General features: G+C 37.3%; 104 protein-coding genes and 2 riboswitches (2 of these 106 running past the window's edge). Of the genes, 79 read left to right on the top strand and 25 right to left on the bottom strand.

Annotation, left to right across the window (positions count from 1 at the left end; all coding sequences use genetic code 11):
- The 3 genes from BHF70_RS08400 to BHF70_RS08410 form a co-directional block, all read left to right on the top strand.
- Window positions 1-1,595: the 3' portion of a glycoside hydrolase family 13 protein gene (locus BHF70_RS08400; protein WP_075759800.1), read on the top strand. 73 nt of this gene lie to the left of the window's left edge; the window shows 1,595 of its 1,668 coding nt (coding positions 74-1,668); the start codon falls outside the window, past its left edge; it ends in the stop codon at window positions 1,593-1,595.
- 254 nt (window positions 1,596-1,849) lie between these two features.
- A complete protein-coding gene (locus BHF70_RS12465) occupies window positions 1,850-3,577 on the top strand; it encodes an NEAT domain-containing protein (RefSeq protein ID WP_075759801.1) in 1,728 nt (575 codons plus the stop codon).
- A gap of 60 nt (window positions 3,578-3,637) precedes the next feature.
- A complete protein-coding gene (locus tag BHF70_RS08410) occupies window positions 3,638-4,294 on the top strand; it encodes an NEAT domain-containing protein (RefSeq protein ID WP_075759802.1) in 657 nt (218 codons plus the stop codon).
- A 71-nt stretch (window positions 4,295-4,365) separates the two neighbouring features.
- Here the strand turns inward: BHF70_RS08410 and BHF70_RS08415 are convergent, their stop codons facing one another.
- Window positions 4,366-5,679, bottom strand: coding sequence for an IS4 family transposase (locus BHF70_RS08415; protein ID WP_242946357.1), 1,314 nt, complete (start codon window positions 5,677-5,679; stop codon window positions 4,366-4,368).
- A gap of 836 nt (window positions 5,680-6,515) precedes the next feature.
- The gene (locus BHF70_RS08420; RefSeq protein WP_075759804.1) at window positions 6,516-7,850 is read right to left on the bottom strand and encodes an IS30 family transposase; all 1,335 of its coding nucleotides are present in this window, start codon (window positions 7,848-7,850) and stop codon (window positions 6,516-6,518) included.
- Window positions 7,851-8,233: 383 nt separating this feature from the next.
- Between BHF70_RS08420 and licT the strand changes: the two genes are divergently transcribed.
- The 3 genes from licT (at window position 8,234) to BHF70_RS08435 (ending at window position 12,136) form a co-directional block, all read left to right on the top strand.
- Window positions 8,234-9,076 carry a BglG family transcription antiterminator LicT gene (gene licT / locus BHF70_RS08425; RefSeq protein ID WP_075759805.1) on the top strand — a complete coding sequence of 281 codons (843 nt, stop codon included), beginning with the start codon at window positions 8,234-8,236 and terminating at the stop codon, window positions 9,074-9,076.
- Window positions 9,077-9,163: 87 nt separating this feature from the next.
- Window positions 9,164-11,068, top strand: coding sequence for a beta-glucoside-specific PTS transporter subunit IIABC (locus tag BHF70_RS08430; RefSeq protein WP_075759806.1), 1,905 nt, complete (start codon window positions 9,164-9,166; stop codon window positions 11,066-11,068).
- Window positions 11,069-12,136 carry an alpha/beta hydrolase gene (locus tag BHF70_RS08435; protein ID WP_008392363.1) on the top strand — a complete coding sequence of 356 codons (1,068 nt, stop codon included), beginning with the start codon at window positions 11,069-11,071 and terminating at the stop codon, window positions 12,134-12,136.
- Between the two features lie 421 nt (window positions 12,137-12,557).
- Here the strand turns inward: BHF70_RS08435 and tnpA (BHF70_RS08440) are convergent, their stop codons facing one another.
- Window positions 12,558-13,028 carry an IS200/IS605 family transposase gene (tnpA, locus tag BHF70_RS08440; RefSeq protein WP_075758696.1) on the bottom strand — a complete coding sequence of 157 codons (471 nt, stop codon included), beginning with the start codon at window positions 13,026-13,028 and terminating at the stop codon, window positions 12,558-12,560.
- Window positions 13,029-13,322: 294 nt separating this feature from the next.
- On the opposite strand from tnpA (BHF70_RS08440), the gene BHF70_RS08445 reads away from it, so the two are divergent.
- The 10 genes from BHF70_RS08445 to BHF70_RS08485 all read left to right on the top strand — a co-directional run bounded on the left by BHF70_RS08445 (window position 13,323) and on the right by BHF70_RS08485 (window position 23,201).
- Window positions 13,323-14,354 (top strand): IS4 family transposase, encoded by a 1,032-nt coding sequence (locus BHF70_RS08445; protein WP_242946358.1) that lies wholly within the window; start codon window positions 13,323-13,325, stop codon window positions 14,352-14,354.
- A 29-nt stretch (window positions 14,355-14,383) separates the two neighbouring features.
- Window positions 14,384-14,635 (top strand): hypothetical protein, encoded by a 252-nt coding sequence (locus BHF70_RS12675; protein ID WP_009265526.1) that lies wholly within the window; start codon window positions 14,384-14,386, stop codon window positions 14,633-14,635.
- A gap of 345 nt (window positions 14,636-14,980) precedes the next feature.
- Entirely contained in the window at window positions 14,981-15,724 is a 744-nt protein-coding gene (locus BHF70_RS08450; RefSeq protein ID WP_075759807.1) for an NEAT domain-containing protein, read from the top strand.
- Between the two features lie 12 nt (window positions 15,725-15,736).
- Complete coding sequence (locus BHF70_RS08455) at window positions 15,737-16,552, top strand: heme-binding Shp domain-containing protein (RefSeq protein ID WP_075759808.1); 816 nt, start codon at window positions 15,737-15,739, stop codon at window positions 16,550-16,552.
- Window positions 16,539-17,546 (top strand): heme ABC transporter substrate-binding protein IsdE, encoded by a 1,008-nt coding sequence (gene isdE, locus BHF70_RS08460; RefSeq protein WP_442855742.1) that lies wholly within the window; start codon window positions 16,539-16,541, stop codon window positions 17,544-17,546. The genes BHF70_RS08455 and isdE overlap by 14 nt, the downstream gene beginning before the upstream one ends.
- 13 nt (window positions 17,547-17,559) lie before the next feature.
- Window positions 17,560-18,615: a FecCD family ABC transporter permease gene (locus BHF70_RS08465; protein ID WP_075759809.1), complete on the top strand. Its 1,056-nt coding sequence runs from the start codon at window positions 17,560-17,562 to the stop codon at window positions 18,613-18,615.
- A complete protein-coding gene (locus BHF70_RS08470) occupies window positions 18,605-19,393 on the top strand; it encodes an ABC transporter ATP-binding protein (protein WP_242946360.1) in 789 nt (262 codons plus the stop codon). The genes BHF70_RS08465 and BHF70_RS08470 overlap by 11 nt, the downstream gene beginning before the upstream one ends.
- Window positions 19,394-19,402: 9 nt before the next feature.
- The gene (locus BHF70_RS08475; RefSeq protein ID WP_075759810.1) at window positions 19,403-19,807 is read left to right on the top strand and encodes a YbaN family protein; all 405 of its coding nucleotides are present in this window, start codon (window positions 19,403-19,405) and stop codon (window positions 19,805-19,807) included.
- Complete coding sequence (locus BHF70_RS08480; protein ID WP_075759811.1) at window positions 19,800-21,536, top strand: ABC transporter ATP-binding protein/permease; 1,737 nt, start codon at window positions 19,800-19,802, stop codon at window positions 21,534-21,536. The genes BHF70_RS08475 and BHF70_RS08480 overlap by 8 nt, the downstream gene beginning before the upstream one ends.
- A gap of 33 nt (window positions 21,537-21,569) precedes the next feature.
- Window positions 21,570-23,201, top strand: a complete 1,632-nt coding sequence (locus tag BHF70_RS08485) for an amino acid ABC transporter ATP-binding/permease protein (protein WP_075759812.1) — start codon at window positions 21,570-21,572, stop codon at window positions 23,199-23,201.
- An 86-nt stretch (window positions 23,202-23,287) separates the two neighbouring features.
- On the opposite strand, the gene pflB is transcribed toward BHF70_RS08485, so the two are convergent.
- From pflB to BHF70_RS08500, 3 genes are all read right to left on the bottom strand, one after another.
- The gene (pflB, locus tag BHF70_RS08490) at window positions 23,288-25,516 is read right to left on the bottom strand and encodes a formate C-acetyltransferase (protein WP_075759813.1); all 2,229 of its coding nucleotides are present in this window, start codon (window positions 25,514-25,516) and stop codon (window positions 23,288-23,290) included.
- A complete protein-coding gene (gene pflA / locus BHF70_RS08495; protein WP_075759814.1) occupies window positions 25,509-26,228 on the bottom strand; it encodes a pyruvate formate-lyase-activating protein in 720 nt (239 codons plus the stop codon). Before pflA ends, pflB begins: the two co-directional genes overlap by 8 nt.
- A 118-nt stretch (window positions 26,229-26,346) precedes the next feature.
- Window positions 26,347-26,429, bottom strand: a riboswitch (ZMP/ZTP riboswitch).
- A 64-nt stretch (window positions 26,430-26,493) separates the two neighbouring features.
- Complete coding sequence (locus BHF70_RS08500; protein ID WP_075759815.1) at window positions 26,494-27,294, bottom strand: glycosyltransferase family 8 protein; 801 nt, start codon at window positions 27,292-27,294, stop codon at window positions 26,494-26,496.
- Between the two features lie 102 nt (window positions 27,295-27,396).
- Here BHF70_RS08500 and spoIIR point away from each other — a divergent pair, with 102 nt between their 5' ends.
- Entirely contained in the window at window positions 27,397-27,990 is a 594-nt protein-coding gene (gene spoIIR, locus BHF70_RS08505) for a stage II sporulation protein R (RefSeq protein WP_075759816.1), read from the top strand.
- 66 nt (window positions 27,991-28,056) lie between these two features.
- Here spoIIR and BHF70_RS08510 read toward each other — a convergent pair whose 3' ends face one another.
- On the bottom strand, window positions 28,057-28,587 hold the full coding sequence (locus tag BHF70_RS08510; RefSeq protein WP_075759817.1) for a class I SAM-dependent methyltransferase: 531 nt from the start codon (window positions 28,585-28,587) through the stop codon (window positions 28,057-28,059).
- A 97-nt stretch (window positions 28,588-28,684) separates the two neighbouring features.
- Window positions 28,685-29,629, bottom strand: coding sequence for an AEC family transporter (locus BHF70_RS08515; protein WP_075759818.1), 945 nt, complete (start codon window positions 29,627-29,629; stop codon window positions 28,685-28,687).
- A 267-nt stretch (window positions 29,630-29,896) separates the two neighbouring features.
- Between BHF70_RS08515 and BHF70_RS12470 the strand changes: the two genes are divergently transcribed.
- Genes BHF70_RS12470 through BHF70_RS08525 form a run of 3 tightly spaced genes read left to right on the top strand, consistent with a single transcriptional unit; the run spans window position 29,897 to window position 32,355 of the window.
- The gene (locus tag BHF70_RS12470; protein ID WP_158024885.1) at window positions 29,897-30,064 is read left to right on the top strand and encodes a hypothetical protein; all 168 of its coding nucleotides are present in this window, start codon (window positions 29,897-29,899) and stop codon (window positions 30,062-30,064) included.
- Window positions 30,065-30,096: 32 nt separating this feature from the next.
- A complete protein-coding gene (locus BHF70_RS08520; protein ID WP_075759819.1) occupies window positions 30,097-31,584 on the top strand; it encodes a sodium:solute symporter family transporter in 1,488 nt (495 codons plus the stop codon).
- Window positions 31,585-31,602: 18 nt separating this feature from the next.
- Window positions 31,603-32,355, top strand: a complete 753-nt coding sequence (locus tag BHF70_RS08525) for a creatininase (protein ID WP_143249382.1) — start codon at window positions 31,603-31,605, stop codon at window positions 32,353-32,355.
- A gap of 75 nt (window positions 32,356-32,430) precedes the next feature.
- Here the strand turns inward: BHF70_RS08525 and BHF70_RS13120 are convergent, their stop codons facing one another.
- Window positions 32,431-32,688, bottom strand: coding sequence for an EamA family transporter (locus BHF70_RS13120; protein ID WP_075759820.1), 258 nt, complete (start codon window positions 32,686-32,688; stop codon window positions 32,431-32,433).
- Complete coding sequence (locus BHF70_RS08535; protein ID WP_075759821.1) at window positions 32,655-33,182, bottom strand: DMT family transporter; 528 nt, start codon at window positions 33,180-33,182, stop codon at window positions 32,655-32,657. The genes BHF70_RS13120 and BHF70_RS08535 overlap by 34 nt, the downstream gene beginning before the upstream one ends.
- Window positions 33,183-33,366: 184 nt before the next feature.
- On the opposite strand from BHF70_RS08535, the gene BHF70_RS08540 reads away from it, so the two are divergent.
- From BHF70_RS08540 to BHF70_RS08555, 4 genes are read left to right on the top strand one after another with little or no spacing between them, the layout of a single operon-like run.
- Window positions 33,367-34,725, top strand: a complete 1,359-nt coding sequence (locus BHF70_RS08540) for a Wadjet anti-phage system protein JetA family protein (RefSeq protein ID WP_075759822.1) — start codon at window positions 33,367-33,369, stop codon at window positions 34,723-34,725.
- Window positions 34,722-35,378: a DUF4194 domain-containing protein gene (locus tag BHF70_RS08545; protein ID WP_075759823.1), complete on the top strand. Its 657-nt coding sequence runs from the start codon at window positions 34,722-34,724 to the stop codon at window positions 35,376-35,378. The genes BHF70_RS08540 and BHF70_RS08545 overlap by 4 nt, the downstream gene beginning before the upstream one ends.
- Entirely contained in the window at window positions 35,329-38,679 is a 3,351-nt protein-coding gene (locus tag BHF70_RS08550) for an ATP-binding protein (RefSeq protein WP_075759824.1), read from the top strand. Before BHF70_RS08545 ends, BHF70_RS08550 begins: the two co-directional genes overlap by 50 nt.
- A 4-nt stretch (window positions 38,680-38,683) precedes the next feature.
- Window positions 38,684-39,577 (top strand): DMT family transporter, encoded by an 894-nt coding sequence (locus BHF70_RS08555; RefSeq protein ID WP_075759825.1) that lies wholly within the window; start codon window positions 38,684-38,686, stop codon window positions 39,575-39,577.
- Between the two features lie 630 nt (window positions 39,578-40,207).
- Here the strand turns inward: BHF70_RS08555 and BHF70_RS08560 are convergent.
- Window positions 40,208-41,281, bottom strand: coding sequence for a 6-phosphofructokinase (locus tag BHF70_RS08560; protein ID WP_075759826.1), 1,074 nt, complete (start codon window positions 41,279-41,281; stop codon window positions 40,208-40,210).
- A 513-nt stretch (window positions 41,282-41,794) separates the two neighbouring features.
- Between BHF70_RS08560 and ileS the strand changes: the two genes are divergently transcribed.
- From ileS to pyk, 3 genes are all read left to right on the top strand, one after another.
- A complete protein-coding gene (ileS, locus tag BHF70_RS08565; protein WP_075759827.1) occupies window positions 41,795-44,950 on the top strand; it encodes an isoleucine--tRNA ligase in 3,156 nt (1,051 codons plus the stop codon).
- A gap of 179 nt (window positions 44,951-45,129) precedes the next feature.
- On the top strand, window positions 45,130-45,600 hold the full coding sequence (locus tag BHF70_RS08570) for a pyridoxamine 5'-phosphate oxidase family protein (protein WP_075759828.1): 471 nt from the start codon (window positions 45,130-45,132) through the stop codon (window positions 45,598-45,600).
- 44 nt (window positions 45,601-45,644) lie between these two features.
- Window positions 45,645-46,643 carry a pyruvate kinase gene (gene pyk / locus BHF70_RS08575; RefSeq protein WP_075759829.1) on the top strand — a complete coding sequence of 333 codons (999 nt, stop codon included), beginning with the start codon at window positions 45,645-45,647 and terminating at the stop codon, window positions 46,641-46,643.
- Window positions 46,644-46,674: 31 nt separating this feature from the next.
- Here the strand turns inward: pyk and BHF70_RS08580 are convergent, their stop codons facing one another.
- From BHF70_RS08580 to BHF70_RS08590, 3 genes are all read right to left on the bottom strand, one after another.
- Window positions 46,675-47,565 (bottom strand): Cof-type HAD-IIB family hydrolase, encoded by an 891-nt coding sequence (locus tag BHF70_RS08580; RefSeq protein ID WP_075759830.1) that lies wholly within the window; start codon window positions 47,563-47,565, stop codon window positions 46,675-46,677.
- A gap of 77 nt (window positions 47,566-47,642) precedes the next feature.
- Window positions 47,643-48,557: a Cof-type HAD-IIB family hydrolase gene (locus BHF70_RS08585; RefSeq protein WP_075759831.1), complete on the bottom strand. Its 915-nt coding sequence runs from the start codon at window positions 48,555-48,557 to the stop codon at window positions 47,643-47,645.
- Between the two features lie 146 nt (window positions 48,558-48,703).
- Complete coding sequence (locus BHF70_RS08590) at window positions 48,704-49,573, bottom strand: Cof-type HAD-IIB family hydrolase (RefSeq protein ID WP_075759832.1); 870 nt, start codon at window positions 49,571-49,573, stop codon at window positions 48,704-48,706.
- A 122-nt stretch (window positions 49,574-49,695) separates the two neighbouring features.
- Here BHF70_RS08590 and nth point away from each other — a divergent pair, with 122 nt between their 5' ends.
- The 16 genes from nth to BHF70_RS08670 all read left to right on the top strand — a co-directional run bounded on the left by nth (window position 49,696) and on the right by BHF70_RS08670 (window position 64,936).
- Window positions 49,696-50,352, top strand: coding sequence for an endonuclease III (gene nth, locus BHF70_RS08595; RefSeq protein WP_075759833.1), 657 nt, complete (start codon window positions 49,696-49,698; stop codon window positions 50,350-50,352).
- Window positions 50,349-51,056 (top strand): 3'-5' exonuclease, encoded by a 708-nt coding sequence (locus BHF70_RS08600; RefSeq protein ID WP_075759834.1) that lies wholly within the window; start codon window positions 50,349-50,351, stop codon window positions 51,054-51,056. Before nth ends, BHF70_RS08600 begins: the two co-directional genes overlap by 4 nt.
- A gap of 122 nt (window positions 51,057-51,178) precedes the next feature.
- Window positions 51,179-52,651, top strand: coding sequence for a VanW family protein (locus BHF70_RS08605; protein ID WP_075759835.1), 1,473 nt, complete (start codon window positions 51,179-51,181; stop codon window positions 52,649-52,651).
- 40 nt (window positions 52,652-52,691) lie between these two features.
- Window positions 52,692-53,678 carry an AIR synthase family protein gene (locus tag BHF70_RS08610; RefSeq protein ID WP_075759836.1) on the top strand — a complete coding sequence of 329 codons (987 nt, stop codon included), beginning with the start codon at window positions 52,692-52,694 and terminating at the stop codon, window positions 53,676-53,678.
- A gap of 42 nt (window positions 53,679-53,720) precedes the next feature.
- On the top strand, window positions 53,721-54,203 hold the full coding sequence (locus BHF70_RS08615; RefSeq protein WP_075760569.1) for an Lrp/AsnC family transcriptional regulator: 483 nt from the start codon (window positions 53,721-53,723) through the stop codon (window positions 54,201-54,203).
- Window positions 54,203-55,366 (top strand): aminotransferase class I/II-fold pyridoxal phosphate-dependent enzyme, encoded by a 1,164-nt coding sequence (locus BHF70_RS08620; protein ID WP_075759837.1) that lies wholly within the window; start codon window positions 54,203-54,205, stop codon window positions 55,364-55,366. Before BHF70_RS08615 ends, BHF70_RS08620 begins: the two co-directional genes overlap by 1 nt.
- Window positions 55,367-55,864, top strand: coding sequence for a tRNA (cytidine(34)-2'-O)-methyltransferase (locus BHF70_RS08625; RefSeq protein WP_075759838.1), 498 nt, complete (start codon window positions 55,367-55,369; stop codon window positions 55,862-55,864).
- 197 nt (window positions 55,865-56,061) lie between these two features.
- Complete coding sequence (gene proS, locus BHF70_RS08630) at window positions 56,062-57,498, top strand: proline--tRNA ligase (RefSeq protein ID WP_075759839.1); 1,437 nt, start codon at window positions 56,062-56,064, stop codon at window positions 57,496-57,498.
- Between the two features lie 21 nt (window positions 57,499-57,519).
- Entirely contained in the window at window positions 57,520-58,869 is a 1,350-nt protein-coding gene (locus BHF70_RS08635) for a CCA tRNA nucleotidyltransferase (protein ID WP_075759840.1), read from the top strand.
- Window positions 58,866-59,669 (top strand): glycerophosphodiester phosphodiesterase family protein, encoded by an 804-nt coding sequence (locus BHF70_RS08640; protein ID WP_075759841.1) that lies wholly within the window; start codon window positions 58,866-58,868, stop codon window positions 59,667-59,669. The genes BHF70_RS08635 and BHF70_RS08640 overlap by 4 nt, the downstream gene beginning before the upstream one ends.
- Window positions 59,670-59,758: 89 nt before the next feature.
- A complete protein-coding gene (locus BHF70_RS08645; RefSeq protein WP_075759842.1) occupies window positions 59,759-60,814 on the top strand; it encodes a D-alanine--D-alanine ligase family protein in 1,056 nt (351 codons plus the stop codon).
- Window positions 60,815-60,828: 14 nt separating this feature from the next.
- Window positions 60,829-61,632 (top strand): glutamate racemase, encoded by an 804-nt coding sequence (murI, locus tag BHF70_RS08650; protein WP_075759843.1) that lies wholly within the window; start codon window positions 60,829-60,831, stop codon window positions 61,630-61,632.
- A 12-nt stretch (window positions 61,633-61,644) separates the two neighbouring features.
- Window positions 61,645-62,076 carry a DUF1934 domain-containing protein gene (locus tag BHF70_RS08655; RefSeq protein WP_075759844.1) on the top strand — a complete coding sequence of 144 codons (432 nt, stop codon included), beginning with the start codon at window positions 61,645-61,647 and terminating at the stop codon, window positions 62,074-62,076.
- A gap of 187 nt (window positions 62,077-62,263) precedes the next feature.
- On the top strand, window positions 62,264-63,376 hold the full coding sequence (locus tag BHF70_RS08660) for a sensor histidine kinase (protein ID WP_075759845.1): 1,113 nt from the start codon (window positions 62,264-62,266) through the stop codon (window positions 63,374-63,376).
- A gap of 13 nt (window positions 63,377-63,389) precedes the next feature.
- Entirely contained in the window at window positions 63,390-64,115 is a 726-nt protein-coding gene (locus BHF70_RS08665; RefSeq protein ID WP_075759846.1) for a response regulator, read from the top strand.
- A 41-nt stretch (window positions 64,116-64,156) separates the two neighbouring features.
- Complete coding sequence (locus tag BHF70_RS08670) at window positions 64,157-64,936, top strand: tRNA threonylcarbamoyladenosine dehydratase (RefSeq protein WP_075759847.1); 780 nt, start codon at window positions 64,157-64,159, stop codon at window positions 64,934-64,936.
- A 37-nt stretch (window positions 64,937-64,973) separates the two neighbouring features.
- On the opposite strand, the gene BHF70_RS08675 is transcribed toward BHF70_RS08670, so the two are convergent.
- On the bottom strand, window positions 64,974-65,486 hold the full coding sequence (locus tag BHF70_RS08675) for a phosphatase PAP2 family protein (protein WP_075759848.1): 513 nt from the start codon (window positions 65,484-65,486) through the stop codon (window positions 64,974-64,976).
- Window positions 65,487-65,600: 114 nt separating this feature from the next.
- On the opposite strand from BHF70_RS08675, the gene BHF70_RS08680 reads away from it, so the two are divergent.
- Genes BHF70_RS08680 through BHF70_RS08690 form a run of 3 tightly spaced genes read left to right on the top strand, consistent with a single transcriptional unit; the run spans window position 65,601 to window position 66,843 of the window.
- On the top strand, window positions 65,601-66,026 hold the full coding sequence (locus tag BHF70_RS08680) for a GNAT family N-acetyltransferase (RefSeq protein WP_075759849.1): 426 nt from the start codon (window positions 65,601-65,603) through the stop codon (window positions 66,024-66,026).
- Between the two features lie 24 nt (window positions 66,027-66,050).
- Complete coding sequence (locus BHF70_RS08685) at window positions 66,051-66,515, top strand: DUF4190 domain-containing protein (protein WP_075759850.1); 465 nt, start codon at window positions 66,051-66,053, stop codon at window positions 66,513-66,515.
- Window positions 66,499-66,843, top strand: coding sequence for a DUF2752 domain-containing protein (locus BHF70_RS08690; RefSeq protein WP_075759851.1), 345 nt, complete (start codon window positions 66,499-66,501; stop codon window positions 66,841-66,843). The genes BHF70_RS08685 and BHF70_RS08690 overlap by 17 nt, the downstream gene beginning before the upstream one ends.
- Window positions 66,844-67,071: 228 nt before the next feature.
- Here BHF70_RS08690 and BHF70_RS08695 read toward each other — a convergent pair whose 3' ends face one another.
- A complete protein-coding gene (locus BHF70_RS08695; RefSeq protein WP_075759852.1) occupies window positions 67,072-67,833 on the bottom strand; it encodes a DeoR/GlpR family DNA-binding transcription regulator in 762 nt (253 codons plus the stop codon).
- 222 nt (window positions 67,834-68,055) lie between these two features.
- On the opposite strand from BHF70_RS08695, the gene BHF70_RS08700 reads away from it, so the two are divergent.
- The 14 genes from BHF70_RS08700 (at window position 68,056) to BHF70_RS08765 (ending at window position 84,025) form a co-directional block, all read left to right on the top strand.
- Window positions 68,056-68,799, top strand: coding sequence for a nucleoside/nucleotide kinase family protein (locus BHF70_RS08700; protein ID WP_075759853.1), 744 nt, complete (start codon window positions 68,056-68,058; stop codon window positions 68,797-68,799).
- 56 nt (window positions 68,800-68,855) lie between these two features.
- The gene (locus BHF70_RS08705) at window positions 68,856-70,121 is read left to right on the top strand and encodes a zinc-binding dehydrogenase (protein WP_075759854.1); all 1,266 of its coding nucleotides are present in this window, start codon (window positions 68,856-68,858) and stop codon (window positions 70,119-70,121) included.
- Between the two features lie 83 nt (window positions 70,122-70,204).
- Complete coding sequence (fba, locus tag BHF70_RS08710) at window positions 70,205-71,074, top strand: class II fructose-1,6-bisphosphate aldolase (protein ID WP_075759855.1); 870 nt, start codon at window positions 70,205-70,207, stop codon at window positions 71,072-71,074.
- Window positions 71,075-71,334: 260 nt separating this feature from the next.
- Complete coding sequence (locus BHF70_RS08715; RefSeq protein ID WP_075759856.1) at window positions 71,335-72,054, top strand: LytR/AlgR family response regulator transcription factor; 720 nt, start codon at window positions 71,335-71,337, stop codon at window positions 72,052-72,054.
- Between the two features lie 22 nt (window positions 72,055-72,076).
- Entirely contained in the window at window positions 72,077-73,357 is a 1,281-nt protein-coding gene (locus BHF70_RS08720; protein ID WP_083638387.1) for a GHKL domain-containing protein, read from the top strand.
- 272 nt (window positions 73,358-73,629) lie between these two features.
- Window positions 73,630-74,325: a TrmB family transcriptional regulator gene (locus BHF70_RS08725; protein WP_075759857.1), complete on the top strand. Its 696-nt coding sequence runs from the start codon at window positions 73,630-73,632 to the stop codon at window positions 74,323-74,325.
- A gap of 1 nt (window position 74,326) precedes the next feature.
- Window positions 74,327-75,577, top strand: coding sequence for a diaminopimelate decarboxylase (locus BHF70_RS08730; RefSeq protein ID WP_075759858.1), 1,251 nt, complete (start codon window positions 74,327-74,329; stop codon window positions 75,575-75,577).
- 598 nt (window positions 75,578-76,175) lie between these two features.
- Entirely contained in the window at window positions 76,176-76,577 is a 402-nt protein-coding gene (gene tnpA, locus BHF70_RS08735) for an IS200/IS605 family transposase (RefSeq protein ID WP_075759427.1), read from the top strand.
- A 2-nt stretch (window positions 76,578-76,579) separates the two neighbouring features.
- Window positions 76,580-77,854 (top strand): RNA-guided endonuclease InsQ/TnpB family protein, encoded by a 1,275-nt coding sequence (locus BHF70_RS08740; RefSeq protein ID WP_075759859.1) that lies wholly within the window; start codon window positions 76,580-76,582, stop codon window positions 77,852-77,854.
- Between the two features lie 114 nt (window positions 77,855-77,968).
- Window positions 77,969-78,697 (top strand): copper homeostasis protein CutC, encoded by a 729-nt coding sequence (locus BHF70_RS08745; RefSeq protein WP_075759860.1) that lies wholly within the window; start codon window positions 77,969-77,971, stop codon window positions 78,695-78,697.
- A 21-nt stretch (window positions 78,698-78,718) separates the two neighbouring features.
- Window positions 78,719-79,390 (top strand): L-serine ammonia-lyase, iron-sulfur-dependent subunit beta, encoded by a 672-nt coding sequence (gene sdaAB, locus BHF70_RS08750; RefSeq protein ID WP_075759861.1) that lies wholly within the window; start codon window positions 78,719-78,721, stop codon window positions 79,388-79,390.
- Between the two features lie 2 nt (window positions 79,391-79,392).
- Entirely contained in the window at window positions 79,393-80,253 is an 861-nt protein-coding gene (gene sdaAA, locus BHF70_RS08755; protein WP_075759862.1) for an L-serine ammonia-lyase, iron-sulfur-dependent, subunit alpha, read from the top strand.
- Window positions 80,254-80,418: 165 nt separating this feature from the next.
- Window positions 80,419-81,351 (top strand): glycosyltransferase family 2 protein, encoded by a 933-nt coding sequence (locus tag BHF70_RS08760; protein ID WP_075759863.1) that lies wholly within the window; start codon window positions 80,419-80,421, stop codon window positions 81,349-81,351.
- A 1-nt stretch (window position 81,352) separates the two neighbouring features.
- A complete protein-coding gene (locus tag BHF70_RS08765; protein ID WP_075759864.1) occupies window positions 81,353-84,025 on the top strand; it encodes a YfhO family protein in 2,673 nt (890 codons plus the stop codon).
- Window positions 84,026-84,161: 136 nt separating this feature from the next.
- Here the strand turns inward: BHF70_RS08765 and BHF70_RS08770 are convergent, their stop codons facing one another.
- Window positions 84,162-84,974 (bottom strand): HAD family hydrolase, encoded by an 813-nt coding sequence (locus tag BHF70_RS08770; RefSeq protein ID WP_075759865.1) that lies wholly within the window; start codon window positions 84,972-84,974, stop codon window positions 84,162-84,164.
- Window positions 84,975-84,997: 23 nt separating this feature from the next.
- Complete coding sequence (locus BHF70_RS08775; protein ID WP_075759866.1) at window positions 84,998-85,483, bottom strand: peptidylprolyl isomerase; 486 nt, start codon at window positions 85,481-85,483, stop codon at window positions 84,998-85,000.
- Between the two features lie 251 nt (window positions 85,484-85,734).
- Here BHF70_RS08775 and mltG point away from each other — a divergent pair, with 251 nt between their 5' ends.
- The 6 genes from mltG to BHF70_RS08805 all read left to right on the top strand — a co-directional run bounded on the left by mltG (window position 85,735) and on the right by BHF70_RS08805 (window position 94,647).
- Complete coding sequence (gene mltG / locus BHF70_RS08780) at window positions 85,735-86,625, top strand: endolytic transglycosylase MltG (protein ID WP_075759867.1); 891 nt, start codon at window positions 85,735-85,737, stop codon at window positions 86,623-86,625.
- Window positions 86,626-86,867: 242 nt separating this feature from the next.
- The gene (gene nifJ / locus BHF70_RS08785; protein ID WP_075759868.1) at window positions 86,868-90,389 is read left to right on the top strand and encodes a pyruvate:ferredoxin (flavodoxin) oxidoreductase; all 3,522 of its coding nucleotides are present in this window, start codon (window positions 86,868-86,870) and stop codon (window positions 90,387-90,389) included.
- Between the two features lie 284 nt (window positions 90,390-90,673).
- Window positions 90,674-92,314, top strand: a complete 1,641-nt coding sequence (locus BHF70_RS08790) for a Na/Pi cotransporter family protein (protein ID WP_075759869.1) — start codon at window positions 90,674-90,676, stop codon at window positions 92,312-92,314.
- A 162-nt stretch (window positions 92,315-92,476) separates the two neighbouring features.
- Window positions 92,477-93,133: a ribulose-phosphate 3-epimerase gene (gene rpe / locus BHF70_RS08795; RefSeq protein WP_075759870.1), complete on the top strand. Its 657-nt coding sequence runs from the start codon at window positions 92,477-92,479 to the stop codon at window positions 93,131-93,133.
- Window positions 93,134-93,137: 4 nt separating this feature from the next.
- Window positions 93,138-93,962 carry an Mrp/NBP35 family ATP-binding protein gene (locus BHF70_RS08800; protein WP_075759871.1) on the top strand — a complete coding sequence of 275 codons (825 nt, stop codon included), beginning with the start codon at window positions 93,138-93,140 and terminating at the stop codon, window positions 93,960-93,962.
- Window positions 93,963-94,242: 280 nt separating this feature from the next.
- The gene (locus tag BHF70_RS08805; protein WP_075759872.1) at window positions 94,243-94,647 is read left to right on the top strand and encodes a 3D domain-containing protein; all 405 of its coding nucleotides are present in this window, start codon (window positions 94,243-94,245) and stop codon (window positions 94,645-94,647) included.
- Between the two features lie 92 nt (window positions 94,648-94,739).
- Here BHF70_RS08805 and BHF70_RS08810 read toward each other — a convergent pair whose 3' ends face one another.
- The gene (locus BHF70_RS08810) at window positions 94,740-95,654 is read right to left on the bottom strand and encodes a nucleotidyltransferase family protein (protein ID WP_075759873.1); all 915 of its coding nucleotides are present in this window, start codon (window positions 95,652-95,654) and stop codon (window positions 94,740-94,742) included.
- A 151-nt stretch (window positions 95,655-95,805) separates the two neighbouring features.
- On the opposite strand from BHF70_RS08810, the gene nadA reads away from it, so the two are divergent.
- From nadA to BHF70_RS08830, 4 genes are all read left to right on the top strand, one after another.
- Window positions 95,806-96,714, top strand: a complete 909-nt coding sequence (gene nadA / locus BHF70_RS08815) for a quinolinate synthase NadA (RefSeq protein WP_075759874.1) — start codon at window positions 95,806-95,808, stop codon at window positions 96,712-96,714.
- Between the two features lie 43 nt (window positions 96,715-96,757).
- The gene (locus tag BHF70_RS08820) at window positions 96,758-98,062 is read left to right on the top strand and encodes an L-aspartate oxidase (RefSeq protein WP_075759875.1); all 1,305 of its coding nucleotides are present in this window, start codon (window positions 96,758-96,760) and stop codon (window positions 98,060-98,062) included.
- Window positions 98,034-98,891: a carboxylating nicotinate-nucleotide diphosphorylase gene (gene nadC / locus BHF70_RS08825; RefSeq protein ID WP_330390910.1), complete on the top strand. Its 858-nt coding sequence runs from the start codon at window positions 98,034-98,036 to the stop codon at window positions 98,889-98,891. Before BHF70_RS08820 ends, nadC begins: the two co-directional genes overlap by 29 nt.
- Before the next feature lie 82 nt (window positions 98,892-98,973).
- Window positions 98,974-99,459 carry a YcxB family protein gene (locus BHF70_RS08830; protein WP_075760572.1) on the top strand — a complete coding sequence of 162 codons (486 nt, stop codon included), beginning with the start codon at window positions 98,974-98,976 and terminating at the stop codon, window positions 99,457-99,459.
- A 282-nt stretch (window positions 99,460-99,741) separates the two neighbouring features.
- On the opposite strand, the gene BHF70_RS08835 is transcribed toward BHF70_RS08830, so the two are convergent.
- From BHF70_RS08835 to BHF70_RS08845, 3 genes are all read right to left on the bottom strand, one after another.
- Window positions 99,742-101,097, bottom strand: a complete 1,356-nt coding sequence (locus BHF70_RS08835; protein ID WP_075759876.1) for a sodium-dependent transporter — start codon at window positions 101,095-101,097, stop codon at window positions 99,742-99,744.
- 27 nt (window positions 101,098-101,124) lie between these two features.
- Entirely contained in the window at window positions 101,125-102,426 is a 1,302-nt protein-coding gene (gene thiC, locus BHF70_RS08840; protein WP_075759877.1) for a phosphomethylpyrimidine synthase ThiC, read from the bottom strand.
- A 123-nt stretch (window positions 102,427-102,549) separates the two neighbouring features.
- Window positions 102,550-102,661, bottom strand: a riboswitch (TPP riboswitch).
- Between the two features lie 34 nt (window positions 102,662-102,695).
- Window positions 102,696-103,520 (bottom strand): Cof-type HAD-IIB family hydrolase, encoded by an 825-nt coding sequence (locus tag BHF70_RS08845; protein ID WP_075759878.1) that lies wholly within the window; start codon window positions 103,518-103,520, stop codon window positions 102,696-102,698.
- Between the two features lie 184 nt (window positions 103,521-103,704).
- Here BHF70_RS08845 and BHF70_RS12890 point away from each other — a divergent pair, with 184 nt between their 5' ends.
- The 5 genes from BHF70_RS12890 (at window position 103,705) to BHF70_RS08870 (ending at window position 109,688) form a co-directional block, all read left to right on the top strand.
- Window positions 103,705-105,129: a patatin-like phospholipase family protein gene (locus BHF70_RS12890; protein WP_330390911.1), complete on the top strand. Its 1,425-nt coding sequence runs from the start codon at window positions 103,705-103,707 to the stop codon at window positions 105,127-105,129.
- Between the two features lie 67 nt (window positions 105,130-105,196).
- A complete protein-coding gene (locus BHF70_RS08855; RefSeq protein ID WP_075759879.1) occupies window positions 105,197-106,222 on the top strand; it encodes a hypothetical protein in 1,026 nt (341 codons plus the stop codon).
- Window positions 106,223-106,232: 10 nt separating this feature from the next.
- Window positions 106,233-106,934: a VanR-ABDEGLN family response regulator transcription factor gene (gene vanR / locus BHF70_RS08860; RefSeq protein ID WP_075759880.1), complete on the top strand. Its 702-nt coding sequence runs from the start codon at window positions 106,233-106,235 to the stop codon at window positions 106,932-106,934.
- Window positions 106,912-108,057 (top strand): sensor histidine kinase, encoded by a 1,146-nt coding sequence (locus BHF70_RS08865; RefSeq protein ID WP_083638390.1) that lies wholly within the window; start codon window positions 106,912-106,914, stop codon window positions 108,055-108,057. The genes vanR and BHF70_RS08865 overlap by 23 nt, the downstream gene beginning before the upstream one ends.
- Window positions 108,054-109,688, top strand: coding sequence for a putative manganese-dependent inorganic diphosphatase (locus BHF70_RS08870; RefSeq protein ID WP_075759882.1), 1,635 nt, complete (start codon window positions 108,054-108,056; stop codon window positions 109,686-109,688). The genes BHF70_RS08865 and BHF70_RS08870 overlap by 4 nt, the downstream gene beginning before the upstream one ends.
- Here the strand turns inward: BHF70_RS08870 and BHF70_RS08875 are convergent.
- Genes BHF70_RS08875 through BHF70_RS08885 form a run of 3 tightly spaced genes read right to left on the bottom strand, consistent with a single transcriptional unit; the run spans window position 109,653 to window position 111,941 of the window.
- Window positions 109,653-110,249, bottom strand: a complete 597-nt coding sequence (locus BHF70_RS08875; protein ID WP_075759883.1) for an NUDIX hydrolase — start codon at window positions 110,247-110,249, stop codon at window positions 109,653-109,655. The two genes, BHF70_RS08870 and BHF70_RS08875, sit on opposite strands and share 36 nt — an antisense overlap.
- Before the next feature lie 9 nt (window positions 110,250-110,258).
- Window positions 110,259-111,677 (bottom strand): [FeFe] hydrogenase H-cluster radical SAM maturase HydG, encoded by a 1,419-nt coding sequence (gene hydG, locus BHF70_RS08880; RefSeq protein ID WP_075759884.1) that lies wholly within the window; start codon window positions 111,675-111,677, stop codon window positions 110,259-110,261.
- 9 nt (window positions 111,678-111,686) lie between these two features.
- Window positions 111,687-111,941, bottom strand: a complete 255-nt coding sequence (locus tag BHF70_RS08885) for a TM1266 family iron-only hydrogenase system putative regulator (RefSeq protein ID WP_075759885.1) — start codon at window positions 111,939-111,941, stop codon at window positions 111,687-111,689.
- Window positions 111,942-112,349: 408 nt separating this feature from the next.
- Between BHF70_RS08885 and BHF70_RS08890 the strand changes: the two genes are divergently transcribed.
- The 4 genes from BHF70_RS08890 to BHF70_RS08905 all read left to right on the top strand — a co-directional run.
- Entirely contained in the window at window positions 112,350-113,516 is a 1,167-nt protein-coding gene (locus tag BHF70_RS08890; RefSeq protein ID WP_075759886.1) for an iron-containing alcohol dehydrogenase, read from the top strand.
- A gap of 253 nt (window positions 113,517-113,769) precedes the next feature.
- Entirely contained in the window at window positions 113,770-114,846 is a 1,077-nt protein-coding gene (locus tag BHF70_RS08895; RefSeq protein WP_075759887.1) for an ABC transporter substrate-binding protein, read from the top strand.
- A 21-nt stretch (window positions 114,847-114,867) separates the two neighbouring features.
- The gene (locus tag BHF70_RS08900; protein ID WP_075759888.1) at window positions 114,868-115,209 is read left to right on the top strand and encodes a P-II family nitrogen regulator; all 342 of its coding nucleotides are present in this window, start codon (window positions 114,868-114,870) and stop codon (window positions 115,207-115,209) included.
- A gap of 91 nt (window positions 115,210-115,300) precedes the next feature.
- Window positions 115,301-115,343: the start of an ABC transporter ATP-binding protein gene (locus BHF70_RS08905; protein WP_075759889.1), read on the top strand. The gene runs 1,097 nt beyond the window's last position; 43 of the gene's 1,140 nt are visible here — the first part of the coding sequence; its start codon is at window positions 115,301-115,303; its stop codon lies beyond the right edge, outside the window.

A 115,343-nucleotide genomic window follows, 5' to 3' on the forward strand; every position in this document is an offset into this window, starting at 1 on the left:
ATGGCATCGGTGATATTCAAGGCATTATCAGCAAACTGGACTATCTGGAAAAGCTGGGTATTGATATTTTGTGGATATCTCCGGTATTTCAATCGCCAATGGTGGATAACGGTTATGATATTTCGGATTATTATGCTATAGACCCGATGTTTGGGACTATGGATGATATGGATCAGTTGATCACAGAGGCAAAAAAGAAAAATATTTCAATTTTAATGGATTTGGTAGTGAATCATTGTTCCAGTGAACATCCATGGTTTCAGGAAGCAATGAAAAATCCGGAAGGACCTTATGGAGAGTTTTTTTATATTAAAGACGGAAAAGACGGAAAAGCTCCTACAAACTGGCGGTCCTATTTTGGAGGAAGTGTATGGGAAAAACTGCCGGGGCATGATAATAAATTCTATCTTCATTCTTTTGCAAAGGAACAGCCGGATCTTAACTGGGAGAATCCACTTGTCCGGGAAAAAATTTATGAAATGATCTGCTGGTGGCTGGAAAAAGGTCTGGGAGGATTTCGTATTGATGCGATAATGAACATAAAAAAAGATCTTACATGGGAGAATCTTCCGGCAGATGGACCGGATGGCATGGCAGATGTGTATAAAGTCAGTCAGAGAGTAAGTGGAATTGAAAAATTTCTTATGGAAATGAAAGAAAGATGTTTTGATCCATATGATGCTTTTTCTATAGGGGAAGCCATGTTTTTAAAAGAGGATAATATAAAGAATTTTATTGGAGAGAATGGATATTTTTCGTCTATCTTTGCTTTTGAACCATGTCATGCCTATAGAAAAGGGAAAAATTATAAGGAATATGTCTGGCCGCAGCCGTTTAAAGAATGGCGGGAAGAAACCTTTCATAATCAGAAAATCATAGGAAATACCGGATTTGAAGCAAATATTATTGAAAATCATGATCAGCCCAGAGGAGCAAGTCTGTTTATTCCGGAAGAGGATTATGGATTTCATAGTATTTCAGCATTGGCAACGATTCTTATGTGTCAGAGAGGGCTTCCGTTTCTCTATCAGGGACAGGAAATAGGCATGTGTAATCGTAGATGGAAATTGTCGGAATTTGATGATCTGGAAACCATGAGTCAGTATCAGGTTGCTGTTGAGGCAGGTTATTCCAGTAATCAGGCGCTGGAAATATGCAGACATCACAGCAGGGATAATGCCAGGACACCAATGCAGTGGAATGATAAAGAATATGCTGGGTTTACTGCAGGGATTCCATGGCTTCCGGTTAATGAAAATTATAAAGAAATCAATGTGGAAAAACAGGAAGTCCAGTATGGTTCGGTGTTAAATTTCTACCGCAGACTTATTGCGTTTCGCAAGTCAGAAAAATACAAAGAAATTCTGACCTACGGAGATTTTAAACCTTTGTATCAGGAGGAAGAATCAATTTTTGCCTATACAAGGGAATTAGAAGAGAAAAAGCTGGTATTGATCTGTAATTTCAGTGGTCAGCCAGCAGAAATCACATTAACAGAAGATTATGAAAATGTAATTTTTGTAAATTATCAGCAGACCACAATGATTGGAAAGAAACTACAGATGAAACCTTATGAAGTAGTTGTGCTGGAATAAGGATCAATGAAAAGCATGGCAGTTTTCAAAATAAAAATGTAATAAAAGTGAGAAAAAATATCAGGAATAAAAAGGTGTTGCACAGGTGCAGCACCTTTTTTGTATAGTAAAAATGCGGCTTGTGAGAATATTAAGAAAAAAATCCATTTAGACAGGAAAAATATTCCAATTGACGGCATAGTAAATTTCGTGATAAAAAGAGGTAGTCAAGACTAACCAGGAACGAATTTATATATGCAGTTAAGGAGGATTTTATGAGAAAGATCACAGCAAAAATAGCTGCCGGGGTTTTAGCACTTATGATGGCAGTTTCAACAGTTCCAGAATCAATCAATGCTTTTGCGGGAGAAAATGTGGTAAATGAATTTGGCAAGGCCGGGGGAGAAGCTTTTCTGGCAGGAAATGGAGCTGCACAAACAGAGGTGACTCCAGGAACCTACAGCGTTGCAGTTAAACTGCAGAAATCAGGTACAGATATGGAAGCAGAAGACTATTTTAGTGATGCATACACATCTATGGCAGGAAGCTGTATTAATGGACCGGCAGTCCTTGTAGTACATAAGGATGGGACGGCAACTGCAACATTAAACCTGACATCAGTAAGTATGGGACCTATAACGGCATGGGCATCTGAATGGGTAATTGCTCAGGATAAAACTTACACAGAGTCAAAGGCAGTAAGAGTTGATGAGGTAACAGAAGAAGGAAATCCAAGTAAGATTAGTTTTAAAATTCCGGATATCAGTGCAAACGGTGTGTATGTCTCAATGAACACAGGCGGAAATCATGCGAATAAAGCAATATTTGCCATTGATTGGAAGAATATTCAGAAGACAAGTGATGACACAAGTGATTCTTCCAATGTAGAGGGAGAAGATAATGAAGTTTCTTTACAGGATGGTGTTTACAAGATCAGTGGACAGATGTTGAAAGTTGACAAAGAAAGTTTATCTATGTCCAATGGGGCAATCGATCATGATATGAAACTGACAGTCAAAGATGGTAAAAAAATGCTGACTATGAATTTTAAAGGGTTGACAGTGGCAGGACAGCTTGGCTACCTGGATCAGCTAAAATATTTTCAGACTGGATATACATTGGATCAGTATGGCAATCCACAGGGAATGTTATCTGATGTGACAGTAAATACTTATCAGAAAAATGAAGATGGAACATTGGTCAGTGACTCTTTTGGTACCAGTTATCCGGCAGAAATCACATTTGAATTAATTCCAGAAGCAGAAAAAGATGGATATGTACCTCTTCAGATGGTTGTGCCTGTAATGGAGGCGATATCTGCAGGAACAGGTACACAAACGGTGTTCTTAAAACTGGATTGGACATCACTGAAAGAATGGGTAGAACTCCCAGATGTACCGGAGAAGCCAGCACAGCCGGTGGTTACAGTGAAGACACCGGCAGTTCCGCAGACTGTGAAAGCAGTAAGTGCTGCGTACAGTAAAGTAAAAATCAGCTGGAAAATAGTAAGTGGAGCAACAGGATATGAAGTATATCAATATAATTCCAAAACCAAAAAGTACAGTAAAGTGGCAACTGTGAAAGGAACTTCATATACAAAAACAGGACTGACAACAGGAAACAGTTATACTTTTAAGGTTCGTGCCTATACAACAAAATCTGGAAAAACAGCCTATGGAAGTTATTCTAAAGCAGTATCAGCAAAACCAGCTTTAGCAAAAGTCACTGGTGTGAAAGTAAAAAATTCATCTTCAAAAGCAGCGAAAGTCACATGGAAAAAAGTCAGTGGAGCCAGTGGATATGAAATTGTTCGAGCTACAAAATCCAATGGAAAATTTAAAAAAGTAAAGACAATTACTAAGGGAAGCACTGTGACATATACCAATAAAAAACTGATCAAAAAGAAAAAATATTATTATAAAGTCAGAGCCTACCGTAAAGTTGGAAAGAAGAAAGTATACAGTAGCTATTCCAGTAAAGTGAAAGTAACAATTAAAAAATAAAGCCAAAAGAACAAATCCATTGGTTGATATAATCAATGGATTTGTTATGTCAGGAGAATTATGAGAAATAAAATATTTGCAGGTATAATAAGTGGAATTCTAGCATGCATGATTTTTTTATATGGAATTCTTTCTTTTACAGGGCATTTGGTATCTGCCAATGAAAAAATTCTTTCCAGTGGTACTTATTCCGTTGATGGAATATTAAGAAGTGCCACATCTAATCAGGCATCTATGGGAAATGCAGCTATTGCAAAACCAATGCAGATTATTGCGGATGGAGATAAAATCTATCTGAGAATGGAGTGCAAGGCTTTGACAACCAGCCTGGGAACCGCTCAGTTTACCGGGTATCTGGGAGCTTTTCATTATTTTCCAGGTTGGAAAGGAGGAAGCAGTGGTTATGAGCTGCCGAAAAATGAAGCTCCAGTGGCAGCATCGGTGAAATCTTATTATAAAAATGTGTATGACAAGTATAATCATCCTCAAACAGGAACCGATGCAAAAGTGAAAGGAAAGCTGTATCCCCAATATATGACCATACCTGTAAAAGAAAGAGAAAGTGAAATCTGGGTGCAGGTATACGTTCCAGTAATGGAAGAAATCAGTAAAGGAAGCGGTTTGCAATATGCAAGACTCCAGCTTGATTGCAATGTCATTAAGTTAAGAATCAGTATTGTTATCTCATCAACAGATATTCATTATGTCTGTTGGTGAGATTTTTATTTTCTGCATTCCAAAAAGACAGATTGATTTCTGCCTACAAAAAGATTATATTAAAGTTGATGTTAGTTGTGTCTGAAAGTGGTAAAAACACTCTGATGTCTGGACTTATCTCGTTTAAACGATCGTCCATCCCTGATCGGAGTCATTTCCATTAATATATGTCCTTCTACATCATTTGGAGTTTTTGCATTTCGGAGATAGTCCTTGCACATTTGGAGTGCATTGGTCATATTCGGCTTATATTGATACTTTCCACGATCTCTTTTATATCGCAAATGTTGGGTGATCGTGGTCGTAAAGTTATAAAAGATCATCTTGGCCCATATCTCCTGTTGCAAAAACTCTATTTTTTTTGAATGAAATTCCAGAAGATTGGCAGAATACTTGATCAAACGAAAAGATGTTTCTATTTTCCAGCGTATACAATAAAGTTTTTTTAGTGTTTCTGGTGGAAATTTATTTGCTGGCAGATTCGTGATCAGACATTCTTTCTGTCCATTCGGAAGTACGATCATCACAAAACGCAATGTCATTTTTACATAAGGGTGTTCTTTGTTTATAAAATAGGGTGAATTTCTTGTAGCGACCCTTTTATAAAGCTCTGGATTAGCTTTTGTCCTTTTGTTTTGTGTTTTCGTATAAATATAGGTAACTGTTTTATCAAAAGTACCATCTCTTGGAAATGGATATCCTTTGATCATACTGCCCTGTCCAAAATCTTCTCTTGCACGGATCAGGAAATAGTTTCCATCATGTTGGATCTGTGCCATCAGCAGATAACTTTCATAGCCACGGTCTGCGATAAACAGAGCTTTCTGCGGAAAATTTTTACGTTCCAACATCACAGAAAATACGTGAGTTTCACTATGTGTTCGAAAAGGTTCGATATAAGCATCACAGTATCTTTCATTGATAAGATCATAGATACAGGAAACATGAAACTGATAAGCAGGTCGGGTAGAGTCTTTATTGGTACGTACGCGTGCGTATTCTTTATTTTCATTTATTCTGTCCATAGGGACCGTGACACCAGTACCATCAACAGATAAAATATGAAGATTATACAAAGTTTTATCTGGAAACGGGTCATTAAATCTGTAAAAAAGAGTTTGAAATGCAGACAATTTTAATTTTTTTTGCTGTTGAAGAAATGCAGAAGTAGTTGGAGTTTTTTCAACTTTTGGAATGTAGCGTTTTATGCAACGGCCAATGCTGCCAGCATCATAAGTAACAATCGTATTAATGGTATCTTGAAAGGATAGTTTTCTTTTTCTTGTAAAATCTTTTTCTGGATTTTTAACATACGAATCTCGATTTTTAGCCATATCATTTAATATAGTTAAATAACGTTTTTTTACTTTCTGTGCATACTTCATAATCATTCACCTCCTACCTAATACATCACTCTTTATCCTGAGTTTGTCAATATATAAAAACAGAGATAAAAGATAAATTTAAAACTTATCTTTTATCTCTGTTTTTCTTAACTTAATGACATTGCAAATTTGCTGCGAACCTGTCAAAATAACGGCAAAATTTCAATGGTTCTGGATCTTCTATTCTTTTATTTCGTTTTTCTAAGATACCTAAAGTTTACAGGTATTAAATCCAATAAATCAAAACTCATAGTATATATGTTTTATTGTATTGGATTATATATTTAAGCAGTGGATAAATGAAAATTCTCTCATTTTAAGGCCTCGTAGAAATTAAGATAAAGTTTTGTGTTCGTAGACGGAAGGATTGTGATATACTGGCAGATATCATTTGAAAGTTGAATGAAAATGTAAATTCCACTTGTAAACTTAAATTCCATACTGAAGACTAAATTCAGTTTTATTAGGGTTTGACATATGTTGTCAGACCCTTTATTCTTGAATTTAGTTATTCTGGAACATATGTATTCTAAAAAAAAGTATGCGGTCGCCAGCAACTGGAATTGGATCCTGCAAGACTGAATTCCACCTGCCTAGGGACAAAACTATGGTGGCTCATATCCGCAGATTTATATTGTTTGGGAGCATTTGTCGCAGGATAATTAAAGTGTTGACATCAGGAACCCATATCTATGCTGTAACAGGCTTGGGAACAGGCTCGGCACCTGGTCCTATTGGGACAGGACCAGGTACAAAGCCTGTTGGCATGTTGTGCCAGCCTAGCATAGATATCCCTAATGTAAACACATGAAATACCAGCTTCTCATGCTCGCGTGTTACGCGTTTACTTCGATTTTACCCTTGAGTAGTGCGGGCGTAAGTATAACTTCGTCCGCAGGTATTTCTTTTAAACCGAAGAAATCCAGTAATTCTTTTGGCAGCATCATTTTTGCAAGAGCGAATGGAGTTAAGCCACCAAGACTCTCGCGGCAAGAACTATTGATGTGACTCATCATAAGATTTACATCGTTCTGATTTAATCTATCAAAAGTAGTGATAGTTTTTGGACAGATTTTTCTGATATACTCATGGTTTTTTTCACAGTGTGGTTTCTGCCATGAAGCCATTGGATCACAGTAGTAGATGCTTGTTCTTAGTATGTTGTCGATTCCGCATTCTAGGGTCTCTAGGTGCTTGAATTCGCCACCTCTGTCGGTGATTATCAGAGGCATTGTTTTACAAAAAAGATGAGATCCAATTGCTTTGTTAATTCTATCAAAAGTTTTCTCGACACCAATTGATTCTTTGGAGTCAAGAAGGTAAGCCATCATGAAATCGGCATTACAAAAATGAAGAGTTAAGAGGACTTTGCTGCTTCCTTCCGGGCCAACCACTGTATCCATCTCGGTTATCTTTGTATCGGGATATTCCCTCAGATAATTCTGAAGGTCTTTATAGGTACGACCTTCAAAAACACCGGTATCATCGATTTCAGTTCTGTGACATTGGCGAGGCTTGTAGGTCACTTTCTTGGGAAGATCCATGTTTCCGACAGAAAATACGCCGGCATCGATGTAGTTGTAGATAGTCTTTTCACACTGTGTGATTTCCGGATGATTATGAAGGATGGTGTAGACTGACTGACCATTTTCAACCAGAGGACTAATGATATCATCAAGAGCTTTGATTTTTTCTTGGGAAGCATTAATTCCTGCTCTGGACTCTACAAGAATAGTCTTGTATTCTTTATGAGCTCGTGTGGCACGATAATAGAACTTATCAAGACGGCAGCCGCTCTTTTTTGAACATCCATTGCAAACATAGGGTGCTTTCTTTGTTTTGGGGCATGAGTAATCGAATGGAACATAATCTTTGCAATAAGTATGACATTTGCTACATCTTTTACATTCCCTTTTGCAAAAGAGTTCCGTACTGCAAACATGTTTCTTGTGACAGTCCCTGGCAAGAGCACAACGAAAGGCTGGCTCATTGAATTTGTTATGTTCTTGAAAAGCCCTATGCTTCTTTATCTCTTTAGAGATAGTGGTAGGATCTTTACCTAGTTCGGCAGCAATGGCAGACAAGGGCTTGGAAGCATCTAACCCCTTTTCGATCACTACACGGTTATCCTGGGTCATGTGTTTCTGGTTTGTTTCTATTTTCATTGACATATTTACCTCATTTCTACTGCGGATAAGAGGCAATATGTAGCATACATGGAATCTGACCAGAATGTAAGACTAAATTCAGCCTAAGGTGGAATTTACTTTTTTATTTAACGGATATCATTTGAAAAATTTATTCAGTTGACAATTGCTATGGCAGTGGGTATAATAAAAAGGTATAGAGATTGTGACCGTTTTAAGTAATGGGCGATACTCTGTTTTATTAGACATTTAAATTGGATTGCGATTGTGAAGCCAAGCATGACCTGTATAGTATATGTTATTGCATAAATTATAGGGTCATTTTTTATTTTGGCATGAATTTGCTGAAACGGATATAAGAAAAGGTGAGGCCAGTCTTGGAATATATCATTTGGAAAGGGAGATACATGAAAATTAAGAAAAAACTTAATAATAATGTAGCTGTCGTGACAGATAAAACTGGAAACGAAATTATTGTTATGGGGAAAGGAATTACTTATGACAAGAAAGCAGGAGACTGTGTTGATGTAGAACAAGTTGAGAAACAATTTGTTCCATCAAATAAAGATTTTTCAATGAAATTTCAGGAAATATTATTGGATATTCCATCAAAATATTTAGAAGTCAGTAATTGTATTATTGAACGAGCAAAGAAATATTTAGATGCAGAGATAGATGATAATATCTACATTTCATTGACAGATCATATCCATATGGCGGTAAAGCGCTATCTGGATGGAATGCAGGTTCCAAATCCATTATTATTGGATATCAAACGATTTTATAACAAGGAATATGAGATTGGATGTCAGGCATTGGAGATTATTAAAGATCAGCTGAAAGTAGAACTGCCAGAAGATGAAGCCGGTTTTATAGCATTTCATTTTGTGAATGCGCAGCAAAATCTGGAATCTTCCAAAATGGTTGATATCATGAAGCTTGTAAAAGAGATTACGAATATTGTGAAATATCAGATGGGATTAGACTTTGATGAAGAATCGGTATATTATTATCGGTTTATCACACATTTAAAATTTTTTGCCCAGAGACTATTTTTAGAAAATAAGCAGTACATAGATGAAGATAATCCATTATATCATATTGTAAAAGAACAATATAAGAAGGCATTTAATTGTACTCAGTCAGTTGTAAAATTTGTAGATAATAAATACAATTATAAGATATCCAAAGAAGAACAGTTATATTTAACAGTACATATTGAAAATATTATAACAAAAAGTAAAAAATAATTGGATTGTAACGATGAATAAATTCAAATCGGCGAAACCAAGAGTCTTTATGGACTCTTGGTTTCTTATTTTTTAAGGAGAAATAATATGAGCGATAATAAAACTTTAGGAAAAAAGATTATAGAGGCAGCAGGAGGCGCCAAAAATATCAAGTCAATTACAAACTGTGCGACGAGATTAAGAATGTACATTAAAGACGTATCAAAATATGATGAAGAGTCAATTAAGAAAATTGATGGTGTTATGGGAACATCAATTGTTGGAGATCAGTATCAGGTTATTGTAGGACCGAAAGCAATCCATTTATGCAAAGCAATACAGGATGCATATGGAATTGCAGGTGCAGGAAAGAAACCGGAAAAAGCAAAAGGAAATATAGTAAACAGATTTTTAGAAACAGTTTCTGGTTGTATCGCACCATTAGTTCCGGCATTAGCAGCCTCAGGTCTGATCAAGGTATTATTAACGATTTGTTCTATGCTGAATTTGCTTCCAGAACAGAGCCAGACATATGCATTATTAAGTACAGCATCAGATGCCGTCTTTTATTTTATGCCAGTGATTCTTGCATATACATCTGCCAAACGTTTTCAATGTAATGAAGTATTGGCAATTGTAATTGCGGGAGTGTTATTACATCCTAATTTTGTAAGTATGGTAACACAGACACAGGAACAACATATGGCAATTCATTTCTTAGGACTGCCAGTAACACAGACAAGTTATAATGGAACTGTTGTACCGATTATCCTGACAGTATGGGTGATGTCATATATTGAGAAATTTATTGACAAAATATTGCCAGAAGTTGTGGTACATTTATTCAGACCATTATTAATTGTTTTATTTATGACACCGATTGCATTAATCGTAACAGGACCTGCAGGAGCAATTTTTGGACAGGGATTAGCCGTTGTATTACAGACAATTTTTGCAAAAGCAGGATGGGTTGCACTTGCATTAACTTTACTTGTAACAAGTTTCTTATGTATGACAGGTATGCATCTTGCTTTAATTCCAGTAGCAATGACATCCATTGCAGAAGTTGGATATGATGAATTTGTATTAGTTGTATTTTTATGCTTTACATTATCTCAGGGAGCAGCAGCATTAGCGGTTTTATTAAAAACAAAGAATTCAAAATTACGTCAGCTAGCAATTCCAGCAGCAATTTCAGGATTATTTGGTGGCACATCAGAACCAGCATTATATGGAATCAGTGTTAAAATGAAAAAACCATTATATGCTACAATTATTGGATCAACAGTTGCAGGAATTTATGCGGGTATTGTACATTTAAAAGTTTTCGCATTTGGATTGTTCTCAGTTGTAGGAATTCCAGGATACTATAGTGCAAAATATTCAAGCAACTTACAGCATGCAATCATCACAGCAGCACTTACGATAGGTGTTACAATGATCGCTGTATGGATCTTAGGATTTGATGACAGTGTTTATGATGATTATGATGAAGAATCTGCGGAAGATGTGGATACTGCATCCATCGTATTAAATGAAAATGTCGATGATTCAGAAGTTGTCAGCGTAACATCAGGAAAGATTGTAAAACAGGAAGATATCAAAGATGAAGTATTTTCAACAGGAGTCATTGGAAAAACAGTAGGAATTGTATCTAATGATGGAGTTTGCTATTCTCCAGTTGACGGTGAAATTGCATCTGTATTTCAGACAAAACATGCAATGGCATTTAAAAGCAAAGAAGGAACAGAGGTTTTAATGCATGTTGGGATTGATTCAGTGAATTTGGAAGGAGAAGGATTTAAAGTCTTTGTAGAAGAAGGAGATACTGTAAAAAAAGGACAGAAAGTATTAACATATGATAAGACAGTATTTGAGAAAAATAACATCGATGAAACAACGATTATGGCAATTTCAAATACACAAGATTATGAAGATATACAAATGTTAGCGAAAGGAGAAGAAATCATAGCAGGAGATCCGATTTTCGCAACATTGGCAAAGGAGGATTAGATGCGCAAGTATAAAGAAGAATTGGTGGCGAGATTGCAGAATGATTCTAAATCTGTAATGGAAGATGGTGTAGAATTCATCGTAAAACCTATTCCAGAAATTGAAAAGACATCTGGAATGGATCCAAGAATGTTGAAAGCAGCAAAAGAAAAAATCAAAAATTTGCCAACAGAATTTTCGATTGACGCATTTCAATTATATGGGGAACGTTACAGACCTGATAAGAAGAACTATGATCTGACAGAAAATACGATTAATACAAAGCAGAAATTAATTCAAGTGAATGAACATTATATTAATACATTCTTTTATTATCCTGATAATAAAGAAGATATGCCGATTGTTCTATACATTCATGGGGGAGCATTTATGACAGGTGATCATACACAGTTTGAGAATCAATGCCGATTTATAGCGGAGAAAGCTCAGGCATGTGTTGTTTTTCCAGAATATCGATTAGCACCAGAAAATCCATTTCCAGCAGGAATTGAGGATGCATTTGAAATTTTAAATTGGATTTATGATCATGCAGATGAATTGAACGGAAATAAAAATAAAATAGTGGTTGCTGGAGACAGTGCGGGTGCCAGTATTGCAAATGCATGTGCATTAATGGATCAAGAACATAAGATTCGCTTGTTATTTGAGATTTATCCATGTTGTGATATTGATAATTCGAATAATCCTAAAAATCCTTGGGATAAGAATTACTATGATATTCCAGAAGATGAAGAAAAATATATTGTTGGTCGTATGAAGAGATTAGATAATTCTGGGAAAATGATGAGGGAATTGTATTTGGGAAAAGAAAAACTTGAAAATCCATATGCATCAATTATTTATCAAAAAGATTTATCTGATTTTCCACCAGTTGTTACTGTAGTAGGTGAATATGATTTCTTAAGATTTAGTGTAGATATATTTACAAAAAGATGTGTAGATCATGGGAAATTAAGAAGAACGATTCGATATCAAGGATGTGATCATGGCTTTTTTGATATGATTGGAGTTATGCCGCAGGCAGAAGATGTGATTTTGGAGATGGCGAAAGATATTATGAATTTGTAGATCAAAAAATATACAGAGAGGTCTCATAGAAATTAAGATAAGAGAATGTTTAATTATTTCGTCAAATCGGTGCTGTTTAAGCCCCTTCATCTTCTGTTAACGAATACAAAAATTATCAACTAATATCGTATAACATACACACTGTGTGGTGGTTTGAATAGACTTCAGGTGTATGTGACAGAAATAAAAGAAAAACAAATATTTGAAAGAATCAAGGTGGCAAACATGAGCACTTTTTGAGTGCGTTTTTTACAAATTCGCAGTGCCTGTGCAATGTCATTAAGTTAATCATAACCTCCACTGACAAGTGGAGGTTTGCTCTGTCCCTGTAAGGGACTTTTACCTGCTTAGGTCTCAAAGACCTCTCGAATAAAAAGCCTCAACCGCACCATATTTACATGGCTAATCCTTAAAGGATTTCCTATTTGCCTTTTATTACTGGCTCACCCGTAAACGGGTCAATATATTCTTTTAGACTTAACTGATCATATGCTTGATCATCCTGCAGTTGATTCTTTATATATTCTTGTATTTTTTTCGCATTCTTTCCTACTGTATCTACATAATACCCCCTGCACCAGAATTTTCGATTTCCATATTTATATTTTAAATTCGCATGTCGATCGAATATCATTAGAGAACTTTTTCCTTTTAAATATCCCATAAAAGATGAAATACTTAAATTGGGTGGAATTCTCACAAACATATGAATATGATCTATACAACATTCTGCCTCTATGATTTCGACACCTTTTCTTTTACAGAGTATTCCTAGAATTCTTCCTACATCTTCCCTGATATTCCCATATACAATCTGTCTTCTATATTTTGGTGCAAATACAATATGATATTTGCATTCCCACTTTGTATGTGATAATGTTTTCTTATCCATTTGGATATTCCTCCTTTGTTCTTTTGTGCGGTTTGAGACCCACACAAATTATAGAACATTGGAGGTTTTTTATATACGGCTAAAGCCAAAATCGTGCTCCACCAGCAGAGCTGGTGGTTTATTATTTCGTGCCGGAGCATTCTCCTTCTGAAGAACACTCCAGCACTCAACAGACTAAAGTCACCAAGAAAAACAGAGATAAAAGATAAGTTTTAAATTTATCTTTTATCTCTGTTTTTATATATTGACAAACTCAGGATAAAGAGTGATGTATTAGGTAGGAGGTGAATGATTATGAAGTATGCACAGAAAGTAAAAAAACGTTATTTAACTATATTAAATGATATGGCTAAAAATCGAGATTCGTATGTTAAAAATCCAGAAAAAGATTTTACAAGAAAAAGAAAACTATCCTTTCAAGATACCATTAATACGATTGTTACTTATGATGCTGGCAGCATTGGCCGTTGCATAAAACGCTACATTCCAAAAGTTGAAAAAACTCCAACTACTTCTGCATTTCTTCAACAGCAAAAAAAATTAAAATTGTCTGCATTTCAAACTCTTTTTTACAGATTTAATGACCCGTTTCCAGATAAAACTTTGTATAATCTTCATATTTTATCTGTTGATGGTACTGGTGTCACGGTCCCTATGGACAGAATAAATGAAAATAAAGAATACGCACGCGTACGTACCAATAAAGACTCTACCCGACCTGCTTATCAGTTTCATGTTTCCTGTATCTATGATCTTATCAATGAAAGATACTGTGATGCTTATATCGAACCTTTTCGAACACATAGTGAAACTCACGTATTTTCTGTGATGTTGGAACGTAAAAATTTTCCGCAGAAAGCTCTGTTTATCGCAGACCGTGGCTATGAAAGTTATCTGCTGATGGCACAGATCCAACATGATGGAAACTATTTCCTGATCCGTGCAAGAGAAGATTTTGGACAGGGCAGTATGATCAAAGGATATCCATTTCCAAGAGATGGTACTTTTGATAAAACAGTTACCTATATTTATACGAAAACACAAAACAAAAGGACAAAAGCTAATCCAGAGCTTTATAAAAGGGTCGCTACAAGAAATTCACCCTATTTTATAAACAAAGAACACCCTTATGTAAAAATGACATTGCGTTTTGTGATGATCGTACTTCCGAATGGACAGAAAGAATGTCTGATCACGAATCTGCCAGCAAATAAATTTCCACCAGAAACACTAAAAAAACTTTATTGTATACGCTGGAAAATAGAAACATCTTTTCGTTTGATCAAGTATTCTGCCAATCTTTTGGAATTTCATTCAAAAAAATAGAGTTTTTGCAACAGGAGATATGGGCCAAGATGATCTTTTATAACTTTACGACCACGATCACCCAACATTTGCGATATAAAAGAGATCGTGGAAAGTATCAATATAAGCCGAATATGACCAATGCACTCCAAATGTGCAAGGACTATCTCCGAAATGCAAAAACTCCAAATGATGTAGAAGGACATATATTAATGGAAATGACTCCGATCAGGGATGGACGATCGTTTAAACGAGATAAGTCCAGACATCAGAGTGTTTTTACCACTTTCAGACACAACTAACATCAACTTTAATATAATCTTTTTGTAGGCAGAAATCAATCTGTCTTTTTGGAATGCAGAAAATAAAAATCTCACCAACAGGCATAATGAATATCTGTTGATGAGATAACAATACTGATTCTTAACTTAATGACATTGCAGCTTGATTGGGATACATTAAAGCAAATCAGCACGGAAATACCAGAAGATATGAAAGAAGAGGAAGAAGATTCAACAGATAAAGATAGTCTTTAAAACAGCAGTACAGACAGCAGTAAAAACACCAGTACAAGCAGTAGTAAAAACACCAGTGACAAGCTGGATGTAAATAATTTAAAAGATGGAATATACTCTGTTTCTGGGCAGATGCTGAAAATAGACAAAGAAACCAGGTCCATGGCAAATGAGGCAGTTGGACATACCATTAAATTAGCAGTAAAAAAAGGAAAATATTATCTGACACTGGATTTTAAAGGTTTGGAGATTAATTCTCAGTTTGGATATTTAAGCAATTTAAAATATTTTATATCCGGATATTCTCTGGATCAATATGGAGCACCAAAAGGATCGGTAAAAGAAGTTAGCATAGATTCATATCAGAAAGATTCAGAAGGAAATCGTGTCAGGGATAGATTTGGAACAAATTATCCTGATAAAGTAACATTTCCATTAATAAAAGAAGCTTTGTCAGATGGATATGTTCCCCTTAAAGTATTTGTTCCAATTATGGAATCTATTTCTTCAGGAAGTGGAACCCAGCCTGTATTTTTGAAACTGGACTGGTCAACATTAAAATCCGTAACAGGTGAATCGGTATTCAAAGATACGGATACTACAAGGAAAGGTTTATCTTCTGGTGGTCTGGGAAGTTCTTCTTTAATTGCAGGAACAGGAAATTTAAAAGCACCGCTATCTTCTGAAACAATAATCGGGGATACTCAGGATATGTTGAAAAGCAGTGATAATTCACAAAGTATCATAGAAATTTCAGAATCAAATACTGTCAGTACAGAGGAAGGCGAGACACCAAATGCTGCATCGTCTGTCATCAGTATTTTAGTATCGTTGGCAGGAATGTTTTATAAAGGAAAAAGCAGAGGCGTGTTTTAATGGAGGAAGGTTATGAAACCAGGAAATATAGCACTAAAGTTTTTTACAGGAATTCTGGTAGTAATGTTGTTTACAGGTATGTGGACGGATGCTTCAGTGATTATTAAAGCAGCTGGCGGAAATGTGTATACATGTAAAATCACTCCCAGTTATAAGCATCCGGTTACAGGGAAAATAGAAGATTCCGGAGGTTCTTCTTCCTATGCTACCGGTCAGGGAATGGTAGAAGGTGCAGTAGCCTCCCAGGGGCTTCTTGAAGCGGCAGACAGTGGAGAATATTATCTGAATGTCCGTATGAGTCTGGTGGATTACACCAGCAACCACAGTTTTTCTGTACAGAAAAGAGGAAGCACCGGCTGGTCCAAAGCAGCCATGGCAGTCACTGCCAATGGAAAGGATGATAACGGAAAGACCGCCGATATTTGTGTTCAGGTTCCTGATAAAGATTGTATTGTACGCTGTTCCATGTATGTAGAGCCGATGGGAAGAAATGTGATTTTCTACTTTTATCCAGGTGATTTTTCTCAGGGAAACAATTCTGGTATAAAAGCAACCATGGTAACAGAGGAATCTCAGAAAAATCAGATAGCAGAAAGTACGGAAGATTCCAATCTGGAAAATGCACAGGGATTGAGTTTATCTACCAGGTCCGAAATGACAAGTAGTAAAAAGAAAGATGAAAGCAGGTTAGGAGAAATGGGAAAAGGAATAGTGATACTGACCACTTCCATCTCCTTGTCAGGCTTGATTTTACTGGCAGCAGGAGCAGGAATTGTATATTACTATCGAAAAAACTGGAATCGGTGGAGTGACTATGATGATGAATAAAAAATACATAGGAAAAATAAATATCCTTTGTCTTTTATGTATTACTTCTTTGTTATTTAGCGGCTGTGTCAATCAGCATCCTGAAGATCAAGGCAACAGTAAAACCAAAACGGAAATTGTCAACATTGACACTATGCTGGAAATCACAGATCCTGAAGAAAAAGCGGCTGTGGAAGCTGCCAGGGCAAAAGTTGCAGCCATGAATAAGGAACCGAGAATTATAGCAACATCTCCTGCCACAGCAGATATTTGTGACAAATTGGGGCTTAATCTGGTGGGTGTCTGTAAAAGCTCTGTATCTGATATTCCAAAACGTTATAAAAAAGTAAAAAAGATTGGAACAGCCATGAGTCCGGATATGGAAATTGTAGCATCCCTGTCACCAGACTGGATATTGGGCCCTTCCTCTCTGCAGGAAGATCTGCAGCCTAAATACGAAGAAATAAATACAGAGTGGGCATTTTTAAATCTGAAAAGTGTGCAGGGTATGTATCGTTCCATTCAGGAATTAGGTGTTATTTTTGGAAAAGAAGATAAAGCTCAGAAATTAGTGGACCAGTTTTCTAGGTTTTATAAAAGTTATCAGAATAAAAACAAAGAAAGAAAATCACCGAAAGTGCTGATTTTGATGGGACTGCCCGGAAGTTATGTGATTGCTATGCCAAATTCCTATGTAGGAAGTTTAGTAGAATTGGCAGGTGGAGAAAATGTATATTCTGATAACAGTCAGGAATTTTTGACGGTAAATACGGAAGATATGAAGAAAAAAGAACCGGATGTGATCCTTCGTGCGGCACATGCTCTGCCAGATCAGGTAATTAAAATGTTTCAAAAAGATTTTGAAACCAATGATGTTTGGAAACACTTTGATGCAGTGAAAAATAAACGGGTACACGATTTAACCTATGACAGATTTGGTATGAGTGCCACATTTAATTACCCGGAAGCACTAGAAGAATTACAGCCACTTTTATATCCGGAAAATGAGTCATAATCAGGAGGAAAAGATGAATATAGTAAAAATTCTTAAACTTGAACCAGACGAGAAAAAGAATGGAGATCAGATTCGGAAACATAAAAAAAGGGTGCGTGCAGTTTTCTCTTTTGCAATTATGATTCTATTATTGATTGTTTTATTTTTTACGGCCATTAATATTGGAAGCCTTCAGGTTGGATTTGGAGAATTAATGGAAGGATTATTTATAAAATATAATGCCAATGTGGCAACTATTTATGATCTGCGTTTTCCCAGAATTGTCATATCTATTCTTGCAGGTGCAGCAGTTGTTGTCTCTGGAGTTTTATTTCAGGCGGTACTTAAAAACCCCCTGGCTGATCCTGGTATTATCGGGATTTCCAGCGGTGCAGGTTTTGCGGCAGTACTGATTACGGCATTTGCACCAGCTCTATACTTTTTTACGCCTCTTGCAGCATTTCTAGGTGGAGTTATAGCATTCTTCCTTGTGTACTGTTTGTCCTGGAAAGGAGGACTTAGTCCTTTACGTATTATTTTGACTGGTGTGGCAGTAAATGCTTTTTTTACAGGGCTTGCAAGTACATTAAAATCCATGGCCGGGGGAGATAGAACTGGTGCGGCAGCAATTGTAGAAGCCAATATTACCCAGAAAACATGGGATGATGTAACTGTATTATTTCCTTATGTAGCTGCCGGGTTATTTTTAGCACTTTTATTCAGTGGAGAATGTAATCTCCTTTCTCTGGAAGATAAAACTGCAAGAGGATTAGGACTGAATGTAAATGTTACAAGAATAATTATTTCACTGGTAGCTGTATTACTTGCAGGTATTTCAACTGCCATTGCAGGAGCCATTAGTTTTCTCGGTCTGATCGTACCTCATATCGGAAGGATTCTGGTAGGAAGTGACCATAAGGTACTGATACCGTTTTCAGCATTATCAGGTGCTTTTACATTTTTGCTGGCAGATACCATTGGAAGAACCATTGCTACGCCTTATGAGGTCAGTGCAGCTGTTATTATGAGTGTTATTGGCGGTCCGTTTTTCATTATTTTACTAAGGGGGTCCCGAAAATATGCAGGATAATCAATTGGAAAAACCAGCAATGGAGGTAAAGAATTTATCTTTTGCCTATGGAAAAAATAGAATTTTAAAAAATATTTCCCTGAAAATTCAGGAAGGAAAAATAACAACGATTATGGGTGCAAATGGATGTGGAAAATCTACATTATTCTCTTTAATGACGAAGAATGTGGTACCGGGAAAAGGAAAGATACTTCTCCATGGAAGAAATATCAGGAATCTGCGGTTAACAGAGCTTGCCAAAAAAATTGCAATTGTGCACCAGTATAACTCTGCAGCGGATGATATTACTGTAGAGCGTTTAATTTCTTATGGCCGGACACCGTATATGAAAATGCTTGCTGGACGCAGGGAAGAAGATACCCGTCTGATTGAATGGGCAATGGAAGTTACTGATTTAACAGAATACCGCCATCGTGAGGTTAGCAGACTGTCCGGTGGGCAGAGACAGCGGGTATGGATTGCAATGGCTTTAACGCAGAATACAAAAATTCTGTTTTTAGATGAACCTACAACTTATCTGGATATCAGGTATCAGCTGGAAATCCTGCAATTGATTAGAAAGCTGAATCAGGAATATGGAATTACCATTATTATGATTCTTCATGATATTAATCAGGCAATTCATTTCTCGGATCAGGTAATCGGGTTAAAGGATGGAAATGTTGTGGTGGATGGAAATCCGGATCAGGTGATTACCACCGATAGTCTCCGTCAGTTATATGGAATTGATCTAAATATTGCCACAGTAAATAATCAGAAATTTGTATTAACATTATAAGGAGAAAAAATGAAAAGAAATCCATTGAAAATTATATGGCTTTTAGCTGGATTTTTGTGTCTTGCACTTGGAACTATGGGGATTGTTCTGCCTATTTTTCCAACGGTGCCTTTTTATATGGCTACAGTATTTTGTTTTGCAAAAAGCTCTAAAAGATTGCACCATTGGTTTTTGGGAACCGATTTGTATAAGAAGCATTTAGAAAGTTTTGTGAAGAGAAGAGAAATGACTATGAAAGCAAAAGCCACAATTGTGGGAACTGTTACGGTTGTTATGGCAATAGGTTTTTTTATGATGAAAAATGTTCCTGCTGGAAGAATTTGTTTAAGTATTGTCTGGGTGTGCCATGTTTTATATTTCTTTTCGGGAGTCAAAACTTTGAAAACAACAGAAGGGAAGACAATATATGATTAAGACAAGACTGGTGAAGCTGTTGGCTCATGCTAAAAAATATATTTTTTACAATGTTTTATGGCAATGGCTTGCACTTCTGGGACAAATAGCAGCGGTAGTTTCTATTGCTGCTTTATTAGAGGAAGTTATTGAGAAAAATGTGGACGTTAAAACGATATCAGTGACAGGCATTGTTTTAATTGCAGCAATCCTGCTGCGATTCCTTTGTGACTATATGTCTGTAAGAGCATCTCATAAGGCAAGTGCAGATGTGAAAAGGATTTTAAGAGAGAAGATATATGAAAAACTTCTTCGGCTTGGAGTTTCCTATCGAGAGCAGGTTTCCACATCGGAAGTTGTGCAGATGTGTGCAGAGGGAGTGGAGCAGCTGGAAATCTATTTTGGGAAATATCTGCCTCAGTTATTTTACGGTCTTCTGGCACCTGTAACATTGTTTGTGATTCTGGCATTTTTCAATTTGAAAGCCAGCGTTGTTCTGCTGATTTGCGTGCCATTGATTCCTGTCTCCATTGTGGCAGTTCAGAAGATTGCCAAAAGGCTGTTAAATAAATACTGGAGTGTATATACAGGACTTGGAGACAGCTTTTTGGAAAATCTTCAAGGTCTTACAACTTTAAAAATTTATCAGGCTGATAAACAGAAGGCAGAAGAAATGGATCAGGAAGCACAGAAGTTTCGGACCATCACGATGAAAGTGCTGACCATGCAGCTGAATTCAACCAGTGTTATGGACATTGTGGCATATGGAGGAGCAGCAATTGGCATGATTGTGGCAGCCACCGAATTTTTAAACGGGAATTTAAGTTTTGCTGGAACATTAAGTATTATTTTGCTGGCATCAGAATTTTTTATTCCATTGAGACTGCTTGGCTCATTTTTCCATATTGCTATGAATGGGATGGCGGCCAGTGATAAAATTTTTCATCTGCTGGATCTGGAAGAACCGGTTTTAGGAGAAGAAGATCTGACGGATGCGATTAAAGAGATAAGATTTGACAATGTATCTTTTGCCTATGAGACAGACCGAATGATTTTAAGAAATATCAATTTAACTTTACCAGAGGGAAATTTTGTTTCTCTGGTAGGGGAATCCGGATGTGGGAAAAGCACTATTACCGGGCTTTTGACAGGAAAAAACCGGAATTATCAGGGGAATATTTTAATTAATGGAACACCTGTTTCTAAATTAAAAGAGTCAGAAATTATGCAGAAAATTACACTGGTGAAGCATAACAGCTACCTGTTTAAAGGTACAGTAGAAGAAAATCTTCAAATGGCAAAACGGGATGCAACAAAAAAAGAAATGGAAACTGTTTTGAAAAAAGTAAATCTGCTTGATTTCCTGAATACACAGGAAGGATTGCAGACAAAGCTTTTGGAGCGGGCAGAGAATTTTTCCGGTGGACAGCGTCAGCGACTGGCTATGGCAAGAGCACTTCTGCATGATACGCCAGTGTACATATTTGATGAAGCAACTTCCAATATTGATGCAGAAAGTGAAGAAATGATAATGAATGTTATTTATCAGCTGGCAAAAACAAAAACTGTTCTGCTGATCTCACACCGATTGTCTAATGTAACTGGATCAGACTGTATTTATATGCTGTCAGAAGGGGAAATCAGAGAAACAGGAACCCATGAACAGCTAATGAAAATGCAGGGGAAATATCAGCATCTGTATAACAGCCAGCAGGCGTTAGAAAACTATGGAAAGGTGGCACATCTATGAAAAAGGAAAGGAAGAAGAAGCACTATAAAGATCATGGCGCAATTAATCGGATTGGTTTATCCGCTTCTTCACATTATGCTGGCAGCGGTCATATTTGGTGTTGCAGGATATCTGTGTGCTATTTTTCTTACGATTTTTGCAGGACAGGTACTGGTAGACGGATTTGGTACAGAATCTGTGATCCGGTTATTTGGAATTATGGTTTTGGCAGCGGTTCTTCGTGGAATGCTTCATTACATTGAACAATACTGTAATCATTTTATTGCATTTAAATTGCTGGCAATTATCCGTCATAAAGTATTTGCTGCATTGAGAAAACTATGTCCGGCTAAATTAGATGGAAGAGATAAAGGAAATTTGATTTCTATTATTACTACTGATATTGAATTACTGGAAGTATTTTATGCTCACACGATTTCACCAATTGCAATTGCATTGATTACATCTGTTATTATGGTCGTTTTCATTGGAAGTTATCATTTGCAGGCAGGATTGTTTGCGCTGGCAGCCTATTTTGCTGTGGGAGTTATTGTGCCTGCGTGGAACGGGAAGCGCGGGGGTATGAAAGGAATGGAATTTCGTACCCGATTTGGAGAATTAAATAGTTTTGTACTGGATTCTCTTAGAGGTTTAGATGAAACTATTCAATACGGACAGGGAAAAATCAGAGAATGTCAGATGACAGAACGTTCAGAAAAACTGACCAGTATGCAGAAGGATTTGAGCAAAATGGAAGGTGTACAAAGGTCATTGACAAATTTACTGATTTTGTTATGTTCTTTTGGAATGCTGTTTTTTACCTTATCTTTATATCAAAATGGGGAAATGAATATAGATGGAGTTCTGACCTGCACAATTGCGATGATGGGATCTTTCGGACCTGTAGTTGCATTGTCCAGTCTTTCTAATAATCTGAATCAGACTTTGGCAAGTGGAGAAAGGGTTCTTTCTCTATTGGAAGAAGAACCGGTCGTAGAGGAGATACCGGGAGAAGACAGGCAGCCCGAAGAATTTTGTGGTGCAGAAATAGAACATGTATCTTTTGCATATGAAAATGACCGGATTTTAAATGATTATTCTCTTACTATGGAACCTGGAAAAATTGTTGGTATTCATGGAGTGAGCGGTTCCGGGAAATCCACGTTGCTGAAGCTTTTAATGCGGTTCTGGGAAGCAGATAAAGGAAATGTTCTGGTATCAGGACAAAATGTAAAAGAAATTCCAACAAAAAATCTTAGGGATACCCAATCTTATGTGACGCAGGAAACCCATGTATTTCATGACTCTATTGCAAATAACATTGCAATCGGAAAGCCTAGAGCCTCCAGAGAGGAAATTATAGAGGCAGCAAAAAAGGCTTCGATTCATGATTTTATTGCATCTTTGCCAGAAGGTTACGACACAAAAGTAGGAGAACTGGGAGATTCATTGTCTGGAGGAGAAAAGCAGAGAATTGGAATTGCAAGAGCATTTCTTCATGATGCACCAATGCTTTTGCTGGATGAACCAACCAGTAATCTGGATTCTTTAAATGAAGGAATTGTCCTGAAATCTTTAGAAGAATCTTGTAAGGAAAAAACAGTTGTCTTAGTATCTCATCGAAAGTCAACCATGAGTATTGCAGATAAAGTTTTTCATATGTCTGTAGGACAAAAAAATAAATAATACATGAAAACAGCCGGCAATAAAAAATATCGCCGGCTGTTTTCTACTATATAGTTATTAAAAAAGGAAATTAGCATTAATAAAAATTACATACTCTGATGGAAAGTTCTGCTGATTACTTCTTCCTGTTGTTCTCTAGATAAACGATTGAAGTTTACAGCATATCCAGATACACGAATGGTCAGTGTCGGATATTTTTCTGGATGATCCATGGCATCAATTAATGTTTCTCTATTTAATACATTTACGTTTAAATGATGTGCACCCTGTACAAAATAACCATCCAGGATGGCTGTTAAGTTTTCTTCTCTCTGTTCCTGAGATTTTCCAAGAGCATCTGGAACAATAGAAAATGTATTGGATACCCCATCCTGACATACACTGCGGTAAGGAATTTTGGCAACAGAGTTTAAAGATGCCAGAGCACCGTTTTTATCACGTCCATGCATTGGATTTGCTCCTGGTGCTAAAGGCTCTCCTAATTTACGTCCATCTGGAGTTGTACCTGTCTTTTTGCCATACATAACATTAGAAGTAATGGTAAGCGCAGATAATGTATGGATTGCATTTCTGTATACCGGATGTTTCTTTAATTGGTCAGAGAATGTTGTAACAATGTCTACAGCTAAATCATCTGCACGTTCATCATCATTTCCGTACTTTGGAAATTCTCCTATGGTCTCAAAATCCACAGCAATACCATCTTCGTTACGAATAGGTTTTACAGTTGCATATCTGATTGCAGATAATGAGTCTGCAGCAATAGATAATCCGGCAATACCATATGCCGCAATTCGTTCCATATGCGTATCATGAAGAGCAAACTGGCTTGCTTCATAGGCATATTTATCATGCATGTAGTGAATGATATTAACGGTATCTACATATAATTCAGCAACATATGCCAATACTTTTCTGTAGTTTTCCATTACTTTATCATAATCCAGAATCTCATCGGTAATCGGTTCAATTCCAGGGACAACTTCCGTACCATATCTCTCATCTTTTCCACCATTAATAGCATATAGAAGAGACTTGGCAAGGTTGCATCTGGCACCAAATAACTGTGTCTGTTTTCCTACTTTCATTGCTGATACACAACATGCAATAGCATAGTCGTCACCGTAAACAGGACGCATAATATCATCATTTTCATACTGAATAGAATCTGTATCAATTGAGACTTTAGAGCAGAAGCGTTTAAAGTTTTCCGGTAATTTCTCAGACCAGAGTACTGTCAGATTCGGTTCAGGTGCTGTTCCGAGATTATATAATGTGTGAAGGTAACGGAAAGAATTTTTAGTTACAAGAGGTTTTCCGTTGACTCCAACACCTCCAATGGATTCTGTTACCCATGTTGGATCTCCGCCAAATAACTCATTATATTCAGGTGTTCTTAAATGACGTACCAGACGAAGTTTAATGATAAACTGATCTACAAGTTCCTGAGCTTCGGCCTCAGTAATGATACCCTTTTGAAGATCTCTTTCAATATAGATATCAAGAAAAGTAGAAGTACGTCCAAGAGATGTTGCAGCACCGTTGTTTTCTTTGATTCCTGCAAGGTATCCCATATAAGTTGCCTGTATAGCTTCTTTTGCACTGGAGGCAGGTTTTGAAATATCAACCCCATAAGAAGCGGCCATTTCCTTGATTGCTCCAAGAGCACGAATCTGTTCAGATACTTCTTCTCTTAAACGGATACGTTCCTCTGTCATCTGACCGTCCAGTTCAGCCAGATCTTTTTTCTTTTCTTCTACTAAATAATCAATTCCGTATAATGCCACCCGGCGGTAATCACCAATGATACGTCCACGGCCATATGCATCCGGAAGACCGGTTAATAATCCGGCATGTCTTGCCTTTCTGGTTCTTTCAGGGTAAGCATCAAATACTCCTTCATTATGAGTTTTACGATACTCATCAAAATGTTTGTCGATTTCCTGGTTTAATTTATAGCCGTACTGTTCCAGAGAACTTTTTGCCATTCTTTTTCCACCGTACATATTTACCATACGTTTTAAAGGTGCATCGGTCTGTAATCCGACAATAACCTCGTTTTCTTTATCAATATATCCGGGTTTGAAGTTTGTGATGCCGGAAATAATGTCTGTTTCTACATCAAGAATACCTTTTTTCATTTCTTCCAGAAGCAGTTTTTCGCATTTATCCCAGACCTTTTTTGTTTTTTCAGTAGGTCCGACTAAAAACGAATCATCTCCAGTGTATAAGGTATAGTTTTTCTGAATGAAATCTCTAACATTAATTTCTTTATTCCATTTTCCTTCTCTAAATCCATTCCATTGGCTAAGCATGATCATATCCTCCAAAATATTTTGATTGTAAATCCATTGTTTTTTCTTTATCCATTGCAGGAACTCCATCTAAAGAGTAAGGAATTCCCATAACTTCATATTTGTTTTTGCCAAGCAGGTGGTACGGCAGCAGTTCGACTTTCTCAACATTTGGTATGGTGCTGATATAAGTTTTAAGATTTTCCATATGCTCCTGGCTGTCTGTGATTCCAGGAACAACAACATGGCGAATCCAGATAGGTGTTTCGGATTTTTCCAGTGCTGATAAAAATTCCTGAAATCGATCCATGGTGCGTCCTGTCATTTGTTTGTAATCAGTTTCGCTGACATGTTTCAAATCAAGAAGCACCAGATCTGTATACTCAAGAATTTCATCGTAACTGCCCATTCCATAGCCTGCAGTATCAATACAGGTATGAATATTTTCCTGTTTACAAAGTTTCAAAGTTTCCAATAGAAAATCCGGCTGCATTAGAGGCTCTCCTCCTGAAAAAGTAACTCCGCCGGTATTTTTGAAATAGGGTTTGAAACGAGATATTTTTTTTACAAGTGTCTCAGGGTCAGTAATTTCACCACTGCTAAATTCCCATGTATCAGGATTGTGGCAAAACCGGCATCTTAAAGAACATCCTTGAAAAAATATAACCGTTCGAATCCCCGGTCCATCTACCAATCCCATGGATTCCATAGAATGGACTCTGCCAACTGTCATATTTGACCTCCTTATATAAAATAAAATTTTAAGAAACAATGCCTGGAAAATGTGTATGAAAGATACGTCTGATGTGACTTTAGATATTGCTGATAAAATAAAAAAGCCGCACCTCCAGGCAGATTGCCCAGACGGTCGGCTTGTTAATGATCATACTTCATGTGGTTGATTCCACTGATTCCGTCAGTCATATGACCTTGTATTCATAAAATACTACAGGGGGATAGTCTTCGTCAACCCCTATTTTAAAAAAAGTAATGACAATTTATAGCATATCCTGTTCCATTTCATGATAAAAAATATCCAGATTTCCTACATAGTCTTTTTTCCATGGCTTATTTTTTCCGTAGTAATGGATGATCACAGCATTGTTTCTAACCCAGTCAAGAGATTTATCTGTAAGAACTCCAGTCATATGGTGGGTCAGTAAATATTTTTCTCCAAGATTATAGATGGAGGCATCCACAAGTTTGGTCTGGTTTCCATAAAGAGCCGTAAAAACATCCTGATCTGGAAGAAGAAGCCTCATTTTATTTTCTTTGATAAAAGAATGAATGTTATTCTGATTATGTTCCTGTCTTAACTTTTTAAGATTCATCAGCAGAACACCAGTGTTTATATAAGGAGTGTCCTCTTCTAAACTTAAGCGATGTTCATTTAGTTTACTGAAAAATTTCTGTACATGGGTGGTTGCCACAAAGATATGATTGTCAAAATCTATATGATACAACTGATCCAGCGGATTGATAATAATCATATCAGGATCCAGATAGAGAATTCTGTCAAGATTATCAGGAAGGAGTTCTGCAGCAAACAAACGGAAGTACATTTCAACGGGATAGCGCTTGGATGTTGGACAATCCTTTAGATAAGATTCAGGAAACGGAAGAAATGTCATCTGATATCCAGAAACAGAATGTGCAAGGATATCCTGGTTCTCCCATGTAAGGTTCTGGTAGATTATATAAAAATGGATCTGGGAAGATGGATTGGATTTTATAATAGAATGCAGCATGACAGTACAGGGACGTACATAGTTGTCGTTGAGAGTAAGCAAGATATTCATAAGTTGACCTCCTATAAATGATAAGATAATTCTAACATTTTTCTATAAAAAATTAATGAACTGGATATGAATAAAAACTAAAAAAAAGGGCATCTTCTAGTCATGAAGAAAAAAAAGATGTTTGCCGGAATGGCAGTGATAGGAATAATCCTGACCGCCGGTATTTGGAAATGGAATTATTCTCAGACAAAAATCAAAGAATGTCTAAGAGATAACATTATAAGATTTCATATCCGGGCAAAAAGTGATGATGAAAAGGATCAGAGAAATAAACTTTCTGTTCGAGATGCAGTCATTGCCTACATGAGCCCTTATATGGAAAATGCCAGAACAAAAGAAGAAGCAGTCAGAATCATTAAAGAAAACAGGAAAGGAATAGAAAAGACAGCTAATAAAGTATTAAGACAGTGTGGAGAAAAAGCTAAAGTGAATGTCTATCTGACCACGGAAGAATTTCCTAAGATCAATTATGGAAGTTATGAATTTCCGGAAGGAATCTATGATGCTCTGCGAATTGATATCGGAAAGGCGCAGGGACATAACTGGTGGTGTGTTATGTTTCCTGATTTATGTGTTACAAAGGATGATGAAATGGAAATTAACCAGAAAGCTAAAAAAAAGATGAAAAAACTTTTAGGAGAAAAGACAGTAAAATCTCTGGAAAATCATTCATATTTTCAATGGCTGTGGAAATAAAAAAGAACGATAAGAAAATCGTTCTTTTTTGTTACAGGAAAAATTGAAGCGTACCTGTCCGCTTTTCTATAATGGTTTTTTTGCTGAAATAAGAAGCAGCTTTTTTTTCTTATATACCCGGAATTTGGTCAGACCGGCCTGTTTGAAATAATCCAGAATCTCATAGGTTGAATGATATTTGTTCTTTTTAGAAGGAATAATATAAGACGGAATATTACAAATCAGTCGAATGAATTCAGGCAAGGCGATTTCGCCGATATAAAGTCTTCCACCAGGTGCCAGAACACGGGCAGCTTCTTCGATAAATTTTTGAGGATTTTCAAACTTGTGGAAATCATCACATACAGTAATGATGCGGAACATATCATCATCAAAAGCAAGAAAATCGCTATATCCAGTGTCAATATGCAGTTCAGGATATGTATCATTGGCAATTCTTACGGAATCCTCAGATGAATCTGTACCATAGCCTTCTGCGTCACGCCATTGGGTTAATTCGTACAAAAATGTTCCATCTCCACATCCAACATCCAGGATGTTATCTCCATCTCTGACACATATTTTTTTAATCATTTCATTTCGTAAAGCTTTTTTCATAAGAGACTCCTTTCGTACGATAGTAAAGTATTATGTACAACTTTTCAAGACCCGCTCGCGAGTCATCTCACATCTAATATATTATTATAACAGAAAATCAGATATATGAGAATATCCTTAAAAGATATACCCACATGGTTAGGCTGATAGATGAAAGTGCAGTTGCCAGTACAACAATACTGGAAGTAAGCACATGGTCATTGCCCATTTCTTTTGCCATGACATAACAGCTGACAGTGGTTGGAGAACCAAGCATGATTAAAATGGCAATCAGACCTTCGTTTCGGAAGCCAAGATAAATGGCCACAGGAAGGAACAGAGCCGGGAGAATCCATAATTTCGTAATAGTTGCGACAATTGTAGGCTTTATTTTTGCCAGGGCTTTTCGCCCTTCAAATCCTGCACCGACACAAAGCAGTGCCAATGGACTTGCCATAACTGCCACATTGTTAATACATTTATCAATCATAACTGGAAAATCCACACTGAAAAATGAAAAAGGAAGTCCAGCCAAGATTCCTAAAATAATCGGATTTTTTGCAATATTAATAAAAGCGGATTTGATGGACCCGGTGCCTTCTTTGCTATTTTCTCCGCGAAATGTTAAAACGATAACCGAATAAATGTTATATAAAGGAACACTGCCGACGATCATTAAAGGTCCCATGGTGGAATGACCGTAAATATTTTCAATAAATGCAATTCCAAGAATGGCGGCACTTCCCCGGAAAGAAGCCTGTACAAAGGCTCCTATAATTGATTTATCCTTGATAAATATTTCTGCAAGAAGCCAGATGCCCCAGAACATCAGAGAAGTTACGATCATACAGTAGAGAAAATATTTTAGCTGAAAAACTTCACGGATAGGTGCTCCTGAAATATCACGAAAAACAAGTACAGGCAAAGCGATGTTAAAAACAAATTTGTTTGCAGTTGAAATAAATGAATCGTTAAACCAGCCTTTATTTTTTAAAAACCATCCCAAAAAGATCAGAAAGAAAATCGGAATGGTAGAATTTAAACTAAAAATAAAATCACTCATTTGTAAAAAACCTCCTCGGGGATTATAGCATAAAAAGATTCAGTGTTAAAGAATGGATATGCAAGAACTTGTTGGTAATGGACAAGAATAGAAAAGAGATTTTGTACAGAAAAGATAAATTTAATGTATAATATTAAAGTTGGGTTGACTTATAGAAAGTAACGTGGATATAATGACAGCATCAAAAGAAAAACACATTCAATAAACAAAGGAGTTTATACAGAGATAATCTGTGTGAACTCCTTTTTTTGTTTTCAGCAGGAAAGGATGGGAAGCGTTATGATGACATGGCAGATTATGATGGGAGCACAGTTGATTTCAATGGCTGTTTCAACAGCAGTAGTAGTGGTATTTATGTTAAAAAAAGAACCATTAGATAAAGAAGTAACAAAAGTATCAAAAAATGGTGTATCTGCAGACACAATGACTGCATAGATGAAAATGTTTACTGAACAGGGAGGACAAAAATGACATTACAACAAACATCAGTGATTTTTTTCATAGGATTTTTAATATTTGTAGGATTGGTAGCGTTTATATCCGGTAAGTTAGGAAACAGAACTACCAGCGGATCAGCAGACGTAGATTATTATCTTGGAGGAAGAAGTACTCCAACAGTAGTACTGGCATTTTCATATGTAACGTCATCTATCAGTGCAGCCTGTTTTATGGGAGACCCTGGTATTATGTCGACGGTAGGGTGGCCTTATTACTGGGTTGTAATTGCAGTAATTCCAGGATTAATCATTCCGGCGGTTTTGCTTATGCCTAAAATGAGAATGCAGGCTGAAAAACTGGGATCTCTTACAATTCCGGAATATCTTGGGGATCGTTATAAAAGTGAGACTTTAAGATTGATTATTGCAGGGGTTATTTCTGTTTTTTACATATTTCCTCTGGTTGCACAGTTTAAAGGAGCAGCGGTATTACTGGAATCCTTTACTGGCATTTCATTTAAGGCAGGCCTTGCAATTATTTCTGTAGTTATTGTATTTTATGTTATTGTAGGTGGTTTAAAATCAGTGGCATGGACAGATTTTGTGCAGGGATTGCCAATGCTGGTAATCAGTGTAGTGCTGGTTGTACTGTCTCTGAAAGCAGTTGGAGGGTTTAATGGTCTGGAAATGAAACTTGCAGAGATTAATCCGGATATGCTGAATATTGTACAGGCAGAAGCATCTGATGCACAAATGTCTTTATCTGGAGTCATCGGTAACTTTATGTTCTGGTGTGTGATTTTTATCAGTCAGCCATATTTATGTTCAAGATTTCTTGCAATTCCAGATATCAAGAGAAAGACTATCGGTACATTTTTAATTACAGCTTTGATTTTAAGTTCTGTTTATAATAGTTTTTATCTTTGTGGACTGACAGGACGTGTATTATTCCCAGATGTTCCAGCAGATTATTTAACAGTAACCATGGCGAAAGAAATGCTTCCTACATGGGCAGCAGCACTAATGATGATTGGTATTTTTGCAGCAATGATGTCAACAGCAACATCTGTTCTTCTGGTAGTAGGGCAGGCCATCGGGCGTGATTTTTATTCAAAGACTATTAATAAAAATGCAACACCGGAACAGGAAGTTCTGGTTACAAGAATTGCGGTTATTGTAATTGCAGCAATTTGTTTTGGATTTAATTTCGTAAATCCGCCTGAATTTTTAAGTGTTGTACTATACCTTGGATTAAGCGGAATAGGATCATGTATTGGTGTTCCATTATTTTCAGCAATTATTTCACAAAAATCTACAAAAGAGGGAGCCATTGTTTCAGCCATTGCAGGTCCGGTTTCTTACCTGGTATTTAACTATGGTATGGCAATAAACTACTGGTTCTCATGTTTGTTAGCGATTCTGGTGTCAGCTATCTTTATGATTGGAATTTCAACATATATCAATCATAGTCAGAAAACTCAGAATGGATATAAAGCTTGTGTGGATCCAGTAAAATAGCAAGAAAGGAGACAGGAAATGTCATATTATATGCATGAAATTACATGGCCGGAATTTGAAAAAAAGAAAGATTCGGTTGTTATATTACCAATTGGAGCAACAGAACAGCATGCTCAGCATTTGCCTCTTTGCACAGATGCAAAAATAGCAGAAAAGTTTTCTCATTATCTGGCAGAGCAGATAGATGGAATTATTATGCCAACATTATCTTATGGATATAAATCCAAACCACTAAGCGGTGGCGGTCCATTGTTCCCTGGAACCATTGACTTAAATGGAAAAACAGTGATTGATATGGTATATGATGTCTTGATGGAACTGGTGAAAGATGGATTTACAAAAATATTTATCATGAATGCACATTTTGAAAATGAAGCATTTGTAGTAGAAGCTATGGATCTGGTTAACAGGGACACAAAAGGGGCGGCAACTATTGTCGAATCTAACTGGTGGGATCCAATGCCGGAAGATGTGATAGATAAAGTTTTTGATGAAGTCCCGTTTCCAGGCTGGGCGTTTGAACATGCAGCTGTAACGGAAACTTCTCTGATGATGTATTTTGCACCGGAACTGGTACACTTCGAACGTGCAGTAGAAGCACCTCCTACGGTGGCATTACCTTATTTCCGTTATCCGCTGTATAAAGGCGATGTACCGGAAAGCGGAGCTTTGGCAAGCAGTGTTTCATCCAGTGCAGAACGAGGCAAGATTATTGTTGACAGTGTAATACCGGAACTGGTGAAAATTTGTAAAAAAGAATTTGATATTTAAATAGAAAATAATATACAATACTGAGTTTCATTGTTTTTGATGAGACTCAGTATTTTTCATAACTGGCATATATTTTTAAATCTTACCCGTGTGATTTGCTAAATATGTTCCTGTTGTAGCCATAATTCCAGCTATCAGATATTTCCACTGGAAAGCTTCTCCCAGAATAATACACGAAAATACCACTCCGAAAACAGGAATGAACGCATTAAATATAGCTACCTTGCTGATAGGATGATTTGCAAGAAGAGAATTGTATACGCTGAAACTTATTGCTGAAATGAGTGTTAATGCAATAATCAGAACGATTCCAAGTACGGACAGATTCCACATTTTTGCAGGATAGATAAATATCCCGGTTCTACATTCATAAGTATTATTCCACCAAAACCCAGAATACACCCCATTGCTTTATATACCGTCATTCTGTCATCAGCAAAAATCATACATGAAAGAAGGATTAAAAAGAAACTTCCCATAGAGTCAATGATTGTATCTCTTGAGCTGGGAATATATCCTAAACCAATGTATGAAAATAGATAATGCAGGGATGTGTTAATAAGTGCAAATAATAACAGCCATCTCCAGATATTTTTATTTATACGACTCCTAGATACCAGCTTTTTTCCTGAAATAAGTAACACGAGTAATCCTGAGAAAAGGAAACGAATTCCAGCGAACAGGATCTTGCTGCCTAAATCATTGGCTTCAATTCCAAGTTCCCTATATCCAAGCTTAATAAACGGATATGCAAGTGCCCATAACAATGCACATAAAAGTGCAAGTACCGGCATCATTTTTTTATTTTTATATATTTCTGAACACATTTTTACATCCCCTTAAAAAAATACCAAATTTCAAGCTTCAATAATTATAACAAGAACACACAAGAAAGCAAGGCTCTGCTTTCCTATAAGCAGGATGGGACTTCTTCGTGTGGCTTTTGTACATTTTTACCGGTTATGTTATGATAGTCAAAGTAACCTTTTGCTTGAGAGAAGGAGAGCATTTATGAATTTTGCTTATGATATTCCGGATTCTTTCTGGAGCCTGTTTCGTTCGGTGAATCGGGAATCGTATATGGAAGCCTTATTGAAAATCAATGAGGAGTATGAATATAACAACTACTATTTAAGTAAAGAAGTCTGCCTTCAGGTTTTAAATGACTGGAATGAAGGGAAACGGATCTGGCTGAGTCCGGAAGAGTTTGAAACGGAAACAGATCTTTTAGAGACACCGCCCAACCGTATTTTAAATTGGCTGATTCGGACGGGCTGGCTGAAAAAACTAGAAGATTTCGGGACCTTGACAACTAATATTATTATTCCGGATTATGCAGCGGTTTTTCTAAATGCGTTTGAAGAACTGATTCATCCTTCCATGGATGAAACCAATATTTATATTCAGAATGTATATGCCACCTTGTTTTCATTTAAAAATGATCCAAGGATGAATCTCAGTATGCTGAAAACTGCCATGGTTAATACCAGAAGGCTTAACAAAGCGCTGCAGGATATGCTTCACAATATGGATCAGTTTTTTGACCGTCTATTAAAACAGAAGTCTTATGGAGATATACTTTCCGAGCATCTGGAAGGCTATGTGGAAGAAATTGTTAAGAAGAAATATCATATTTTAAAAACCAATGATAACTTTTATTTGTATAAGATGGATATCAAAAAGTGCCTTAAAGAGATGCGGGAAGATTCGGTATGGCTTGAAAGAGTACAGGCAAAGGCAGAAGCTGAAGAAACAAATCAGGAAGATGTTCTGGATATGCTGGATACTATTGAACGAGGCTTTGATGATATTGAACACCGGATTTCCAATATGGATAAAGAACATTCCAAGTATATTCGTGCAACCGTGACAAGAATGAATTATATGCTGAATGGAGAATCAGATATGAAGGGATTGATGATTCAGCTGTTAAAACATTTGGAGGATGGTTCAAAGTCGGAAAAACGATTACAGGATGTTGGCAACCGGATGAATCTGTCAAGTTTTGAAATTCTCTCTGAGAAATCACTTTATAAACGAAGGAAACGAAAAGATTTTGCCAGCGGTATGGAGGCAGAAGAAGAAAATAAAGAACTTTCCAGAGAAGATGTATTGAAGATGAATAAGATACAGACGCGTTATACCAGGCAGGAAATTGAGGAATTTCTTGAACAGTATATGAAAGAAGATCATCTGGATGTGAAAGATATATCTATTGAGGATGATGAAGATTTTGAAAAGCTGATTCTGGCATATGATTACTGTACCAGAAGAGATAGCAAATATAAGGTGTTGGAAAGAGATGATAAACAGCTGGATAATGGAAGATACCGATATCCGGCATTGACATTTGTGAGGAGAAAAGCATGATATCATATTATGAACAGCTGATGGATGATGAGAAAGAACAAGTTACCCGGGTCATCCGCCTGTTGCAAAAACAGACTTATTTACTGGAAAGAAAATATGAAAAGCGTTCCGGAAGACTGATTTACAACAAAGATTATCGGATTGCGGGATACCATCAGGATTTTTTAAAAGAGTATTTTCAGATTGCGGGGATTGAATTGAAAGAAAATATCCATATGGGTATTTTGTATCTGCAGGGAGAAACTCTTCTTGGAGAAAAGATTCCAAAACTGGCAACATTATACCTGCTGATTTTAAAACTGATTTATGATGAACATATGGCGGAGGCTTCCACCAGTGTGAGTATTTATACAACTTTAGGAGAAATCCATCAAAAGATAGGAGAATTTCGTCTGTTAAAAGCTCTTCCATCCGTGACAGAAATGCGCCGTGCCATTGCACTGCTGAAAAAATACCAGATGATTGAACCGCTGGATGTACTGGAAGAACTGAGTGAAGAAACCCGGATGCTGATTTATCCATGTGTGAATGTGGTGCTTTTGGGAGATGATGTGAGAGAATTAGTTGATAGTTTTACCAAGGAGGATGAACGTGGATACGAAGATGGAGAAGAAACAGACGTTCAAAGAGTTATCGAAGATTTGTCTGAATAACTGGCATTATATTGACCGAAAAGTTTTGTCTTTAAATGAAGGGATTAACTTTTTTACCGGACATTCCGGAAGTGGGAAATCTACGGTCATTGATGCTCTTCAGATTGTTTTATATGCCAATACGGATGGACGTGGATTTTTTAATAAAGCGGCAGCAGATGATTCTGACCGCAGCCTGATTGAATATTTACGGGGAATGGTTGCCGTCGGGGATCAGGATCAGATTACTTATTTAAGAAATAAAAATTTCTCCAGTACTATTGTTCTGGAACTTACTCAGACGGATACGGAAGAGAAAGAATGTATTGGAGTTGTGTTTGATGTGGAAACTTCAACCAATGATATTTCCAGACTGTTTTTCTGGCACAAAGGTGGTATTCCTGAAAATCATTATCGAAGAGAAGAGAGAACCATGGCAATTTCGGAAGTACGTCAGTATCTTCAGAAAAATCGAAAACAAAATGAATATTATTTTGGTACCAGCAATGAACGATTCCGTCGTCAGTTATATGATATTTATCTGGGCGGCCTGGATATGGAAAAATTTCCGAGACTTTTCAAACGTGCCATCCCGTTTAAAATGAATATTAAATTAGAAGAATTTGTGAAAGAATATATTTGCATGGAGCAGGATATCCATATTGAAGATATGCAGGAAAGTGTCATGCAATATGGGAGAATGCGAAAGAGGATTGAAGATACTATAAAAGAGACGGCCAGACTTCAGAAAGTTCAGGATAGTTTTGAAATCTTTGAAGAGAAGAAAAAAGAGCAGGATTACTGCCAGTATCGGATTGATAAGTTTGAAACATTAAAACTCCGGGAAGAGCTTAATCTTTTACAGGAGAAAATCAAAGAAGGAAATAAGGATTTACAGGTTCAAAAAGAAAATGAACAGATTCTTCTTGAAAAACTGGAACAGCTATCCAGGGATTATGATGAACTGGTCGGACAGATCGCAGGTAGTGGTTATGAACAGATTATGACCAGAAAATCAGCCGTGGAGGAGTTGCTGGCTCCGCTGGAAAAGGATGTGACCAGATGGAACCAGACTGCCGGTGAATTGAAAAAATGGTGTGAGCTGGATATTACACCGAATCAGGCAATATGGGATATTGAAAAATTTGAAAAGTGTGAAATTACAGAAGAAGAGATTAGAAGGCTCCAAAGAACTTTATCTATGCTTCGAAAAGAAACAGAGGAAGAGCGTCAGGAAAATGCATCTGCCCTTCGTGCCATGAAAAAGCAGGAAAAAACCATTACGGAAGAGTTAAAAGAGCTTCGAAAAGGAAACAAGGCTTATCCCAAAGAAGTATCTGATGCAAAATATGAATTACAGACAAAATTAAGTGAACAGTGTGGTACTTTTGTAAAAGTGCATGTATTGGCAGATTTACTGGATATAAAATCAGAAATCTGGCATAAAGCGGTAGAGGGATATCTTGGTTCCAATAAATTGTCTTTGGTTATTGAGCCTGCCTATGTGCGAAAGGCAATGGATATTTATCAGAAGATGGATCAGAAAAAGTACTGGAGGATTTCTATTGTAGATACGGAATCCATTGAAAAAAGTCATCCAGAGGCAGAAAGAGGAGCTTTATCAGAAGAAGTAATAGCAAAAGAAACCTATGTACAGAAACTGATAGACTATCTTCTTGGTCATGTGATGAAATGTAATTCTGTTGAAGAACTTCGTCAGTGCCGCGTTGGTGTTACGCCGGATGGAATGCTTTATAAAAATTATCAGTTAAAGCATCTGGATCCAAAGCAGTATACGAGAAATTCTTATATTGGAGAAAACAGCCTGCGGCAGAGAATCCGTCAGTTGGAGGAGGAAAAAGAAAAACTTCTGGAACAGAAAGAACCTTTAGAAAAAGAAGTTTTACAGGCCGGATATGTTTTAAATCTGGAATATTTATCTCATCTGGCAGAAGAGTATCTGGAGTGGCAGACGGCTTTCCAGCGAGTGCGAGATAAGCAGGAGGAACTGGATGATTTACAAGAACAGCTGAATCAGCTAAAAGAAGGATCTCTGAGAGGGCTGGAGGAAGAAAAAGAACGAAACCGGCAACAGCAGGAAGCCAAAAAAGATGCATTGAATCAGCTGAGAGAATCTATCTGGTCTATGGAAAATGAGTTACGGGAATATGAACAGCAAAGTATTGATCAGAATGAGGCGCTGTTTCAAAAACAACAGGAATTTGTTCCAAATGGTGAATATGAACAGCGGTTCCAGAGAGAAATAGATGGTATGAAGAATCCGGATTATGAAAGACTTGGTAATCTGGCAGTCCGGAAGTTTTATGATGCCGGAACAAAAAAAGAAGAGAAATACCGGGAGCTGGTGGAAGTCCGCAGTGACTATCTGCGAGAATATCCAAATCGTACATTTTCTGCAATTGCGGAAGACAATCAGGATTATGAAAAACTGTACCAGCAGCTATCTTGTGATCATTTGGAAGAATACCGGGCTAGAGCTGCCACACAGGCAAAAACAGCGGTAGAACATTTTAAAGATGACTTTATTTATAAAATCCGAAGTGCGATTCGGGAGGCATATCAGCGTAGAGATGAATTAAACCGGATTATCAGCGGGCTGGATTTTGGAAAAGATAAATATCAGTTCCGAATTACCAGAAACAAAGGAGCAGATGGAAAATATTATAAGATGTTTATGGATGATTCTTTAAACATTGATCCGTCCATGCTAAATTCCTCTATGGAAAATCAGATGAATTTGTTTACCATGAATCATGAGAATCAGTATGGAGATTTGATGAATGAGTTAATTGAAATTTTCATACCTCCAGAGGGTGCAACTCCGGAAGAGCTGGATGAGGCAAAACGAAATATGGAGAAATATTCAGATTACCGTACCTATTTGTCATTTGATATGGAGCAGATTATTGATGGAGAAGAGCAGTTGACCATTGGACTTAGTAAAATGATCAAGAAAAATTCCGGAGGAGAAGGACAGAATCCACTTTATGTGGCACTTCTGGCAAGTTTTGCACAGGCATATAAAATTAATCTGTCTCCAAAAGTCCGAAGAAATCCAACCATTCGTCTGGTTGTGCTGGATGAAGCATTTTCCAAGATGGACGCTGAAAAAGTTGCAACCTGTATTGATCTGATTCGAGGACTTGGATTCCAGGCAATCATTAGCGCAACCAATGATAAGATTCAGAATTATCTTGAAAATGTAGACAAAACCTTTGTCTATGCCAATCCAAATAAAAAAAGTATTTCCATACAGGAATTTGAAAAGAAAGAGTTTGGAAAGCTGATGGGGGAAGAGTAGAAAAATGAAAAAGTCTGCAAAAGGAATGTGTTTTTCTATTATCGGGGGAGCCTGCTGGGGTTTGTCTGGGATTATGGGAAAATATTTATTCGATGCAAAAGGGTTAAATGCCATGTGGCTGGTAAATATAAGGCTGCTTTTAGGCGGATGTTTTATGTTGCTTTTGGCATTTTGTTTGAGAAAACAGAGAATATTTGATGTATGGAAGAGGAAAGAGACTGCGGGGAAACAGTTGATATTCAGTATCTTTGGAATGGGTGCGTGCCAGTTATCTTATTTTTTGGCTGTACAATATTCCAATCCAGGAACAGCAACGGTGCTTCAGTATATTGCCCCAGTATTAATTTTGCTGTTTAATTTGGCGGTAGAAAAAAGACTTCCACAAATTTTAGAGATTGTCGTTTTAACAGCAGTCGTCATTGGTGTATTTTTGCTGTCAACGCATGGAAATATTCATGGTCTGGTCATGACCAGGCAGGCATTATTTTGGGGACTGATCGCGGCATTAACTTGTGCATTCTATAGTATTCAACCGAAAAGTTTATTAGAAACATTTGGTTCATTGGAGACGGTGGGATGGGGAATGCTGCTTGGCGGCATTTTTCTGATTCCATTTGTGAAAATATGGGAGGTGCCAGGCATCTGGGACATTCAGACGTTTGCTTTGATGGCAGGTGTGATTTCCATTGGAACAGTCATTGCCTTTGGCTGTTACCTTCAAGGAATTTTAATTCTCGGATCGGTAAAGGGAAGCATTTTTGGCTGTGTAGAGCCGCTGGTGGCAACCATTTTTTCCGTATTGCTTCTGGGACAGGCCTTTGAAGGAATGGATGTACTGGGGATTGTATGTATTATTGCAGGGGTCACTGCCCTGGCGGTGTTTGGTGAGAAAAAATAAAGATATGAAACCGATAGAGATTGACAGGGTTAATTTCTGTCGGTTTTTTTAAGGAATAATGATTTAGATTTCTAATTCATGCGACTATTTTAACTAAATATTAAGTGCCAAAATCAAGTGTACTATAAGAAGAAAGGTAAGAATAACAGAACCAACTCTATGCATCTTCATCCATGTTTTTTTATGATTTTCCTTATGAATACAAGTAAGGCATACATATAAAGCACTACCAAATAAAAGGATACCTGAAATGATTGCGCAATATGGCTCAGGCTTATTACAAGCGAAATAATTCCGTGTGCTAAGCCGGTTACAAACATTACAATAGCAAATGATCTATGTAATTTGCTAAATGTACGGTTCAGTTTTTTTAATACTACTTTTTCTTGTTACGAATTTCATCAACAGCAATATACTAAAGCCAAATGAAATCCATGCTAACCAATGTGATACCATTTATTATTTCCTCATTTCCTGATTGCTACAACTTCAAATTTTGTCATGTTTTCCCTTATCGGATATCATAATTAACGGTAATGAGGATTACCGCATAAAAAGGGACCATCTGTACTTATGATTTGATATCGTTAGTATGGATGGTCCTGCTTTTTGTTTATTAGAGTTATCTGATTAATCTCCAAAGCTGATTCCGATGATTTTAGCTTCTTTAATCATCTTGCAGTCTGGATCTACATATTTCAATTTGCCTGCAACTTCTTCCAATGGAACAGGTTCTGTTTCTCCGTTTTTAATAGCAATCATATAACCATATTTTTCTTCCAGAATCAATTCTGCAGCAGCAGCCCCGACTCTGGTTGCGATGACACGGTCATATGCACAAGGAGAACCACCTCTTTGTGTATGACCTGGGACAGTAACACGAACTTCACGATCTGTTTTGCTTTCAATCTGTGCAGCCAGTTCATAGGCAATGGATGGATATTTACGTTCTGCCAGTTTCGCTTTGTACTGTTTTTTCTTCAGGGCAGCATCTTCTTTGGAAATGGCACCTTCAGCAACAGCAAGGATTGTAAAATGTTTTCCTGATTTTGCACGTTGCTCAATGACATCTACAACTTTGTCAATGTCATAAGGAATTTCAGGAAGCAGAATAATATCCGCACCACCGGCAATGCCTGCATGTAAGGTTACATGGCCAACTTTGTGTCCCATAACTTCAATGATAAATACACGGCTGTGAGAAGAGGCTGTGGTATGGATGCAGTCGATGGTATCAGTTGCAATATCAACAGCACTCTGGAAACCAAATGTCATATCAGTTCCCCAGAGATCGTTATCAATCGTCTTTGGAAGTGTGATAACATTTAATCCTTCTTCCCGAAGCATATTTGCAGATTTGTGTGTTCCGTTTCCGCCGAGAATAACAAGACAGTCCAGTTTTAATTTGTGATAGGTAGTTTTCATAGCTTCAACCTTATCCAAACCATTTTCATCAGGAATACGCATTCGTTTAAATGGCTGTCTGGATGTTCCAAGAATCGTACCACCCAGGTTAAGAATTCCTGAAAAGTCATTTGGTGTCATAAGATGGAAATTTCCATAAATTAATCCTTTGTATCCATCTTCAAATCCGTAGATTTCTAAATCGTCTCTTTTTACACTTAATCCTTTGATGACAGCGCGCATTGCTGCATTCAGTGCCTGGCAGTCACCACCGCTAGTTAATACTCCAATTCGTAACATATATTCATTCCTTTTCTTATATTTTAATGTATAATAGTATCATAATGATTTATTTTACCATAAAAAGAATAGAATATATATGGTATACGGTAAATAAAATGTGAAATGTATGTAAAGTATTCGCGAAAACCAGATGAATTTTTGGTGGAGAATTAAAATCAACGATTGACGAAACACTGGTTCTGGTGGTAATATAAATCCATGTGAAAATAGCGATGATGGAGACAGTATGTATACTGCGAACGTAAGAGCGAATCTGTGATGGTGTGAGACAGGTATTAGTAGAGTATAAGGAACATCACTCCTAAGCTGCAGGCTGAACAAAGTAAGCTGTGCCGGTATCCTCCGTTAAAGGGATAACATATCAACAGTGTATGTGAAATAGGTGGTTTAGAAGCAACAGGTGTTGTCCTATTTTAGGACAGCACCTTTTCTTTTTTCGGGAAAAGAAAAATTCTATCTTAAATTTCATTATACGAATTTTCAATATTATTAATTAAAGGAGAATTAAGAATGTACAAGAAAGTATCTTCCGATCTGAATTTTGTGGATCGTGAGAAAGAAACCGTAAAGTTCTGGAAAGAAAATCAGATCTTTGAAAAGAGTATTGAAGAACGTAAAGACGATCCGACATATACTTTTTATGACGGACCTCCAACAGCAAATGGAAAACCTCATATCGGACATGTATTAACTCGTGTTATTAAAGACATGATCCCTCGTTATCAGACAATGAAAGGGCACAAAATCATCCGTAAAGCCGGATGGGATACCCATGGTCTTCCTGTAGAACTGGAAGTTGAAAAGCTTCTTGGTCTGGACGGAAAAGAACAGATTGAAGAATATGGTCTGGAACCATTCATTAATAAATGTAAAGAAAGTGTATGGAAATACAAAGGAATGTGGGAAGACTTTTCCAGCACTGTAGGATTCTGGGCTGATATGGATGATCCATATGTAACATATGATAACAACTTTATCGAGTCTGTATGGTGGGCATTAAAGCAGATCTGGGACAAAGGTCTTTTGTATAAAGGATTTAAGATTGTTCCTTACTGTCCTCGTTGTGGAACTCCATTATCTGCACAGGAAGTTGCTCAGGGATATAAAGATGTAAAAGAACGTTCTGCAGTGGTACGTTTCAAAGTAAAAGATGAAGATGCATATTTCCTTGCGTGGACAACAACACCTTGGACATTGCCTTCTAATATCGGTCTTTGTGTAAATCCTGTGGAAACCTATGCAAAAGTAAAAGCAGCAGACGGACATGTTTATTATATGGCAGAAGCTCTGCTGGATACTGTTCTTGGCAAATTAGCAGACGAAGAAGCAGGAACTGCTGCATATGAAGTTCTGGAAACATATAAAGGACAGGATCTGGAATACAAAGAATACGAACCACTTTATGACTGTGCTGCAAAAGTAGCTGAAAAACAGCATAAAAAAGCTTTTTATGTAACCTGTGACAGTTATGTAACATTAACAGATGGTACAGGTATTGTTCATATTGCACCTGCATTTGGTGAAGACGATGCAAAAGTCGGACGTAAATATGACATGCCATTTGTACAGCTGGTAGATGAAAAAGGTGAAATGTCACCGGAAACACCTTTTGCAGGATTATTTGTTAAGAAAGCAGATCCGGAAGTATTAAAAGATCTGGATGCAAGAGGATTATTATATGATGCTCCAAAATTCGAACATAGCTACCCACATTGCTGGCGCTGTGATACTCCACTGATCTACTATGCAAGAGAATCATGGTTCATCAAGATGACAGATGTAAAAGATCAGCTGATCGCAAATAATAATACAGTAAACTGGGTACCGGAAAGTATCGGAAAAGGCCGTTTTGGAGACTGGCTGGAAAATGTACAGGACTGGGGTATTTCCCGTAACCGTTACTGGGGAACTCCATTAAATATCTGGGAATGTGAATGTGGACACCAGCATTCTATTGGTTCTATTGAAGAACTGAAGAGTATGTCTGATAACTGTCCGGATGATATTGAATTACATCGTCCATATATTGATGATGTAACTATCAAATGTCCGGTTTGCGGTAAAGAAATGCATCGTGTAGAAGAAGTTATTGACTGCTGGTTTGATTCAGGATCCATGCCATTTGCACAGTGGCACTATCCATTTGAAAATAAAGAAATTTTTGAAGATAATTTCCCTGCAAACTTTATTTCTGAAGCAGTAGACCAGACTCGTGGATGGTTCTATTCTTTAATGGCAATCTCAACATTGCTGTTTAATAAAGCTCCTTACAAGAACGTTGTAGTTCTGGGACATGTTCAGGATGAAAACGGACAGAAGATGAGTAAGTCCAAAGGAAATGCAGTAGATCCGTTTGACGCACTGGAAGAACATGGAGCAGATGCAATCCGCTGGTATTTCTATACAAACAGTGCACCTTGGCTGCCAAACCGATTCCATGCAAAGGCAGTTACAGAAGGTCAGCGTAAGTTTATGGGTACTCTGTGGAACACTTATGCATTCTATGTATTATATGCAGAAATCGACCAGTTTGATCCAACAAAACATGAACTGGATTATGACAAACTTTCTGTTATGGACAAATGGCTGTTATCAAAGATGAATTCCATGGTAAAAGCAGTGGATGATAACCTTGGTAATTACAGAATTCCAGAAGCTGCAAGAGCTCTTCAGGAATTTGTAGATGATATGAGTAACTGGTATGTAAGACGCTGTCGTGATCGTTTCTGGGCAAAAGGAATGGAACAGGATAAAGTTAATGCATATATGACATTGTACACAGCACTGGTAACTGTATGTAAAGCGGCAGCTCCGATGATTCCGTTTATGACAGAAGAAATTTATCAGAATATCGTTGTCAGCGTAGATGATTCTGCACCAGAAAGTATTCACTTATGTGATTTTCCTGTTTATAAAGAAGAACAGGTTGATACAAAACTGGAAGCAGATATGGATATGGTACTGAAAATCGTTGTTCTTGGGCGTGCATGCCGTAACAGTGCAGCTATCAAGAACCGTCAGCCGATCGGTCAGATGTATGTGAAAGCAGCAGCGGAACTTCCAGAATATTATCAGGATATTGTGCTGGATGAATTAAATGTAAAAGCTATTACATTTACAGATGATGTATCCAGCTTTACCACATACAACTTTAAACCACAGTTAAAGACTGTTGGACCTAAATATGGAAAACTGGTTGGAGGAATCCGTAATTATCTTACTAATGTAGATGGAAATGCAGCAAAGGCTGAGCTGGATTCTAAAGGAGCTCTTTCCTTTGATATTGATGGAACACCTGTGGAACTGGCAGAAGAAGATCTGCTGATCGAGATGGTAAAACAGGAAGGATTTGTTACTGAAGCAGATGGTGGAGTAACTGTTGTTCTTGATACAAATCTGACAGAAGAGCTTCTGGAAGAAGGATTTGTCCGTGAAGTAGTAAGTAAGATTCAGTCCATGAGAAAAGAAGCCGGATTTGAAGTAACAGATAAGATTACTCTTTCCTATGCCGGAAGTGAAAAGGCAGCAGAAATCATTGGCAGAAATGAAACAGCAATTGCAGGGGATGTACTTGCAACTAAGGTTGAAGCAGGAGAAGCTGCAGGATTCACAAAAGAATGGAATATTAATGGTGAAAAAGTTACTCTGGGAGTAGAAAAAAACTAGAGAAATTTTACTTATATTCAATAATAAAATAAATTGTAACAGCCTTCTGGTATGTCTTATGATATGGACAATGCCAGAAGGTTGTTTTATTATTACATAGGAAATCCCTTTAAATTTCCTATGTAATAATAAATGTTCCGCGAAAGATGCGACTAGATGTACAAAAGGAGAATCAGAATATGAGAAGAAAAGATCGGGAAATTACTGATAAAGTTAAAATAGTAAATATCATGAAAAAATGTGACTGCTGTAATCTGGCTCTTAATGGTGAAGAATTTCCCTATGTAATTCCGTTAAGTTTTGGATTCTGCCAGGAAAATGATGAATTGAAATTATATTTTCATTCTGCAAAAGAGGGAACTAAAATTGATTTTATAAAAAGGAATGAAAAGGCGGCCTTTACCATGCACACAACACATCAGTTAGAGTTGGGAGAAAAAGCCTGTGACAGCACCATGAGATATGAAAGTGTCTGTGGAAATGGAACAATTCGCTTTATTGAAGGACAGGAAAAAATTAAGGCATTAAAATGTATTATGAATCAATATGAACAAGGAAAAGAACATGTTTTTTCTGAAAAAGTACTGCCATTGACTGAGGTTATGGAATTGACAGTGGAGCATATTTCAGGAAAAGAATCAAAAGCGTAAAGATTTTTTATTGGTATATTTGTAGTGAGGGAAGAAGGAATTTTATGGAATATTATGGAACTTTGGGACCTTCCTGCTGGGAAACCGAGACATTGGAGAAAATGATTCAGGCAGGAATGACCGGGATTCGTCTGAATCTGTCTCATAGATCATTAAAAGAAAGTCGACAGGGAGTTATTCACTATCAGGAAGCTTCAAAAGAACAGGGGAAAGAACCTTGTTTAATGATTGATCTGCAGGGACCGGAACTTAGAATTGGGAATCTGCCTGCAGAGATGATCTTAGAAGAAGGAAAAGAAATAATATTAGGAGATGGACAAATCCAGATTCCGGAGATAATTCTGCCTTTTTTAAATAAAGGACAAAGAATTTTACTGGACGATGGAAAAATTCAACTGGAGGTTTTAGATTCGATAGATGAAACAAGTGTTAAATGTCATGTATTATGTGGTGGCTTTTTGACTTCCAGAAAGAGTATTGCTTTGCCAGGATGCGAAATAAACAATCCTACTCTTACGAAGCAGGATATGGATAATCTGTTTGATGCCAGGAAATTTGGAGTCACAGATGTTATGCTTCCTTTTGTACGGGGGAAAGAAGATTTGATAAATCTAAGGGAAGCGTTAAAACAGGCGGGCTGTCCAGGAGTCCGGATATTTGCCAAGATTGAAAATATGCAGGGAGTAGATCATTTAGATGAACTGATACCATATAGCGATTATATTGTTATTGCACGAGGTGATCTTGGAAATGCCATGCCGCTTTACAAGCTGCCGGCAATACAATATCAAATTGCAGAAAAGTGTAAGGTATCTGGCAGAAAATTTATGGTAGTTACTCAAATGCTGAATTCAATGATTGAGCTTCCTTATCCTACCAGAGCAGAGGTAAATGATATTTTTCAGGCTGTCATGCAGGGAGCATCTGCTGTGATGCTGACGGGAGAAACAGCAGCAGGAAAATATCCGGCAGAAGCAATGAGTATGCTGGTAAATACGGGAAGAGAAGCTGAAAGGATAGCAAAAAAAATGCCTCATGAATAATTTCATGGGCATTTTTAACTTTATCTCATAATTAAAGCAGTTCAAAATTTTCACGATCTGCCAGAATACATTTAATAATATAAGCAATTCCATCATTTGTATTGGCACGGGTACGATAAACACAGATATCCTGTATCATAGGAGCTGCATTTTCCATGGCTACAGAATGTAAACCAGGAATTGAAAGCATGGAATAGTCATTTTCACTATCACCTATGGCAACTATTTCATCTGGAGTATAACCTTTTTCTTTTGCATATTCCATCAAAGCAATTCCTTTTTGTGCATTTTTTGAGGTGATTTCAATATCAGTAGGTACAGTTGAAACCACAGCAAGCTCAGGAAGTTCCTGCTCTAAACGAGTACGCAGCTGAACCAGAGAATCCGGATTCAGGGACTGAGAAATAATTTTCAGTATGTTATGATGGGTGCCGTTTAACAGTTCTTCAGTTCCATCAACATAAATGCAGTTGTCAAGAAGCTCCTGGAAATCTGATGGTGTATATTGAAAGTCGGGATGATTGATTTGCATTGCAGGTACCATGACATCTTTTATGTATTGACGCATTTCTTCTTTAGAGAGAATGGAAAGGCGTCCATCCTGAGAAAATGGAGTCGGAACCAGATCAAAGTCACGGAAAATAGAAAAAATCTTTTTTACAGTTTCTTTTGGAATAAAGTGCTGGAATAAAATGTTACCATTCTGATCACATCCACAGGCACCATTGGTGCAGAGCATATCACATTTAAGACCAGCTTTATCAAGAATTTCCATAACATTCTGATATTCACGTCCTGTATTGATTATAAAATTAATACCATTGTTTTGCAGTTCTTTAATGGCAGAAATATTTTCCTCAGTGATCTGTCTATAGCTGTCAAGTAATGTGCCATCCATATCTGATGCAACTAATCGAATCATTTATTAAAACCTCCTTTATTGTTTGACCAAATCATTATTTATACTATCACAGATAAATTAGAAGTCAAATAAAAAAGTCATGAAATAAGGGAGTAATCTGCATGACGCCAATGCATTTCATAGAAACAGCGCTCGATTAATAATCCTTCAAGTATTACGGCAACACCATCTTGATCATTGGAAAGTGTTTGTGAAGAACAAATGTTATGAATCATTTCATCTGCGTTTGCCATGGCAACAGTCTGTCCAAGGTTAAGAGAAAGCATGGAATAATCATTTTCGCTGTCACCAATAGCAAGAATTTCGGAAGGATCAATGGAACGGTGTTTTGCATATTGCATGAGAGCGTATCCTTTTTGAGCCTTCTCCTGGCTAATTTCTAGATTAGTCTGGGCAGTGGAGGCAATATGAAGTCCAGGGAGTTTTTCAATTTCCTGTCTAAGCTGTTGGATTTTTTCTTGGTTGAGAAATGTAGTTGAAATCTTATATATAGGAGTCTCACTGCCCAGAAGAGAAAGAGCGTTATCAAAATAACGGACTCTGTCTGTCATTTGTTTAAAATCAGCGGGTGTCTTAAAGTAAACCTTATGTTCAGCCTTAGAAGCTGGAAATACCTCATTTTTATAATATTTTAGAAGTGCCTCAGGATTTTCTATCGATGTTTTTCCATAATCAGTGGAGATGTCGGCAAAGGCATGATGACGCTGAAAGATTTCCAGTATTTTTTTAGCGGTACTTTTAGGAATGGAGACAATATGAAAAGGATTGCCAAAACAGTCATAGGTACATGCACCACTGTTACATATCATGTCACAGGTGATTTTTGCCGCATCCAGTTCTTTTTTTGCACTATAATAATCTCTTCCCGTATTTACGATAAATTCAAATCCACTTTTCTGAATTTTACGGATTATATCAGCAGTTTTTTTTGTTATATAGCCATTACTATGAAGAAGAGTACCATACATATCGGCTGCAATTAAACGAATCATTTTCATTCCTCCTATTTACTCTGAAAATATCCTAACACGGAAATAAAAAATCAGAATAAAGGAAGTGTTAAATAATAGTAATATTATAAATAAAAGAAATCCTCATGAATATTTAAGCATCCATGAGGATAGAAGAAGGTTTATTATTATATAGAAGAAATTACATGTTCTAACACAACAGCAACTCCATCTTCGGTATTATTTTTTGTGGAATATTCGCAAATATCTTTTATAATAGGGACAGCGTTGCCCATGGCAACACTTTTTACATGTGGAAGAGCTAACATGGAATAATCATTTTCACCATTGCCAATAACTAATGTGTCTTTTAAAGACAATTTTTGCTGTTTAATGTATTTTTGGAGAGCAATACCTTTTAAGGCATCCGTATGATTAACCTCAATGTGATAAGGTGATTCTCCGATAATGGCAAGGTCAGGAAAAGATATTTCTAGATCCTGTTTTAAATGACGAAGTTTCCATATGTCATTGGAATGAGAAACAACTTTAACGATTTCGGGATTCTCTTTTAGCAGAAGCTCGCCGTTGTCATAGAAAAGAGTCTCTTCTATTAATGTATCATATTGTTCCTGGGTTATTTCAAAATCTTTGGTTTCCATCAGTAATCCAGGAATCTTTTCTCCTGTCAAATATGTTTCGTAAGCCTGTTTTGAGGCTAAAATACAACGTCCGCGGGTGCTGTATATTTCATAAAAAATACGGTTTTTTCCAAATAGACGCAAAAGTGGTGGCAGCGTCTCTGCAGGAATATATGAAGCTTTGTTCTGCTTACCGGTTTGATTGAAAAAACAGGAACCGCCAGAGCAGATCATATCACATTGAATATCGGCAGCATCTAGAATTGGTTTTACATCATCATATTCTCGTTCCGTATTTAAAAGGAAACCGATTCCTGCTTTTTGAAGTTGTTTTAATGCAGACACTGTCCTTGGAGAAATTTGTTTTTGGTTATTTAGTAATGTATCATCCAGGTCAGAAACGATTAATTCAATCATTTTTATATCCTCCTTTTGCTCATGGTATCATAAATTGTACAAAAAATATAGAGGAAAGTACCTTGAGGGAGAACATTCATTTGTGTATAATAAAAAGATACGATATATAAGGAGTAAACTGTATGGCAAAGGTGTCAAAAAGGATTACAAAGGTAAGAGTGCAGAAAATATGTGATATTTTAAATGAGACATATTCTATGGAGTACAAGTGTTATTTGAATTATGAAACTCCCTGGCAGCTTTTATTTGCCACGATCTTAAGTGCGCAATGCACTGATGAAAGAGTCAATCAGGTTACAAAGGAGCTTTTTGTTAAATATCCGGATCTTCAGGCATTTGCAGACGCAGATCTTCGTCAGATGGAGAAGGATATATATTCTACCGGATTTTATAAAAATAAAGCAAAGAATCTGATTGCATGTGCAAAGCAGCTGTTAGAAAGACATCAGGGAGAAGTGCCGTCTGATATCCAGGAGCTGACAAGCCTTGCAGGAGTCGGACGGAAAACAGCAAATGTAATTCGTGGAAATATATTCCATGAGCCAAGTATAGTTGTTGACACACACGTGAAACGAATATCCAGATTATTATGTCTTACCCAAAATGAAGATCCGGTTAAAATAGAATATGATTTGATGAAAGTTCTGCCAAAAGAACAGTGGATTCTTTATAATATCCAGATTATTACCCATGGGCGTAATATTTGTATTGCAAGAAGACCCAAATGTGCAGAGTGTACACTGCAGTCTGTATGTCCATCCTGTGAGGTTAAGGAATGAGAGAATATGTTGCATTTGACCTGGAAACCACCGGGTTATCTCCTGAAAAGGATCAGATGATTGAAATAGGAGCCGTTAAGATTAGAGATTCCAGAATTATAGGAAAATATAACTGTATTTTATATCCTGAAGTTCCAGTCAGTGATTTTATTATTCAGCTGACAGGAATCAGCAGAGAAATGCTGGCAAAAGGGATTTCATTGAAAGAAGGTGTAGAAGGATTTCTGGAATTTAGTGAAGGTTTTCCTGTCCTGGGGCATAATCTGATGTTTGATTACAGCTTTATGAAGATTGCAGCAAAATCTTTTTCCAGATCTTTTGAAAGAGATGGTGTGGATACACTTGCTGTAGCGAGAAAACTTTTGAAACAGCTTAAGAACAAGAAGCTGGAGACCTTATGTGAACATTATCACTATGTGAATGAGGCTGCTCACAGAGCCTATGATGATGCTCTTGCAACAGCTGTGGTCTTTGAACAGATGAAAAAAGAATTTCCGGAAGAAAAAGAAGTATTTAATCCAAAGCAGCTTCAGTATCGGGTAAAAAAAGAACGTCCGATTACGGAAAAGCAAAAACGGTACTTGAAGGAACTAATGAAATATCATACAATAAGGGACACTGTTAATATTGATATGATGTCGCAAAGTGAGGCGTCACGAAAAATTGATAGCATTATTTTAAATTATGGAGTGATGAGAAAATGAAGAAACAAAAAATGATAATTACGGTTATTGCGCTTCTGCTGATTGCGGTTATGGTAGTAACGACAGTTGCTGGAGCATTAATGATGTAAGTATCTATAATTAGAAGGGGAATGAGAATTAAAATGAAAAAGAGAATAGGACTAATAGCAGGCGGAATTATTATTCTGGTTCTTGGAGTCATGTTATATCTTAATATGACAGTAAAAGGAGCAGTAACTGAAGGACGTATTATTGATGGCGTTGAGTGTGACGGTGTCAATCTTGGAGGAATGACAAAAGAGGAGGCTCAGAAAGCAGTAGAAAATCATATTAAAAAACTTCATAAAGAAAAGATTACATTATATATAGATGATGAAGAAACAGAAGCTTCTATTGAACAGCTGGGAGCTATTCCTGATTCAGAAAAAACGGCAGAAGAGGCATATGCTCTTGGAAGAAGTGGAAATATTTTTCATAAATATTCAATAGTAAAAGAAGATAAGCATATGGTCGGTGTGTATCGGAATTATGATAAAGCTGTTTTTGAGAAGAAACTGACAAAGATTACAAAAAACATTATTACAGCACCCAAAAATGCCACAGTCAAAAGAAAAAATGGTAAATTTATAGTTCAGAAAGAAAAAACAGGATATACACTGAAAATGGATGCTACTTTCAAGAATTTTAAGAAGGCTATTGAAAGTAACAAAACGAAAGCAAAGCTGGAAGTATCCAAGAAAAAAGCAAAATATACATCTGAAGATCTGAAGAAAATCAAGGATGTTATGGGAACTTATACAACTGAGTATGGTTCTTCTCCATATGGACGTAAAGTCAATGTGGCAAATGGAGCCAGCAAGATTAATGGAAAAGTAATATATCCAGGGGAAACGTTTTCTGTATATGAGACTGTGTCTCCGTTTACAGCAGAAAATGGATATGCTTTAGCAGGATCTTATGAAAACGGACAGACTGTTCAGACATATGGTGGAGGAATCTGTCAGGTTTCAACAACTTTATATAATGCGGTGATCCGTGCAGAGCTTAAAATTAAAGAACGTCATCCTCATTCTATGACAGTTCATTATGTTCCACGTTCTGCAGATGCAGCAATTGCAGGGACTTATAAGGATATGAAATTTGAAAATCAGAATGATTTTCCTGTTTATATTGAAGGACATGCAAACGGATCAACGATTACTTTTACAGTATATGGAATCAAGGAAGATCCGGACCGTACGGTAGAATTTGTTTCAGAGACAACTTCTGTAAAAGAAAGTACAGGAGAAAAAATCATACAAGATCCTACTCTGGAAAAAGGACAAAAGATTCTTGAACAGTCAGGACATACCGGATATACTGCCAGATTATGGAAAATCGTTAAGATAAACGGAAAACAGAAATCAAAGAAAGTCTTTAATACATCTTCTTATATGGCAACACCTGCCACTTATAGGGAAGGTACAAAACAGAAAGAAGATAAAAAGAAGAAAAAGGATCAGAAGACAACCGAGAATAAAAAAGATCAAAAGACAACTGAGAGTAAAAAGACTACAAGTGCTACAACTACAGCAGCAAAACAGGAAACAAAAAAAACCACGGAAAAACAGCAATAACGCCAGATAGCGTTATCGAATCTAGAATAGGGAGTGTGCTATGAAAATTGGTAAGTTATCAGAATCTGCCTTACAGAAAGTAGTTATAGAACAATTGCATACAAAGAGAGATGAGGTTCTGATCGGTCCGGGAATAGGAGAAGACTGTACGGCACTTAAATTAGAAAAAGACGAAGTTTTTGTGGCATCAACAGATCCGATTACAGGTGCAACCAAAGACATCGGACATCTTGCGGTTCATATAACAGCAAACGATCTGGCATCTTCAGGTGCCCAGCCGATAGGACTGATGATAACAGCATTACTCCCGTCATCCATTAAAGAGTATCAGATCAAAGAGATGATGCAGCAGGTTAATGGAGAATGTGAAAAATTATCTATGATGGTTCTGGGAGGACATACAGAGATTACAGATGTGGTAAATCAGCCTGTTTTATCTGTTACCGGAATCGGAAAAGTAAAAGAAGATCAACTGATTCTGTCTAAAGGTGCTAAACCGGGACAGGACATTGTCATTACCAAATATATCGGATTAGAAGGAACGGGAATCATTGCAGGTGAAAAGGAAGAAGAACTGGGAAAATGGTTTTCGAGAGCTTTTTTAAAGGAAGCAAAAGATTGTCTGAAGGATATTTCAGTAGTACCGGAGGGATTGATCGCCAAAGAATATGCATCATCTATGCATGATATTACGGAAGGTGGTATCTATGGTGCTTTATGGGAAATTTCCAAGGCATCTGGAGTAGGACTGGAAGTTGTCATTGAAGACATTCCGATAAAACAACATACAATTGAATTATGTGAAAGATATGATCTGAATCCATATCAGCTGATTTCCAGCGGATCAATGCTGATTACTACAGATCATGGAAGAGAGCTCGTAGCGGCACTGGAACAAAAAGGCATCAAAGGTACGATCATCGGCCATACGACAGATTCCAGAGAAAAGTTGATTTACCGACAGGGAAAAGCAAGTAATCTGGAAGCTCCAAAACAGGATGAATTATATAAAATTTATGAGGAATAATATTTTAACTCATAGAATGGAGGATATGGTATGAATACGGAACTGAGAGAATTGATTTTGAAGCTGATTGAAAAAAACAGTCGTTTGGATTTAAAAGATCTGGCGATCATGTTGGATGTTTCAGAGGAAGAAGTCGCCAATGAGATAGCGGATATGGAGAAAGAGCATATTATTTGTGGATACCATACACTGATCAATTGGGATAACACCAGCAAAGACCAGCTGACAGCCATGATTGAGGTAAAGGTGACTCCTCAGCGTGGGCAGGGATTTGATATGATCGCTGAGCGTATTTATAATTTCCCGGAAGTTAAAGCAGTATATTTAATGTCCGGAGGTTATGATTTTATGGTAATGCTGGAAGGAAAAACAATGAAGGAAATTTCCATGTTTACTTCGTCTAAATTGGCACCGCTGGAATCTGTGGTAAGTACTGTAACCCACTTTGTTTTAAAGAAATATAAGGATCATGGAACAGTGCTGGAAGCTAAGAAAGTTGACGAGAGACAGGTGGTGACACCATAATGAGAGATTTTTTATCAAAACAGGTAACGGAACTGGAACCATCAGGAATCAGAAAGTTTTTTGACATTGTCAGCGAAATGCCCGATGCTATTTCTCTGGGTGTTGGGGAACCGGATTTTGATACACCATGGAGAGTCCGGGAAGAAGGAATCTATTCGCTGGAAAAAGGAAGAACATTTTATACATCTAATGCAGGGCTGAAGGAACTGCGTTTTGAAATCAGTAAATACCTACATAGAAAATATCAGATGGAATATCATCCATGCCATGAAATACTGGTAACGGTTGGTGGAAGTGAAGGGATTGATATCACAATGCGTACAATCCTGAATCCTGGAGATGAAGTGATCGTTGCACAGCCTTGCTTTGTTTCTTATATCCCATGTATCCTTATGGCAGGAGGAATTCCTGTTGTGGTGAATTTACAGGAAAAAGACAGGTTTAAACTGCGAAAAGAGCAGCTGGAAGAAGTTGTGACAGATAAAACAAAAGCAATTTTTATATCTTTTCCAAATAACCCGACAGGTGCGGTTATGACAAAAGAGGATCTGGAGCCAATTGCAGAATTTGCCAAAGAACACGACCTTCTGGTGATTTCTGATGAAATTTATTCTGAACTGACTTATGGAAGAAAGCATGTAAGTATTGGTTCTTTACCGGATATGAAAGAGAGAACGATTGTTATAAATGGATTTTCAAAGGCATTTGCAATGACGGGATGGAGACTTGGTTATGTAGCGGCACCAAAGGTAATCATGGAACAGATGGTAAAAGTTCATCAGTATTGTATTATGGCAGCTCCAACAACCAGTCAGTATGCAGCAATTGAGGCGTTAAGAGCATGTGATGATGAGGTAGAAGATATGCGGATAGCATATAATCAGAGACGAAGATATCTTGTTCATGCATTTGAAAAAATGGGACTGGATTGTTTCGAACCGGAAGGCGCTTTTTACATATTCCCATCGATCAAAAAATTTGGTATGACTTCAGAGGAATTTGCTACCCGTCTTTTAAATGAACAGAAAGTAGCCATTGTACCAGGTTCAGCTTTTGGAAAATGTGGGGAAGGATATCTGCGGGTATCTTATGCATATTCTATTGATGAACTAAAAACAGCATTAGGAAGACTGGATACATTTATAAAAGGATTGGAGAAATAAATGCTTCATATAGTATTACATGAGCCGGAAATGCCGGCGAATACAGGAAATATTGGAAGAACCTGCGTGGCATGCGGTGCGGTCCTGCATTTAATTGAACCGCTGGGATTCCGATTAAATGAAAAAATGATAAAAAGAGCAGGATTGGACTACTGGGACAAGCTGGATGTAAGGACATACATTAATTTTGAGGAGTTTCTTGAGAAAAATCAGAATCCTAAAATTTATATGGCAACAACAAAAGCAAAGCATGTATATTCGGAACCACTGTATGAAAACGATGAAGATGTATATATTATGTTTGGAAAGGAAAGTGCAGGGATACCGGAAGAAATTCTTTTAAACTATGAGGAGACAAGTATTCGTATTCCAATGCTTCCGGATATCAGATCATTAAATCTGTCAAATTCCGCAGCGATTGTTGCATATGAAGTGTTAAGACATCAGGGATTTAAACATTTTCAGACAGAAGGACAACTGCATCATTACAAGTGGTGATTTATAAAAACATCATCTCCCGGCAACGGCTTCGGACCTGTGGTCCTGCAGATTGATTGCCCATGAGATGATGTTTTTAACATATTAGGATATATAATTATGATACTTGAAAAATCCACGGATTTACAGTAATATAAAATTTGATAAAATTGCATAAAATGCGGATGCATTGAGCATAGAATAAAGGAGAAGATTTCATGGCAAAAGAAAAGAAATTAGTCGAAGCCATTACTGCGATGGAGGATGATTTTGCACAGTGGTATACCGACGTAGTGAAGAAAGCAGAACTGGTTGAATATTCAAGTGTTAGAGGATGTATGATTTTACGTCCAAACGGATATGCCATCTGGGAGAATATTCAGAAGACTTTGGATGCAATGTTTAAAGAAACAGGTGTGGAAAATGTTGCAATGCCGATGTTTATCCCGGAAAGTCTGTTAAAAAAAGAAGAAGATCATGTAGAAGGATTTGCACCGGAAGTAGCATGGGTTACTCACGGGGGAGATAAGAAACTTCAGGAACGTCTCTGTGTAAGACCAACTTCAGAAACATTATTCTGTGATTTCTATTCTAAAATTATCCAGTCACATCGTGATCTGCCTAAATTATATAATCAATGGGTATCTGTATGCAGATGGGAAAAGACAACAAGACCATTTTTGCGTACATCTGAATTCTACTGGCAGGAAGGACATACTGCACATGCCACAGCTGAGGAAGCAGAAGAACGTACGGTACAGATGTTAAATATGTATGCAGATTTCTGTGAAAAATATCTTGCAATTCCAGTAGTAAAAGGTCAGAAGACTGAAAAAGAAAAATTTGCAGGAGCTCATGCTACTTATACAATTGAAGCACTGATGCATGATGGAAAAGCTCTTCAGTCTGGTACAAGTCATAACTTTGGAGATGGATTTGCCAAAGCGTTTGATATTCAGTATACAGACAAGGATAATAAGCTGCAGTATGTACATCAGACATCATGGGGAATGTCTACAAGAATTATCGGAGCAATCATTATGGTTCACGGAGATGATTCAGGTCTTGTACTTCCTCCAAAAATCGCACCTGTACAGACAATGATTGTTCCAATCATGCAGAAAAAAGCAGGAGTGCTGGAAAAAGCAGAAGAAATCCGTCAGAGACTGGAATCTAATTTTAAAGTTAAGGTTGATGATTCTGATAAGAGTCCTGGATGGAAATTCAGTGAACAGGAAGTTCGCGGTATTCCAACGAGAATTGAAATCGGACCAAAAGATATCGAAAAAAATCAGGCAGTTATTGTACGCCGTGATACAAGAGAAAAGACAGTTGTTTCTTTAGATGAAATCGAAACAAAACTTGCAGAAGTTCTTGAAACAATGCAGAACGATATGCTGGAAAGAGCAAAGAAACATTTAGAAGAACATACCGTAGAAGCAAGAACATGGGATGAATTTACAGCACATATTGAAAAACAGGATGGTTTTGTAAAAGCTATGTGGTGTGGAGAAACAGAATGTGAAGAGGCAATCAAAGATGAAACTGGTGCTACTACAAGATGTATGCCATTTGAACAGGAAAATCTAGGTGATGTTTGTATTCATTGTGGAAAACCTGCGAAAAAAATGGTGTATTTTGGAAAGGCATATTAAACCTTTGAAAGAAGGATGTTTATGTTAAAAATCAAGATGCCTGTCCAGGCAAAAAAAATTATAAATACTTTAGAACAATCCGGCTACGAAGCTTACATCGTAGGCGGATGTGTTCGTGATGCAGTTCTTGGAAGAAAACCAATGGACTGGGACATTACGACATCAGCATCTCCTTTAGAAATTAAGGAGATTTTTTCTTATACCATAGATACCGGAATCGAACATGGTACCGTTACGGTTATGATGGATCATCAGCCTTTTGAAGTGACAACATATCGGATCGATGGCAAATATGAAGATCATCGAAGACCAAATGAAGTACAGTTTACCAAATGTCTGAAGGAAGATCTTTTAAGAAGAGATTTTACCATAAATGCCATGGCATATAATGACAGAGAAGGTCTGGTTGATATGTATCATGGAATGGAGGATCTGAAAAAAGGGCTGATTCGTTGTGTGGGGGTTGCTTCTCAGAGATTTGATGAGGATGCTTTAAGAATTCTCAGAGCATTACGATTCCAGGCTCAGCTGGGATTTGAGATAGAGGAAGAGACGAAGAAAGCAATTAAAAATCAGGCCAGGTTCCTTAGGGACATTAGTGCTGAGAGAATACAGGTTGAACTGGATAAATTACTGATATCTGATCATCCGGAAGTTATGATCAATGCATATGAGCTGGGAGTAACATCTGTTATTCTGCCGGAATTTGATCGTATGATGGAAACTCCGCAAAACAATCCCCATCACAAATATAATGTAGGAATTCATACGGTGGAAAGTATGAAAAATATTCAGCCGGATCATATTTTACGGTGGACTATGTTACTCCATGATGTGGGAAAACCGGAAGCCAGGGTAGAAGATAAAGATAAAGATCGCTTTAAAATGCATCCGGTAATTGGAGAGAAAATAGCAAGAAAGATTTTGCGTCGGTTAAAATTTGATAATCAGACATTACGTCAGGTGACGAAACTGGTATTATGGCATGATCGAAGATTCGGAAGCCCTGAAGAAGTAAATCCTAAAACGGTTCGCCGCTGGGCAAGTGATCTTGGACCGGAGCTTTTTGATAAGCTTATGAAAATTCAAAAGGCCGATATTGAAGCGCAAAGTTATTTTCATAGAGATGAAAAGGAATATATTTTACAGCAGACAAAGAAATATTTTCGTCAGGCGATGGATGAGAAAAACTGTCTGTCAATAAAAGAACTTACAGTTAACGGAGGAGACCTGATGGCTGCAGGTATGCCACAGGGGAAAGAGCTTGGAGACATGCTTTCCTGGCTTTTAGATAAAGTACTGGATGATCCGTCTTTGAATACAAAAGAAACTTTAATGAAGCTTGTAGATGAAAAGAGGAAGAATCTATGATTTTAGGTATTTTATTGATTGGATGTGTATTGTATATTCTAATGATAAAACCTGGAGAAAAAAGAAAGTCCCCGGTTTTGGATGTAAAATATTTTGCGCATAGAGGATTCCATTATATAGATGGCATACCGGAGAATTCCATGGCAGCTTTTCGAAAGGCAAAGGAACTGGGATATGGAATAGAGCTGGATGTTCAGCTGACGAAAGATCATGTAATAGTAGTTCATCATGATTATGATCTGGTCAGAACCTGTGGTGTTCAGAAAAAGATCTGTGATCTGACTTATCAGGAGTTACAGAAAATTTCTTTGATGGGTACAGAAGAGAGAATTCCACGTTTTATTGATGTTCTTCATGAAATAGATGGGAAGGTGCCTCTTTTGGTGGAACTGAAAATGGAAACCTTTAATACCAGATTGTGCACATTAACAGCAAAGGCACTGGACGCTTACAAGGGATTATACTGTATAGAAAGTTTTCATCCATATGCAGTATACTGGTTTAAAAAGCACAGGCCACAGGTTATCAGAGGTCAGTTAAGTGAGCAGTTTTTTAAAGAAAAGGAATGGAATAATATTCCAGCTTATTTTGTGGTAAAGAATCTTTTAACCAATTTCATTACAAAGCCGGATTTTATTGCCTATCATTATAAATACAAAAATTGTCTTCCGCTTAAAATCTGCAGAAAGATTTATCATGTTCCAATATACGGATGGACATTTCGCAGTGAAAAAGAGTATTTAAAAAATAAAAGAGATTTCAATGGATTTATTTTCGAACGGTTTCACATTATTCCGTAGATTATGTTATACTGTTGCTATGTTACAGGAAAAATTCTTAAAATCTGATATATGAAATGAGAAATGGAATCTAAGGAGATGAGATAATTATGAAGAAAAATGTAGTGGTTGTTTTTGGAGGGGATTCCTCTGAACATGATATATCCTGTCTTTCTGCAATGACAGTGATCCAGAATATGGATAAGGAAAAATATAATATTATTCTTGTGGGAATTACAAAGGATGGGAAATGGCTGCTTGTAGATAAACTAAAAGACATTGAGGATGGAAGCTGGAGAGAAGGAGAAGTCAGAGCATTTATTTCTCCTGATACAACAACACGTTCTCTTGTTATTCTTGCAGAGGAGACATATAAATTACAGAAAGTTGATGTGATTTTCCCGGTTCTTCATGGAATGAACGGAGAAGATGGAACCATACAGGGACTGTTTGAAATGTCCAAAATTCCTTATGTTGGATGTGGGGTTCTGGCATCTGCAGTTTCAATGGATAAGGTATATACAAAAATTATCGTTGAAAAATTAGGTGTGGATCAGGCAAAATTTGTTCACATCAGAGAGACAGATTTTGGGGAACTGGATAAGGCAATGGATCGTGTGGAAAAAGAAATCCCATATCCTGTTTTTGTTAAACCGTCTTGTGCAGGATCTTCCAAAGGGGTTTCCAAAGCAGAGAATCGTAAGGAGCTGGAGGCAGCACTTTATGAAGCTGTAAAACATGATCGTAACATTCTGGTGGAAGAGACCATCATTGGACGAGAAGTTGAATGTGCGGTTCTTGGAGATCGAAAAGAAGTGAAAGCAACCTGCGTTGGTGAAATTCTTGCAGCAGCAGATTTTTATGATTTTGATGCAAAATATAATAATGCTGAATCTAAGACAGTGATTGATCCTGATATGCCGGAAGAATCAAAGGAAAAGATTCGTAAAGATGCTGTTGAAATATTTAAGGCTGTGGATGGATTTGGATGTTCAAGAGTAGACTTTTTCCTTGAGGAATCAGGAAGAGTTGTATTTAATGAAATCAATACACTTCCAGGATTTACATCCATCAGTATGTATCCAATGCTTTGGAAAGCTTGTGGATTGGATACACCACAGTTAATTGATACACTGATTGAACAGGCAAGAACAAGATATCGTTAGAAGGAGGTATTCCAATGGATGCACCAATTGGAGTATTTGATTCAGGAGTTGGAGGACTGACTGTTGCCAGAGAAATCATGAGGCAGCTTCCGGAAGAAAGTATGATTTATTTTGGGGATACGGCGAGAGTGCCATATGGAACAAAATCCAAAGATACCATTATCCGTTACTCCAGACAGATCGTGAATTTTCTTCTGAGCAAGGGTGTTAAAGCTGTTGTGATTGCATGCAATACGGCCAGTGCCCTGGCCATAGCAGAACTGCAGCAGGAATACATAGTTCCGATAATCGGTATGGTACAGCCGGGAGCCATTGCGGCAATGCAGGCAACAAAAAATAATAATATTGGAATTATAGGAACGAATGCAACGATTAAAAGCGGACAGTACAGTAAGTGTTTACGCAAACTGAATCCTAAGGTTACAGTTGTAACAAAAGCATGTCCGTTGTTTGTACCGCTGGTGGAAGAAGGACTGATTGATGATCGTATTACAGAGGATATGGTTTCCAGATATCTGAGAGAATTCAAACAATATAAAATAGACTCTCTGATTCTTGGATGTACCCATTATCCGTTATTGATCAATCCAATACAGAATTTTGTTGGTGATCAGGTAACTCTTGTAAATCCTGCATATGAAGTAGCTAAAACATTAAAACAGGTTTTGAAAGAAAACGGATTATCTGCTTCGAAAAATCATATGGCACAATATGAGTATTATGTCAGCGACATGGCAGATCAGTTTCTTTCTTTTGCAGACCGTGTCCTGCCATGCAGAGTAGATAAGGTTCAGCCTGTTGAAATTGAAAAATATTAGAAAGTGATAACTATGACAAAAGATGTACTGATTAATATTTCCGGTCTTCAGGTGGATGTGGATTCTGATGAACCTATTGAAGTGATGACGACCGGTGCCTACTACTTGAAAAATGGAAAACATTATATCCTGTATGATGAGATTGCTGAAGATAATGAGGTTGTTAAAAATATTTTAAAAATCGGCCCGCAGACAGTAGAACTTACCAAAAAGGGCGGAAGCAGTTCACATATGGTATTTGAAAAAGGAAAAGAGAATCTTTCTTATTACGATACACCATTTGGAAGTCTTCTCCTGGGTGTAAATACCAGCAGTATTGAGTGGAAAGAACAGGAAGATCATATGAAATTAAGAGTGAATTATGATTTGACTATCAATTCAGATCATGTATCCAACTGCATTATTGATGTTAGTATTCAATCTAATCATGTTGGAGAAGCATAGGGAATAAGACCGGGGATTTCTAATTAAGAAACCTCCGGTTTTTGATTACATAGGAAATTCTTTTCAATTTCCTATGTAATCAAAACACTCCGCGAAAGATGCGGACTGATACACAAGGGGATAATTGCTTGCGCAATAGCATCTGGCACGCAAAGCGATGCTTTGTTATTTAAGGGAGAATTGTTTTATGAAAAAATGGAAAAATCTAATGATAGCAGTTTTTATTCTGCTTACAGCAACATTGGTGTCTCATTTCTTTTTTTATCAGACCAGTCATTCAGGAAATGTACCCATTATATATGTTCTTGCAACATTTTTGATTTCACGATATACAGACGGATATTTCTGGGGGATTATATCTTCTTTTATCAGTGTTTTACTGATAAACTGGCGTTTTACATATCCGTATTTTCGATTGAATTTTCTTATAGAGGATTATCCCTTGACTTTTATTGGAATATTAATCATATCCATTATTACCAATATGACCACAAGCAGTCTAAATACACAAAAGGAAGAGGCAATAGAAAGAGAAAAACAGCTTGCAAAATTAAATGAGTACAATCAGGAAATTAATGAACTGAGACTTGAAAAGGAAAAAGAGAAAATGAGATCTGATCTTCTCCGATCTATTTCTCATGATCTAAGAACACCTCTTACAGGGATGATAGGTGCCAGCTCTACTTATCTGGAGGCAAAGGATTATTTAGATGAGGAGGCAAAAGATCAGCTGATTCTGGGAATACAGGAGGATGCAAACTGGCTGTTAAATATAGTTGAAAATCTTCTAAGCATTACAAGAATTCAAAATGATGGAAGTGATAATGTTGCCTGCGTAAAAAAAACACCGGAACCGCTGGAAGAGGTGGTATCAGAAGCAGTCATCCGATTTCAGAAAAGATATCCTGACAGCACAATCCAGGTGAAAATACCAGAAGAATTTCTGATGGTTCCAATGGATCCTACACTGATAGAACAGGTTATAATCAACCTTTTGGAAAATGCATGGGTACATTCTGGAGAATTTAAGCCCATTGATTTTTATATTCGACAAGAAGACAATAATGTAGTATTTTATATAAAAGATTATGGAAAAGGGATAGAAGAAGATCGGCTGGATACTATTTTTGATGGATGCGGAGGAATAAGTGAAAACGAAAGCCGTAAAGGTATGGGGGTAGGACTTAGCATCTGTAAAACAATCATACTGGCTCATCAGGGCTCGATTCATGCAAGAAATCATGAAAAAGGAGCACTATTCTATTTTAGTCTCCCATTGGAAGAAGAAAAAAGAAAATAGGAGGATTTGATACATGGCAGAGGTGAAGCTGACAGCATTAATTGTTGAAGATGAAGAAAATATTGGGAATTTTATGTCAGCCATATTAAAGGCTAATGGTTTTAAAACCATTCTATGTACTACAGGAGATCAGGGAATACAATGTGCAGAATCCTATTGTCCGGATATAATTTTATTGGATCTAGGGCTGCCGGATATGGATGGAGCAAAAGTTTTAGAAGCAGTACGACAATGGTCTGTAACACCGATTGTTGTTATTTCTGCAAGAAATCAGGAATCTGAGAAAGTAAGGGCACTGGATATGGGAGCAGATGACTATATAACCAAGCCTTTTGGAAATCAGGAGCTTCTGGCAAGAATCAGAACAGCTTTACGTCATCGTCAGCAGCCTATGGAGGCAGGAACCACTACACCTGTATATTGTGCAAAAAAATTAAAAATTGATTTTGATAAAAGAAGAGTATTTTTAAAAGATGAGGAAATCAGACTGACGCAGATAGAATATAAGCTGGTGTCTCTTTTAGCGGAAAATGCAGGGAGAGTTATCACTTATGAGTTTATTATTAAAAATATATGGGGACCTCATGCAGATAATAATAATCAGATCTTAAGAGTAAATATGGCAAATATCCGAAGGAAAATTGAAGAAAACCCTGCTGTTCCGCAGTATATTTATACAGAGGTGGGAGTAGGATATCGTATGCTCGAAAACGAATTATTTAGTCAGATGATAAAATAAGAAATTGAGATAAAGATGAAAAATTTAAAAGGTGGGAAATTATGTTAAATCAGTTTTCTAGAACAGAATTATTATATGGAAAAGCAGCCATGGAGAGATTAGAGAATTCCAGAGTTGCTGTATTTGGAGTCGGCGGAGTTGGAGGATATACTGTAGAAGCATTGGCAAGAAGTGGTGTTGGAGCAATAGACCTGATTGATGATGACAAAGTATGTTTAACCAATTTAAACCGCCAGATTATTGCTACAAGATCAACAATAGGAAAATATAAGGTAGATGTGGCGAAAGAACGTATTTTAGATATTAATCCTAAATGTGCTGTGAACGTATACAAATGCTTTTATCTTCCGGAGACAAAGGATCAGTTTGATTTTAAAGATTATTCTTATGTTGTTGACTGTATTGACACAGTCACTGGAAAGATTCAGCTGGTTATGCAGGCAAAAGAGGCAGGGACTCCGATTATCAGCAGCATGGGTGCAGGAAATAAAGTACATCCTGAAATGTTTGAAGTGGCGGATATTTATAAAACCTCTGTGTGTCCTCTTGCAAGGGTTATGCGTAGAGAACTGAAGAAGCGAGGAGTGAAGGATTTAAAAGTCGTCTATTCCAGAGAAAAAGCCAGAAGACCAATAAATGATATGGCAATTAGCTGTAGAGAAAACTGCATCTGTCCACCAGGAGCACAACATAAATGTACAGAACGCAGAGATATTCCAGGCTCCACAGCATTTGTCCCGTCAGTGGCAGGACTAATTATAGCTGGAGAAATTATCAATGACCTAACAGAAGATGTATTACCAGAGGAATTAAGATCATAAAAATAAGAGGCTGTGCTTCAAAAGCATAGCCTCAATTTTATGATGTCTTTTTGTTATATATGTATAAATAATAAAATATTAAAGCACAAACACTGCCTAAGATGATTCCTGCCAGTACATCTGTTGGAAAATGCACATATAGATACATCCGGCTGAATGCAATGGCAACTGCGAGAAGATAAGCAGGCAAAGCAAAACGACGGTTAAGTAAAGTAAGGAATAAGGCTGCACAAAAAGAAGATGCCGTGTGTCCAGATGGGAAGGAATATCCGGACGGAGCAGGAATGATTAAATCAAAGGACTGCTGTATAAAAGGTCTTGGTCGTGCAATGAGTGGTTTGATAATCTGTTCACCTAAAAGATTTCCGGTCAGCATGGCAAGAAGAATAAAAATACCAGCCTTCCGGTATCTTTTAGTAAAAAGCAATAAGACACAGATGAAAATCCATATCAATCCACCGTTTCCCAGCATTGTAATATGGGAAAAAATAAAATCAAGAAAGTCGCATCTCATGTGAGTCTGAATCCAGTTCAATATCATAAAATCCATAAATTCACCTTCTATTTATCCTAAAATCTGCAAAATAATCTGTTTCATTATATCATAATTTGAAGTAACATGATATAATACTTTTCTATGAATACAAATAGAGGGATGAGAAAAATGGGTAAAGTAACATTAGTTTCAAATCATATGGGAATCGATACTTATCTGGAACTGCGGAAAGCAGTGGGATTTAAGCCGCTTTCAAGGACACAGGCAAAGAAAGCGCTGGATCATAGCCTTTATATTGTCTGTGCTTACATAGATGCACAAATTGTCGGAATGGGACGTCTAGTAGGTGATGGTGCAGTTATCTGCTATATTCAGGATTTAATGATTCATCCGGATTTTCAGCATTATGGAATAGGAAGTGTAATTATTGAAGATTTAATCCAGTATGTGGAAAATTTATGTGAAGAGGGAACAGAAATTATGCTGGATCTGATGTGCGCCGTGGGAAGAGAACCCTTTTACCAGAAACATGGATTTATTTCCAGGCCAACCAAAGAGCTGGGACCTGGAATGATTCGATATATCAGATCGTAGTTTTGATATTAAGGAGGAATATGGATGAATGAGAAAAAGTATGATCCCTACACAGGATATGAAATTCATGAGGATCAGGAAAATAAACAAGGACTGAATCAGGACAGTATAGTCATTGGTGACGCTAAAGAAACATATCATAAAGAAGAAACAGCAGATGGCCAGTCCAATGGTATTGCACTGGCTTCGATGATTCTTGGAATTATAGCCGTGCTTTTGATGCTTACATGCTGCTGTTCACCAATTGCAATTTTTTTGGGAATTGCAGCTATCGTCTGTTATGCAGTATCACCTAAAGTATCCGGAGTAAGAGATAAAAAAGCAAAGGCAGGTCTGATCTGTGGTATTGTTTCGATTATCGGAACGATTCTTCTGATTCTCCTATTTATTTTTAATATCTTTTTAAATAACGATTTTCAGAAATCATTTGAAAAAGAATTTAATGATTCATATGAAGAACAGGTTGAAGATTATGATGATACTTTTTAAGATAGTAAGACTGATGCCTTGCTTTTTTAAAGAAGTAACGCATCTTTACTGTCCCGCCTGTGGTGGAACCAGGGCGGTAATCGCACTGATGCATCTGGACGTAAAGAGGGCTTTGTTTTGTAATCCGACCGTAGTATATGGAGCTGTGATAGTTTTATGGTGTATTATCTGGATTGCAGCCAGACAGCTGTTTCAAATAAAAATTAAAATATTAAAGCCGGGATTATGGATGTTAATAACTGGAATTATAATATTTCTGGGGTTTGCCCTGATTAGAAATATGGCGGTTTATCAATTTGGATATGATTATCTGGGTGATTTAATTTAAAAAGGGAAGAGAATCTATTATTATAGGATCTCTTCCCTTTTTCCTGTTATATCAGATGAGGGATGACTCCCGCCTCTGTAGGCGGTGAGCAACAATTATGTATCAGTGGCGGGTTTCAATCCCCCATCTGATATACGCTCCGCGAGGATGCGCAGGAATTCGGATTGGAAGTATGTCTGCTATGCAGACCCGAATTCCGCGCCAAGACTCGCGAGCGAGTCTTGAATATTACACAAGGATGACTTCAGTAAGTTCACTGAGGGTTTTAAACGTTTCTGCCGGAAGATTCCGATCAGTGATGAAATAATCGATATCCTTCCAATTGGCATACTGTACAAGAGAACAGACATGTGCCTTTGAACTGTCTGATATAACAACAACTACCTTGGATTGTGGAATAATGGACTGTTTAATCTGGGCATCTGTAAATTCAGTGACAGCAGGACCATTATGCCCCTCAAAACCACTGGTTCCGAGGAAAGCGATATCTACTTTGATGCTGTTGATCAGATTGGTTGTCTGGAAACCTTCTGTGGACATATTATTTGGATTTAGCTGTCCGCCGGTTAAAATGGTAACATTGTTTCCGTTGTTAAGAAAGTAGGTTGTGTTGATAGAATTAGTGACAATGGTGTATCCGGTTTTCTGACTTAGCAATTGTGCCATGCACTGCATTGTGCTTCCTGCATCCAGATAAATGACGGCTTTTTCAGGTATCAGCTCCAGAGCTTTTTCACATAAGGCAAGTTTAAGATTCCGGTTTTCATCAGTTCTTGCTTCAATAGGAACAGGGATTAAGCTGGAAACCAGAGTTGCACCACCATGGCTTCGTTCTATGGCACCGATTTCCTGAAGATGGGTCAGATCTCTGCGAATAGTCTCTTTTGTGACGTCAAATTTTTCTGCCAGTTCTCCAATTTTGGCACTGCCGGTGCTGTTAATATATTCGATGATTTCATTTTGTCGTTCTTTGGCAAGTAGTTTTCCCATAAATGCTCCTCCTGCGGATTTTTTTCTTGATAATAGTTTAATAGAAAAACAGACACAAGTCAAATTAAAACAACAGAAACAAAAATAAAACCAAAATTAAATAAAATTATTATTGACATAATCACATAAAACAAATATAATCAAAACATAAACAAAAATAAACGGACACAAAAACAAACATAAACAAAAAGAAGTTGTGATAAAAGAGAAAGAGGTATTGCAATGAAAGAATGGAAAAAATATTTATTCACAGTAAATGGATTTGAAATGGAGACTATATATAATCAGGAAACCATTGAGAATGTTTTTCTTCCATTGCTGCAGAAACTGACAAAGATACAAAAGGAGAAAGATTCCAGAATCGTAGTATTTTTAGCGGCACCACCGGCAGTAGGAAAGACAACTTTATGTCAGTTTCTGGAATATTTATCACAGAAAGAAGATGTGACAGAAGTTCAGGCACTGGGACTGGATGGATTTCATTATCACTCAGATTATATTAATTCTCATGATGCAGTTGTGCTTGGAAAGACAGTACCGATGAAAACGGTGAAAGGATGTCCTGAAACTTATGATACGGACAAACTCCAGGAGAAAGTGAAAAGTATTAAAACACAGAATATTTTATGGCCGATTTATGATAGAAACATTCATGATGTGGTGGAAGATGTAATAGAGGTTACAAAGGATATTATTTTAATTGAAGGAAACTGGCTTTTATTAAGTGAGGAACCATGGAAATCCATTAAGGATGTGGCAGATTATACAATCCTGATTCGTTCAAAAGAAGAAACATTAAAGAATAGACTGATTGGAAGAAAAATGAAAGGTGGACTTTCAAGGGAAGATGCCGAAGCATGGTACTATAATACAGACAGTGTAAATGTAAAAAGAGTTTTAGAAGATTCATTACCAGGGGACCTTATGTTAAAGGTTGAAGATGATGGGGATTATGTTTTACTGTAGCAGCAGTATGGTAAATTGTAGAATGAAAACACATGTTTGAATGGGAGGTAAAGAGCATGAAATCAACAGCAGCAGTTCTTGCAGGAAAAAATCAGGTGTATGTAAAAGAAGTGGATCTGCCGGAAATCGGAGAGGAAGAACTTTTAGTAAAAGTTGTGTCCAATAGTATCTGTTTATCTACATACAAAGCAGCATTACGTGGTGGGGAACATAAGAGAGTACCAGATGACGTCAGTCCGGAACATCCAACGATTACAGGACATGAATTTGGCGGATATATTGTTAAAGTTGGAGAAAAATTAAAAGATCAGTTTAAAGAAGGAGACAAGTTTGTATTACAGCCTGCAATGGGACTGGAAAGCGGATATTCTGCCGGATACAGCTATGAATATTATGGGGGAAATGCAACATATTGTATTATTCCAAAAGTTTCGATTGACCTTGGATGTGTTCTTCCATATAAAGGAACTTATTTTGCAAATGCATCTCTTGCAGAACCAATGTCTTGTATCATTGGTGCGTTCCATGCAACTTATCATACAACTCCTTATGTTTATGAACATCAGATGGGATTAAAGGATGGTGGAAGCGTAGCACTTCTGGGATGTGCAGGACCTATGGGACTGGGTGCAATTGATTATGCTGTGCATGGATCATACAATTCAAAGAGAGTTGTTGTAACAGATATTAACGAAGAAAGACTGGAACGTGCAAAATCACTGATTACACCAGAAGATGCAGCAGAAAACGGTGTAGAACTGATTTATGTAAATACTGCAGACAATGATAATGCGGTAGAGGATCTAAAAGCTTTAAACGACGGAAAAGGTTATGATGAAGTATTCGTATTTGCACCGGTTATTCCATTAATTGAAATGGGAGATGATCTGCTTGGAAATGACGGATGTCTGAACTTCTTTGCAGGACCTACAGTAAATGATTTTAAAGCAAAATATAATTTCTATAATGTACATTATGAAAGCACACATATCTGTGGAACTTCTGGAGGAGCTCCAGCTGATATGATTGAATCTCTGGAATTATCTGAAGCAGGAAAAATCAATCCATCTTATATGATCACACATATTGGAGGAATTAATGCAGCACCAGAGACAATTTTGAATCTTCCTAAAATCCCGGGAGGAAAGAAACTGATTTACCCTCATATTAATCTGGAATTAACAGCAATTGAAGATTTTGAAAAACTTGGAAAAGATAATCCAATGTTTGCACGTTTGGCAGAAATCTGTCAGGCAAATAATAATGTATGGTGTGAAGAAGCAGAAAAATATCTGCTGGAGACTCTGGCACCAGAAGAATAGGACAGGACTCTTGCAACCCTGAGGTAAATAGAGTATAATAAATACGATGTGAAATAATTAACGAATTATATGGAGGACAAACTATGTTAGTATCAGCAAAAGAAATGTTAAACAAGGCAAAAGCTGGACATTATGCAGTTGGACAGTTTAATATCAACGACCTTGAATGGACAAAAGCTATTTTATTGGCAGCAGAAGAAACAAGATCTCCTGTAATCTTAGGTGTATCTGAAGGTGCTGGAAAATACATGACAGGATACAAAACTGTTGTAGGAATGGTTAACGGAATGTTAGAAGAATTAAACATCTCTGTACCAGTTGCACTTCATTTAGATCATGGTTCTTATGAAGGATGCTACAAATGTATCGAAGCAGGATTCTCTTCTGTTATGTTTGATGGTTCTCATTATCCAATCGAAGAAAACGTTGAAAAAACAAAAGAACTTGTAAAAGTTACAAAAGGAAAAGGAATGTCTATCGAAGCTGAAGTTGGTTCTATCGGTGGAGAAGAAGATGGAGTTATCGGTAAAGGTGAATGTGCAGATCCTGAAGAATGTAAAGCAGTTGCAGATTTAGGTGTAACAATGCTTGCAGCAGGAATCGGTAATATCCATGGAAAATACCCAGAAAACTGGGAAGGATTAAGCTTTGAAACATTAGATGCTATCCAGAAGTTAACAGGAGATATGCCATTAGTATTACATGGTGGTACAGGTATCCCTGATGATATGATCAAAAAAGCAATCTCTCTTGGAGTAGCTAAGATTAATGTTAATACAGAATGCCAGATCGCATTTGCTGAAGCTACACGTAAATATATCGAAGCAGGAAAAGACCTGGAAGGAAAAGGTTTTGACCCTCGTAAATTATTAGCTCCAGGAGCAGAAGCAATCAAAGATATGGTTATCACAAAGATTAAATTATTCGGATCTGACGGAAAAGCAGACGAATAAGATCTGACCATGATATAACGACAAACACCTCTGTGAATTCTCTCCGCAGAGGTGTTTTTTTTTATTACATAGGAAATTCCTTTGAATTTCCTATGTAATAAAAAACGCTCCGCGCGGATGTGCACGATGTGCAAAGGAAAGCAGTTAAAACTGCTGCACATCGGCACGCAAAGCGGAGCAAGTCCCTCATGATTGAGGGATACAGGGAGTTGATAGCGGACTTGTCCGCTTTGTTCTAGAAAAAATATATGGAGGAAACTATGGAAGAACAATATCATATTGCCATATGTGACGATGAGGAGTTCTGGAGAGAAAAAATAAAAACCTTTTGTATGGAAACTTCAGAAAAACTGCAGATAAATTTTAAAATTTTTCTATTTAAAACAGGAGAAGAATTAATTCAGTCTGATCAGGTCTTCCAGGTACTGTTTCTGGATGTAGAATTGGGAAATATAGATGGATTTGAAATTGGATTGGTTTGGAAAAAACAAAAAAGACCGGGAAGGATCATTTATATAACCAGCCATGATGAATGGGTACAGCAAGCATTTAAAGTTCAGGCATTTCGGTATTTATACAAGGATTCTGACATGGAAGCCGGATTTCAGGAGGCTTTGACAGAAGCACTGCGGGAATACCGGGAAGAAAATGATTTTTTAGTTTTTTCAGGAAAGAAAGAATACTTTATTAAGATAAAAGATATTCAGTATATTGAATCTTTAGGAGATGAGATGGCACTTCATCTGGAAAAAGATTATATTATTGTAAAAGAAACATTAAAGGAAATAAATAAGCGGCTGGATCAAAGATTTTATCAATGTCACAAAAGTTATATCGTAAATATGCAGAATATTTTAAAGTTGGAAAATGACAAAGTTTATCTAAAACATGGAGAAACGGTAGCGGTTTCTGTAAGACGCCGGAAAGAAATGAAAAAACAATATTTTCAGTTCATTAAGAGTCAGGCAGAATATTTATGAGAGGTATGAGAGGAAAGATGAAATGATTATGAAATGTACATATTGGATGATAATTTATCTTGTGGAATGTCTGAAAATGATAGTTTGTCTTCGGGGGATCATTGGAATTAATTTAACAAAAGGAAAAAATAACTATATCATGATAGGAATTGGAATGGGACTTAGCTTTGTGGCAGCATGGTGTTTTCCTCAACAGATTGACCCTATTGTTATCCTTTTGCTTTTTATAACCAATGTAGTCATATTTGGTAAAGTCATCTATGGATTTCTGGCAGTGTTTTCTGTGGGAATATTTGATGCCGTTTTATCCTACGCGATCATCATCATCTTTCAGCTGGATTTTGACAAGATGTATGTAAGCGAACTTTTTTCTAATGTGGAAGAAGCAGTGAGCCTCTGTCTGCTTGTGGTTATTGCATTATGCAGGCAACGGGTCAGAAAGGAAAATGATCCATATCAATTTCAGGATTTGTTATATATGGTCATTATTTTAATAGGAATCATTCTATGTGTAAATCCTCTTGTCACAGCAGGATTACGAAATTGGGATTCCATGAAAATCAGGATATGGTTTTTGTTGGGCATTATCTTATTGGGACTTGGCATTTTGGGGCTGATTTTTAAAATGCTGAACGAACGCAGTCAGAGAGAAGTGTATGAAAATGAGCTGCAGTGGAACCAGAAGTTCTTAGACGAGCAGAAACAATACTACAAAATGTTGTTACAGAAAGAAGAACATACAAAAAAATTCCGTCATGATATGAACAGTCGGCTTCGGTGTATATATGAATTTCTTACGCAGGGTCAATATGACAGAGTACAGCAAAATCTGGAAGAATTATTAGGAGAAATCCAGGGAAAGGAAAAAATAGTACATACCGGAAATGAAGTGGCAGATATTGTCATTAATGATTGGATAGCGGATAAAGATGTAGTATTTCACTGGAAAGGACTGATACCGGGAGAGCTTGTTTTGAAAGATAGTGAAATCTGTATTTTGTTTTCGAATCTGGTGAAAAATGCGGAAGAAGCAGTGAGGAATCTTACCCAAAAAGATATCTGGATCCTGGTTAAAGTTATGGATCATAATCTGGTTATCATTGAGGAAAATCAAAAGGATCCGGAACAAGGAATCGTTCAGACAAAGAAACATTTACAAACAAGTAAGCGTGACGAAAAGAATCATGGATTTGGAAGCAGGAATATACAGGAAATTATAGAAAAATATCATGGAGATATACAATATGAAGATAAAGGGAATCTGTTCAGGGTTGAGATCGTACTACCTGATATAAAAAAATGAAACGTTCATCAGGAAAAATAAACGTTCATCGCAAGTTGGTTGAATGTTTTGCATAAGAGGATTATGATGCTTTTAGAGGGGGAAAGGACATGGAATACATAATTATGTTGTGCAAATGGCCTTGGTGGGTATAAAAGGCAGAATAATAAGGGTAGAAGATTTGAGATACATGGTAGAAAATGATATATTTTCTAAAAAGAATGTCAAGTTCATCTTGACATTCTTTTTTTTCTAAACTATAGTATTCCTAGATAGGAACACGAGGTGAAACGATGGATAATGTGGAATGTCTGATGGAGTTTGGACTGACAAGACATGAGGCCAGTTTGTATGTTCTTCTTACATTAGAAGGAAATCTCAATGGATATGAAGCCGCTAAATTAAGTGGTATTTCAAGATCAAATACTTATAATGCACTGGCAGGGCTGGTGGATAAAGGTGCTGCCCGTATGCAGGAAGAAGATACTGTAAAATATACACCGGTTCCGGTAGAGGAGTTTTGTAACAATAAGATTCGTCATATGGAGAACCGAAAAAAAGTACTGATTACAGAGATGCCTTCCAAAAGAGAGAACAAAGGAGGGTATTTAACGATCAGAGGTGAAGAACATATCTGTGACAAGATCATTGATATGCTGTCTCATGCCAAAGAACGTGCTTATGTATCCATATATAATGAACGATTGGAATCTTTTCGTGTATATCTGGAAAAAATGACAGCACAGGGTAAGAAAGTGGTAATCATAACCAATGAACCTTTTGAATTGACAGGAGCTACCGTTTATCTGACAGAATGCAGGAAAGAACAGATTCGTTTGATCACAGATTCCAATGATGTACTGACGGGCGAAATCACCAATCAATATGAGGCAACTTGTCTTTATTCCAGCAATAACAATCTTGTTGAAGTATTTAAAGATGCTTTAGCAAATGAAATAGAATTATTAAAAATGAAAGGAAACAATTGACATGGCAAAGAAACCATTTGTAACAAAAGAACAATTAGATGAAATCGTAAAAAAATATCCGACACCATTTCATTTATATGATGAAAAAGGAATCCGTGAAACTGCAAGAGGATTATATAAAGCATTTTCATGGAATAAAGGATTTAAAGAATATTTTGCAGTAAAGGCAACACCAAATCCAACGATTTTAAAAATCTTAAAGGAAGAAGGTTGCGGAACAGACTGCTCTTCTTTAACAGAACTGATGATGTCTGATAAATGTGGTTTTTCAGGGGATGAAATCATGTTCTCATCCAATGATACTCCTGCTGAAGAATTTAAACTGGCAAAACAGCTGGGAGCTACGATTAACTTAGATGATATTACACATATTGATTTCTTAAAAGAAACTGCTGGAATTCCGGAAAAGATTTCCTGCCGTTTCAATCCAGGCGGATATTTTTCACTGGGAACAGATATTATGGACAACCCTGGTGATGCTAAATATGGAATGACAACAGAGCAGATGTTTGAAGCATTTACAAGATTAAAAGAACTGGGAGTAAAAGAATTTGGTATCCATTCTTTCCTTGCAAGCAATACAGTAACAAACGAGTATTATCCAACTCTGGCAAAACAGCTGTTTGAACTGGCTGTTGAACTGAAAGAAAAAGTAGGAGTTCATATTGGATTTATTAACCTTTCCGGTGGTGTTGGAGTTCCTTATCTTCCGGATCAGGAAGGAAATGATATTGCAGTTATCGGAGAAGGTGTGCACAAAGCATTTGATGAGATTTTAGTACCTGCAGGAATGGGAGATGTAAAAATCTTTACAGAACTGGGACGTTATATGCTGGCACCGAATGGACATCTGGTAACCAAAGCAATTCATGAAAAACATACACACAAAGAATATATCGGTGTAGACGCATGTGCAGTAAATTTAATGCGTCCTGCCATGTATGGAGCTTACCATCACATTACGGTTATGGGAAAAGAAGATCAGCCATGTGATCACATGTATGATGTAACAGGTTCTCTTTGTGAAAATAATGATAAATTCGCCATTGACCGTAAACTTCCAAAAATCGATATGGGAGATTTGCTGGTAATTCATGACACAGGAGCTCATGGATTTGCCATGGGATATAACTATAATGGAAAATTAAAATCTGCTGAAATTTTATTAAAAGAAGATGGAACAACAGAAATGATTCGTCGTGCTGAAACTCCAGAAGATTATTTTGCTACCATTAAAGGCTTTAATTTCTAAAACATAAATTGCTTTGACTGCCGTATTTTTTATACGGCAGTTTTTGTTACTTGGGAAATCCTTTTGGATTTCCTATGTAACAAAAAACACTTTGCGTAAGATGCGACCAGATGCACGTTGAAGCGGACTTGTCCGCTTCGTTTTTATCAAACGACCTAGCAAAAATACTCCCACTTCAAGCCCGTAGCGGGATAAGTGGTGAGATGAATTGCCGAAGCCGTGCCCTAGTAGAAAATAGAGCCGGAATTTCCGGCTCATACGCCTACCCTCGTCCAATCCCACATCGCACCATTTCACGCTGCATTGCTCGTGTTGCTGGCGCTTGGGTTTTGGCTGAATCAATTAAATTATCAACAGATTTCGAGCCTATTGTATTCCTCTCTTTCATTTTGGGCTATTTCATAAAAAGCTTTTGCCAACTCAAACTCATTTTCGCAATCCCACCCTATCCACTACGCACTCTTCAAGTTCGTCTCAATGATAATCAATATACAATTATACCTCGAACGGCAATAAAAACGTATAGTATCTGGTTGAAATTTTCAAAAAATTCCCTTATAATAAAATCAGTCTTAAATGTAGAAAGGGCTAGATACCAATGGAATTACAAACAAATAACCATTCAGTCTTTGCATTGCACTATCATCTGGTGATGGTAGTCAAATACCGCAGGCGTGTACTGGATGACACTATCTCTGACAGACTGAGAGAAATCTTTGAAAACGTGGCCGGTAACTATCACATTACCGTGGAAGAATGGAATCATGACATTGATCATGTCCATGTATTGTTCCAGGCACACCCAAAGAGTGAATTATCCAAATTCATCAACGCCTACAAGTCTGCCAGTAGCCGTCTCATCAAGAAAGAATATCCGGCCATCCGGAAGAAACTCTGGAAGGAAATGTTCTGGAGCCGTTCTTTCTGCTTGTTGACCACAGGCGGTGTCACCATGGATGTCATTCGGCAGTACATCGAGGATCAAGGAGAGAAAGAGTAAGTATGAAAGGAAAGAAAAAGGACAAACACTATCTTTGTGTAAAACAGCAATTGAAACGTCTGACGAAGGAAGAATACCTCATCCTTCGTGAACTTTGTCATGCTGCAAAAAACCTCTACAACGAGGGCTTATACAGTGTTCGTCAGCATTTCTTCCAGACGGAAGAATATCTTCCTTACGCCAAAAACTATCATCTCCTTAAAAACAGCGAAAACTATAAGCTGTTAAACAGTAACATGGGCCAACAGATTCTCAAAGAAGTAGACGGAACTTTTCAATCCTTCTTTGGACTCTTAAAATTGTCCAGACAGGGAGAATACAGCTTCCAGGATATTTCCCTGCCTCATTATCTGCCAAAAGACGGATACATGACGCTGGTAGTGGGATTTGTACGCTTAAATGGGAACCAATTCATCCTCCCTTACTCCAATGCGTTCAAAAAGAACCATAAACCAATCATTATCACCATCCCACCAATCCTGATGGATAAAAAGATCAAAGAGATCCGCATCATTCCAAAAGCCAATGCAAGGTTTTTCGAAATTCAGTATACATATGAAGCTGAACCTATCGAAATACAGATCAATCCAAACAAAGCACTTGCCATTGATTTTGGAATCAATAACTTAGCTACCTGCGTCACTGACGAAGGTGCTTCTTTCATCGTGGACGGAAAACACATCAAATCCATCAACCAGTGGTACAACAAGGAAAACGCCAGGCTGCAGAGCATCAAAGACCTGCAAGGCATCAAAGGAAGCACCAAACGCCAGGCTATCCTTGCCAGAAAACGCAACAATGCAGTGAATGACTATATCAACAAGACTTGTCGCTATATCATCAATTACTGCATCGATAACCAGATTGGTCATGTAGTCATCGGCTACAATAAGGATCTGCAGAAGAATTCCAATATCGGACATCGAAACAATCAGAACTTGATGAATATCCCAGTTGGTGAGATCCGCAAAAAATTGGAGTATCTTTGTGCCCTCTATGGCATCCACTATATGCTGCGTGAAGAAAGCTATACATCCAAAGCTTCCTTTTTTGATAGGGATGTTATGCCTGTCTATGGCGAAGAAGATAGCCAAACACCTGCAACATTCAGCGGAAAAAGAGTGAAAAGAGGACTCTATCGGACTTCCACGGGCTATGAATTCAATGCAGATGTAAACGGTGCGCTCAATATCCTTCGTAAAAGTAATGTTGTGTGCTTAGATGCACTATACAGTAGAGGCGTCGTGGCAACGCCTATGAGAATACGTATGGCTTAATTGCCATGCGCTGTTCTCATGAAGCCCCCACTTCTATAAGTGGTGGGTAGTTCACGAAATATAATAATACAAAAACAGTGTAATGATTTTGAATAAATATAGGAGGAATTATTTATGATAGAAATATGCTGTGGAAGCTTTGAAGATGCAATGGCTGCATATGAAGGCGGCGCAGACCGCATTGAATTAAATAGTGCCCTTTCCGTTGGGGGACTGACTCCTTCCCTGGGAAGTCTGATCATGGTAAAACAATATACAGATTTGGAAGTAATTTCTATGGTACGTGCCAGAGGTGCAGGATTTTGTTATAGCGATTATCAGTATGAACAGATGCTTGAGGATGCAAAACTACTGGCGGCTTATGGGACAGATGGAATTGCATTTGGATTTTTACAGGAAGATCGTAGTCTGGATGAGCGAAAGGTAAAGGAATTTACAGAACTGATTCATGATGAAGGTGGGAAAGCTGTTTTTCACAGAGCTTTTGATTGTGTGAAAGATCCATATGAAACCATGGAAAAACTTATTGAGATAGGAATTGACCGGGTTTTGACCAGTGGGTTACAAAGAACTGCCGAAGAAGGGATTTCGTTGTTAAAGGAATTGCAGACAAAATACGGTAAACAGATAGAACTGATGGCAGGATCGGGCATAAATCCTGAAAATGCAGATAAGATTCGAAGAGAAACGGGAATTATCCAGTTGCACAGTTCCTGTAAAGAGTGGATAACTGATACAACAACAAAAGGAGAAACGGTTTCTTTTGGATATATGGAAGGAAAACTGGAAACTTCTTATGATATTGTTTCCAGAGAGAAGGTACAGAACTTAGTGACATTTTAAGATTAGACAGAAGGTGAGCATATGAATTTATTTGATATAATTGGGCCGGTAATGGTCGGACCATCCAGTTCCCACACGGCTGGAGCGGTGCGAATCGGGCAGGTGTCCAGACAGCTTTTAGGAGAAGAAGTAAAAAAAGCAGAGATTCTGCTCCATGGTTCTTTTGCTGCAACAGGGAAGGGACATGGAACAGATAAAGCACTGGTTGCAGGGCTTATGGATATGGAACCGGATGATATAAGGATTCCAGATAGTTTTCAGCTGGCAAAGGAAAATGGAATGGATTTTAATATTGGTACCATTCAATTAAAACATGCCCATCCAAACAGTGTAAAACTACTTTTAACAGGGATAAGCGGGCGAGAACTGGAAATTGTGGCATGTTCCCTTGGCGGAGGACGAATTAAAATATGTACCATTGATGGTCTGGATGCTAATTTCTCAGGAGAATATACCACATTGGTCGTACACAATATTGATCAGCCGGGTCATGTAACAGAAGTAACTTCAATGCTTGCACATAAATCAGTAAACATTGCAACCATGCAGCTGTACCGTGACCACCGGGGAGGAGATGCGGTTATGATTATTGAATGTGATCAGGAAATCCCTGAAGAGTCTATCAAATGGTTAAGTCATTTAGAGGGAATTCAGAAAGTAACGTATCTTCCAAAGAAAGATAAGGAGGTCTGATTATGAGTTTTACATCTGTGAAGGAAATGGTGTCCATTGCACAGGAAAAAAATATGAGTCTCTGGCAGGTGATTTTAGAAGATGATATGCAGGAACGTCAGGTAACCAGACTTGAATCCATAGGGAAAATGAGTGAAATGTACCTGGCTATGAAAGAAGCCAATTTAGGCTATGATAAAAATCTCAAATCTGCCAGCGGTCTATCTGGGGGCGATGGAGAAAAAATGATGGAAGAAGTCAGAAGAAAACAGAATCTCACAGGAGAATTTGTTGGGACAGTAATGGCAAATGCATTGAAAATGGGAGAGTCCAATGCCTGCATGAAAAGAATCGTGGCAGCTCCAACGGCAGGTGCCTGTGGGGTGCTGCCGGCAGTTTTGCTTACTTATGAAGAGTTTCATAGTATCCCGGAAGAAAAAATGCTGGAAGGTATGTATGTGGCAGCAGGTGTCGGACAGGTTATAGCCAGCAGAGCCAGTATAGCCGGTGCTCAGGGAGGATGTCAGGCAGAGATAGGATCTGCATCCTGTATGGCAGCAGCGGCTATCACTTATATAAGAGGTGGAAAAGTTCAGCAGATTATGGATGCGGGAGCTTTTGCATTAAAAAGTCTTCTTGGACTGGTATGTGATCCTTTAGGTGGACTGGTAGAAGTTCCTTGCATTAAGAGAAATGTTATTGGATCAGTCAATGCGATAACAGCATCTGATATGGCAATGGCTGGAATAGAGAGTAAAGTACCATTAGATGAAGTAATTGATGCAATGGCAGAAGTAGGAGATCTTATGCCATGTGCATTGAAAGAAACCAGTCAGGCAGGACTGGCGCAGACAGAGACGGGTAAAAGATACTTTTTGCAGTAATTTAAAGAGTCCTTCAGTTTTTTTATGTTTTTCAAAAAAAATGAGATAAAAGAGCTGTTTCATTTGTATATATTATATAGGTAAAGCATTTATGTGTTATGACCGGATATGAAAATGTTTTTTGATCATATAGATAATAAGAGAACGGAAAGGGAAGGACTTAAGATGAAGAAAAGGTGTACATGTGTTGTCCCCTGTTTTAATGAAGAGGAAGCAGTGATACTATATTACGATGCAATGTGCGAGGTGATGGAACAGGAAAAGAACAGGATAGACTTTGAGCTGCTCTTTGTAGACGACGGAAGCAGGGATCATACTCTGAAGCAGATAAAAAAACTGAAAGAGAAAGACCATAGAGTCAGGTATATCTCTTTTTCCAGAAATTTTGGCAAGGAAGCTGCTCTTTATGCAGGTCTGGAACATGCACAGGGAGACTATGTTATTACGATGGATGTTGACTTGCAGGATCCGCCATGTCTGATTCCGGAAATGGTCCGGCTGATTGAGGAAGAAGGATATGACAGTGTTGCAACTCGAAGGGTGAACAGAAAAGGAGAACCACGGATACGATCTTTCTTTGCCAGGAAATTTTATCGTATTATCAATAGAATTTCTGATGCTGATATTGTAGATGGAGCCAGAGATTTTCGTATGATGAAGCGGGAAATGGTAGATGCGATTTTGTCTATGAAGGAATACAACCGATTTACCAAGGGAATTTTCGGATGGGTTGGATTCAAAACAGAATGGTTAGAATTTGAGAATGTTGAGAGAATTGCCGGAGAAACAAAGTGGTCTTTCTGGAAGCTGTTTAAATATGCTATGGAGGGAATTATTGCATTTTCAACAGTACCTTTGACCATTGTTTCTTTAATTGGAGTGGTTGTCTGCATTGCAGCATTTGCTTTTTTTATCTTTGTTCTGATGAGAGCTCTTATTTTTGGAGATCCGGTTGCCGGTTGGCCGTCACTGGTCTGTCTGATTACATTCTTAAGTGGAATACAGTTAATGGGAATCGGAGTGCTTGGGCTCTATCTTTCAAAAACATATCTGGAAGCAAAACACCGCCCGATCTATATTGCAAAGGAGATATGTTAATATGAAAAAGAAATATTTATTTTTGGCATATTCATTTCTTTTTGTAATATTGTGTATGATTGTGTTCTATCCATTTTATATTTCCGGCAAATCTTTTGTATGGGGGATTGGTGCTCAAGATGGCATGGCACAGCATTTGAATGCAGTAATTTACTGGGGACAATATATAAGAGAGTTTTTTGGGAATCTGCTGGAAGGGCATATGAAATTGCCTATGTGGGATATGAGTATAGGGTATGGTGCAGATGTTCTGACAACTTTAAACTATTATGCCATCGGGGATCCTATAAATCTGATTTATATATTTTCCAATAAATATAACGCAGAATATTTTTATGATTTTGGCTTGATACTTCGAATGTATCTGGTGGGGATCAGTTTTATCTGTTATGGAAGATATATGAAGAAAGACAATAATGGGATTCTTATTGGAAGTCTGATTTATCTTTTCAGTGGTGTATTATTTCAATCAGCAATGCGTCATCCGTTTTTCCTAAATCCTATGATTTATCTTCCGATTTTGTTTATAGGAATTGAAAAGATATTTCGTAAAGAAAAACCATATTGTTTTATTTTTACTGTAACTATAAGTGCAGTTAGTAATTTTTACTATTTTTATATGCTAACTGTTTTTGCGGTTATTTATGCATTGATTCGGTTCCGGCACTATGAACGAAAAGAAAATTTTATCAGAATTGTTGGGAAATTTGCAGGATGGTATCTTCTTGGAGTAGGAATCTCGGCTATAATATTACTTCCTGTGATTCTTGGATTTTTAGGAAATGCCAGAAGTGGAGCTTCAGGAAATTCCGGTATGTATTTTTGCTATTCATTGTCATATTACCTTAGGGGACTGTTCCAGTTTATTGGATTTGATAAGGTGGAAAGAGGTACGAATTTAAACTTTGTTCCATTATCGGTTTTGGCAGTGACGACATTATTTTTACAGAAAAAAAAGAAAAGAACAGATTATAAAATTGCATTTATACTGGCAATTTTGTTTTTAAGTATTCCAATGTGCAGTTATGTATTACATGGTTTTTCTTATCCAATGAACCGGTGGATATTTAGTGTTACTTTTCTGGTGGCAATTACTGTAACAGAAATGTATCCAGATTTGTTATCTTTAACAAGGATTCAGGCGGCAGGAATAATCGTGATAACAGAAGGGTATGTTTTAGCAGTTATTCTGGCATCCAGACGGGAAAATCTGCTGGCTGCAGCAGGAAAAGGAGTAAAGGCGGCAGCAGTTGTTCTGACGGGCACACTGATCATGGTTTTACTTGTTAATTATATGAAAAATATTCAAAAAAGTGCTGTCAGACATTGGCTTATATTGTCTGTAGTATGTGGTTCTATAGGAGTGGCAGGAATCTACCATTTTTCACCAAAGAAGTCTACGGTATTAAAAGAGTATTTGCAGAGGGGACAGGCATATAATGTGCTATGTGGTAAGGAAGTGGGATTGCTGGACCAGCACAGCACTAAAGAACTGTATCGTACCGAAGCAAAGTCAACAAGGAATTATAATTGGGGCATGATTGATTGTATTCCAAATACAACCAACTACTTTAGCATTACAGACAAAAATGTATCTCAGGCAGTAAGAGATTTAGAAAGCACAGATTACCGATATTTATTCCGTTTTCGAAAACTTGATGAAAGAGAAGGTCTGTTAAGTCTCTTTTCTGTAAAATACCAGATACGAAAGAAAAGCGATCCACCTGCGGATTCAGGCAGCTATCAGAAAATAAAGGAAATGAATGGTTGTGTATTGTATGAAAATAAAAATGCTCTTCCGTTTGGTTATACATATGATAGTTGTATAACAGAATCAGAATACGAAAAACTGAATCCGCTGGAAAAAGAAGAGGCGTTGCTGAAATATGCAGTTGTAGAAGAGAAAGGTAGCAGCCTTCCGGTTGTAACTCCTGAAATTTCAGTAGAAACAAAAACATTACGAAAACATACTTCCAGATTTGTTTCTGAAAAGGGGAAGGCACAGTGGGAAAAAATAAATATACCATTGAATCCTGAAAAAGAAAGCTATATTCGAATAGAAGGAATAGGTGTTACAGCCCAAAATCATGAGAACAAAAAATGGAAGCTGTCATCCCCTGAAAATAAGATAAGAATGAGGATTTGGGCAAATGGAAGGAAATATTCTGTTATTCTTCAGGAAAAAGGTTCTTCATATTATTTTGGAAAACGAAATTATATAATTAAGCTAGAAAGAAGACATGGAGAAAAAGAAGGGAATATAAACATTAGATTTCATGTGCCAGGGACATATTCAATTGATAGGATCTCTCTGATAGAAGTAAATAAAAAAGAGTTAAAAACAACTGTAAAAGAGCGGAAAGATCAACCGGTATTAAAGAACATTAAATATGATAAAGGAAACCATTTCTCAGGAGATATTACAGTAAAGGATAAAAAAATCCTTTGCATACCTATTCCTTATTCAAAAGGATGGAAAGCATTTGACTGCGGAAAACCGGTTAAAATAAAGAGAATACAGAGAATGTTTATGGGAATTGAACTATCTTCCGGTAAGCATCATATACAGCTGGATTATATAACACCGGGACTAAGGCTTGGAGCGCTAATATCTGTGGCAAGCAGCGGATTGCTTCTTGTACTAATGCTTCGGAAGAAAAAATTTGAGAAATAACATATAGGTAAAATAAAGAAACATCCCAGAGGAAACATGTTGAGATTCGGAGAATCGAATCCTGGTTTCCGAAGGGATGTTTTTTCTTTCAGCTTACCAAAGGCATAGGGTTGCACATAAGATACATTTCTTGTGATTATATCAGCTGAAAATGTTTTAATCCATGATATAATCCATCATCATCTACACTTGTAGTAATATAGTCAGCAACTTCTTTCAGTTCATCACATGCATTTCCCATGGCGATACCGTGAGCAGCTGTTATGAGCATTTCTGTATCATTGTTGCTATCACCAAAAGCATAACAATCTTCCACAGTCTTCCCAAAGTATTTTGCAGTAAATTCAATGGCGGTTCCTTTGTGATATCCTTTTGGAAGCATTTCATAATGGTCATCACGAATGCGTACACAGTCAAAGCCAAACTCCATATCATTTACAGCATGAACAAATGCAGCCATGTCACTGGAAGGGTCCGAATTATTTGAGAAAAAACTGCCTTTTTCATATGGTTTAGGATTGTCCCAGGTAAATTGATGAGGCATCTGCGGATTCCGGTCATAAGAATCTATCATATAAGTGTAGTGAGGATGAAAATTTCTGTCATGATCTTTGAAGTAAAGGCATTCAGAACCTTGAAGGCAACCGGAAATACCATATTTTATAGCAAGATGTTCCAGTTCACGGCTGACATTATCAGGAAGTGTTTTGTGGAAAACACTTTCTCCTCCGATTCTCAAATCAGCTCCATTGGAACATAAGAGACCGTCAAATCCAATTTCAAGGATCTCGTCTTCAAAATAAGAAAATGGCCGGCCTGTATTAATAAAGAATTTGTGACCGTTTTTTTGCCCTTGTTTAATTGCCTTAACGGCAGAATCAGGAACACTGGATGTGGTATTGCTGAATAAAGTATCATCCACATCAACAAAAATCAATTTACCGTTCATTTTTATCCTCTGTTCTTAAAAATCTATTCTTCTACAGTTACAGTTTTCATAATCTGAGGTTCTAAAGGTCTGTCAGAGTAATCTGTTGCAGTTTCTGCAATTTTATTTACAACATCCATACCTTCAATTATTTTACCAAATGCAGCATACTGTCCGTCTAAGTGAGGAGAAGTCTTGTGCATGATAAAGAACTGGGAACCAGCAGAATCCGGCATCATGGTACGAGCCATAGACAGTACACCAGGTGTATGTTTCAGATTATTGATTACGCCATTTCCACTGAATTCACCTTTGATGGTATGACCTGGTCCTCCTGTTCCGTCTCCTTTTGGACAACCGCCCTGGATCATAAAACCTTCAATAACACGGTGGAAAGTCAGACCATCATAAAAACCGTCTTTAATAAGATTTACAAAATTTTCTACAGTAATTGGAGCAATCTCCGGATATAATTCTGCTTTCATTACATCACCATTTTCCATAGTGATGGTTACAATTGGATTTGCCATAACAATTTTCCTTTCTATAATTTATAATAAATTCAGATATTACCGTTAAGCGGTATGATTTGATTATAATAGAAAGTTTATAAAAAGTACAGAATAGAGAATGAAATTAGTTAGGTAAAAGAAATGATAAAAAATATTATAAGAAGTTACAAGTTCGTTAAAAATATTAAGAAAATTTAAAAAAGGGATGTACTTTGTGAAATTATTAAGTATAATGACAATATCGGATTATGTCGAAAATGGAGGTTCTTATGGATTTATATTTGGATTATGAAAAAAATCATAGAAGACGAGGCAGAAGAAACCGAAAATCTAAATTACCGATTATTATTGGAATTATACTTTTGGCGTTGATTACTGCCGGTGTTGTTCTGGGACTGCAGTATAAGAAGAAAAAGGAAGAAGAGGCAAGACGGATTGCGGAACAAAACCGGGTAGTGAAGGTTATGTTTCCAGAAGGCTATTCTATTGATATGATGGCAAAACGTTTGGAAGATCAGAAAATTTTTAAGGCAAAGGATTTTGTAGCAGCTGTAAAAGATACAAGTTTGTATGAGAACAAATGGATAAAGGATATCCCGAAAGTAAAAGGTACAAAATATCAGCTGGAAGGATTTTTGTATCCGGATACCTATGAAATATACAAGAAATCTAAGCCGGAAGATCTGATTCAGAAAATGCTGGATAATTTTGAACAGAAATATAAAACATTGTCAAAAACCTATAAAGGCAAGCATACAATGTATGAGCTGGCAATTATAGCTTCCATGATTGAGAGGGAATCCAGCGTCACAAAGGAACGACCGGTGATCGCAGGTGTAATCGAGAATAGACTTGCCCGTAATATGAGGCTTCAGATTGATCCTACAGTACTCTATGTAACCACAGATGGATTATATGATGCCAAGAGAGTATACAATAAAGATTTAAAAGTTGATTCTCCTTATAATACTTATAAAAATAAAGGACTTCCGGTTGGACCGATTTGCAACGGAGCAAGTTCAGCGTGGGAATCAGCGATGCATCCAAAGAAACATGAGTATTTATATTACAGGACAGATGGATCCGGAAAAGGAACCCATATATTTACAAAAACATTTGAGGAACACAAAGCTGCTGCAACAACCGCAAAACAAAAATAAAAAATGGATTTTAAAGGAATTGTTAATTTTCTAACGTACAAAAAAAAATACCCGAAAATATAAGAAATTCCTTTAAAAAATTATGCAAATATTGTAAAATAGAGCTGTATGCAGATAATGTATACGGCTTTGTTTATGTTTTAAGCAACTTATAGTTGTTACAATAGTTCCTACCACTATATGTAGGATGCAACAAATGTATGACAACCATCATACGAGATTATTTTAGGAGGAAGAGAAACATGGCAAGAAAAATGAAAACCATGGATGGTAACACAGCCGCTGCACACGTGTCTTATGCGTTTACTGAAACAGCTGCAATTTATCCTATTACACCATCCTCACCAATGGCAGAATCAACTGACCAGTGGGCAACACAGGGTAAGAAAAACATTTTTGGACACCCTGTAAAATTAGTTGAAATGCAGTCTGAAGCAGGTGCTGCAGGAACTGTTCACGGTTCTTTGGCTGCTGGTGCATTAACAACTACTTATACAGCATCTCAGGGTCTGTTACTTATGATCCCTAATATGTACAAGATTGCTGGTGAAATGATGCCTTGTGTATTTGATGTATCTGCTCGTGCACTTGCATCTCATGCATTGAATATTTTTGGAGATCACTCTGATGTATATGCTTGTCGTCAGACAGGTTTTGCAATGCTTTGTAGCTCCAGTGTTCAGGAAGTAATGGACTTAGGAGCAGTTGCTCATCTGGCAACAATCAAAGGAAGAGTTCCAGTATTACATTTCTTCGATGGATTTAGAACTTCTCATGAAATTCAGAAGATTGAAATGTGGGATAATGACGACCTTGCTGATATGGTTGATTATGATGCAATCGAAAAATTCAGAGCAGAAGCATTAAACCCAGAACATCCAGTTCTTCGTGGTTCAGCTCAGAACCCAGATATCTTCTTCCAGGCAAGAGAAGCTTGTAACTCTGCTTACAACGCATTCCCTGCAATCGTTGAAGATTACATGAATCAGGTAAATGCTAAGATTGGAACAGACTACAAATTATTCAACTACTATGGTGCTGAAGATGCTGAAAGCATTATCATCGCTATGGGATCTGTTTGTGAAACAATCGATGAAACAATCGATTACTTAATGAAACAGGGAGAAAAAGTTGGTGTTGTTAAAGTTCGTCTTTACAGACCATTTGTTGCTGAAAAATTAGTTGAAGCTATCCCTGATACAGCTAAAGTTATCAATGTATTAGACAGATCTAAAGAACCTGGTGCAAGAGAACCATTATACTTAGATGTAGTTAATGCATTAAGAGGAACAAAATTCGAAAGCTGCACAATCAACGGTGGACGTTACGGATTAGGTTCTAAAGATACTACACCAGCTGATATCATTGCAACATTCAAGAATGTTGACAAGAATGAATTTACATTAGCTATCGTGGATGACGTTACAAACTTATCTCTTGAAAGAGGAGAAATTCCTGTAACAGCTCCAGACAGCATTGTATCTTGTAAATTCTGGGGTCTTGGAGCAGACGGTACTGTTGGTGCTAACAAGAACTCTATCAAGATCATTGGTGACCATACAGACAAATATGCTCAGGCATACTTTGATTATGATTCTAAGAAATCCGGTGGTGTTACAATGTCCCACTTACGTTTCGGAGATGACCCAATCAAATCTACATACCTGATCAACAAAGCTGACTTTGTTGCTTGTCACTGTGCACCATATTTAACAAAATACAATATGGTTCAGGACTTAAAAGATGGTGGAACATTCCTTCTTAACTGCAGCTGGGCTCCAGAAGAAGTAGGAGATCATCTTCCAGGACAGGTAAAAGCTTACCTTGCACAGCACAACATCAAATTCTACATTATCGATGGTATTAAGATCGGTAAAGAAATCGGACTTGGTGGACGTATCAATACTGTACTTCAGTCTGCATTCTTCAAATTATCAGGAATCATCCCTGAAGAAGATGCAATCAAATATATGAAAGATGCAGCAACAGCTTCTTACAGCAAGAAGGGTGATCACATCGTTAAGATGAACCATGATGCAATTGATGCTGGTGCAAAAGCAATCGTTGAAGTTCCAGTTCCAGCAGAATGGGCTGATTGTGAAGAAGAAAGCTTATTCATTGAAGCAAAAGAAGGAAGAAAAGAACTTGTTGATTACATCAACAATATTCAGAATCCAGTAAACGGACAGGTTGGTAACTCACTGAAAGTTAGTGATTTATTACCATACGTTGACGGACATATGCCACACGGTGCATCTGCATTTGAAAAACGTGGAGTTGCAGTAGACGTTCCTTCTTGGAATCCAGATAACTGTATCCAGTGTAACTTCTGTGCATATGTATGTCCACATGCTACAATTCGTCCAGTTGCAATGACTGAAGAAGAATTAGCAGCAGCTCCAGCAGCTACAAAAGCAGCTGACATGACAGGAATGCCAGGATATAAATTTGCTATGACAGTTACAGTTCTTGACTGTTTAGGATGCGGATCTTGTGTCAATGTATGTCCAGGTAAGAAGGGTGAAAAAGCTCTTACTATGGAAGGATTAGACAGCCAGAGAGATCAGCAGGAAGTTTACACATATGGACAGAGCTTACCAGCAAAAGAAGAAGTATTAGCTAAATTCAAAGCTGATTCTGTTAAAGGAAGCCAGTTCAGACAGCCATTACTTGAGTTCTCAGGAGCTTGTGCTGGTTGTGGTGAAACACCATATGCTAAACTGATTACTCAGTTATTCGGTGATAGAATGTACATCGCTAACGCAACAGGATGTTCTTCTATCTGGGGTGGTTCTGCACCTGCTACACCATATACAACAAACGCTAAAGGACAGGGACCTGCATGGGCTAACTCACTGTTCGAAGACAATGCTGAATTTGGTTTAGGTATGTTCACAGGACAGAACACATTAAGAGAACAGACAAAAGAAAAAGTTGTTGCATTAGCTGAAACAACAGAAAACGCTGATGTTAAAGCAGCAGCAGCTGAATACTTAGACACATATACAGACGGAAGCAAGAACGGAGCAGCTACAGAAAAATTAGTTGCAGCTCTTGAAGCTTGTGGATGTGACGCTGCTAAAGAAATCCTTGCTAAGAAAGATTACTTATCTAAGAAATCTCAGTGGATCTTTGGTGGTGACGGATGGGCATACGACATCGGATTCGGTGGTGTTGACCATGTATTAGCATCTGGAGAAGATGTAAATATCTTCGTATTTGATACAGAAGTTTACTCTAACACAGGTGGACAGGCATCTAAAGCTACTAATGTAGGTGCAATCGCTCAGTTCCAGGCAGCTGGTAAACCAACCAAGAAGAAAGACCTTGCAGCAATTGCAATGAGCTACGGATATGTATACGTTGCTCAGATTTCTATGGGTGCTGATTACAACCAGACAGTAAAAGCTATCGCAGAAGCTGAAGCTTATCCAGGACCATCATTAGTTATCGGTTATGCTCCATGTATCAACCATGGTATCAAAGGTGGTATGAAGATTGCTCAGACAGAAGAAAAGAAAGCTGTTACTTCTGGATACTGGAATCTGTTCAGATTCAACCCATCATTAGCATTAGAAGGAAAGAATCCATTCCACTTAGATTCTAAAGCTCCTTCAACAGATTATGAAGAGTTCATCATGGGTGAAGTTCGTTACAACGCTCTTGCTCGTCAGAACCCTGAAAGAGCAAAAGAACTGTTCGCACAGTCTAAGAAGAATGCTGAAGAAAAATATGCTAAATTAAAAGAAATGTCTGACAAATAGGCATTAAGCATTTAGCGAAAACGAGTCGTAGACGAAGTTTGAAAAGTATATAAAATCTCCAGTAGATTAATTTAATCTACTGGGGATTTTTTTCATTGTATGGCAAGTCACTCATGAGTGAGAGATGCAGGGAGTTGATAGCAGATTTGTCCGCTTTGTCCTTTCCTTTTATAGTTAACGAACATTTTACCTAAATTTAACATTACAGTACTATAAAATCGTGTAAAATATAGATGTCGTAAAAATGTAGTTAAATTTTAGTTAAAAATCAAAAGGAGAAAAAAGTGAACAGTACAATAATATTAGGGCTGTTAGGGGGCCTGGCATTGTTCCTGTATGGAATGCAGATGATGAGTGCAGGATTAGAGTCTGCGGCAGGAGATAAAATGAAGGAAATTCTGGAACGATTGACTTCCAATCGTTTTCTAGGTGTTTTAGTGGGTGCTGTTATTACAGCAGTTATTCAGTCATCTTCTGCGACAACAGTTATGGCTGTTGGATTTGTAAACTCAGGGATGATGACATTAAATCAGGCTGTATGGATAATTATGGGTGCAAACATAGGAACAACAATTACCGGACAGCTGATTGCCCTGGACGTGGGAGCCATGGCACCATTAATTGCTTTTATCGGTGTAGCAATGATTGTATTCATGAAAAATCCCAAAATCCAGTATATCGGTCAGATATTTGCAGGACTTGGAATCTTATTTATCGGAATGAATATGATGGGTGATGCAATGGTGCCGCTGAGGGATTTTCCGCCATTTATTAATTTAATGACCAGATTTTCTAATCCGGCAGTAGGTATTCTGGCAGGAATGGTCTTTACAGCATTGATTCAGTCCTCATCTGCATCTGTAGGAATTTTGCAGGCACTGGCGTTAAGCGGTGTTATCAGTTTGCGAAATGCAGCTTTTGTATTGTTTGGACAAAATATCGGTACTTGTATTACAGCAGTACTGGCTTCCATTGGAACAGAAAGAAATGCAAAGAGAACAACGATCATTCACTTACTGTTTAATATTATCGGAACGGTGATATTCACTGTGGTCTGCCTGGTATTCCCGTTAACAGATTATGTGGCTGCGTTTAGCGGATCAAGTATTACAAGACAGATTGCCAATATGCATACATTATTTAATATTACAACAAGTATTCTGCTGATTCCGTTTGGAAATCAGCTGGCAGTACTGGCTGTAAAAATTCTTCCGGAAAAAGAAGAAGAGAAAGAGCACCATAAGCATCTTAAGTATATGAAAGAAGTCGACACCAGTGTAGATGCAACAATCGGTACAGCTGCTATATATATGGAAGGAATGAAAAAAGAAATTTCCAGAATGCTTGAAATGGCAAGAATTAATGTTGAAAAGAGTTTCCAGGCATGTCTTCAGGGAAATAGCCAGTCTATTGATGATGTTGAAAAAAGAGAAGAATACATTGATTATTTAAATAAAGAAATTTCCAGAGCAATTTCTAAAATGATGATTCATGAGACCAATGAGAAAAACTCTAAAAATATTGGATCATATTTTGATATCACAGGAAATATTGAGCGAATAGGAGACCATGCAGTAAATATCTGTGACTATACAAAACTGATAGAAGAAAATAATATTAAATTTTCAGATGAATCTCTTGCAGAAATAGAAGAAATGAGAATGATATGTGCAGGTATGTTCCGAGCGGTACAGGAAATAACAACGGATGATGCCACATGGCTGGAAGCCATTCATGATTCAGAAAACTATGTGGATGAGAAAACAGAAGAATTTTATCAGAAGCATTTGGAGAGAATTAAAAGAGGGGAATGCAATGACGAAGCATGTATTATTTTCTCTGAAATGTTAACGGATTTTGAAAGAATTGGAGATCATATCTGGAATGTGGCAAAGCAGATAGGCAAAATCAAGGAGAGAAACTGATATTTACATAAAATGTTTTATATTTATTTTTAGAACTTACTTTTTGAACAAGCTATGATATAATAATATACAAAGGTAGATAGGGAACCTGGGAAAGTTACTTTTCCAGGTCTCTGCCTTGTTTTAGGAAAGATTCATTAAGAAAACAGAAGGAGAAGCATTATGGAATATATTTTATCCCCATCTATTTTATCCGCAGATTTTGCAAAACTCGGTGCAGATGTTAAAGAAGCTGCAGATGCAGGTGCTCAGTGGCTTCATATTGATGTTATGGATGGAACATTTGTGCCAAATATTTCTTTTGGATTTCCGGTTATTAAATCCATCAGAGATTTGACAGATATTGTTTTTGATGTACATTTAATGATTGAAGAACCAGGAAGATATGTTGATGAATTTGTAAAATCCGGAGCAGATTTAATCACACTTCATGCCGAATCAACAAAACATCTTCACAGAGCAATTCAGCAGGTGAAGGCTCACGGATGCAAGGTAGGAGTTTCTTTAAATCCGGCAACTCCGTTAAGTGCTTTGGATCATGTTTTGGAAGAAATTGATATGGTCCTGATTATGACAGTAAACCCAGGATATGGAGGACAGTCCTATATTCAGGGAATGAATCAGAAAATTCGCGATTTAAGAAAGATCATAACAGAAAAAGGGCTGAATGTTGATATTCAGGTTGATGGTGGAGTGAAAGCAGATAATATTCAGGCAATAAAAGAATGCGGAGCTAATGTTTTCGTAGCAGGATCTGCTGTATTTAATGGCGATATTACGGCCAATGTGAAAGAATTATTAAAATTAATGGAGGATTAGACAAATGAGTGAGTGCAATCATGATTGCGGAAGCTGTAGCGCAAACTGTGATAGCAGAGCAAACAGTAAAACAGATTTTCTGGAACCTTTATATAGAGAAAGCAGTGTAAAAAAGGTTATTGGAATTGTCAGCGGAAAAGGTGGTGTTGGTAAATCTATGACAACATCTCTTTTAGCTGTTGCAGCCAACAGAAAAGGTCTTCACACAGGAATTTTAGATGGAGATATTACAGGACCATCCATTCCACAGACATTTGGTCTGCATGAAAGACTTCTGGGAAACAGTGAAGGAATTATTCTGCCGGCGTTGACTAATTTTGGAATTGAAATTGTATCATTGAACCTGATGCTGGAAGAAGAAACACAGCCGGTAATCTGGAGAGGGCCGGTAGTAGCAGATGTGGTAAAACAGTTCTGGGGTAAAACATTATGGAAAGATATTGATGTAATGTTTGTAGACATGCCTCCAGGAACAGGAGAGGTACCTTTGACAGTATTCCAGTCTGTGCCTTTAGATGGAATTATTGTTGTGGCAACACCACAGGAGCTGGTAGGAATGATCGTTGAGAAAGCGGTAAATATGGCAAATATGATGAATGTGCCGGTATTAGGTCTCGTTGAAAATATGAGTTGCATTCAATGTCCGGACTGTGGAAAGGAAATTAAAGTATTTGGAGACAGTCATATAGAAGAGATTTCTGATAAATTTAACATTCCTGTTCTTGGAAAACTGCCAATCGATCCAAAATTAACAGAAGCATGTGACAATGGATTGATTGAAGATGTGGAAAATATTTACCTTGATGGGATTATTGACATGCTTGTTTAAATTTGTCAGTTAATAGACTTTAGAGTCTGAAAAATATAGCAATAAGAATAGAAAGAGTAGAAATTATGTTATTTCTGCTCTTTTTTTGTATACAATCATAAAATGCTAGTTAACATTTCTGTAAAAAATAATTGGAAAAATATGGAAATAAACTGTTCTTTTTTTAATACAAAGGTTGACAAAAAGAATATTTCAAGATAAAATCGTAACATACATCACAAAGATGTTACAAAAATGTTTCAAAATTTAAAAAAAGGGAAACAATTAGAAAGAGGTTATTATGTTAAAAGTAATGAAGAAGAAAGTGTTATTAGTAGTAATGATGTTAGTCGTGGCATCAGGATTCTTATTTACAGGATCTGCTTCAACCAATGCAAAAGCAAAAGAAGTACAGTACTTAGGAAAATATAAATTAACAGCTTATTGTGGTTGTAAAAAATGCAGTGGGAAATGGGGAAACCGTACTGCATCTGGTAAAAAGGCAAAACAGGGAAGAACTATTGCAGTAGACAGAAAAAAAATCAAACTTGGAACAAAAGTAAGAATTAATGGAAAGACATATGTGGCTGAAGATGTTGGAGGAGGAGTAAAAGGTAAGCATATTGATATTTACTTCAAATCCCACAGTCAGACAAAGAGATTCGGAAAGAAAACCGGAGTAAAAGTATACAAGATTAAAAAATAAGAATTTATAAAAGGCTGTCGCCCTAAGAATAATGAAAGATTTAATTCAGTTCTTTCTTAGGAAGACAGCCTTTCTATTTTAACTATATTTAATTAAAATTCTTCAGGATAGATTCCCTGATTTTTAAAATTCTGTAAAGCATCCATTACATTTTGCTTATCTTCAGGATAAGTGACTCCATACCACTGGTCTTTTGAAACAAGAACCTCCATGGTTGCTTTTCCCTGAGTTAATAGATCGCTGGCAACACTAGGAATAAAATATTCACCTTTTAAAGGATTTTCCTTTAATGCTTTATCAAGAAACAGAGGGAAGCCCTTTTCCAGCTCATCCATGATCATTGGCTGGAATCCGAAAAAGTTCATGGACACCAGTTTATCAAAAGGAAGGGAATTCCATGTTGTGCCATCATCTTCAGTAAATTCTGCATGATCTTCTCGTTTCTCGATGTGGGTACGTTCTGTGATGGAAATCAGCTGATGGTTATCATCAACTTCACAGATTCCACGGGATACATAGCCGTTTTCTGTTACTGTATTGCCAAGGTGGTAACCGACCATGGCAAAAGGAGATTTTTCCTCGTTAGATTCTTTCATAAGAAAGTCTGCCATTACCTGAAAACCATGGACTCCATAATAGTCATCAGCATTGATGACAGCAAAAGGTTCATTAATATAAGGTTTGGCACAAAGAACAGCGTGAGCAGTACCCCAGGGTTTGACACGGCCTTCAGGAAGTGAATAACCTTCAGGGAGTGCATCCACCTCCTGGAAAGCATAGCATACTTCCATGTCATCAGGGACACGTTTTCCGATGGTCTCCTTGAAATCCTGTTCAATAGCTTTTTTGATTATAAAGACAACTTTTCCAAATCCGGCACGTCTGGCATCATAAATGGAATAGTCAATGATAGCATGGCCTTGTGGATCCATAGGATCCATTTGTTTTAAGCCTCCATAACGACTGCCCATACCGGCAGCAAGGATAACTAAAGCTGGTTTTTTCATTCTATTTTCAACCTCCTGTTAATTTCTATTATATAAAAATAGTATACATTATTAAAAAACATGAGTCTAGTATGAGGAGAAAAAACCCCATAAATACTTGATTCAAAATGGTTGAAGTGGTATATTAAACATTAATAGTAAGGAGAAAAGGATGCAAGAATTAAAGAAAGAAATCGAACAATTAAAAAAAGAAAAAAATGCTGTTTTACTGGCACATTATTATGTAGATGACGAGGTGCAGGCAATTGCTGATTATGTGGGAGATTCCTATTATCTGGCAAAAGTTGCACTGAAAGAGTCAAAGGATGTTATCTGTTTTGCAGGTGTTAAATTCATGGGTGAGAGTGCTAAGATTCTGAATCCGGAAAGAACTGTTATTATGCCGGATCAGCTGGCAGATTGTCCTATGGCACATATGGTGGATGTTGAGAAGATTCAGAAGGTGAGAGAAGAATATGATGATCTTGCTGTTGTATGTTACATTAACTCAACTGCAGAAATCAAATCTTATTCTGATGTTTGCGTGACATCATCCAATGCCCTGAAAGTTGTGAAAGCACTTCCTCAGAAGAATATCTTCTTTATTCCAGATGAGAACCTGGGAAGATATATTGGATCACAGCTTCCAGAGAAAAACTTTATTTACAATGACGGATTCTGTCATGTACATAAGAGCATCACAGCAGATAATGTTAAAAAAGCAAAAGAAGCACATCCGGAAGCAGAGATTCTGGTACATCCGGAGTGTACACCTGATGTTGTTGCATTGGGAGACTATATTGGAAGTACTTCTGGAATTATCGATTATGCAACAGCATCTGATAAGGATACATTTATTATCTGTACAGAGATGGGTGTGTTATATGAACTGAAACAGAAGAATCCAGAAAAAACATTCTATTCAGTAGGACATCGTCAATTCTGCCCTAATATGAAACGAATCAGTCTGGAGAATGTGAGAGACACATTAAAAGAAATGAAGAATCAGGTAGAACTTCCGGAAGAACTGCGTCTTAATGCAAAGAAAGCTTTGGATGAGATGTTACGAATTGCCGGATAATTAAAATAAGAGACAGAGGTTCTAAGAAAGGAACTAAAGAGATATGAAATCAGCAGATGTGATCGTTGTTGGAACTGGTGCGGCGGGATTGTTTCACGCACTATTTTTACCTCAGGATTACAAAGTTATTATGATAACAAAAAAAGAAGTTGAAGACAGTGATTCTTTTCTGGCACAGGGTGGAATATCTGCCTTAAAGAATAAGGATGATTTTGATTCTTATTTTGAAGATACAATGAAAGCCGGACATTATGAAAATGATAAAGATGCAGTGGAGAAAATGATCGAAGAGTCTCCAGGAATTATAGATGACCTGATTGCTTTTGGCGTACAGTTTGACAAGAAAGACGGAGAGATTGAGTTTACCAGAGAAGGAGGTCATTCTACTTTCCGTATTCTGCATCATGAGGACATGACAGGCAGAGAGATTACCAGTCATCTCTACGAAGAAGTTAAGAAACGTTCCAATATTACGATTATGACCCATTGTACTATGCTGGATGTGATAGAAAAGGATGGAGAATGTAAAGGTGTCATATATAAAGATGAACAGGGTAATGTATCGTCTTTGTTTGCACCTAACACGGTTCTTGCAACAGGTGGACTGGGTGGTTTATTTAAAAATTCTACAAACTTCCGTCATTTAACAGCAGACAGTCTGGCAATTTGTCTTCGACATAATATTGAGTTAAAAAATATAAATTATATACAGATTCATCCAACTACGTTTTATTCAAAAAAACCGGGAAGAAGATTTTTAATTTCTGAATCTGTTCGTGGTGAGGGTGCGTATTTACTGAATAAAGATGGAGAAAGATTTACAGATGAATTGAAACCGAGAGATGTAGTGACAGGTGAGATTCGGAAACAGATGAAAAAAGATGGAACGGATCATGTGTATCTTTCAGTTACTCATCTGGATGGAGACAGAATAAAACAGCGTTTTCCGAATATATACAGGCAGTGTCTGGAGGAAGGTTATGATATGACAAAAGACTGGATACCTGTAACTCCTGCACAGCACTATTTTATGGGTGGAATAAAGGTTGATCTAAACAGTAAGACTACTATGGAACATTTATATGCTGTTGGAGAGACAAGTTGTAACGGGGTACATGGAAAAAACCGTCTTGCAAGTAATTCTTTATTGGAAGCGTTAGTATTTGCCAAAGCTGCTGCTAAAGATATACAGAAGAATCCTGCACATATGGATATGGATATTTATGTGGATTATGAAAAGTACAGCCAGGAAGAACAGCTGATGAAAGAAAATCAGCGTCTGGTATTAGATGAAATTAAGAGAAAGGACAGGAGCTTTTATGATCAATGGTGTAACGATGGCAATTAATATTGATGAATATTTAATGAATGCCTTAAAAGAAGATATTACAGGAGAAGATGTAAGTACCAATGCAGTTATGCCAGAAGCCAGACAGGGAAAAGTAGATTTAATCTGTAAAGAAGATGGAATCATCTGTGGACTGGAAGTATTTGAACGGGTGTTTAAACTCCTGGATTCAGATGTGGTTTTTGAAACACAGCTGAAAGATGGCGATGAGGTTAAATATGGAGATCTGATGGGAGTTGTCAAAGGGGATATCAGAGCTTTATTATCTGGAGAAAGGGTTGCTTTGAATTATCTTCAGAGAATGAGTGGTATTGCAACATTTACCCACTCTTTGGCAAAAGAGCTGGAAGGATGTTCCACAAAACTTCTTGATACCAGAAAAACAACTCCGAATATGAGACCTTTTGAAAAATATGCGGTAACTGTCGGAGGAGGATATAACCACAGATATAATCTTTCTGACGGTGTTATGCTGAAAGATAATCATATTGGGGCAGCAGGAAGTATTAAAAAGGCTGTTGCCATGGCAAAAGAATATGCGCCATTTGTTCGTAAGATTGAAGTGGAAACAGAAAATCTTGAGATGGTAAAAGAAGCAGTGGAAGCTGGTGCAGATATTATCATGCTGGATAACATGGATGATGAAACAATGAAAGAGGCTGTTAAAATCATTGATGGACGTGCGGAAACAGAGTGTTCCGGAAATGTTACCAAGGAACGTCTGGCAGCCATTCGTGAAATAGGAGTTGATTATGTTTCCAGTGGAGCATTGACACACTCAGCACCGATTCTTGACATTTCTTTAAAGAATTTAGTGCCAATAGAATAAGTTAAACATGAAAAGCAGAAAGAATCTCGTTTTATGACGGGATTCTTTCTGTCTATAGAAAGGAAATCTTGTGGAAAAAACAATGAAATTTGAAAATAGATATTATGCAGATTATACAGTGATCAGAGAATATACAAAGCATGTATTTTGTAAGACGACACGAATCATGGGAATGATACTGATGATTGTTTCAATGTGCGGTTTTGGATTAAGCCTTTTTGCAGGATATACGGTATCAGAAAGTGTATTGTTTATTTGTTGTTTTCTTGGTGGACTGATGATTTATTGTTATTATTTTCTTGTATTGAGAGCAATGACAAAGCAGTCAGATAATTTACATGGCGGAACACTTCCTGAAATGATTATAAAATTTGGTGATAGGATTGAATTGAATGAAGGAAATGTTCAAATGGAATTTGATTATAAACAAATTATAAAAGTACATAATCTTCCAAATTTATATGCATTGATGATCGACAAAAACCAGTCCATTATTGTAGCTAAAGGAGGATTTGTAAAAGGAACTAAAGAGGAATTTGAGAAATTTATAAGAGAAAAGATTAAATAGATTAAAAAATAGCCATGGGCCCCGGAACAAGCTCAACCGTAGATAAATACGGAGAGAGTTTTGGGAAACATGGCTATATCAGATGAGGGATGACTCCCGCCTCTGTAGGCGGTGAGCAACAATTATGTATCAGTGGCGGGTTTCAATCCCCCATCTGATATACGCTCCGCGAGGATGCGCAGAAATTCGGATTGGAAGTATGTCTGCTATGCAGACCTGAATTCCGCGCCAAGACTCGCGAGCGAGTCTTGAATAGAATTATGGGGAAAATCCCATATTTTCTTATACTGTAATGAGTCCAAGTCCTTCCATAATAGAGAATACAAGGATTGCAATAATACAGATTGGTGCAAGATATTTGATCATTACCAGGAATAAAGGTTTTCTTTTGAATTCTCCGGAACTTTCTACTTCATTGATAATAACATCAGGTTTGATGATATATGCAACGAAGATACAGGTCAGGAATGCAGCAATCGGCATCAGAACACTGTTGCTCAAGAAATCGAAGAAATCCAGAAAACTGAATCCCATAATCGTAATGTGGCTCCAGATTCCAAATCCAAAGGAAGAAGGAATAGCCATTAAACAGGCAATGATAAACATTAAAATACAGGCAGTGACACGTTTTATATGGAATTTATCCATAATTACAGCAACCAGAGTCTCAAGCAGTGAAATTGCAGATGTTAAGGCTGCAAAGAACACCAGAATGAAGAATACGGCTGCGAGAATATTTCCAAATGCCATACTGTCAAATACTTTAGGAAGCATAACAAACATTAGAGAAGGTCCTTTTGCCAGCATGGAAGGATCTCCATTGGAAAATACAAAAACAGAAGGAACAATCATTAATCCTGCTAAAAATGCAATACCGGTATCAAAAATTTCTACCTGACTGACAGACTTTTCAAGGTCAGATTTCTTAGGCATATAAGAACCGAAAGTAATCATGATACCCATGGCAAGTGACATGGAATAAAACAGCTGTCCCAGTGCTGCCAAAAATGTTGTTGGCCCAAGATGTTTGATACTCGGTTTGAGATAATAAGCCACACCTTTCATTGCTCCCGGTCTGGTAATACAGAACAGGGAAATGCCAATTAAAAGAAGAACAAGGATTGGCATCATAAAGGTGCTGACACGTTCGATTCCACCTTTTACTCCAAGCAGTACGACAATGGTTGTAATCGCCAGAAAGACTAGGAGACAAATCATAGGTTCTGTTGTCTGGCTGATAAATCCGGTAAAGAAAGTATCAGATGCTGCGGCATGTGTCTGACCTTTTATGGAAACCAAAAGGAATTTTGTTACCCATCCACCAATAACGCAATAATAAGGGAAAATGATAAATGGGATAAAACTGGTTAAATATCCGATAAAACTATATTTTTTATTAAAATATCCAAAAGCATTAATAGCGCTGGTTCCTGATTTTCTTCCTAAAGCAACTTCTGTGATCATCAATGTAAAACCAAAAGTCACAGTAAGGATTAAATATACTAATAAGAAACTTCCACCGCCATACTTTGCTGCCAGATACGGAAATCTCCATATGTTACCAAGTCCTACTGCTGATCCGGCAGTTGCCAGGACGAAGCCGATTCGGCTGGAGAAACCGCTTCTTTCATTTGACATAAATATTACCTTCCTTCATACATATTTTTATATAACATCAACATCTTCGCCGGCTAAAACAGCGTTCATGTTGCGTACGGAACACATTTTTCCGCACATGGTGCAGGTATCTTCTCTTTCAGGAGTAGATTCTGCACGATATCTTCTCGCTTTTTCAGGGTCAAGAGCCAGTTCAAACTGTCTTTCCCAGTCAAGTTTCTGTCTCGCAGCAGCCATCTGGTTATCCCAGTCCATAGCTCCTTTGATACCTTTTGCAATATCAGCTGCGTGGGCAGCAATTTTAGAAGCCATAATACCTTCTTTTACGTCATCAACGTTAGGAAGGCGAAGATGTTCTGCAGGAGTTACATAACACAAAAAGCTTGCACCGGATGCTGCGGCAATAGCACCTCCGATGGCAGATGTAATATGATCATATCCAGGGGCAATATCTGTAACAATAGGTCCCAGAACATAGAATGGAGCACCATGACAAATAGTCTGCTGAATCTTCATATTTGCCTGAATCTGGTCCATTGGCATATGTCCAGGTCCTTCAATCATAACCTGAACATCTTTTTTCCATGCGCGAGCAGTTAATTCACCTAAAGTAACCAGTTCTTCAATCTGAGAAATATCACTGGCATCCTGAAGGCATCCAGGTCGGCATGCATCACCAAGACTTAAAGTTACATCATATTCATTACATATATCCAGGATTTCATCATAATATTCAAAAAATGGATTTTCATTTCCAGTTGCCTCCATCCATGCAAAAATTAAAGAACCACCACGGGAAACAATATTCATCTTTCTTTTCATAGCTTTAAAACGATCCGCTGTGTTTCGATTGATACCGCAATGGATAGTCATAAAATCAACACCATCTTCTGCATGCATTTTAAAAACATCAATCCATTCTCTGGATGTAATATCTTTTAAAGCTTTGTTATAGTAAACAATGGCATCATAAATTGGAACGGTACCAAGAATGGCAGGGCATTCATTGACCAGTTTCTTACGAAAAGTATGAGTATCTCCAAAAGAAGAAAGATCCATAATTGCTTCTGCTCCCATGGCAACAGCCTTGTTGACCTTTTCCATTTCAACATCGAGATTCAGACAGTCTCTGGAAGTTCCAAGATTAACATTAATCTTGGTTTTTAAAGAATTCCCAATACCAAAAGGTTTTAAACAGGTGTGATTTTTATTGGCCGGAATAACAATTGTTCCAGCAGCAACTTCTTTCATAATCTCCTGTACATCAAGTCCTTCATATGCAGCAACTGCTTTCATCTGTTCAGTAATAATTCCCTGTCTGGCTGCATTCATCTGTGTTGTGTAAGTCATAATATTAACCTCCAAAATGATAAAAATATTTTGGGAGACTCTTTGTATATTATTTAATTGAAAAATCCATTAAATAAAAAGACAAACAAAAACACCGATTATCATGTTTTCAGTATTTGTCCATTATCATAGCATCCAAATCCCTACGGCGGCATTATCCGCATCAGGTTTATGGTCGAAGCAATGCTTCCTCTCAGCTAAGACAAAAGTCTTTTAAGCTCCCATTTCAGTTACTAGAATATTGTATCATTGTAAAAGAACGATATCAACTAAAAAGCGAACTTTTCGATGGCATATGCAACGCCATCTTCATCGTTGGATTTGGTGATAAAATCAGCGATTTCTTTAACTTCCGGTTCAGCATTTCCCATAGCAACAGAAAAGCCAACAGCGTTTAACATATCAAGGTCATTAAAACTGTCACCAATAGCCATAGTCTCTTCAGGTTTGATATCCAGTATCTGGGCAAGTTTCAAAATAGCATTTCCCTTTTTTGCAGTTTTAGAAGTAAGCTCAAGATTTCCACGAAAGGCAGATGTAACATCCCAAAAATCTTCTTCTTTATAAAAATCAAGAATCTCCTGGCGCAGTGATAAGTCAGCAAAAAGCAAATGGATTTTCTCTAAAGGAAAAGGATTCGAAATCAGCTGATCAAGGAGATTCTCTTTAAAGATTCTAGGAGTCTGGAAACGGGCAATATCAGGAAAAGCATCTAAAATGCTCTGCATCTTTTCAGAATGACCTTTATCAGCATAACAGCTTCCGTTAAAAAACAATTCAATAATCACCGGAAGATCATGAAGTTTCTTTAAAACATCAGGAATTTTAAAAGCAGACATTAAATCTTCATAAAGAGGTTTATCCTGTGTCAGGTCAACAACAGAAGAACCATTAGAAACGGCAGCATAACGAATACCAGGAATATCCAGTAACTCAACAGGCAAAAAAGACCGAGGACGACCGGTAGCAGGAAGAACACAAACACCATGAGAAATGGCATCAGCAATAACCTGTTTTGTACGAGAGGAAATTTCCTTGCGGCTGTTAAAAGTAGTACCATCAAGATCCAAGGCAATCAATTTCACATTTTTCATCAATAATTCTCACTTTCTTCACAATAAATTAATGTAATCTATTATATCATACAAGCACCAAAACATGCTATAATGTACACGTAAGAGCCGAGCCATGCAGGAAGATGTAGATTTAACATGAATACCTTTTGTTTACAAAAGAGGTATTCATGTTAAATCTACATCAGACTATAGGGCGAAGCCCGTGACCGAGAAATCCGAAGGATTTGGAGGGAAGGCAGGGCGAGGAGAGCCAGAGAAGGCGAAGCCCGTGACCGAGAAATCCGAAGGATTTGGAGGGAAGACAGGGCGAGGAGAACCAGAGAAGGCGAAGCCCGTGACCGAGAAATCCGAAGGATTTGGAGGGAAGACAGGGCGAGGAGAGCCAGAGAAGGCGAAGCCCGTGACCGAGAAATCCGAAGGATTTGGAGGGAAGGCAGGGCGAGGAGAGCCAGAGAAGGCGAAGCCCGTGACCGGGAAATCCGAAGGATTTGGAGGGAAGACAGGGCGAGGAGAGCCAGAGAAGGCGAAGCCCGTGACCGAGAAATCCGAAGGATTTGGAGGGAAGGCAGGGCGAGGAGAGCCAGAGAAGGCGAAGCCCGTGACCGAGAAATCCGAAGGATTTGGAGGGAAGGCAGGGCGAGGAGAGCCAGAGAAGGCGAAGCCCGTGACCGAGAAATCCGAAGGATTTGGAGGGAAGGCAGGGCGAGGAGAGCCAGAGAAGGCGAAGCCCGTGACCGAGAAATCCGAAGGATTTGGAGGTTTGGAGAAAAGGGAACAAAAGGAGATAGAATATATGCCTGGTTTAATATTAGAAGGAGGAACATTTCGTCCCATCTTCAGTGCAGGTGTAATGGACGCATTGCTGGATGAAGACATAATGTTCCCTTACATTATTGGTGTTTCAGCTGGAATTTCCAATGGCTTTTCCTATATATCAAAACAAAAGGAAAGGAACCTTCATGTATTGCTCAATCATAGGAACGATCCAAGATATATGGGGAAAAGAAATCTGTTAAAAGAAAAGAGTCTGATAGGATTAGATTTTGTTTATAACATTATGCCTAATAAATTATATCCTTTTGACTGGGATACATTTTATGCATATAAGGGAAAAATTTTAGTAGGAGTAACCAATGCAGTTACAGGACAGATTGAATATAAAGATGGGAAAAAAATAGATAAAAAATGTACTATGCTTCGAGCAAGCTGTGCACTGCCGCTTATTTTTCCGTCAATTAAAATGAACGGTATGCCTTATTTCGATGGAGGAATTGCGGATCCGATTCCGATTCGCAAATCCATTATGGATGGAAATGAAAAAAATCTGATCATTTTAACACAGCCAAAGGGATATCGAAAGAAACTCAGTAAAAGTAATAAAGTAACGGCATTTTTATTTCATAAAAAATATCCGAAGCTGCCGCAACAGTTGTTGACTCGTTATAAACGCTACAATTATACAGTAAAATTCTGTGAACGTCTGGAAAAACAAGGAAAGGCAGTTGTGTTAAGGCCTGAATATCCATTAGATAGTATGGAAAGTGATATCGATGTATTAAAACAGACTTATGACATGGGGTATCGTTTGGCGAAAGAACATATGAAAGAAATAAAGGAATTATTTTAAAGCTGTCAATTCTTATGATATAATCATATAAGGAAGTATATTCCTGTATAAAATAAAGGAGGCAGCTATGACACAGATACAGGCATCTGAAAAAACATATATTGAAGAATTAGCAACAAATCAGCTGAGAAATCTTATGGTCATATGTGAGCGTCTGTTTCTGGAATTTAATGAGGAAAGTCAGGCAGATGAAATGGCAAAAAAGATTGCAAATAAGCTTCAGGATGAGCCGGAACTGCTTGGAATCATGCTCCAGAAAGAGGCAGTGGAATGTCTGTTTCATTTGTGGGATATGGAAGAATCCAATATAATGAAGGAGTCGTATCTCAGAGAATTACAGCAGCTTCGATATCTTGGATTTATATCCATGGATGAAGAAACATTGTTTGTTAACATGGAGGCGAAAGATATCTTTTTCTTTTCAATGAAAGGGCATCGTATGAAGTCTGATATTGAAAAGTATACACAATGGGAAAAAGTTATATTTGGAATGTTGTTTTCTTATGGAATACTTGATATTTATTATTGTTATCAGATATTTAAAAAAATCATGAATCTTGATATCACCTATGACCAGATGGAAGAATTTTTTATGATTCGTATTATCTTCTGGAATAGTGGTCTGATGCTGAGGAATCAAACAGATATGAGGCTTTTTTTTGCCAGCCGTGAAGTGACCAATCGAAATGAGATATTTGATCAGTGGAATCAGCGGCCTGAACTTAAGTTTAGGGAATATACAAAAGATGAATATATTAATCTGGCAATGGGAAATGGAATCATCAGCTGGGATGGAATTCCAGAATTCTTTTCTTTTGTTTTGGATGAAATAGAAGATGACCGGTATAAGGCAATGTTAATTATGAAATCCATTGTATTAATGGTTCAGAATGGATCAGCCTATCCTGATATTGTACTTCAGGTTATCAGTCTGCTGGATGAAGAGTCCAGAGAGAAAAAGCAGATAATTAGTGATTTTGTTGAAAGAATTTATTACAGTATACCTGTATATGGACAAAAGGGTTATTCACGAAATGAATTAAAAGATAAACATGATAGGATATTTCAAGTCATAGATGGAGGAAAGTGCTGAGGAGGAAGATATGAAGCAATCAACAGTATTAGTAGTAGATGATGAAAAAGAAATTGCTGATTTTATTGAATTATATCTTAAAAATGAAGATTATCAAGTGTATAAGTTTTACAATGGAACAGACGCTTTGGAGTGCATCAAGCAGGAAAACATTGATCTGGCAATTCTGGATGTGATGCTGCCGGATGTTGATGGATTTGAAATCTTAAAACAGATTCGGCTGGAATATAATTTTCCTGTTATTATGCTGACAGCAAAAGTTTCATCGATGGATAAAATCAACGGACTGACACTGGGAGCAGATGATTATATCGAAAAACCTTTTGAACCATTGGAACTGATGGCAAGGGTTAAGGCTCAGCTCCGCAGGTTTATCAGGTATAATGATGGGGCCGGGATCAATCAGGAAGATACTCAGGAGATTGCAGGCTTGATTTTAAACCGTTCAACCCATCAGTGTCTTTATGGTGAAGCAGAAATTACTTTGACACCTCTTGAGTTTTCTATTTTATGGATTTTAACAAAGAACCGCGGCAAAGTAATAAGTTCAGAAAATCTGTTTGAACAGGTATGGAAAGAAAAATATTTCAAAAATAATAATAATACAGTTATGGTGCATATTCGTCATTTAAGAGAAAAGCTGGGAGAAGTTATGGGCCATAAAGAACTGATTAAAACCGTTTGGGGAGTTGGATATAAAGTTGAGGAGTAAATATCGAAGCCTGAAAATACGAATAATGTTGCAGACTCTGGGAATCAGTATCATTGTAGCACTGATAGGATATTTTATACTTGATATTTTTGTGGATGGTGTCCTTCAGGATCCATTTGCTAAAACAGTGGTCTATATGTTTCAGCGAATAGGCATGAATGAAGTGGAGGCAATTCGTTTATATCGTTTGATTTTTTGGAAAAATAAAGTCCTGATTGTTGGCGGCTTTTTCATGACTTTGCTTTTGTTTAGTTTTTACCTTGGAATGTCTAAGTTCACAACGTATTTAAGACAGGTTGAAAACGGGATTCAGATGATTCTGGATGAATCCAGTAACAGGATTCTCCTTCCGGAACCATTACAACCTCTGGAGAACAAATTAAATGAAATTAAAAGAACTCTGAAAGAGCAGAGGAGAAATGAAGAGGAAAATGAGCAAAGGAAGAATGATCTGATTGCGTATCTGGCACATGATCTGAAAACACCTCTTACATCAGTGATTGCATATCTGACATTATTAAATGAGGCACCGGATATGCCGACGGAACAGAGGGCAAAATATACAGGGATTTCATTGCAAAAAGCAAAAAGACTTGGAGAAATGATCAATGAATTTTTTGAAATTACCAGATACAATCTGCAGAATATCACACTGGAAAAAAAAGAATTTTATCTTTATGTTTTACTGGAGCAGGTATTGGATTCCTTTAATCCTATTTTAAAGGAGAGAGGTTTACAATATACAATTGATGTAGATGACAGGATTTTAATTAATGGAGATCCGGATCGTCTTGCAAGGGTTTTTGAGAATCTTTTAAAAAATGCAGTAGCCTATTGCTATCCCAACAGTACTATAAATGTACATGGAATTGTGGAAGGTGAAGGGGCAAGGATACTTGTAAGAAATCAGGGGAAGACGATTCCGCCTCATCAATTAGAAAAACTGTTTGAAAAATTTTATCGTCTGGACGAAGCAAGATCTTCAGAAACAGGAGGAGCAGGACTTGGGCTTGCCATTGCAAAAGAGATCGTGGAGCTTCATGACGGAACAATAAAGGTTGACAGTCAGAATGGTTATACGACTTTTTCCATCTGGCTGCCAAGAATAAAGGAGGAAACATGAAAAAAGTATACGTAATCGGTCATCGCAACCCAGATACAGATTCTATCTGTTCTGCACTTGCATATGCCAATTTAAAGAATCAGGTAAATGGCGGAGGATATGAAGCACGTCGTGCGGGAAATGTTAACGGAGAAACCAAATATGTTTTAAAACAGTTTGGTGTAAAAGCTCCGGTTTATGTTAGCGATGTACGCCCTAAAATGACAGATATCAATCTTCATATTGTAGATGGAGTGAAAAGCAATAACTCCATTAAAACTGCAAGGGATATGATGCAGAAACAAAAGATCGTGGCACTGCCGGTTTTAGATGGAAAAAAACTGGAGGGACTGGTATCCATCAGTGATATCGCACATGCAGATATGGATGTTTATGATAATGAAATTCTTGCTAAATCTAAAACACCATATAAAAATCTTTTGTCCACACTGGAAGGTAAAATGCTGGTGGGAGATGAAGAAGGAGTTATTTCAGAAGGAAAACTTTCAGTTTCTGCTGCAAGTGTTGACAAAATGGAAGAGTTTGTAAAAGAAAAAGATATTGTAATTTTGGCAAACCGTCCAGATGCTCAGAAAGCGGCAATTGAAGTTGGTGTTCAGTGTATCGTTGTATGTATGGGTACAGAAGTTGACACAGAAGTTCTTGATCTTGCAAAAGAAAAAGGATGTCGTGTTATTGCAACTCCATATGATACATTTATTGCCAGCCGTCTGATCTGTCAGGCTATTCCGGTTTCTTATGTTATGGCATCTGAAAATATTGTATCATTTTGTATTAATGATTATGTTGATGATGTTAAGGAAGAAATGACTAAGAAAAGATTCCGTTATTTCCCTGTAATGAATGCAGATCATGAATTTGTGGGAATGGCATCTCGTCGTAGATTATTGGAATTTGATAAGAAACAGATGATTCTGGTTGACCATAATGAAGTATCTCAGGCAGTTGAAGGACTGGAAGAGTGTGAAATTCTTGAAATTATCGATCATCATAGAATTGGAAATCTTGAGACTGTATCACCTGTTTATTTCCGCAACCAGCCGGTTGGATGTACAGCAACTATAGTAACCCAGATGTATAGAGAGCAGGGAGTTGAGATCACAAAACCAATTGCAGGTCTGCTTTGTTCAGCGATTCTTTCTGATACACTGATGTTCCGTTCACCAACATGTACACCGGTAGATGAACAGACAGCAAAAGAGCTGGCACAAATTGCAGGAATTGATGTGGAAGAGCATGCAAAATCCATGTTCCGTGCAGGAAGTGATTTGAAAGGAAAAGCTGCAGATGAAATCTTTTATCAGGATTATAAGAAGTTTACAGCAGATGATATTACTTTCGGAGTTGGACAGATTACATCTCTTGATCAGTCAGAATTAGAAGAAATTCAGGAGAAGATTCTGCCATATATGGAATCTGTAAGAGAAGAGCAGGGATTAAATATGGTATTCTTTATGCTCACCAATATTCTGGAAGAAACCACATATCTTGCAGTTACAGGAGATGGCAGTAAAGAAATTATTGAACGGGCATTTGAGACAGAGATTGAAGGAAAAGTAGCAGTTCTTCCTGGAGTTATGTCCAGAAAGAAACAGTTAATCCCTAATGTACTGAATGTTATTCAGCAGTAATTTGGCGGTAAGTCCCCAGATGATATGATTTTCATAGTGATAGAAGGCAACCTGGTATTTTCCTTTTGCCCATGGGTAATGTTTTCCGCCAGGAATATCCTCAAAAGGGAAATTATTTTCTGGAACAGTGAGAATATCTGTGTAATAAAGAGCCGGTTGTGTTTTCTGAAAAAATCGCAGAGGGACAGTAAAAACAGAATCAACCTCGTCAGAGCTAAACTGTCCATGATAATGGATAAGTTCACCAAGAAACGGTTCAATTCGTATCTTGGAAGGAGATATAAAATAATCCAGAGGACCATAGAGCTTCAGATTGGAAGAATCAATCTGAAGCTCTTCTTTGGTTTCTCTTATAGCTGCTTCCAGAGATGTCTCTCCTTCTTCCAGCCGGCCGCCAGGGAAGCACACTTCTCCTGGCTGATGATTTAATTTATGGGAGCGGACTTCGAACAAAATATGATATCCGTCTTCTTTTTTTATGAGAGGTATGAGCACTGCAGATACCCTCTCAAGATCTTCCTCTATTCGTTTTGGAACATGCATATTTAAATGTTCAAACATAGCTATCTCCTAAAATCTAAAATCACGTTTACCTTCATGAATATTTTCAATATATTCGGTTGCTTTCTGTTTTACTACCGGATTTGGAATCTTCGCCAGTTCCTGTCTGATTAATTTTTCTCCTTTTTCTTTTACCTCATCTGAAGCATAATCTTCAAGATATTCTTTCAAAGTCATTAAAGCATTTGGAGCACAGCAATTGGCAATCTGACCGGATTTTACAAGGGTCATGAAACGATCCCCGGTACGTCCTTCACGGTAGCATGCGGTACAGAAACTAGGTATGTGTCCAAGATCCATAAGCCATCCAATGATTTCATCCAATGTACGTTCATCATTTCTTTCAAACTGTGCAGAGTTATCTTCTGGTTTTTCTTTTTCTGCATATCCTCCGACACTTGTGGAAGAAGCACCACTAATCTGGGATACACCGACACGAAGAACTCTTTCTCTGGATTCCTGGGTTTCACGGGTGGAAACGATGATTCCGGTATATGGAACGGCAACACGAAGAATAGCAACGATTTTTTCGAAAATATCATCGTTAATTGCATTTTCAAAATCATCAGGATTGATATCTTCTGCAGGACGGATTCGTGGAACACTGATAGTATGAGGACCAACACCAAATTTAGCTTCCAGATGTTCTGCATGCATTAAAAGACCTGCAAAATCATAGCGGTACATATCCAGTCCGAATAATACGCCAATACCTACATCATCAATACCGGCAGTCATGGCACGGTCCATAGCCTCTGTGTGATATGCATAATCATGTTTTGGCCCTGTAGGATGAAGGACTTCATAGGTATCCTTATGATAAGTTTCCTGGAACAGAATATATGTACCAATTCCAGCATCTTTCAGTTTCTTGTAGTTTTCCTCTGTTGTTGCGGCAATATTCACATTGACACGTCGGATAGCACCATTTTTGTGTTTAATACTGTAAATAGTCTTAATGCTTTCCAAAACATATTCAATAGGAATATTTACAGGGTCTTCACCGGTTTCAAGAGCCAGACGTTTATGTCCCATATCCTGAAGAGCAATAACTTCTTTTTTGATTTCTTCCTGGGTCAGTTTTTTTCTTCGGATATTTTTGTTTTTGTAATGATATGGACAGTAAGTACATCCGTTAACACAGTAGTTTGCAAGATAAAGTGGGGCAAACATAACAATACGGTTACCGTAAAATTCTTCTTTGATCTTAATGGCAAGGTCATAAACTTTTTGTATCAATTCAGGATCTTCACAGGCAAGAAGCACGGAAGCTTCACGGTGAGAAATTCCTTTTAGTTTTTTTGCTTTTTCAATAATAGATAAAATTAACTCTTTGTTATCTTTGTTGGCGTCAGCATATGCTATTGTATCTTTGATTTCCTGATCATCAATAAATTCTTCAGCAACGCCGGATTCTGGTTTATACATTTTCCTCTCCTATCTTTTTTTGGTGAACATTGATTTTACAGTGGCACCATGAATCATGCCAAGCTGTCCTGATAAGGTGCTGATGGTCTTTTCTGGAGCATCCAATACTACAGAAATAATATTGATGTCTCTCTCACGATATGGGATGCCCATACGTCCTACAATATATTCACTGTATTTATGCAATGTCTTGTTAACTGGTTCTACAGCATCTGCCTGTTCGATAATAATACCGATCAGAGCAATACGTGTTGGTTCATTCATGATAAAATCCTCCATTTTTATTTTCCCCGGACACCTGGTCGCATCTTTCACGGAGCGTTTGTTGTTACACAGGAAATTCAAGGGAATTTCCTGTGTAATAACAAAAGGCATATCCCAAGAGGATATGCCATGTGAAATCTTTCTATAATGATACTGGAAAAAGACCTGAAAAGGTCCATGTATCAGTATGGAAATCAAACTTGGCATCAGGAAAAACCTTGGCTTCAGAATGATTGTTTTGCTATCATTTATTGTATCGGAAGATGTGCCAAAAGTCAATTTACTTATTGTCTTTCAAAAATTTGTATGTTATACTCAATCTCAATAAAAGCTGGTTAAAGCTTTATAGATATCAGAGGTCAATGGGGGCATAGTATGCGCTCACTTTTTTATTTATTAGGAGGATCTATGCAGAATTTTTATTATGATATTCCAACAAAAATTGCCTTTGGAAAAGGTGAAATTGCGAAGCTTCCCAAATTTGTAAAAGAATTTGGCAATAAAGTATTGATCGTATATGGAGGAGGGAGTATCAAACGAACAGGATTGTATGATACAGTGATTCATCTGTTAGATGAAAATGATATTTCTCATGAAGAGTTATCAGGTGTAGAACCTAATCCGAGAATTACAACAGTTGCAAAAGGGGCTGACATGTGCAGGGAGCACGGTATTCAGGTTGTTCTTCCTATTGGTGGCGGAAGTACAATTGACTGTGCTAAAGCAATTGCAGCGGCATATTATTTTGACGGTGATCCATGGGATCTTATCTGTGATTTTAGCCAGGCAACGGAAATTTTACCGATTATTTCTGTATTGACACTGGCAGCTACAGGTTCAGAAATGGATTTATTTGCGGTTATATCCAATGAAGAAACCAAAGACAAGATAGGAATCGGAAGCCCTCTGGTTTATCCAAAATACTCTATTCTTGATCCTGAATATACATACTCTGTGCCGAAATATCAGACAGCAGCAGGAACGGCAGATATAATGGCACATATTTTTGAAGTATATTTCTGTGGAATCCAGGGTACTTTTATGCAGGACAGAATTATGGAAGCATTATTAAAAACCTGTATACATTACGGACCGATTGCCTGTGAGAAACCAGATGATTATGATGCCAGAGCAAATCTTATGTGGACCTCCAGCTGGGCAATCAATGGAATGATCGCATGTGGAAAATCTGCAGCATGGCCGATACATGCCATGGAGCATCAGTTAAGTGCATATTATGATGTTACTCATGGACATGGACTGGCAATTTTAATCCCTGTGTGGATGAAACACATTCTCAACGATAAGACTGTGGATATCTTTGTAAATTATGGAATCAATGTGTTTGGTATTGATCGGGAACTGGATAAAATGGAAATTGCCAATAAGGCCATTGAAAAAACAAAAGAAGTCTTTGATTCTATGGGATTAAGCGATACACTGCGATCTATCGGTATTGAGACAAAAGAGAACTTTGAAGTAATGGCAGAAAAGGCACTGGGAGATGGACTGGATGATTATATTGTGCCTTTAACAAAAGCAGATATTATTCATATTTATGATGAATGTTTTTAATGGCTGGTCATAGATTGGTATAATAAAAATAAAAAAATACCTTGACAAAAGTTAATAAAAAGAATATAAAATAAGGCATAGATATTTTACAGACGTCAAAGGAGACATAAGTCTTCTCTGGCGTCTTTTTTATTTCATTAAAAAATTGTTTTGCAATATACCTATGAAATAAAAATCGCTCCGCTTGGTTCTTCTAAATTCCAAAGACAAGGCGAGAGACATAGTGTTAACAGACAGCAAGGAGGAGAATAAGATGAAAAAAGCGATGTTGAAAATTCTTGCACTTACCATGACCATGGCGATGGCTGTTGGAGGTCTGGCAGGATGCGGGAAAAAGGAAGAAAAAACAAAAGATGGTTATGCAAAAGAAATCAACTTTATTACCTGGGATTCTCAGTATTCTGAACAGGTATTTAAGGATTTTGAGAAAAAATATGGAATCCATGTTAACGTAACTTATATCAATAATACAGATGAATTATTGTCTAAAATGCTCAATGGTGGAGCAGATTATGATCTGATTGATATTGAATCAGCCTATGTTGAATCATTTGTTAAAAATGATCTGGTACAGAAACTGGACAAAGAGCAGATTCCAAATTATAAGAATTTTTATAAAGAGTGTCTGGGTGTTGTAGGTGATGAGAAAAACGAATATACAATACCTGCTTTTGGAAAAGGTTTTACAACAATTATTTATAACAAAGAAACATGTCCGATTAAGATTACAAAATTCTCTGATCTTGCAAATCCAAAATTAAAAAATCAGATATGTATGGTTAACTCAACTATTTCCCTGTTTGGTATGGCGCTTCAGTCATTGGGATACAGTGCAGGAACAAATAATGAGAAAGAAATTAAAGAAGCAGCTGATATACTGACAAAGATTAAACCAAATGTAAAAACATTTGTTGGATCTTCAGGTGAAAATCAGATGTTAAAGGGAGAATGTTCTGTAGGATTCTTGTGGGACTACACATTGCTGATGCAGGATAAGAAAAACTGGGATAAATTTGCTATTGCTGATCTTGAAACCGGATCTGAATCTTTTATGGAAACACTGGCAATACCAAAAGAAACAGAAAAGACAAAAGAAGCTCATTTGCTAATGAACTATTTAAGTGAGCCGGAAGTTCAGGCAGTCAGTATACAGGAATGGGGCGATATGCCATGTATGGATTGTGAAAAATATCTGCCAGATGGATATATGGATAATCCGGCATTTAATCTTCCATCTAAATTCAAGAAAGCTATGTGGATGGCACCGGTAAATGATAAACAGATTGAGCTTATGGATAAGTACTACACAAAATTCATGAGTGAAAAATAATAAACAGCAAGGAGAGTCGTTATGAAGAAAATTGAAATTATTACAAGACCTGAAAAATTAAATGATTTAAAGAAAGTCCTTACAGTCCATAACAGTCAGGGAATGACCGTTATGTCAGTTATGGGATGTGGAAGACAGAAAGGATATATAGAAGAACTGAATATCACCGGAGATGATATTAATCTGCTTCCAAAGATCATGGTGTTTGCTGTTGTGGAAGATTCAGCTTTAACTGATATTATGGCAGATATCACAAGTGCAATGGGAACTGGAAAAACTGGTGACGGAAAAGTATTTGTTTATGATGTATGTGATGCTTTAAGAATCCGAACCAATGAACGTGGAGATGCTGCATTAAATTAAAAATATATCAAATTCTGGCAATGAGGTCAGTCCTTAAGGGGATTGGCCTCATTGCCTTTTATGGCTGATTTAATGCAAGGAGGAGATTGATATGAAGGATAAAATAATTGTTTCACTGGAAAATGTGGAAAAAT

This window comes from Anaerostipes sp. 494a, assembly GCF_001940315.1.
Lineage (GTDB): Bacteria > Bacillota > Clostridia > Lachnospirales > Lachnospiraceae > Anaerostipes > Anaerostipes faecalis.

Bases quoted from the DNA above. Each gene is read 5' to 3' on its own strand.
- BHF70_RS12465 (WP_075759801.1), top strand. From the start codon at position 1,850: ATGAGAAAGATCACAGCAAAAATAGCTGCCGGGGTTTTAGCACTTATG.
- BHF70_RS08410 (WP_075759802.1), top strand. From the start codon at position 3,638: ATGAGAAATAAAATATTTGCAGGTATAATAAGTGGAATTCTAGCATGC.
- BHF70_RS08415 (WP_242946357.1), bottom strand. From the start codon at position 5,679: ATGAAGTATGCACAGAAAGTAAAAAAACGTTATTTAACTATATTAAAT.
- BHF70_RS08420 (WP_075759804.1), bottom strand. From the start codon at position 7,850: ATGTCAATGAAAATAGAAACAAACCAGAAACACATGACCCAGGATAAC.
- licT (WP_075759805.1), top strand. From the start codon at position 8,234: ATGAAAATTAAGAAAAAACTTAATAATAATGTAGCTGTCGTGACAGAT.
- BHF70_RS08430 (WP_075759806.1), top strand. From the start codon at position 9,164: ATGAGCGATAATAAAACTTTAGGAAAAAAGATTATAGAGGCAGCAGGA.
- BHF70_RS08435 (WP_008392363.1), top strand. From the start codon at position 11,069: ATGCGCAAGTATAAAGAAGAATTGGTGGCGAGATTGCAGAATGATTCT.
- tnpA (WP_075758696.1), bottom strand. From the start codon at position 13,028: ATGGATAAGAAAACATTATCACATACAAAGTGGGAATGCAAATATCAT.
- BHF70_RS08445 (WP_242946358.1), top strand. From the start codon at position 13,323: ATGAAGTATGCACAGAAAGTAAAAAAACGTTATTTAACTATATTAAAT.
- BHF70_RS12675 (WP_009265526.1), top strand. From the start codon at position 14,384: ATGATCTTTTATAACTTTACGACCACGATCACCCAACATTTGCGATAT.
- BHF70_RS08450 (WP_075759807.1), top strand. From the start codon at position 14,981: ATGCTGAAAATAGACAAAGAAACCAGGTCCATGGCAAATGAGGCAGTT.
- BHF70_RS08455 (WP_075759808.1), top strand. From the start codon at position 15,737: ATGAAACCAGGAAATATAGCACTAAAGTTTTTTACAGGAATTCTGGTA.
- isdE (WP_442855742.1), top strand. From the start codon at position 16,539: ATGATGATGAATAAAAAATACATAGGAAAAATAAATATCCTTTGTCTT.
- BHF70_RS08465 (WP_075759809.1), top strand. From the start codon at position 17,560: ATGAATATAGTAAAAATTCTTAAACTTGAACCAGACGAGAAAAAGAAT.
- BHF70_RS08470 (WP_242946360.1), top strand. From the start codon at position 18,605: ATGCAGGATAATCAATTGGAAAAACCAGCAATGGAGGTAAAGAATTTA.
- BHF70_RS08475 (WP_075759810.1), top strand. From the start codon at position 19,403: ATGAAAAGAAATCCATTGAAAATTATATGGCTTTTAGCTGGATTTTTG.
- BHF70_RS08480 (WP_075759811.1), top strand. From the start codon at position 19,800: ATGATTAAGACAAGACTGGTGAAGCTGTTGGCTCATGCTAAAAAATAT.
- BHF70_RS08485 (WP_075759812.1), top strand. From the start codon at position 21,570: ATGGCGCAATTAATCGGATTGGTTTATCCGCTTCTTCACATTATGCTG.
- pflB (WP_075759813.1), bottom strand. From the start codon at position 25,516: ATGCTTAGCCAATGGAATGGATTTAGAGAAGGAAAATGGAATAAAGAA.
- pflA (WP_075759814.1), bottom strand. From the start codon at position 26,228: ATGACAGTTGGCAGAGTCCATTCTATGGAATCCATGGGATTGGTAGAT.
- BHF70_RS08500 (WP_075759815.1), bottom strand. From the start codon at position 27,294: ATGAATATCTTGCTTACTCTCAACGACAACTATGTACGTCCCTGTACT.
- spoIIR (WP_075759816.1), top strand. From the start codon at position 27,397: ATGAAGAAAAAAAAGATGTTTGCCGGAATGGCAGTGATAGGAATAATC.
- BHF70_RS08510 (WP_075759817.1), bottom strand. From the start codon at position 28,587: ATGAAAAAAGCTTTACGAAATGAAATGATTAAAAAAATATGTGTCAGA.
- BHF70_RS08515 (WP_075759818.1), bottom strand. From the start codon at position 29,629: ATGAGTGATTTTATTTTTAGTTTAAATTCTACCATTCCGATTTTCTTT.
- BHF70_RS12470 (WP_158024885.1), top strand. From the start codon at position 29,897: ATGGGAAGCGTTATGATGACATGGCAGATTATGATGGGAGCACAGTTG.
- BHF70_RS08520 (WP_075759819.1), top strand. From the start codon at position 30,097: ATGACATTACAACAAACATCAGTGATTTTTTTCATAGGATTTTTAATA.
- BHF70_RS08525 (WP_143249382.1), top strand. From the start codon at position 31,603: ATGTCATATTATATGCATGAAATTACATGGCCGGAATTTGAAAAAAAG.
- BHF70_RS13120 (WP_075759820.1), bottom strand. From the start codon at position 32,688: ATGTGGAATCTGTCCGTACTTGGAATCGTTCTGATTATTGCATTAACA.
- BHF70_RS08535 (WP_075759821.1), bottom strand. From the start codon at position 33,182: ATGTGTTCAGAAATATATAAAAATAAAAAAATGATGCCGGTACTTGCA.
- BHF70_RS08540 (WP_075759822.1), top strand. From the start codon at position 33,367: ATGAATTTTGCTTATGATATTCCGGATTCTTTCTGGAGCCTGTTTCGT.
- BHF70_RS08545 (WP_075759823.1), top strand. From the start codon at position 34,722: ATGATATCATATTATGAACAGCTGATGGATGATGAGAAAGAACAAGTT.
- BHF70_RS08550 (WP_075759824.1), top strand. From the start codon at position 35,329: ATGGAGAAGAAACAGACGTTCAAAGAGTTATCGAAGATTTGTCTGAAT.
- BHF70_RS08555 (WP_075759825.1), top strand. From the start codon at position 38,684: ATGAAAAAGTCTGCAAAAGGAATGTGTTTTTCTATTATCGGGGGAGCC.
- BHF70_RS08560 (WP_075759826.1), bottom strand. From the start codon at position 41,281: ATGTTACGAATTGGAGTATTAACTAGCGGTGGTGACTGCCAGGCACTG.
- ileS (WP_075759827.1), top strand. From the start codon at position 41,795: ATGTACAAGAAAGTATCTTCCGATCTGAATTTTGTGGATCGTGAGAAA.
- BHF70_RS08570 (WP_075759828.1), top strand. From the start codon at position 45,130: ATGAGAAGAAAAGATCGGGAAATTACTGATAAAGTTAAAATAGTAAAT.
- pyk (WP_075759829.1), top strand. From the start codon at position 45,645: ATGGAATATTATGGAACTTTGGGACCTTCCTGCTGGGAAACCGAGACA.
- BHF70_RS08580 (WP_075759830.1), bottom strand. From the start codon at position 47,565: ATGATTCGATTAGTTGCATCAGATATGGATGGCACATTACTTGACAGC.
- BHF70_RS08585 (WP_075759831.1), bottom strand. From the start codon at position 48,557: ATGATTCGTTTAATTGCAGCCGATATGTATGGTACTCTTCTTCATAGT.
- BHF70_RS08590 (WP_075759832.1), bottom strand. From the start codon at position 49,573: ATGATTGAATTAATCGTTTCTGACCTGGATGATACATTACTAAATAAC.
- nth (WP_075759833.1), top strand. From the start codon at position 49,696: ATGGCAAAGGTGTCAAAAAGGATTACAAAGGTAAGAGTGCAGAAAATA.
- BHF70_RS08600 (WP_075759834.1), top strand. From the start codon at position 50,349: ATGAGAGAATATGTTGCATTTGACCTGGAAACCACCGGGTTATCTCCT.
- BHF70_RS08605 (WP_075759835.1), top strand. From the start codon at position 51,179: ATGAAAAAGAGAATAGGACTAATAGCAGGCGGAATTATTATTCTGGTT.
- BHF70_RS08610 (WP_075759836.1), top strand. From the start codon at position 52,692: ATGAAAATTGGTAAGTTATCAGAATCTGCCTTACAGAAAGTAGTTATA.
- BHF70_RS08620 (WP_075759837.1), top strand. From the start codon at position 54,203: ATGAGAGATTTTTTATCAAAACAGGTAACGGAACTGGAACCATCAGGA.
- BHF70_RS08625 (WP_075759838.1), top strand. From the start codon at position 55,367: ATGCTTCATATAGTATTACATGAGCCGGAAATGCCGGCGAATACAGGA.
- proS (WP_075759839.1), top strand. From the start codon at position 56,062: ATGGCAAAAGAAAAGAAATTAGTCGAAGCCATTACTGCGATGGAGGAT.
- BHF70_RS08635 (WP_075759840.1), top strand. From the start codon at position 57,520: ATGTTAAAAATCAAGATGCCTGTCCAGGCAAAAAAAATTATAAATACT.
- BHF70_RS08640 (WP_075759841.1), top strand. From the start codon at position 58,866: ATGATTTTAGGTATTTTATTGATTGGATGTGTATTGTATATTCTAATG.
- BHF70_RS08645 (WP_075759842.1), top strand. From the start codon at position 59,759: ATGAAGAAAAATGTAGTGGTTGTTTTTGGAGGGGATTCCTCTGAACAT.
- murI (WP_075759843.1), top strand. From the start codon at position 60,829: ATGGATGCACCAATTGGAGTATTTGATTCAGGAGTTGGAGGACTGACT.
- BHF70_RS08655 (WP_075759844.1), top strand. From the start codon at position 61,645: ATGACAAAAGATGTACTGATTAATATTTCCGGTCTTCAGGTGGATGTG.
- BHF70_RS08660 (WP_075759845.1), top strand. From the start codon at position 62,264: ATGAAAAAATGGAAAAATCTAATGATAGCAGTTTTTATTCTGCTTACA.
- BHF70_RS08665 (WP_075759846.1), top strand. From the start codon at position 63,390: ATGGCAGAGGTGAAGCTGACAGCATTAATTGTTGAAGATGAAGAAAAT.
- BHF70_RS08670 (WP_075759847.1), top strand. From the start codon at position 64,157: ATGTTAAATCAGTTTTCTAGAACAGAATTATTATATGGAAAAGCAGCC.
- BHF70_RS08675 (WP_075759848.1), bottom strand. From the start codon at position 65,486: ATGGATTTTATGATATTGAACTGGATTCAGACTCACATGAGATGCGAC.
- BHF70_RS08680 (WP_075759849.1), top strand. From the start codon at position 65,601: ATGGGTAAAGTAACATTAGTTTCAAATCATATGGGAATCGATACTTAT.
- BHF70_RS08685 (WP_075759850.1), top strand. From the start codon at position 66,051: ATGAATGAGAAAAAGTATGATCCCTACACAGGATATGAAATTCATGAG.
- BHF70_RS08690 (WP_075759851.1), top strand. From the start codon at position 66,499: ATGATGATACTTTTTAAGATAGTAAGACTGATGCCTTGCTTTTTTAAA.
- BHF70_RS08695 (WP_075759852.1), bottom strand. From the start codon at position 67,833: ATGGGAAAACTACTTGCCAAAGAACGACAAAATGAAATCATCGAATAT.
- BHF70_RS08700 (WP_075759853.1), top strand. From the start codon at position 68,056: ATGAAAGAATGGAAAAAATATTTATTCACAGTAAATGGATTTGAAATG.
- BHF70_RS08705 (WP_075759854.1), top strand. From the start codon at position 68,856: ATGAAATCAACAGCAGCAGTTCTTGCAGGAAAAAATCAGGTGTATGTA.
- fba (WP_075759855.1), top strand. From the start codon at position 70,205: ATGTTAGTATCAGCAAAAGAAATGTTAAACAAGGCAAAAGCTGGACAT.
- BHF70_RS08715 (WP_075759856.1), top strand. From the start codon at position 71,335: ATGGAAGAACAATATCATATTGCCATATGTGACGATGAGGAGTTCTGG.
- BHF70_RS08720 (WP_083638387.1), top strand. From the start codon at position 72,077: ATGATTATGAAATGTACATATTGGATGATAATTTATCTTGTGGAATGT.
- BHF70_RS08725 (WP_075759857.1), top strand. From the start codon at position 73,630: ATGGATAATGTGGAATGTCTGATGGAGTTTGGACTGACAAGACATGAG.
- BHF70_RS08730 (WP_075759858.1), top strand. From the start codon at position 74,327: ATGGCAAAGAAACCATTTGTAACAAAAGAACAATTAGATGAAATCGTA.
- tnpA (WP_075759427.1), top strand. From the start codon at position 76,176: ATGGAATTACAAACAAATAACCATTCAGTCTTTGCATTGCACTATCAT.
- BHF70_RS08740 (WP_075759859.1), top strand. From the start codon at position 76,580: ATGAAAGGAAAGAAAAAGGACAAACACTATCTTTGTGTAAAACAGCAA.
- BHF70_RS08745 (WP_075759860.1), top strand. From the start codon at position 77,969: ATGATAGAAATATGCTGTGGAAGCTTTGAAGATGCAATGGCTGCATAT.
- sdaAB (WP_075759861.1), top strand. From the start codon at position 78,719: ATGAATTTATTTGATATAATTGGGCCGGTAATGGTCGGACCATCCAGT.
- sdaAA (WP_075759862.1), top strand. From the start codon at position 79,393: ATGAGTTTTACATCTGTGAAGGAAATGGTGTCCATTGCACAGGAAAAA.
- BHF70_RS08760 (WP_075759863.1), top strand. From the start codon at position 80,419: ATGAAGAAAAGGTGTACATGTGTTGTCCCCTGTTTTAATGAAGAGGAA.
- BHF70_RS08765 (WP_075759864.1), top strand. From the start codon at position 81,353: ATGAAAAAGAAATATTTATTTTTGGCATATTCATTTCTTTTTGTAATA.
- BHF70_RS08770 (WP_075759865.1), bottom strand. From the start codon at position 84,974: ATGAACGGTAAATTGATTTTTGTTGATGTGGATGATACTTTATTCAGC.
- BHF70_RS08775 (WP_075759866.1), bottom strand. From the start codon at position 85,483: ATGGCAAATCCAATTGTAACCATCACTATGGAAAATGGTGATGTAATG.
- mltG (WP_075759867.1), top strand. From the start codon at position 85,735: ATGGATTTATATTTGGATTATGAAAAAAATCATAGAAGACGAGGCAGA.
- nifJ (WP_075759868.1), top strand. From the start codon at position 86,868: ATGGCAAGAAAAATGAAAACCATGGATGGTAACACAGCCGCTGCACAC.
- rpe (WP_075759870.1), top strand. From the start codon at position 92,477: ATGGAATATATTTTATCCCCATCTATTTTATCCGCAGATTTTGCAAAA.
- BHF70_RS08800 (WP_075759871.1), top strand. From the start codon at position 93,138: ATGAGTGAGTGCAATCATGATTGCGGAAGCTGTAGCGCAAACTGTGAT.
- BHF70_RS08805 (WP_075759872.1), top strand. From the start codon at position 94,243: ATGTTAAAAGTAATGAAGAAGAAAGTGTTATTAGTAGTAATGATGTTA.
- BHF70_RS08810 (WP_075759873.1), bottom strand. From the start codon at position 95,654: ATGAAAAAACCAGCTTTAGTTATCCTTGCTGCCGGTATGGGCAGTCGT.
- nadA (WP_075759874.1), top strand. From the start codon at position 95,806: ATGCAAGAATTAAAGAAAGAAATCGAACAATTAAAAAAAGAAAAAAAT.
- BHF70_RS08820 (WP_075759875.1), top strand. From the start codon at position 96,758: ATGAAATCAGCAGATGTGATCGTTGTTGGAACTGGTGCGGCGGGATTG.
- nadC (WP_330390910.1), top strand. From the start codon at position 98,034: ATGATCAATGGTGTAACGATGGCAATTAATATTGATGAATATTTAATG.
- BHF70_RS08830 (WP_075760572.1), top strand. From the start codon at position 98,974: ATGAAATTTGAAAATAGATATTATGCAGATTATACAGTGATCAGAGAA.
- BHF70_RS08835 (WP_075759876.1), bottom strand. From the start codon at position 101,097: ATGTCAAATGAAAGAAGCGGTTTCTCCAGCCGAATCGGCTTCGTCCTG.
- thiC (WP_075759877.1), bottom strand. From the start codon at position 102,426: ATGACTTACACAACACAGATGAATGCAGCCAGACAGGGAATTATTACT.
- BHF70_RS08845 (WP_075759878.1), bottom strand. From the start codon at position 103,520: ATGAAAAATGTGAAATTGATTGCCTTGGATCTTGATGGTACTACTTTT.
- BHF70_RS08855 (WP_075759879.1), top strand. From the start codon at position 105,197: ATGACACAGATACAGGCATCTGAAAAAACATATATTGAAGAATTAGCA.
- vanR (WP_075759880.1), top strand. From the start codon at position 106,233: ATGAAGCAATCAACAGTATTAGTAGTAGATGATGAAAAAGAAATTGCT.
- BHF70_RS08870 (WP_075759882.1), top strand. From the start codon at position 108,054: ATGAAAAAAGTATACGTAATCGGTCATCGCAACCCAGATACAGATTCT.
- BHF70_RS08875 (WP_075759883.1), bottom strand. From the start codon at position 110,249: ATGTTTGAACATTTAAATATGCATGTTCCAAAACGAATAGAGGAAGAT.
- hydG (WP_075759884.1), bottom strand. From the start codon at position 111,677: ATGTATAAACCAGAATCCGGCGTTGCTGAAGAATTTATTGATGATCAG.
- BHF70_RS08885 (WP_075759885.1), bottom strand. From the start codon at position 111,941: ATGAATGAACCAACACGTATTGCTCTGATCGGTATTATTATCGAACAG.
- BHF70_RS08890 (WP_075759886.1), top strand. From the start codon at position 112,350: ATGCAGAATTTTTATTATGATATTCCAACAAAAATTGCCTTTGGAAAA.
- BHF70_RS08895 (WP_075759887.1), top strand. From the start codon at position 113,770: ATGAAAAAAGCGATGTTGAAAATTCTTGCACTTACCATGACCATGGCG.
- BHF70_RS08900 (WP_075759888.1), top strand. From the start codon at position 114,868: ATGAAGAAAATTGAAATTATTACAAGACCTGAAAAATTAAATGATTTA.